The sequence below is a fragment of the Oceanobacillus kimchii X50 genome, from assembly GCF_000340475.1.
Lineage (GTDB): Bacteria > Bacillota > Bacilli > Bacillales > Amphibacillaceae > Oceanobacillus > Oceanobacillus kimchii.
On the sequence record NZ_CM001792.1, the window covers coordinates 3,111,605 to 3,226,947 of the forward strand.

The 115,343-nt window shown below is 36.5% G+C and carries 108 protein-coding genes, 1 pseudogene and 1 riboswitch (2 of these 110 running past the window's edge); of the genes and pseudogenes, 19 read left to right on the forward strand and 90 right to left on the reverse strand.

The features are described 5' to 3' along the window. Together C794_RS15930 and C794_RS15935 are read right to left on the reverse strand one after the other, a co-directional pair. Positions 1-193: the start of an efflux RND transporter permease subunit gene (locus C794_RS15930; protein WP_017798160.1), read on the reverse strand. Its footprint begins 2,858 nt before the window's first position; 193 of the gene's 3,051 nt are visible here — the first part of the coding sequence; its start codon is at positions 191-193; its stop codon lies beyond the left edge, outside the window. Between the two features lie 3 nt (positions 194-196). Next, the gene (locus C794_RS15935; RefSeq protein ID WP_017798161.1) at positions 197-1,060 is read right to left on the reverse strand and encodes an efflux RND transporter periplasmic adaptor subunit; all 864 of its coding nucleotides are present in this window, start codon (positions 1,058-1,060) and stop codon (positions 197-199) included. A gap of 705 nt (positions 1,061-1,765) precedes the next feature. On the opposite strand from C794_RS15935, the gene C794_RS15940 reads away from it, so the two are divergent. The 3 genes from C794_RS15940 (at position 1,766) to C794_RS15950 (ending at position 4,922) form a co-directional block, all read left to right on the forward strand. Next, complete coding sequence (locus C794_RS15940) at positions 1,766-2,767, forward strand: ABC transporter substrate-binding protein (protein WP_017798162.1); 1,002 nt, start codon at positions 1,766-1,768, stop codon at positions 2,765-2,767. Positions 2,768-2,859: 92 nt separating this feature from the next. Then, the gene (locus tag C794_RS15945) at positions 2,860-3,717 is read left to right on the forward strand and encodes an ABC transporter permease (RefSeq protein WP_017798163.1); all 858 of its coding nucleotides are present in this window, start codon (positions 2,860-2,862) and stop codon (positions 3,715-3,717) included. Further along, on the forward strand, positions 3,714-4,922 hold the full coding sequence (locus tag C794_RS15950) for a quaternary amine ABC transporter ATP-binding protein (RefSeq protein WP_017798164.1): 1,209 nt from the start codon (positions 3,714-3,716) through the stop codon (positions 4,920-4,922). The genes C794_RS15945 and C794_RS15950 overlap by 4 nt, the downstream gene beginning before the upstream one ends. A gap of 638 nt (positions 4,923-5,560) precedes the next feature. Here the strand turns inward: C794_RS15950 and C794_RS15955 are convergent. Together C794_RS15955 and fabZ are read right to left on the reverse strand one after the other, a co-directional pair. Continuing rightward, positions 5,561-5,797: a hypothetical protein gene (locus C794_RS15955; protein ID WP_017798165.1), complete on the reverse strand. Its 237-nt coding sequence runs from the start codon at positions 5,795-5,797 to the stop codon at positions 5,561-5,563. 124 nt (positions 5,798-5,921) lie between these two features. Then, the gene (gene fabZ / locus C794_RS15960) at positions 5,922-6,341 is read right to left on the reverse strand and encodes a 3-hydroxyacyl-ACP dehydratase FabZ (protein WP_017798166.1); all 420 of its coding nucleotides are present in this window, start codon (positions 6,339-6,341) and stop codon (positions 5,922-5,924) included. Between the two features lie 144 nt (positions 6,342-6,485). Here fabZ and C794_RS15965 point away from each other — a divergent pair, with 144 nt between their 5' ends. Continuing rightward, positions 6,486-7,505 (forward strand): NADP-dependent oxidoreductase, encoded by a 1,020-nt coding sequence (locus C794_RS15965; protein ID WP_017798167.1) that lies wholly within the window; start codon positions 6,486-6,488, stop codon positions 7,503-7,505. A gap of 70 nt (positions 7,506-7,575) precedes the next feature. On the opposite strand, the gene C794_RS15970 is transcribed toward C794_RS15965, so the two are convergent. The 68 genes from C794_RS15970 to C794_RS16305 form a co-directional block, all read right to left on the reverse strand. Then, positions 7,576-8,769, reverse strand: a complete 1,194-nt coding sequence (locus C794_RS15970) for an amidohydrolase (RefSeq protein ID WP_017798168.1) — start codon at positions 8,767-8,769, stop codon at positions 7,576-7,578. Positions 8,770-8,842: 73 nt separating this feature from the next. Next, positions 8,843-10,048: a cystathionine gamma-synthase family protein gene (locus C794_RS15975; RefSeq protein WP_017798169.1), complete on the reverse strand. Its 1,206-nt coding sequence runs from the start codon at positions 10,046-10,048 to the stop codon at positions 8,843-8,845. Between the two features lie 71 nt (positions 10,049-10,119). Then, complete coding sequence (locus C794_RS15980) at positions 10,120-11,316, reverse strand: M24 family metallopeptidase (protein WP_017798170.1); 1,197 nt, start codon at positions 11,314-11,316, stop codon at positions 10,120-10,122. A 350-nt stretch (positions 11,317-11,666) separates the two neighbouring features. Beyond that, a complete protein-coding gene (locus tag C794_RS15985; RefSeq protein ID WP_017798171.1) occupies positions 11,667-12,428 on the reverse strand; it encodes a sporulation protein in 762 nt (253 codons plus the stop codon). 102 nt (positions 12,429-12,530) lie between these two features. Then, a complete protein-coding gene (locus C794_RS15990) occupies positions 12,531-14,105 on the reverse strand; it encodes an esterase/lipase family protein (protein WP_017798172.1) in 1,575 nt (524 codons plus the stop codon). Between the two features lie 113 nt (positions 14,106-14,218). Then, a complete protein-coding gene (locus C794_RS15995) occupies positions 14,219-15,925 on the reverse strand; it encodes a PucR family transcriptional regulator (protein ID WP_017798173.1) in 1,707 nt (568 codons plus the stop codon). A gap of 141 nt (positions 15,926-16,066) precedes the next feature. Further along, on the reverse strand, positions 16,067-16,591 hold the full coding sequence (locus tag C794_RS16000) for a hypothetical protein (RefSeq protein ID WP_017798174.1): 525 nt from the start codon (positions 16,589-16,591) through the stop codon (positions 16,067-16,069). Positions 16,592-17,548: 957 nt separating this feature from the next. Beyond that, positions 17,549-17,881 carry a DNA-directed RNA polymerase subunit beta gene (locus C794_RS16005; RefSeq protein WP_017798175.1) on the reverse strand — a complete coding sequence of 111 codons (333 nt, stop codon included), beginning with the start codon at positions 17,879-17,881 and terminating at the stop codon, positions 17,549-17,551. A gap of 99 nt (positions 17,882-17,980) precedes the next feature. Beyond that, complete coding sequence (locus tag C794_RS16010) at positions 17,981-18,811, reverse strand: flagellar hook-basal body protein (RefSeq protein ID WP_017798176.1); 831 nt, start codon at positions 18,809-18,811, stop codon at positions 17,981-17,983. A 21-nt stretch (positions 18,812-18,832) separates the two neighbouring features. Further along, positions 18,833-19,642 carry a flagellar hook-basal body protein gene (locus tag C794_RS16015; protein ID WP_017798177.1) on the reverse strand — a complete coding sequence of 270 codons (810 nt, stop codon included), beginning with the start codon at positions 19,640-19,642 and terminating at the stop codon, positions 18,833-18,835. A 77-nt stretch (positions 19,643-19,719) separates the two neighbouring features. Beyond that, positions 19,720-20,721, reverse strand: a complete 1,002-nt coding sequence (mreB, locus tag C794_RS16020) for a rod shape-determining protein (RefSeq protein ID WP_017798178.1) — start codon at positions 20,719-20,721, stop codon at positions 19,720-19,722. Positions 20,722-20,978: 257 nt separating this feature from the next. Further along, positions 20,979-21,263 (reverse strand): sporulation transcriptional regulator SpoIIID, encoded by a 285-nt coding sequence (gene spoIIID, locus C794_RS16025; RefSeq protein ID WP_011067356.1) that lies wholly within the window; start codon positions 21,261-21,263, stop codon positions 20,979-20,981. A 541-nt stretch (positions 21,264-21,804) separates the two neighbouring features. Continuing rightward, positions 21,805-22,827, reverse strand: coding sequence for an AimR family lysis-lysogeny pheromone receptor (locus tag C794_RS16030; RefSeq protein WP_017798179.1), 1,023 nt, complete (start codon positions 22,825-22,827; stop codon positions 21,805-21,807). Positions 22,828-23,080: 253 nt separating this feature from the next. Further along, complete coding sequence (locus C794_RS16035; protein ID WP_017798180.1) at positions 23,081-23,944, reverse strand: stage II sporulation protein SpoIIQ; 864 nt, start codon at positions 23,942-23,944, stop codon at positions 23,081-23,083. 238 nt (positions 23,945-24,182) lie between these two features. Next, positions 24,183-25,370 (reverse strand): stage II sporulation protein D, encoded by a 1,188-nt coding sequence (gene spoIID / locus C794_RS16040; protein ID WP_017798181.1) that lies wholly within the window; start codon positions 25,368-25,370, stop codon positions 24,183-24,185. A gap of 273 nt (positions 25,371-25,643) precedes the next feature. Next, positions 25,644-26,660 (reverse strand): ABC transporter ATP-binding protein, encoded by a 1,017-nt coding sequence (locus C794_RS16045; protein ID WP_017798182.1) that lies wholly within the window; start codon positions 26,658-26,660, stop codon positions 25,644-25,646. Between the two features lie 15 nt (positions 26,661-26,675). Further along, positions 26,676-27,608 carry a C40 family peptidase gene (locus tag C794_RS16050; RefSeq protein ID WP_017798183.1) on the reverse strand — a complete coding sequence of 311 codons (933 nt, stop codon included), beginning with the start codon at positions 27,606-27,608 and terminating at the stop codon, positions 26,676-26,678. 28 nt (positions 27,609-27,636) lie between these two features. Further along, positions 27,637-28,737 (reverse strand): dipeptide epimerase, encoded by a 1,101-nt coding sequence (locus C794_RS16055; RefSeq protein ID WP_017798184.1) that lies wholly within the window; start codon positions 28,735-28,737, stop codon positions 27,637-27,639. 12 nt (positions 28,738-28,749) lie between these two features. Then, positions 28,750-29,667: a S66 peptidase family protein gene (locus C794_RS16060; protein WP_017798185.1), complete on the reverse strand. Its 918-nt coding sequence runs from the start codon at positions 29,665-29,667 to the stop codon at positions 28,750-28,752. A gap of 248 nt (positions 29,668-29,915) precedes the next feature. Then, positions 29,916-31,577 (reverse strand): peptide ABC transporter substrate-binding protein, encoded by a 1,662-nt coding sequence (locus tag C794_RS16065; RefSeq protein WP_017798186.1) that lies wholly within the window; start codon positions 31,575-31,577, stop codon positions 29,916-29,918. A 16-nt stretch (positions 31,578-31,593) separates the two neighbouring features. Beyond that, positions 31,594-32,601 (reverse strand): ABC transporter ATP-binding protein, encoded by a 1,008-nt coding sequence (locus tag C794_RS16070; protein WP_017798187.1) that lies wholly within the window; start codon positions 32,599-32,601, stop codon positions 31,594-31,596. 9 nt (positions 32,602-32,610) lie between these two features. Next, positions 32,611-33,564, reverse strand: a complete 954-nt coding sequence (locus C794_RS16075; RefSeq protein WP_017798188.1) for an ABC transporter permease — start codon at positions 33,562-33,564, stop codon at positions 32,611-32,613. Further along, positions 33,561-34,499, reverse strand: a complete 939-nt coding sequence (locus C794_RS16080) for an ABC transporter permease (RefSeq protein ID WP_017798189.1) — start codon at positions 34,497-34,499, stop codon at positions 33,561-33,563. The genes C794_RS16075 and C794_RS16080 overlap by 4 nt, the downstream gene beginning before the upstream one ends. Positions 34,500-34,544: 45 nt before the next feature. Next, positions 34,545-35,369 (reverse strand): M55 family metallopeptidase, encoded by an 825-nt coding sequence (locus C794_RS16085; protein ID WP_017798190.1) that lies wholly within the window; start codon positions 35,367-35,369, stop codon positions 34,545-34,547. 235 nt (positions 35,370-35,604) lie between these two features. Then, complete coding sequence (murA, locus tag C794_RS16090) at positions 35,605-36,936, reverse strand: UDP-N-acetylglucosamine 1-carboxyvinyltransferase (protein WP_017798191.1); 1,332 nt, start codon at positions 36,934-36,936, stop codon at positions 35,605-35,607. 34 nt (positions 36,937-36,970) lie between these two features. Further along, positions 36,971-37,687 (reverse strand): YwmB family TATA-box binding protein, encoded by a 717-nt coding sequence (locus tag C794_RS16095; RefSeq protein ID WP_017798192.1) that lies wholly within the window; start codon positions 37,685-37,687, stop codon positions 36,971-36,973. Between the two features lie 123 nt (positions 37,688-37,810). Then, entirely contained in the window at positions 37,811-38,041 is a 231-nt protein-coding gene (locus tag C794_RS16100; protein WP_017798193.1) for a DUF1146 family protein, read from the reverse strand. A 320-nt stretch (positions 38,042-38,361) separates the two neighbouring features. Next, on the reverse strand, positions 38,362-38,757 hold the full coding sequence (locus C794_RS16105) for a F0F1 ATP synthase subunit epsilon (protein WP_017798194.1): 396 nt from the start codon (positions 38,755-38,757) through the stop codon (positions 38,362-38,364). Positions 38,758-38,849: 92 nt separating this feature from the next. Beyond that, the gene (gene atpD / locus C794_RS16110; RefSeq protein ID WP_017798195.1) at positions 38,850-40,244 is read right to left on the reverse strand and encodes a F0F1 ATP synthase subunit beta; all 1,395 of its coding nucleotides are present in this window, start codon (positions 40,242-40,244) and stop codon (positions 38,850-38,852) included. Positions 40,245-40,282: 38 nt separating this feature from the next. Then, positions 40,283-41,143 (reverse strand): ATP synthase F1 subunit gamma, encoded by an 861-nt coding sequence (atpG, locus tag C794_RS16115; protein WP_017798196.1) that lies wholly within the window; start codon positions 41,141-41,143, stop codon positions 40,283-40,285. 93 nt (positions 41,144-41,236) lie between these two features. Then, entirely contained in the window at positions 41,237-42,748 is a 1,512-nt protein-coding gene (gene atpA / locus C794_RS16120; protein ID WP_017798197.1) for a F0F1 ATP synthase subunit alpha, read from the reverse strand. 18 nt (positions 42,749-42,766) lie between these two features. Further along, positions 42,767-43,312 (reverse strand): F0F1 ATP synthase subunit delta, encoded by a 546-nt coding sequence (locus tag C794_RS16125; RefSeq protein ID WP_017798198.1) that lies wholly within the window; start codon positions 43,310-43,312, stop codon positions 42,767-42,769. Further along, positions 43,309-43,836, reverse strand: a complete 528-nt coding sequence (atpF, locus tag C794_RS16130) for a F0F1 ATP synthase subunit B (protein WP_017798199.1) — start codon at positions 43,834-43,836, stop codon at positions 43,309-43,311. The genes C794_RS16125 and atpF overlap by 4 nt, the downstream gene beginning before the upstream one ends. Before the next feature lie 136 nt (positions 43,837-43,972). Continuing rightward, positions 43,973-44,179: a F0F1 ATP synthase subunit C gene (atpE, locus tag C794_RS16135; protein WP_017798200.1), complete on the reverse strand. Its 207-nt coding sequence runs from the start codon at positions 44,177-44,179 to the stop codon at positions 43,973-43,975. Positions 44,180-44,224: 45 nt separating this feature from the next. Continuing rightward, a complete protein-coding gene (gene atpB, locus C794_RS16140; RefSeq protein WP_017798201.1) occupies positions 44,225-44,947 on the reverse strand; it encodes a F0F1 ATP synthase subunit A in 723 nt (240 codons plus the stop codon). 56 nt (positions 44,948-45,003) lie between these two features. After that, positions 45,004-45,393: an ATP synthase subunit I gene (locus tag C794_RS16145; RefSeq protein ID WP_017798202.1), complete on the reverse strand. Its 390-nt coding sequence runs from the start codon at positions 45,391-45,393 to the stop codon at positions 45,004-45,006. A 440-nt stretch (positions 45,394-45,833) separates the two neighbouring features. Beyond that, positions 45,834-48,041, reverse strand: a complete 2,208-nt coding sequence (locus tag C794_RS16150; protein WP_017798203.1) for a S8 family serine peptidase — start codon at positions 48,039-48,041, stop codon at positions 45,834-45,836. A 230-nt stretch (positions 48,042-48,271) separates the two neighbouring features. Further along, on the reverse strand, positions 48,272-48,901 hold the full coding sequence (gene upp, locus C794_RS16155; RefSeq protein ID WP_017798204.1) for a uracil phosphoribosyltransferase: 630 nt from the start codon (positions 48,899-48,901) through the stop codon (positions 48,272-48,274). An 810-nt stretch (positions 48,902-49,711) separates the two neighbouring features. Continuing rightward, the gene (locus tag C794_RS16160; protein WP_026133831.1) at positions 49,712-50,947 is read right to left on the reverse strand and encodes a serine hydroxymethyltransferase; all 1,236 of its coding nucleotides are present in this window, start codon (positions 50,945-50,947) and stop codon (positions 49,712-49,714) included. Positions 50,948-51,004: 57 nt separating this feature from the next. Further along, positions 51,005-51,559: a TIGR01440 family protein gene (locus C794_RS16165; protein WP_017798206.1), complete on the reverse strand. Its 555-nt coding sequence runs from the start codon at positions 51,557-51,559 to the stop codon at positions 51,005-51,007. A 180-nt stretch (positions 51,560-51,739) separates the two neighbouring features. Continuing rightward, positions 51,740-53,140: a methyl-accepting chemotaxis protein gene (locus C794_RS16170; protein ID WP_017798207.1), complete on the reverse strand. Its 1,401-nt coding sequence runs from the start codon at positions 53,138-53,140 to the stop codon at positions 51,740-51,742. A 14-nt stretch (positions 53,141-53,154) separates the two neighbouring features. Continuing rightward, complete coding sequence (locus C794_RS16175) at positions 53,155-53,757, reverse strand: low molecular weight protein arginine phosphatase (protein WP_017798208.1); 603 nt, start codon at positions 53,755-53,757, stop codon at positions 53,155-53,157. Between the two features lie 495 nt (positions 53,758-54,252). Beyond that, entirely contained in the window at positions 54,253-54,540 is a 288-nt protein-coding gene (locus tag C794_RS16180) for a hypothetical protein (RefSeq protein WP_017798209.1), read from the reverse strand. Positions 54,541-54,565: 25 nt separating this feature from the next. Next, on the reverse strand, positions 54,566-55,537 hold the full coding sequence (locus tag C794_RS16185) for a trypsin-like serine peptidase (protein WP_017798210.1): 972 nt from the start codon (positions 55,535-55,537) through the stop codon (positions 54,566-54,568). Positions 55,538-55,955: 418 nt separating this feature from the next. Then, the gene (locus C794_RS16190) at positions 55,956-56,504 is read right to left on the reverse strand and encodes a manganese efflux pump MntP (protein ID WP_017798211.1); all 549 of its coding nucleotides are present in this window, start codon (positions 56,502-56,504) and stop codon (positions 55,956-55,958) included. A gap of 164 nt (positions 56,505-56,668) precedes the next feature. Then, positions 56,669-57,688: an L-threonylcarbamoyladenylate synthase gene (locus C794_RS16195; protein ID WP_017798212.1), complete on the reverse strand. Its 1,020-nt coding sequence runs from the start codon at positions 57,686-57,688 to the stop codon at positions 56,669-56,671. A 176-nt stretch (positions 57,689-57,864) separates the two neighbouring features. Next, positions 57,865-58,266, reverse strand: a complete 402-nt coding sequence (locus tag C794_RS16200; protein WP_017798213.1) for a GNAT family N-acetyltransferase — start codon at positions 58,264-58,266, stop codon at positions 57,865-57,867. A 75-nt stretch (positions 58,267-58,341) separates the two neighbouring features. Continuing rightward, complete coding sequence (gene spoIIR, locus C794_RS16205) at positions 58,342-58,941, reverse strand: stage II sporulation protein R (protein WP_017798214.1); 600 nt, start codon at positions 58,939-58,941, stop codon at positions 58,342-58,344. A gap of 335 nt (positions 58,942-59,276) precedes the next feature. Further along, positions 59,277-60,140: a peptide chain release factor N(5)-glutamine methyltransferase gene (gene prmC / locus C794_RS16210; RefSeq protein ID WP_017798215.1), complete on the reverse strand. Its 864-nt coding sequence runs from the start codon at positions 60,138-60,140 to the stop codon at positions 59,277-59,279. A 4-nt stretch (positions 60,141-60,144) separates the two neighbouring features. After that, positions 60,145-61,215 carry a peptide chain release factor 1 gene (prfA, locus tag C794_RS16215; RefSeq protein ID WP_017798216.1) on the reverse strand — a complete coding sequence of 357 codons (1,071 nt, stop codon included), beginning with the start codon at positions 61,213-61,215 and terminating at the stop codon, positions 60,145-60,147. 141 nt (positions 61,216-61,356) lie between these two features. Continuing rightward, on the reverse strand, positions 61,357-61,980 hold the full coding sequence (locus C794_RS16220) for a thymidine kinase (protein ID WP_017798217.1): 624 nt from the start codon (positions 61,978-61,980) through the stop codon (positions 61,357-61,359). A 243-nt stretch (positions 61,981-62,223) separates the two neighbouring features. Then, the gene (locus C794_RS16225) at positions 62,224-62,469 is read right to left on the reverse strand and encodes a type B 50S ribosomal protein L31 (protein ID WP_017798218.1); all 246 of its coding nucleotides are present in this window, start codon (positions 62,467-62,469) and stop codon (positions 62,224-62,226) included. A 163-nt stretch (positions 62,470-62,632) separates the two neighbouring features. Beyond that, positions 62,633-63,913: a transcription termination factor Rho gene (gene rho, locus C794_RS16230; protein ID WP_017798219.1), complete on the reverse strand. Its 1,281-nt coding sequence runs from the start codon at positions 63,911-63,913 to the stop codon at positions 62,633-62,635. A gap of 425 nt (positions 63,914-64,338) precedes the next feature. Continuing rightward, a complete protein-coding gene (glpX, locus tag C794_RS16235) occupies positions 64,339-65,307 on the reverse strand; it encodes a class II fructose-bisphosphatase (RefSeq protein ID WP_017798220.1) in 969 nt (322 codons plus the stop codon). Between the two features lie 115 nt (positions 65,308-65,422). Further along, positions 65,423-66,709, reverse strand: a complete 1,287-nt coding sequence (locus tag C794_RS16240; RefSeq protein WP_017798221.1) for a UDP-N-acetylglucosamine 1-carboxyvinyltransferase — start codon at positions 66,707-66,709, stop codon at positions 65,423-65,425. 122 nt (positions 66,710-66,831) lie between these two features. Continuing rightward, positions 66,832-67,473: a fructose-6-phosphate aldolase gene (gene fsa, locus C794_RS16245; protein ID WP_017798222.1), complete on the reverse strand. Its 642-nt coding sequence runs from the start codon at positions 67,471-67,473 to the stop codon at positions 66,832-66,834. An 84-nt stretch (positions 67,474-67,557) separates the two neighbouring features. Continuing rightward, positions 67,558-68,412 (reverse strand): class II fructose-1,6-bisphosphate aldolase, encoded by an 855-nt coding sequence (gene fba, locus C794_RS16250; RefSeq protein ID WP_017798223.1) that lies wholly within the window; start codon positions 68,410-68,412, stop codon positions 67,558-67,560. A 113-nt stretch (positions 68,413-68,525) separates the two neighbouring features. Then, entirely contained in the window at positions 68,526-68,885 is a 360-nt protein-coding gene (locus tag C794_RS16255) for a response regulator (RefSeq protein WP_017798224.1), read from the reverse strand. 374 nt (positions 68,886-69,259) lie between these two features. Continuing rightward, complete coding sequence (locus tag C794_RS16260; protein ID WP_017798225.1) at positions 69,260-70,867, reverse strand: CTP synthase; 1,608 nt, start codon at positions 70,865-70,867, stop codon at positions 69,260-69,262. A 169-nt stretch (positions 70,868-71,036) separates the two neighbouring features. Further along, complete coding sequence (gene rpoE / locus C794_RS16265) at positions 71,037-71,558, reverse strand: DNA-directed RNA polymerase subunit delta (protein WP_017798226.1); 522 nt, start codon at positions 71,556-71,558, stop codon at positions 71,037-71,039. A 421-nt stretch (positions 71,559-71,979) separates the two neighbouring features. Beyond that, a complete protein-coding gene (locus C794_RS16270) occupies positions 71,980-72,597 on the reverse strand; it encodes a TetR/AcrR family transcriptional regulator (protein ID WP_017798227.1) in 618 nt (205 codons plus the stop codon). A gap of 39 nt (positions 72,598-72,636) precedes the next feature. Beyond that, complete coding sequence (locus C794_RS16275; protein WP_017798228.1) at positions 72,637-73,776, reverse strand: acyl-CoA dehydrogenase; 1,140 nt, start codon at positions 73,774-73,776, stop codon at positions 72,637-72,639. Further along, on the reverse strand, positions 73,776-74,930 hold the full coding sequence (locus C794_RS16280) for an acyl-CoA dehydrogenase (protein WP_017798229.1): 1,155 nt from the start codon (positions 74,928-74,930) through the stop codon (positions 73,776-73,778). The genes C794_RS16275 and C794_RS16280 overlap by 1 nt, the downstream gene beginning before the upstream one ends. 20 nt (positions 74,931-74,950) lie before the next feature. Further along, entirely contained in the window at positions 74,951-75,802 is an 852-nt protein-coding gene (locus C794_RS16285; protein WP_017798230.1) for a 3-hydroxybutyryl-CoA dehydrogenase, read from the reverse strand. A 14-nt stretch (positions 75,803-75,816) separates the two neighbouring features. Beyond that, the gene (locus C794_RS16290; RefSeq protein ID WP_017798231.1) at positions 75,817-77,010 is read right to left on the reverse strand and encodes an acetyl-CoA C-acetyltransferase; all 1,194 of its coding nucleotides are present in this window, start codon (positions 77,008-77,010) and stop codon (positions 75,817-75,819) included. Between the two features lie 186 nt (positions 77,011-77,196). Then, the gene (locus C794_RS16295; RefSeq protein WP_017798232.1) at positions 77,197-79,305 is read right to left on the reverse strand and encodes a (Fe-S)-binding protein; all 2,109 of its coding nucleotides are present in this window, start codon (positions 79,303-79,305) and stop codon (positions 77,197-77,199) included. A 371-nt stretch (positions 79,306-79,676) separates the two neighbouring features. Further along, positions 79,677-81,347 (reverse strand): arginine--tRNA ligase, encoded by a 1,671-nt coding sequence (argS, locus tag C794_RS16300; protein ID WP_017798233.1) that lies wholly within the window; start codon positions 81,345-81,347, stop codon positions 79,677-79,679. Between the two features lie 12 nt (positions 81,348-81,359). Then, entirely contained in the window at positions 81,360-81,788 is a 429-nt protein-coding gene (locus C794_RS16305) for a YwiB family protein (protein ID WP_017798234.1), read from the reverse strand. A 203-nt stretch (positions 81,789-81,991) separates the two neighbouring features. Here C794_RS16305 and C794_RS16310 point away from each other — a divergent pair, with 203 nt between their 5' ends. Then, positions 81,992-84,016, forward strand: a complete 2,025-nt coding sequence (locus C794_RS16310; RefSeq protein ID WP_017798235.1) for a transglycosylase domain-containing protein — start codon at positions 81,992-81,994, stop codon at positions 84,014-84,016. 186 nt (positions 84,017-84,202) lie between these two features. Here the strand turns inward: C794_RS16310 and C794_RS16315 are convergent, their stop codons facing one another. The 3 genes from C794_RS16315 to C794_RS16325 are packed head-to-tail and all read right to left on the reverse strand — an operon-like array spanning position 84,203 to position 86,599. Then, a complete protein-coding gene (locus tag C794_RS16315; protein ID WP_017798236.1) occupies positions 84,203-84,718 on the reverse strand; it encodes a YwhD family protein in 516 nt (171 codons plus the stop codon). Between the two features lie 59 nt (positions 84,719-84,777). Next, on the reverse strand, positions 84,778-85,290 hold the full coding sequence (locus C794_RS16320) for a YwgA family protein (RefSeq protein WP_017798237.1): 513 nt from the start codon (positions 85,288-85,290) through the stop codon (positions 84,778-84,780). A 13-nt stretch (positions 85,291-85,303) separates the two neighbouring features. Next, positions 85,304-86,599, reverse strand: a complete 1,296-nt coding sequence (locus C794_RS16325) for an HD domain-containing protein (protein WP_017798238.1) — start codon at positions 86,597-86,599, stop codon at positions 85,304-85,306. An 85-nt stretch (positions 86,600-86,684) separates the two neighbouring features. On the opposite strand from C794_RS16325, the gene C794_RS16330 reads away from it, so the two are divergent. Together C794_RS16330 and C794_RS21390 are read left to right on the forward strand one after the other, a co-directional pair. Continuing rightward, positions 86,685-87,524 (forward strand): lipoate--protein ligase family protein, encoded by an 840-nt coding sequence (locus C794_RS16330; RefSeq protein WP_017798239.1) that lies wholly within the window; start codon positions 86,685-86,687, stop codon positions 87,522-87,524. A 59-nt stretch (positions 87,525-87,583) separates the two neighbouring features. Next, positions 87,584-88,087: pseudogene (locus C794_RS21390) on the forward strand (DinB family protein). Positions 88,088-88,162: 75 nt separating this feature from the next. Here the strand turns inward: C794_RS21390 and pta are convergent. Next, a complete protein-coding gene (gene pta / locus C794_RS16340; RefSeq protein WP_017798241.1) occupies positions 88,163-89,137 on the reverse strand; it encodes a phosphate acetyltransferase in 975 nt (324 codons plus the stop codon). 227 nt (positions 89,138-89,364) lie between these two features. Between pta and hemQ the strand changes: the two genes are divergently transcribed. The 4 genes from hemQ to C794_RS16360 all read left to right on the forward strand — a co-directional run bounded on the left by hemQ (position 89,365) and on the right by C794_RS16360 (position 91,534). After that, the gene (gene hemQ, locus C794_RS16345; RefSeq protein WP_017798242.1) at positions 89,365-90,114 is read left to right on the forward strand and encodes a hydrogen peroxide-dependent heme synthase; all 750 of its coding nucleotides are present in this window, start codon (positions 89,365-89,367) and stop codon (positions 90,112-90,114) included. 131 nt (positions 90,115-90,245) lie between these two features. After that, entirely contained in the window at positions 90,246-90,671 is a 426-nt protein-coding gene (locus C794_RS16350; protein WP_017798243.1) for a cell wall hydrolase, read from the forward strand. A gap of 55 nt (positions 90,672-90,726) precedes the next feature. After that, complete coding sequence (gerQ, locus tag C794_RS16355) at positions 90,727-91,200, forward strand: spore coat protein GerQ (RefSeq protein WP_017798244.1); 474 nt, start codon at positions 90,727-90,729, stop codon at positions 91,198-91,200. 82 nt (positions 91,201-91,282) lie between these two features. Further along, positions 91,283-91,534 carry a hypothetical protein gene (locus C794_RS16360; RefSeq protein WP_017798245.1) on the forward strand — a complete coding sequence of 84 codons (252 nt, stop codon included), beginning with the start codon at positions 91,283-91,285 and terminating at the stop codon, positions 91,532-91,534. On the opposite strand, the gene C794_RS16365 is transcribed toward C794_RS16360, so the two are convergent. The 4 genes from C794_RS16365 to C794_RS16380 all read right to left on the reverse strand — a co-directional run bounded on the left by C794_RS16365 (position 91,529) and on the right by C794_RS16380 (position 93,210). Beyond that, positions 91,529-91,900, reverse strand: a complete 372-nt coding sequence (locus C794_RS16365; RefSeq protein WP_017798246.1) for a DUF423 domain-containing protein — start codon at positions 91,898-91,900, stop codon at positions 91,529-91,531. The two genes, C794_RS16360 and C794_RS16365, sit on opposite strands and share 6 nt — an antisense overlap. Before the next feature lie 18 nt (positions 91,901-91,918). Then, on the reverse strand, positions 91,919-92,251 hold the full coding sequence (locus C794_RS16370; protein WP_017798247.1) for a YwdI family protein: 333 nt from the start codon (positions 92,249-92,251) through the stop codon (positions 91,919-91,921). Positions 92,252-92,385: 134 nt separating this feature from the next. Continuing rightward, complete coding sequence (locus C794_RS20885; protein WP_017798248.1) at positions 92,386-92,553, reverse strand: hypothetical protein; 168 nt, start codon at positions 92,551-92,553, stop codon at positions 92,386-92,388. Between the two features lie 357 nt (positions 92,554-92,910). Beyond that, on the reverse strand, positions 92,911-93,210 hold the full coding sequence (locus C794_RS16380; protein ID WP_017798249.1) for a phasin family protein: 300 nt from the start codon (positions 93,208-93,210) through the stop codon (positions 92,911-92,913). Between the two features lie 458 nt (positions 93,211-93,668). Between C794_RS16380 and C794_RS16385 the strand changes: the two genes are divergently transcribed. Beyond that, complete coding sequence (locus tag C794_RS16385) at positions 93,669-95,012, forward strand: YjiH family protein (RefSeq protein WP_017798250.1); 1,344 nt, start codon at positions 93,669-93,671, stop codon at positions 95,010-95,012. A 99-nt stretch (positions 95,013-95,111) separates the two neighbouring features. On the opposite strand, the gene C794_RS16390 is transcribed toward C794_RS16385, so the two are convergent. Both C794_RS16390 and ku read right to left on the reverse strand, forming a co-directional pair. Beyond that, positions 95,112-96,122 (reverse strand): acyltransferase family protein, encoded by a 1,011-nt coding sequence (locus C794_RS16390; RefSeq protein ID WP_017798251.1) that lies wholly within the window; start codon positions 96,120-96,122, stop codon positions 95,112-95,114. Positions 96,123-96,389: 267 nt separating this feature from the next. Further along, entirely contained in the window at positions 96,390-97,232 is an 843-nt protein-coding gene (gene ku / locus C794_RS16395) for a non-homologous end joining protein Ku (RefSeq protein WP_017798252.1), read from the reverse strand. Between the two features lie 101 nt (positions 97,233-97,333). On the opposite strand from ku, the gene C794_RS16400 reads away from it, so the two are divergent. After that, positions 97,334-99,130, forward strand: a complete 1,797-nt coding sequence (locus C794_RS16400) for a DNA ligase D (protein ID WP_017798253.1) — start codon at positions 97,334-97,336, stop codon at positions 99,128-99,130. A gap of 83 nt (positions 99,131-99,213) precedes the next feature. Here C794_RS16400 and C794_RS16405 read toward each other — a convergent pair whose 3' ends face one another. The 3 genes from C794_RS16405 to C794_RS16415 form a co-directional block, all read right to left on the reverse strand. Further along, the gene (locus C794_RS16405; protein ID WP_017798254.1) at positions 99,214-99,657 is read right to left on the reverse strand and encodes an OsmC family protein; all 444 of its coding nucleotides are present in this window, start codon (positions 99,655-99,657) and stop codon (positions 99,214-99,216) included. Between the two features lie 141 nt (positions 99,658-99,798). Continuing rightward, positions 99,799-100,623: a TerC family protein gene (locus tag C794_RS16410; RefSeq protein ID WP_017798255.1), complete on the reverse strand. Its 825-nt coding sequence runs from the start codon at positions 100,621-100,623 to the stop codon at positions 99,799-99,801. Between the two features lie 362 nt (positions 100,624-100,985). Further along, the gene (locus C794_RS16415) at positions 100,986-102,719 is read right to left on the reverse strand and encodes a phospho-sugar mutase (RefSeq protein WP_017798256.1); all 1,734 of its coding nucleotides are present in this window, start codon (positions 102,717-102,719) and stop codon (positions 100,986-100,988) included. Between the two features lie 184 nt (positions 102,720-102,903). On the opposite strand from C794_RS16415, the gene C794_RS16420 reads away from it, so the two are divergent. Both C794_RS16420 and C794_RS16425 read left to right on the forward strand, forming a co-directional pair. Beyond that, complete coding sequence (locus C794_RS16420; RefSeq protein ID WP_017798257.1) at positions 102,904-103,998, forward strand: AI-2E family transporter; 1,095 nt, start codon at positions 102,904-102,906, stop codon at positions 103,996-103,998. A gap of 17 nt (positions 103,999-104,015) precedes the next feature. Then, on the forward strand, positions 104,016-104,204 hold the full coding sequence (locus C794_RS16425) for an SE1832 family protein (RefSeq protein WP_017798258.1): 189 nt from the start codon (positions 104,016-104,018) through the stop codon (positions 104,202-104,204). Between the two features lie 126 nt (positions 104,205-104,330). Here the strand turns inward: C794_RS16425 and C794_RS16430 are convergent, their stop codons facing one another. Further along, complete coding sequence (locus C794_RS16430; RefSeq protein WP_017798259.1) at positions 104,331-106,133, reverse strand: cation:proton antiporter; 1,803 nt, start codon at positions 106,131-106,133, stop codon at positions 104,331-104,333. Between the two features lie 220 nt (positions 106,134-106,353). Here C794_RS16430 and recQ point away from each other — a divergent pair, with 220 nt between their 5' ends. Beyond that, positions 106,354-108,501 carry a DNA helicase RecQ gene (gene recQ, locus C794_RS16435; RefSeq protein ID WP_017798260.1) on the forward strand — a complete coding sequence of 716 codons (2,148 nt, stop codon included), beginning with the start codon at positions 106,354-106,356 and terminating at the stop codon, positions 108,499-108,501. A 167-nt stretch (positions 108,502-108,668) separates the two neighbouring features. Here recQ and C794_RS16440 read toward each other — a convergent pair whose 3' ends face one another. Beyond that, positions 108,669-109,910 carry an aminopeptidase gene (locus C794_RS16440; protein ID WP_017798261.1) on the reverse strand — a complete coding sequence of 414 codons (1,242 nt, stop codon included), beginning with the start codon at positions 109,908-109,910 and terminating at the stop codon, positions 108,669-108,671. A 194-nt stretch (positions 109,911-110,104) separates the two neighbouring features. Between C794_RS16440 and C794_RS16445 the strand changes: the two genes are divergently transcribed. Beyond that, positions 110,105-110,431 carry a winged helix-turn-helix transcriptional regulator gene (locus C794_RS16445; protein WP_017798262.1) on the forward strand — a complete coding sequence of 109 codons (327 nt, stop codon included), beginning with the start codon at positions 110,105-110,107 and terminating at the stop codon, positions 110,429-110,431. Positions 110,432-110,483: 52 nt separating this feature from the next. Here the strand turns inward: C794_RS16445 and C794_RS16450 are convergent, their stop codons facing one another. From C794_RS16450 to megL, 3 genes are all read right to left on the reverse strand, one after another. Further along, positions 110,484-110,999: an acyl-CoA thioesterase gene (locus tag C794_RS16450; RefSeq protein WP_017798263.1), complete on the reverse strand. Its 516-nt coding sequence runs from the start codon at positions 110,997-110,999 to the stop codon at positions 110,484-110,486. A 43-nt stretch (positions 111,000-111,042) separates the two neighbouring features. Further along, complete coding sequence (cls, locus tag C794_RS16455; protein ID WP_017798264.1) at positions 111,043-112,482, reverse strand: cardiolipin synthase; 1,440 nt, start codon at positions 112,480-112,482, stop codon at positions 111,043-111,045. A 190-nt stretch (positions 112,483-112,672) separates the two neighbouring features. Continuing rightward, positions 112,673-113,836, reverse strand: a complete 1,164-nt coding sequence (gene megL, locus C794_RS16460) for a methionine gamma-lyase (RefSeq protein WP_039819841.1) — start codon at positions 113,834-113,836, stop codon at positions 112,673-112,675. A gap of 284 nt (positions 113,837-114,120) precedes the next feature. Between megL and rarD the strand changes: the two genes are divergently transcribed. After that, on the forward strand, positions 114,121-115,035 hold the full coding sequence (gene rarD, locus C794_RS16465; protein WP_017798266.1) for an EamA family transporter RarD: 915 nt from the start codon (positions 114,121-114,123) through the stop codon (positions 115,033-115,035). 87 nt (positions 115,036-115,122) lie between these two features. Beyond that, positions 115,123-115,232: riboswitch (SAM riboswitch) on the forward strand. A gap of 104 nt (positions 115,233-115,336) precedes the next feature. After that, a protein-coding gene (locus tag C794_RS16470; protein ID WP_017798267.1) for an O-acetylhomoserine aminocarboxypropyltransferase/cysteine synthase family protein crosses the window boundary here: on the forward strand, positions 115,337-115,343 show its 5' portion. Its footprint extends 1,664 nt past the window's final position; only the first 7 of its 1,671 coding nucleotides appear in the window; it begins with the start codon at positions 115,337-115,339; its stop codon lies off the right edge, out of view.

Here is a 115,343-nt window from a genome sequence, read left to right on the forward strand (position 1 = left end):
TACTAATTAAATTTTCGACATCTTCAGGAGCAGCATCTTGATAATTCGTTGCGACAACAGCTACTGGTAAATCAATCTCAGGAAAAAGATCTACAGCTAGGTTTCTCAATGAGACAACGCCTAAAGCAATGATTGCTAAAACAACCATAATTACTCCAATTGGTCGTTTTACGGATGTATTTACAAGCTTCAAGATCTATTCTCCTTTCACTACTTCTACAGAATCTCCATCCTGTAAGGTTAATTGACCAGATGTAACGATTTCATCTCCTGGCTCTAATTCACCTTCAACCGCGGTTTTTTGAGATTGCATTTCATTCACGGTTACTTTTTTTCTTTCTACTTGATTATCTACTACGATATAAACATAGGATTCATTATTTTCTTCTACTACTGAGGCAGTAGGAACAAGCAGTGAATCAGAAATAACCGTCTCTGGAATGGCTAAAGCCGCCACTGTACCAGTAAGTATATCTTGATCTTCTTCATCATCTATTGTAGCTACAACTGGGTATAACCCAGTATCATCTGGCATGGCATCAATTTGTGTAATAGTTGCTTCAAATTCATTTCCATTAATTGTTGCTGTAAAAGTATCATCCTTATTTATTAATTCTAAAATTCTCGCAGTTGCAGTGAATTGCAATTTCCAAGATGATGTATCTGCGATTATGGCAAATGGTTCTTCCGGATTTATAATTTCGCCTTCCTCAGCTTGGACTTGCATTAATTCCCCATCTGATGAAGCATAGATCGTTTGTGTACCAGCAGGAGTTGCAACGGTAGCAATTTTGTCGTCTTCCTCTACATTCGCTCCACTCTCTACATCTAGCGTTTCAACTTCACCTGGTTGTTCTACCGTGATCGGTGTTGTTTTATTAGGCTCTACACGACCAGAAATGGTTCGATCAATACTTAAATTCCCTTCTTCAATCTCGGCTGTTTCTACCGACACAACGCGATCTTCTTCTTCTTGATTATCGCTCTCGTCTTCTTCAGAGCATGCTACAAGTATAAATACTAAAAAGATAGCTCCTAAAAATAGTGATGCTTTTCTCATGTTAATCTCCTTTCCATTCACGCTTTTTTATCTAAAAAATGATTCCATTCTCCCAATAGTTTATTCTAATAGTTTGGATACTATTTTAGTATACCGACCAAGGATAGACCTCGCAAATTCAACGGCAGATTAACGACCTTTTAATTTTAAATTTCAGTTAACACCTTTTTCACCTCTTCAATTATACGAATATACGTAAAACATTCGTCAATTAATGAGTATAACCGAGCATTTGCTTCAAAATATATAGGATTTATGGTTCTTATTACTCTAGGGAGAAATAACTTATGTATTTCACGAGATATCGTGTTTTAATCCATTTGAGCCAATTTTAACAATTCGATACAATAAATGAATGTAAACGCAATGAGTTATCAAGCGGTATAAAATCCCTCAGATCAAAGTTTGAATAACTTCCTTATTGGATTCTTCTTACATATTTCGTATGTAACTTGAATACGTTCTCAATTTATTATTTCACTATTGACAAATTTCATTCTTTTCTAATAAAAATGCCGTTCATCTTTTCATCAACACATAAGAACTGACAGATTAATTAGGAAGCTACCAATTTTTCATTATAGTGTTATGAACTAAGGAGAGTCACATCGGATATTAGTCAGTTAGATCTAGAGTTGGCTATTCATAATGTTTAGCCAATTTTTATACGTTTACTTAAAAATAATTAAAAGGGGACATAGAAAAATGAAAAAAAAGCTCTTATTACTGATGGCTGCTGTTGTACTATTACTTGCTGCCTGTGGAGATTCTTCAAGCGACAGTGAAAGTGAAATCGATACGATCGTTTTAGCTGATGCAGGTTGGGATAGTATTAAAGTACATAACAGTATTGCCCAAAGAATTATCGAAGAAGGATATGACTACAATACAGATGTTACATCTGGTTCAACAGCTGCGACCGTGCAAGGTTTACGTGATGGAGATATCAATGTATATACAGAAGTTTGGACAGATAATATTAAAGAATTATATGAAGAGTCCATTGAATCTGGTGATATCGAACAACTTTCTGTAAACTTTGATGATAATGTACAAGGACTTTATGTACCGTCTTATGTAATCGAAGGTGATCCAGATAGAGGAATTGAACCGCTTGCTCCTGACCTTGAAACAGTGGAAGATTTAAAGAAATATCCAGAAGTTTTCCAAGACCCGGAGGATCCTTCCAAAGGACGTCTAATCAACGCTCCGAGTGGTTGGGCTGTAGAACAAGCGATTAATGAAAAATTTGAAACATATGGTTTGGGAGAGACATTTAATAACTTTGGACCTGGTTCCGATGCTGCAATCATTGCAGATTTAGCAAGTGCATATGAAGCAGGAGAAGGTTGGGTTGGTTACTACTGGTCCCCAACTGCAATTACTGCAAAATACGATTTAACGTTACTAAAAGAAGATCCATATGATGAAGAGCAATGGAACGAAGATAAAAGCACAGAATTCCCTCCAAATGATGTAGTTATAGCTGTTCATAAAGATTTCCCTGAACAAGCTCCGGAAGTAACGGAATTCTTGAAGAACTATGAAACAAGCAGTGCACTAACGGAAGAAGCATTAAATTATATGGAAGAAAACGGTGCATCACCTGAGGAAGCAGCTGAATGGTGGATGAAAGAACATGAAGATATTTGGTCAAGCTGGGTTCCTGAAGATGTAGCGACTGCAGTACAAGAATCATTACAATAATTCATGGAGCAGCTTGCCATTTGGTTGGCTGCTCTTCCTATTTTAAAAAATGAAAGAGAGGTGTAGAACTGCTTGTAGCAGTATCGACGCTTATGGGTATATTTCCTGATATAGAGTTTGAAGCTGGTAAGTATGTGGATCAAGCTGTTAATTTTATTGATACTACATTTGAAGCTTTTTTTGATTTTATTTTCTTTATCGCATCTCGTTCGATTAATCTTATGACAGATGGATTAATGTTTTTACCATGGTGGTTATTCATCATTATTATTTTTGGACTAGGATGGTATTTTAAATCTGCATTTTCCGGTATTCTATATGGTGCGTTTATTTTTATAATCGGTACATTCGGATTATGGGAAGATATGATGATTACTATCTCGATTATTCTCACTGCAGTAATCATTTGTTTAATTATCGGAATACCAATTGGTGTAGCAATGTCATTTAGTAGACTATTCTCAACTATAGCCCGTCCAGTACTTGATGCAATGCAGACGATGCCAAGTTTTGTCTACCTCATTCCAGCGATTTTCTTCTTTGGCTTAGGTAATGTTTCTGCCATTTTTGCAACGCTGATTTATGCATTGCCTCCCGTTATTCGTTTAACGGAACTTGCCATTCGTGGAGTAGACAAAGAGATAATCGAGTCTGCACATTCATTTGGTTCATCAAAATGGCAAACATTGAAAAAAGTACAATTACCACAAGCAACTCCTACAATTATGGCAGGAGTGAACCAAACAACAATGATGGCATTATCGATGGTTGTTATTGCATCAATGGTTGGTGCTTCTGGTTTAGGTGAACAAGTACTTGTATCGATTAACCGTATTGATATCGCATTAGGATTCGAAGCAGGAATCAGTATTGTATTCTTAGCTGTTATCATTGACCGTATTACTAACGGTATTGCACAAAAATTCCAAAGACAGGGTGATAGAGCATGACAACCCATATTAAAGTAGAAAATGTATCAAAAATATTTGGTCCAAAACCTAAATCAGTGATTCCAATGGTCAAAGAAGGAATGTCAAAGGCAGAAATACTAAAGAAAACCAATCATACAGTTGGTGTATATAATGCTTCTTTTGATATAAAAAAAGGAGAAGTCTTTGTTATTATGGGGCTTTCGGGAAGTGGAAAATCAACATTAATTCGCTGTTTTAACCTTCTAAATAAACCAACGGATGGCTCAATTTTTATTGACGATGAGGACATCACAAAACATAATAAGGAACAGTTAAAGAAAGTTCGCCAAGAAAAAATAGCTATGGTCTTCCAGCATTTTGGATTATTTAATCATCGTACCATTTTAGCTAATGTCGAATATGGATTGGAAATCCGTAACTTCTCTAAAGAAGAGCGCAGAGAAATTGCACTAAAAAATATTGAAACGGTTGGATTAAAAGGATACGAAGATAAATATCCTGATGAATTATCTGGTGGAATGCAACAACGTGTCGGTCTGGCTCGGGCATTAACCAATGACCCTGATATTCTTCTCATGGACGAACCATTCAGTGCGCTCGATCCACTTATTCGCCGTGAAATGCAATTAGAGCTTCTAGATATCCAAGAACGCTTGCAAAAAACGATTATATTCATTACACATGATGTTAATGAGGCATTCAAAATTGGGGATCGCGTAGCTGTGATGAAAGACGGACATGTGGAACAGGTCGGAACACCAGAAGAAATTATCGCAACTCCTGCAAATGATTATATTTCTGAGTTTATCAAGGATATCGATCGATCCAAGGTGTTCCAAGCTTCTCATATCATGACGAAGCCAAACGCACTTGTTTCTATGAAAGACGGACTAAATGTTGCCGTCCGTGAGATGAAAGAAAATGGAATCTCTAGTGTGTTTGTTGTTGAACGAGGCAGACATATTAAAGGTATTGTCACCATCGATGATGCAATCAAAGGAATTAAAGAGCAAAAATCATTAGAAGATATTGTTCGTACCGATATTACGATTGTAGAGGAAGAGGAATATATTAATGATTTAATTCCTAAAGCTTTGGAGTCGATGTTTCCACTAGCGGTCGTTAATGAAGAAAATAAACTGATTGGTTACATTCTTCGTGTTCACGTACTTTCTGGATTAACTTCCGATGATGTGGATGAAAGCGATGAATATCATGGATAACCTTTACTAGCATGAGTTGGGAGGTCTCAATTAGAACAAAGGCGCAAGCGTCCGTGTAGCAATATACAAACTGCTCCCCTGTTTTTTTAGGAGTGAGGGTTGGGACAAAAAATATTTGCTCAAAAGATAATCCCGTATGAATTGATTTGAAAATCGTTTCATAAATATACTCCGCTTATCCAGCGGCGGTTCACCTATGCCTTGCTCCCACAGGATCCTTCGTATATTTCTTACGCCTATTTTAATTATCAATTATCTTTTGACTAAAACTTTATGATATATTTTAATCTCTTCCTTTGAGAAAAAACAAGGTGAACTGGAAGAGAACCGATGTTGTCCTTCACTCAGATTGCAAGTGCGACTAGCCTCATAAATTACATTCGGCAAGTCTTCTTTTCACCCCTGGGTATAAGTGCGACTAGCCTCATAAATTACATTCGGCAAGTCTTCTTTATCGTAATGGAGCTGGGTGAAGTTTGGAGCTGCGATTACTCACCCTCCAAAATGGCTGGGCGCTTGCATTGGAGATGACTGGTTCAGTTATTTAATTATTCACCCACCACACAATTTTATAATTTTCGATGCAATAATAAAAGAAGCTTGTAGAGTTCTAGTGCATACTCTACAAGCTTCTCTTTTTATTGTTGATCTTGTTCGTCTTGCATTTCGCCATCTTCAGGTTGATTATCTTCAAACCCACCATTTTCGTTGGTATCTCCACCATTTTGTTCGTTCATACCGCCTTCATCAGATGGTACTTCTTCTTCAATAGGGTCCTGGTTATCCGCAGGCTCTTGATTATCTGTATTCCCACAAGCAGTAATTAACGATAATGCTAGAGCTGCTGTACCAAACTGCATAAGAAATTTCTTCATAGGTATTTTCCTCCTTTAATGATCAACTTTCGTGATTATATTAACCAAAGATAGGAAAAAAATACATTTTCTAAAAAAATCGAGATCTTTTTTGGTTATTGATGTGTATCAACATCCGAAAATATTATTTGATAGCAAAGGTAATTTCAGCCTCACATGCAACTTCACCATCTACAGTTGCAATTCCTTTTCCTTTCCCAATTGGACCTTTCATTCGTATGATTTCTACTTGCAAATTTAGTTGGTCACCGGGCTTTACTTGACGTTTAAAGCGGCATTTATCTACTCCTGCAAGAAAACCAATTTTTCCTTTATTTTCTTCTATATTCAAAACAGCAATTGCTCCAGTTTGCGCGAGTGCTTCCAGAATTAGTACACCTGGCATCACCGGATATTCTGGAAAGTGTCCTTGGAAAAATGGTTCATTTACTGATACGTTTTTTAATGCAGTAACTTTTTCGCCTTCTTGTATTTCCACTACTTTATCCACTAATAAAAATGGATAACGGTGTGGGATAATTTCTTTAATTTGTTCCACGTCCATATTGATTCGACTCCTTCTATGTAGCATTTATTCCTATTATAGCGAATATAGATAGGGAAAGAAATACTTGTAAATGTTTTGGAATAATGTAAAGATGGGTAAATACTTTGTACAATCATTAAAATAGGAAGGATGAATAGACTCATGTCAGAACAAAATCAACAAATAAAATTAGCCAAACGTCCAGAAGGAACTCCTACAAAGGAACATTTTGATATTGTAGATATACCGATTAATGAACCAAATGATGGTGAAGTCCTTATCAAAACTGTTTATCTTTCTGTTGATCCTTATATGCGTGGACGAATGAGTGCTGGAAAATCATATGTGAAACCATTTGAAGTAGATAAGCCCATAAATGGTACGATTGTCGGCGAAGTAGTAACTTCTAAATCAGACTCGTTTTCTAAAGGTGACCTTGTTCGCGGGATGTTTCCTTGGCAGCGATATAATGTAGTCTCTGCATCATATGTTGAAAAAATAGATCCATCTATAGCACCATTAACTGCATATCTAAGTGTGCTAGGTATGACTGGTCTCACTGCTTATTTTGGTTTGTTAGACATTGGTCAGCCTAAAGAAGGGGAGACTGTAGTAATATCCGCAGCTGCTGGAGCAGTAGGTTCTACAGTTGGGCAAATTGCCAAAATTAAAGGTGCTAATGTAGTCGGCATTGCAGGTACTGATGAAAAAATAGCTTATTTAGAGAATCAATTAGGATTTGATAAAGCAGTAAATTATAAAGCATCAAACTTTAAACAGCAGCTAAAAAAAGCTTGTCCAAATGGCGTTGATGTCTATTTTGATAATGTGGGGGGAGAAGTAACTGACAATGTATTAAGCCTATTAAATGATTTTGCTCGTGTTCCATTATGTGGCGCTATATCCACATACAATTTGAAGCCAGGTGAAGACTACGGTCCAAGCATATTACCGAAAATTCTTAAGACACGCACTACCGTGAAAGGATTTATCGTTAGTGACTACCAAGAACAGTTTCCTGAAGCAACCAAAGATTTAGCAAACTGGATTGCTGAAGATAAATTATCGTATGAAGTAACGACCATTGAAGGTTTTGAAAATACACCTACTGCATTTTTAAACTTATTTGAAGGAAAAAACAAAGGGAAGCAACTTGTAAAAGTAAGTGAAACTTCCTCTTAAATTAGGATACTAATATCAAAAATGTCCGGGCTAACGATATAGTTAGTCCGGACATTTATTCATCATTTTTTTAGATAATAGTCTGCTTTGTACGTGCAATTGCGCTTTCTACTAATATTGCTACTCCTAATACGAATGAGGACTCATCGATATCGAAGACAGGTGTATGCAAATCACGCGAGTATCCTTCATCTAATGCACAACCGAGAAAAAACATCGTAGCTGGCAGTTTCTGTGATACATATCCAAAGTCTTCTCCACCCATTCCAAAAGCCTCTTCGAATACATCTATGTGCTTCTGTATTTTCCTTACCGAATGACGTACAATTTGATTTAGATAGGGGTCATTGTATAAAGCCGGCTCTCCTCTTGAAACGTTCAATTGATATTCTCCACCCAAAGAATGTACCATTTGAAATACTTGATGTAACTCTCTTTCAAGTTGGTCTCGTATTGCAGGAGTATAGCTTCGAATCGTTCCACGAATACTTGTTTTAGCAGGAATAATGTTGGTCGCATTCCCAGAACGAATTTCCCCTACTGAAATAACACCTTTTTCTGCTGCTGCTATTCGACGGGAAATGATCCCATATAAACCCGGAAGTACAAGCGATAACATCCAGATTGGATCGGTTGATTTTTCTGGATAACCACCATGTCCCCCTGTCGCATAGATAGTTGCTTCAAATTCATCAACATTCGCCATGCTAAATCCATCATTGATTAGAAGCTGACCTGATTTTTTCCACGGGCACATATGTAGTGCAAATGCTGCTTCGACCTTATCGTATACGCCTGCTTGTAGTAGATATGGAGACCCTGATAGACCATGCTCATCTTGTGCCTCTTCCGCAGGTTGAAAAATAAGTTTAATCGTTCCTTTCCAACTCTCTGTTTCAACGAGATCTGATAAAACCTTCGCCGCTCCTAATAATATTGCTGTATGTGCATCATGCCCACACGCGTGCATCACACCTGGGTTCTGGGATTCATAAGGAGTATTCGTTTGTTCCTGAATCGGTAAGGCATCCATGTCTGCTCGCAGTGCTACAGTTGGACCTTCTCCGGTTGAAATGGTTGCAATTATGCTTGTAGGCGTGCCTGCACCTTTTTCTATGTTAATATGTTCCATCGCTTGCAAAATTTCCATTACCCGCTCAGAAGTACGAAATTCTTCGAAACTTAGTTCAGGAAACTGATGCAACTCTCTCCTCCATTCGATTAATTGATCTTCAAATTCAAGTACTTTACAATACACACTCACATTCGCATCCCTTCCTTTTTAATTTCTCTTGATAGGGAAATCGCCGACAATATCAATTGTCAGCGATGTTCTATTAAGAAATTTCCAAACTATTTTCTAGCTGAGCAAAAGCTTGAGAAAAGTCTTCCAATATATCATCTATATATTCGATACCACAAGAGACACGGATGAGTCCTTCTGGGATTCCCATTGCAGCACGTTCCTCGGGTGTACATTCCACATGACTTGTTGTACGTGCAGGACCAACCGTTGTTTCCACTGCCCCTAAATTTGCTGCCCGATGTGCATACTGTAGCTTCGGTAGTAATTCTCTTACCGTGTCCACACCACCTTTTACCGAAAAGCTCAGCATGCCTCCAAAGTCTTTCATTTGTTCTTTTGCAATTTCATGGTACAGATGTGTCGGTAACCCTGGGTAATACACATCTTCTACAATATCTTGCTGCTGTAAAAACTTTGCTAATTGCATTGCGTTAAATGACTGTTCTCTAACGCGTAGATGCAGTGTCTTCATGCCACGTAATGTTAAGTACGCAGCCATTGGGTCCATTGTCGCACCATTAATTTCACGGAAATGATAGATTTGCTCTACGTAATGTTCAGGACCACAAACTACTCCCCCTAACGCATCAGCATGGCCGCCTAAAAATTTTGTAGCACTATGAATAACTAAATCTGCACCAAGTGCTAATGGATTTTGATTTATTGGCGTACCAAACGTATTATCGACGATCACAATTGCCCCAGCTCGCTTTCCTACATCTGCCATTTTCTTTAAATCTGTAATTTTTACTGTAGGATTTGTGGGAGATTCTAAATAAAGAATCTTACAGCCTTTTTTTACCTCTTTTTCAATTTGTTCATGATCCCCTGTCTCACATAACATTACTTCTACCTGCTGGCGTGGCAGAAATTCAGTGAATATTTTATTCGTTCCTCCGTAAGTGTCTTTAATCGAAACAATTCGATCCCCCGGTAATAAAAAAGTAGATAGTGTATTACTTATAGCAGCCATTCCTGTAGAAAAACTAGTAGCAGCTTCTGCTCCTTCTAACTGCTTTACTTTATCTTCGAATGCTTGCACGGTTGGGTTTGTGTTTCTTCCATATATATGGCCTTTCTTCTTCCCAATAGCCACATCATACCATTCATCCATATCGTCATAATTATAGGCAACACTAAGGACAACAGGGACTTGCGTTGCTCCATGTACAAGGTACTCCTTTTCTCCTGCCCAAACTGCTTCTGTACCTACGTCTACTTGCTTCTTATCTGTCATATCATCACTTCCTTTTCTCAAATTGTTTGCTATACCGATACTTGCATCAACGTCATCAGAGTTCCTTAGCATTAACCAACAAAATCAAGGTTTGCAAATCCGTCTTTAATCATCAGTTCTCTAGGCAGGTTTGCAAAGGTCTTACAACCATTCTCTGTTACATAGAATGATTCACTAATTTCAAAACTATCCCCTTCCGACCAAATCGCTGGTATTAAGTGAAAGGTCATATTTGGTACAAGAATCGTTTTATCTCCTGTTCTTATGCTAGCTGTATGCTCACCCCAATCTGGAGGATAATTTAATCCCATCGAATACCCTAATCTCGACTCTTTCGTAACGCCATGTTTTTCTACTGTTTTTCTCCAAACCGTTTCAATTTCTTCACAAGCTACTCCTGGCTGTATAAAGTCTAAGCAAGCATTCAACCCTTCGATGACCACTTCTGATAAGTTCTTCATATTTGTCGATGGCTGACCAATTTGAACAGTTCGAGCTATTGGAGCATGATAGCGCTGATAACATCCTGCCAACTCTAAAATTACTGTTTCACCCTGCTGATATGGTTTATCCGTCCATGTAAGGTGTGGAGTGGAAGTTCGCTCTCCTGCTGGTAGTAAAGGTACGATTGCAGGATAATCTCCCCCAAATTCAGGCGTACCACTTAATTGTTCATGACTTATCTTAGCAGCAACATCACAACCTCTAACCCCGGCATTTACCATTTCTATACCTTCACGTATAGCATGTTCTCCAATGATTCCAGCTTTTTCCATCTTCAAGATTTCTGCTGGTGACTTAATGATACGTACCCAATTTACGATAAGTGAACCATCCAAAAATGTTGCATTTGATAGACCTTTATTCAATTGTTGAAAACATTTTGCTGAAAAATAATAGCTATCCATCTCTACACCAATATTACGTTTATCTTGACCTATCTGAGTTAAAATTTCTGCTACAAAGTCCATTGGGTGCCTCGTTTGAGAATGAACATAGGTATCTGGATAAGGAATAATATTTTCATGAAACAGCCATGTCGTTACCTTTGCCGCATTTGCATCTGCTGTTCTTCCTATCCAAATCGGTTGCTCCTCATCATCCATCAGTACCAACATTTGATCGACATAGAATGACCAGCCATCGAACCCTGTTAAATAATTCATATTTGCCGGGTCTGTAATAAGTAGCACTTCTATTCCTTTTTCAGCCATTTTTGCTTTCGTGCGCTTCATCCTATCCATGTACTCCGCAACTTCTACATTCATGTCAAACACCACCTTTTAATTTTGTTTGTTAATTCATTATATTTTCTAAATATTTAAAATGATATTCACCATTTTGTATGAAAGTTTCTAGAAGTTTGTAGTCAGTTTGGAAAATAAGCACTAGTGATTTGTTGGGAGGGAGGAGAAAATATATCTTGGCGGTTGGATTTTTGTGTTTTTGTACTAACGCTAAATTGGATAGGAAATCAACGATTGTATGAATAACTGGTTCAGTTGAAAATCGTTAAATATGGTAAAGTAAAACATCATTCAGCTAAGCTATTACTGCCGGTTAAATGTGGATAAAAAAGGAACAGCTGTTTAGCAGCTGCTCCCATCGTATTTTCTCGTTAATGAATATTTTGGTTTACTATTTCTTGAATTGTTTCTTGTACAGTGGAGCTATCTGAGTTTGTTACCGTAAATCTTACGTAAGATTCATCTTGATCCATCGCTTCTGCGAATAAACCAGATAATCCTCTTGCTTTTCTATCAATCTGCATAAGAATTTCAACCTGATCTTCACTTGGTAAGAAGATTAACTCAATCTCATCTAATAAGCCTTTATATTGTCCACTTCTAGGTTTGAATTCAAATTCTTGTACGAACGGAAGTTTTCCAAACGAACGATGTACTTCTTTCGATTCTACTTCAATAAGCTTAAAACCAAGTGAATCAACAGCTTTTAGTACTGCATTGACTAGTTGCGATGGATTCACTTGAATATAATCAATGTCACCAGGGTCAACTGCTTTTTTAATATCTAATCCTGTATCAATCCAAACATTTTTATCTCTTATTGTTAATGGAGTTTGAGGAGATAAAATAAACGAAAATGGTATCTCCTTAGACTCTCCTGGTTGAATCGTAAATGATTCTGCTATTTTAAATTTATCCATGATAACGTTGACGTTAAATCTTTTATCATCACTTTCTTTTACATACTTGGTATTCACTGACAAATAAATTTGATCGACTTCTTGCTCCACTTTTCCTCCTGTAACTAATATCTTTCCTCTTACAGTTTCTCCAGCCATATAACTTTGCTTATCCAGTTGCGCATCTATTTTCGTATTTCCAATTCCAATACTAGATAACATTTTGTTAAACATAATCATTTCCCCTTTTTATATTTCAATTCATTCCATTATTCTTTGAAACGATTTTACAACGATATCGAAAATGGAATCTACTTCATCTCTTCTTACGTTCATTTAGTCTACGTATACCGAATCAACGATGGTTCTAGTAAATCTTTCCCCTGCTTTCGTTAATCCGTTTATTTCAATTGTAATATTATACACGCTATTCTTATTTTCCAATGACAACTCCTCTGCTAAAATGGATTTGCCTGTTGTTCTATATGTTTTTGTATTATCCGTCCCAGATTCAGTTATATGATACGTAGCTTGTAATGTATTTTCCTGAACCGTTTCTGAATTCACTTTCAAATGATAAGTAGGCTTTTGATTTGCATTGAATTCTACATTACTATTGTGAATTATTTTTTCCGTTGTTTTATAATCCACCATCAATACGAATGCATCCTGTTGATAAGAAGTAAGTTCTAACTTCCAATCTCCTGCTTTCGGAAATTCTATAAAGGTCATATGACTAATGGATCCTGCAAATATTCCTTCTTTATTATCTGTCGTTGTCACATTTGGATTTATTTCTTTCCCGTCTGGATCTATGAGTTTTAAGTTAGATAATTGATTAGAAGTCATTAAATGCAGAGCAAGTTCATCGACATCATTTTCAACGGAAATAGTAGTAGTAGCTTTTTTCTTACCTACTAACGGCCCACCGGAAATCCATTGATTATTGCTATTAGAAGTTAATTCGGCACTTTTTGTAGGTGTAACTAAACTATCTACTGTTTCGTTACCCATTAAATAATTTTCAAATGTAGCGAAACTTTCACCAGTTCGTATCGAAGTATGATTCCAATTTTCCACTGCTAGTTGATTTCCCTCTGGAAGACTACTACTTTCACTCGTAACTACTCCATCATTGGACCCGAACTGTGATAAGTACATACCTCCAAACCATGTAGAGGAAAATATAGACCCCCACCCCGTTCCTCCTAATGTGTAATAATTGTTGTGATATGCGAACGGTTTATTATCCATTTCAGAACGAAAATTTTCCATATATCCCATTTGCATCGCGTATGTTCCATCCCCTTGTGCACCAAGTAGGTCCGCTAACCAACCTGCAGGAGAACTGTACGCTAAGTCAGCAAGTTGTGAGCCATGATGAGGACTAGATAATGTAATAACATTGTCTACGTATTGCCATGCATCATAATACGTTAATGCGGTCTGCGTATCGACCCCGCCTTTACTATAGGCAACCACAGTCACAGGCCGATCAAAATGCATAGAGATTTCTCTTATTTTTCCCGCGAGTAATTCACCATTATCCCACATTGTAGCGGAAGCTCCTCCGGCGTCATACAATTGGACAAAAGCAGTTTGATATCCTGCATCAAGCACGGTTTGGTACATATCGTTATCTTCCCAGAAAATCTGTGCGACATTATTAAGTCCTGGCACAAATAAAATAACGGGTGCATTCGGAATCGGATTTGACGGTGTTGATCCAGCGTACCACTCTCCAGGAGTCTCTTCGTTTCCATTACCTACTTTCCCTGATATAGCGCTTTCATTCGATTCACCTACTAATATAGGGGAATCAACTTCTGAAGCTGAAACACTACAAACCGCCGCAAACGTGAAGACGAAAAACAAAACAAGAAAAACAACTTTTTTCAAGATTAGTTGCATAATTTCCTCCTCATTCGTTTTTTACTTCACAGAATATGTATGCCGAAATGTCTTGTCTGATGAAGATAAACATAGATTTAGAAAATTAGCTTCTCATTTTACGGTTAATGAGTTTATTTTGGGGAGTAAGAAGCATTTATATCTTCATTTCCAATTCTCCATGTTTTCAAGCATAGCTCCAATAGAAATAGATGATCCGAATTATTTAAAGAGAGCCCCGTTAAGGATTCAATTTTGCGTAAACGATACAGCAATGACTGCCGATGCAAATGTAATGACCTAGCAGTTTGGCTAACATTTCCACGATATTGATGAAATGCTGTAAATGTTCCAATCAAATCCATTTGGCGTTCCGCTTCATAGTTAATCAAAGGTGTTATCGTATTTTTCATCATTTCCCACATATCGTCAAATTCATAGAGGTTTAGTAAAATTCGATCGAGACCTGTTTGATCATACCAAGTACGTCGCTTGTCTTTGCGATAACCAATTTTTAGTGCCGTACGTGCTTGTTGATAACTAATATGGTAATCAGAGAATTGCTTAACTCTTTTTCCTAATCCCCATACCATCTCAATTTCTGGCAGGAGATTCTGTAGGCGACGATCAATCATGTCTAAAAAATCAGTTGCATACTCATGGTCAGTTTGATGCTCCACTTGCAGATAAATAAGAAATACGTCTTCATTTCGAGTTAACAACCATTGACGTTCGAGTGTTGTTGCCGCGTAAATAATCTCTTCTTCTATATATCTGTGCATGCTTTTCTTCCATGAATCAAATGTATGTGTCTCTTGGATTCTTCTCTCAAACATCCGCTCCATATTTTCCGCAAAACCTACAATACAAACATATTCATGATACAACTCATACCCTAGTAATCCAGCACGTGATGCAGCTTCTTCATGTGATTGAAAATACCCTTTCGCTAATTCATCAACAAAATCGCTGCGGAGACGAATTTTTGTTTCTTCTATGGCATTTCTTTTCGATAACCAAAGGGCAATTGTGGTAGCTGCATGCTCAATAATATGAATTCGATTCGTTGTTAAAAAGGTTTCTGTTACTTCATCTTCTGGAAGCATTACAAAAAGATACCCTTGCGGCTCACCAGAAACTTGTAGAATCGGTATTTGTAGAAGCGATTGTTTTCCTTCTATAAGATCAAACTTTTGAATAAGGGGATCATTATTACTTTGAACAGTCTGTTGGCGAGGAATCTTGCCATTTACTACTTTCTGCTTCCATTGTTGTTGAACCTTTTCATTATAAAGATCTTTGTCAAACAGATTTCCAAAACGATCCGATAAAAAAACTGCTGCTTCCATCTCATCTTGAATAAAGGTAAGAATATCATTTAAATCTCGTTCTGCCAGAATTAGATTTAACAACTCTTGTTGAATGCGTTCAGATCGCTTTCGATCTTGACTCTCTGCATCGGTTAATTGCATCATAACCGTCTCTACGATATTGGCAAACCGAATTTCCCACGGCAAAACAATAATAACAAAATCGTTTTCCTCGGCCATTGCCATGACTTCTTTTGGGATATCATAAATAAATCTCCCAAGCGCTATCATAAGTGCAGCAGCTTTTGATTCAATTACATCTTTTACAAATTTAATAAACTGTTCGGGATCATCCTTACAGCCAATTGCCGTCGTTAATACAATTTCATTTTTTCGAACAAAATTCTCTACAGGTAATTCAATCACAGAAATCCATTGAACTTTTTTCTTACCTATTAGTGACTCACTTGTCACTACCTCAGCATCCATTAACAAATCTTCACAAAGAACATCTTCTACTGTTAATCCCATTGGCTGACACTCCTCCCTATTTAGAAATAGAAAAGATTCTACCTAATCGAAATATGCTTTTTTCATATTTTAACAAAATAAAGAAAGATTGAGGAGTTATTTTTGGATTAGTTTGAAATTTCAAGTTATGAATTTTTCTAATTAAAATAATAAATCCATTATAAAGGCAGCTTCTTTATTGTAAATTTGATACATAAAAACCATTAATATAATTACTCCAAATAAGCGGTGGTCTGGTAAAATCTGTTCATCTATTTTAAAAATCGTTTTCCCTGTCAATTTCGGAGGACGAATAACCGCTACTTTTTGTTTATTCACTTTAAAAATAATATCCTCTTTCCAATCTTCTTCTATATAAATATCTTCACTTTCGATTACACCCGTCACACAAAAATAAAGGAGATTATCTCCAAGCTTATCTTTTAAAGTGTATGTTTGGTCACCATGAATTACTCCATACGACGGTTGGATAACATTCTTCCAATTTCTTTTTTTAATGCCTACAATCGTAGAACTTCCTTCCACTGGTTTAAAATCAAACACATTATTTCGTTCATATCCTTCTTTTCGAATACCGGTAATCTCACCAACAACTTCTTCATTTTCATCAACAAGATGTATTGCCTTTTTCGAAAAGAATTTCTCAGTTAATGTATACTGTATCATAAAATTATTTCCTTTCTAATAAGTTATCCTTTATCTTACTACGAAATATTGATTATTTAGATTCATTTTCTAGCAAATCTACTTAAAATATGTAGTTTTGGGAAAGGAATTAGTAGGGGGAAAGCGAAGAGGAGACGACGTTGGACAATTATCACTGTTATGAGTGTCCAGATTTTCGCTTTCCTTCTAATTTTGGGCACTCATTACCTTTATGAGTGTCCAGATTCTCGCTTCCCTTCTAAATTTGGGCACTCATCATCTTTATGAGTGTCCAGATTTTCGCTTTCCTTCTAATTTTGGGCACTCATCACCTTTATGAGTGTCCAGATTCTCGCTTCCCTTCTGATTTTGGGCACTCATCAGCTTTGTGAGTGACCAGATTTTCGCTTTCCTTCTAATTTTGGGCACTCATCACCTTTATGAGTGACCAGATTTTCGTTTTCCTTCTGATTTTGGGCACTCATTACCTTTATGAGTGACCAGATTCTCGCTTTCCTTCTGATTTTGGGCACTCATCACCTTTATGAGTGTCCAGATTTTCGTTTCCTTCTGATTTTGGGCACTCATCAGCTTTGCAATTATATATTACAAGAGGATTGACTAACCACACTTAGTTATTGAACTTTTATCTTACCTTGTCATACTACCTGAGCCAATTCCGGGAACATAAATACACTTTATCTTACCTTATCAACCTATACGATCCAACTCTGGGAACATAAATACAGGCAAGCTTCCAAATGCAAGTCGTACAAATGTCTTTTCTTAAATTATAGCAATCTACAAAATTATGTAACACAGATAATAACAGGGATTTTAAATTGTCCCCAAGCCGCCCTTGAATATTGAAGAACTAGTGTCATACCGCAAATCCCAATATAGTAATATGTCGTACCATTTAAAAAGCATGCATTTCAATTAAAATTAAGAATGCATGCTTATGGTCTATGATTTATTTTATTCAGCTTTATATATAATATCAATGATATGTTGCCATGTTTCCTTTTTTAATACTTCGGTTGGCGATCCATCCCCAATAACTCCATAACCAACCATGAGCCCAATCACGAGAGCGGCAACACATAAAATAGAAATTACTATAATTCGAAGCCAGATTGGAAATACACGAATTCTTGGAAACTTTGCATTTCGTTTCTCTTCTTTTTGTAATTTCTTTTGCTTTTTGCGTGTGTCACGATTGTTCTGAGCCGCTTGTGCCTCACTGCTAGTAGCAGCTTTTTCATTCTCTGCACGGCGTGTTTGTTTTTTTTCGGTTTCATTGGTAGACATGATTGTTTCTCCTAACTCAAATACAAATCAACATATTCACAAATTACGTTTCTTAGTTTACGCAGAATTACATCGAACTGCAAGAGATGCGATGTGGAATTACGAGCGAATTTGATTGACTAGACCCATCATTTGATCACCCATAGTGATTGTACGTGAATTAAATTGATACAATCGTTGTGTCATTAATAAATCTGACATTTCCTTTGAGATATCTACATTTGATTGTTCCAATGCCTTGGATTGTAATATCGCAGTTTGCGGATTCGTTTCTTGAATTATCTCTTCTGCATTAAACCCTAGTGCTTCTAAATTGGGTAATTGAAATAAATTCTGACCGGTTGATTCTAATAGACGTGGGCGAATTGCTTCAACGATCGTTAGCTGATCTTCTATTGTTTGTTGACCATTGCGTTCAACGAGCAATTGACCATATTCATTTATTTCTATGGAATCAAAACCATCTTGAATTGAAATTGGTCCGTTATTACCTATAACCGGATTACCATCCGATGTCGTCAACATCATTTGACCATTCTCCATTGGACTAAGATAGAATGATCCATCACGTGTATAGCGCGTTCCAACCTGTCCATTTTCGGTTACTTCAACCTGGAATAATAGATTCTCACTTGTTAATGCGACATCAAGATCTCGATTCGTTTCTCGAATAGCCCCTTGATTCAGATTCATATTCGTCGAACCTAACCTTGCTCCTGAACCAACGCGAATACCTTCTGGCGTAAGACGCCCTTGAGCATTAGCCGGGTCAGTTAAATTATTCACTTGTTGTGTAAGTAGAGATGAAAATTCAGCTTGTCTACTTTTATAGCCTGTAGTCTGGCTGTTTGCCATATTATTACCAATTAAATCGAGCTTGTTCTGCAATTGATTCATCGTTACTGCAGCCTGTATCATCATTTGCGACATCGTTTAAATCCCTCCAGAACTTTATCCAAGACGACCAACTTCATTTACTGCTTTTCCTAAGCTTTCATCATATGCACGTAAGACACGTTGATTTGTTTCAAACAGTCGGTACGCATTCATCATATCTGCCATTGTTTGCATCGTATTCACATTCGATTGTTCTAAAGCACCTTGTTGTAAAGAAAATGTTGCAGCTGCTGGTACATCTACTGATTCTCCTGCAAATAAATCATTTCCTTCTTTTACAAGTTCATTCGAATTTTCCACATAGCGAATACCTAAGGGGAATGCACCATCTTCTGTCTGTACAAAACCTTCTGGTGTTACAACATAATCTAAACCATTTGTCTGAATTGGGCTACCTGCTTCGTCAAGAACATAATTTCCTTGATTGGTTACAAGAAAACCTTCTCCATCAACAGTAAAATTTCCGTTACGAGTGAGCCTTTCTTCTCCATTTTCGTTTTGAACAGAAAAGAAAAGAAATCCATTTTCGTCAGGAACCTGTCCTTGAATAATTGCTACATCTGTAGGTAATCCAGTCTCCTGAACATCACCTTGTGCGAAGTTAGGTACCGTTTCTTGAACGTAAACCCCCGTATTAATCGGACCAATTGTCTGACTTACCGGGAAGTTAACTCCACCTTGTGTTGTTGGAATCTGTTTACTTGAGCCTGTCTGCTGCAATAATAGTTCTGGAAAAGCTCGGATAGTTGTTTGATCTGCTTTATATCCAGGAGTGTTCGCATTTGCTACATTATTTGATAATGATTCTTGCTGCCGCTGTTGTGTAATCATGCCACTAGCAGCTGTATATAAACCTCTTAACATGGTATTCTCTCCCGTCAATTTAGAAAGTACATGCTTACTGATACTACTTCTAATTTCGGTATGAACGGTCGAAACGTTTAGCTAATATTTCGTTTTTCTACTTTGTCGATATTCTCTAACATAATACCTGTACCCTTAGCCACACAATCCATTGGATCTTCAGCGATAAATACAGGAACTTTTAATTCTTCTGCTAGCAATTGATCAATTCCATGAAGTAATGCTCCGCCTCCAGTCAAGATAACTCCTCTGTCAATAATATCAGCAGATAGTTCTGGTGGCGTGCGTTCTAATACTGATTTTGCAGCTTGAACAATTAACGATACGGATTCGCTTAAAGCTGTTTGAATTTCTTCAGATCCAATAGAGATCGTTCTTGGTAGGCCCGATACCATGTCTCTTCCGCGAATATCCATTGATTCTTTGCGAGAACCTTTAAAGACTGTAGCAACATTTATTTTAATTTCTTCTGCTGTACGTTCTCCAATTAGTAACTTGTATTTTTTCTTAATGTATTGCATGATCTCTATATCAAACTTATCTCCGGCCATTTTAATTGATTCAGAAGTAACGATGCCTCCCATCGAAAGGACTGCCACATCTGTCGTACCTCCACCAATATCCACAACCATATTACCGCTTGGTTGATATATTTCCATACCTGCACCGATTGCAGCTACTTTTGGCTCTTCTTCTAAGTAAACTTTTTTACCGCCTGATTTCTCAGCAGCTTCCTTGATAGCTTTTTGCTCAACTTTTGTAATATTCGTTGGGCAACAAATAAGCATTCTAGGTTTAGATAGGACACCTTTGACATTGATTTTATTTATAAAATGCTTTAGCATAGCTTCTGTTACATCAAAGTCTGCGATTACTCCATCTTTTAATGGGCGAAGCGCTTCGATATTTCCTGGTGTACGTCCAACCATTCTTCTCGCGTCTTCACCAACTTCAAGTACTTTACCAGAATTGCGGTCCATCGCTACGACAGATGGTTCATTTAGAACAATTCCTTTACCTTTTACATGAATCAATACATTGGCAGTACCAAGGTCGATTCCAATATCTCTGGAAAACATGAATCAAAATCCTCCTAGCGTTACAATCTTGCACCGTCCGAAGACATAATGCTACTATTATAATATTTTACCACAAAAATCCACAATTAACTGCACATTCGTAAATTTTTTGTCTAAAAAGTAGGAAATAGGATGTGCTAAGCATAAAAGAAAAACAGTAGGTTGACCTAGATAAAGTCATTTGTCCTACTGTTTATGAATGAAATTGGATCTTATGGATTAGTTTTTGTACGCACTCCTTTCTTAAGTAAATCAACCTATCCTGCTGGCTTCTTCTCTGTCTCTAATGGCTTCCCATCAATTTTGTATTTTTGTCTAGTGGCCTCACCCCCACGCAGGTGTCGGATTGCTTTATGATATTCAAGTATTTCTTTCACTTGAATCGCTAGCTCGGGATTGATTTCTGGTAATCGTTCGGTAAGGTCTTTATGAACCGTACTTTTCGAAACACCAAATTCTTTTGCAATGGTTCTTACGGTTTTTCTTGTTTCTACAACATGTCTTCCTATTCTGATTGTTCTCTCTTTGATGTAATCATGCACACCGTTCGCCTCCCTAAGTTGTAATTCCGAGGTGTAATTTGAGACAGGGTGTTATACGTTGCTATGTTTGTCTAAATAGAAAATTATGCTAAATAGACCGGATATGTAGCTGCTAGAAAAATAAAAAGTAGGCCAGTGTTCCTTGTGGAGCAAGAAGTAGACAACGCAAGCTCTCACCTCAGAAAGTTCGATTGCATGGTTTGTAACATTTTATTACTTAAGGCAGATGTTTATGATTAATTTTTAACAATTCAGAATATGGACAGGATGTTTTTTATGTTTTGCTAACTATTGACATAGTTCTTTAAAAAAACCAGAGCATTATTTAAAATTAATTATTTTCCCAAATAAAGCAAATAAAGGTACTGTCAGTGGCTTCTTCTTTTTTGATTAATATAACAAAAAAACCAAATTATCACCGGCTTTGCACCAGATTATAATTTGGTTTTTAGTAATCTTATCTTAACTTTATCGGACACTTACGGAAAGCAACCCTCTTACTTCGCCTATTTTGTCAACCCTTCTTGATGTGGTAGGTTTACTAACCGTGAGATAAGTCGAGTGCCTCCAATGGTAATCGACTATAGAAAAAATCATTATTGTCTAAAATAAACTCATTATAGGATTGAATTAATATATCTTTATCTTGTTTCGCTAAACCTAAATAGTATCGTTGTAAGGGTGTTTTAATATTGACGGATTCTAAAAGTTTCAATGCTTTATCATAGTCGCCTTTCGCAACTTCAAGATGGGCTTGTTCCGCTTTATCGATAGATTGTACCTTATCAACTTCTTTAAATTTACCTGAAAGGAACGGGATAAAATTATTTTCAATTCGATGCTCGTACAATGTAATATTATATTTCCGGGAAATTTGTTGTGCTTTCTTTAAATGATACATACCTTTTTCATATGCATCAAAAGTATAGGATAAACCAAGATGACTATGGATGGTAGCCTCTAGTAGGATACTTTCATTAATATTTAACGCTTTATATGCATATTTTCTTGCAATAATCAACTCATTTCTTGCCATGTGAAAAACAATATGAAATCGATAAATACGTACCTTAAAAAAGTTGACTAAAATGCGTTCTTTAACCTCGTCCAAGTGTGTTTCATATGTAGCGATAAGATCTCCAAGTCGTCTATATTCTTGTTTATAGTAATAACAAGTTTCTCTTATTAGCTTAATTAATAATATAATTTCAGATTCCTTGATAGTGTATCTCGTTTTGAAATAGTCTAAGTAGTGAAGAGTTTTATCAGGAGATGTGCGTTGGCTAAATAAATCCAGCATAAGTCTATACGTATTGCCCCATAGCCTATTGGAAGGATTGATCGATTCACGATTTTTCTCGATTAGCTGATCTAACTCACGAAAATATCCATTCATGTAGAGATATTCCATTCCTGTCTTCTGAATTTCGCTCGATGGGCTATTTATACAAATCGCTTTCATTATATCCCTTGCAACAGTTAAATCATATTCATGGTAAACTCTTGATGCAATGTCGGTCAACGAGTCTTCCGTATGAGATTCCATCAAATTCGTGAGGAACAATTTTCTTCATCCTTTTCCTTTTTAGGGAAAATTCCCTCTTTTTTAAAAACAATACTATCTTACCACAAATTATTATAAATAAATTAATATATCGTTCGACAATTTACGCATATTCATTGATACGTAGGGATAAAGTATGAAAGTTAATACCGATTACAATCAAAAATACCTCACAACGCTTCCACTATCTAGATTATCCTGCATTCTTAGCGGTCATAAAGAAAGAGCCTGATAGAAATCAGGCTCTCATCTATTATTCTTCGATGTTTTCTTCTGTTTCTGGCTCTTCATCTGTATTTGATTCAGAATCAGAATCTTCTTCTACATCTTCTTCTACAGGTTGTTCCCCAGCGTTATCTTCTTGTTCCACATCATTAGACGATTCTTCACTTGCTTCATCTGTTTCGCCTTCTTCGGTAACTGCAGAATCTTCTTCTACATTTGCAAGACTACTAACTGGTTGATTAAAGTAACTTTCTGGATTTAATTCCGTACCAGATTTACGGATTTCAAAATGGACATGTGTTCCATTATCTTTTCCAAAAATGTTCTTTCCAGCTGTACCTAGCTTGTCTCCTTGAGTAAGCTTGTCTCCTGCTGATACAGAAACTTCTTCAAGACTAGCATAATACGTTTTTATATCTTCATCATGTGCTAGTACAACGACATTACCTAACAATGGATCTTCTTTTACTTCTTCTACAGTACCACTGATCGCTGCAAGTACTTCAAATGTCTCTGCATTTGCTGCTGCAATATCTACACCAGTACTTTGATAGTATCGATTATTATATAGTACTAGTGCGTTTTGACGATCTTCTTGATCTGCGTCGTAGTCAAAAAATTTAGTTACGATTTCTGCTTCATCTACATTTGCTACTGGCATTGCGATTACTTCTTGCTGATCTAATACTGGTTCTGCATCTTCATCATTCATTACTGGTGTGTAATGATCTTCGGCAGATTTGTCATCCGCTGTATCAGAATCAATATTTTGATACCAGACTACGGCGGTTAATAAAACTGCTGCAATGGTTAAATACAGTGCTGGGAAAAACCATTTCTTACGGAAAATTTGGCGCCATTTATTTTTTGGCCCTTTGAATTCCTCATTCATTTTTCATCACCTCTGCAACCATTGTGAGCAGAAAAATCAAAATATATACATACAGAGCAAAAAAATTTAAAATTTTGTGGATGATTTAGTCAATTTCGGGAAAAGTAAATGGTTACATCCCCGGTTATTCCATCTTTTAAAGAGTTTTATAGTTTAGGATATGATAAAGCAAAATTCCGAGTTGTTGTTTGAATGTATTTTATATTCTTGCCGAATTAAACAGGAAAAAACCCTCATTTTATCTTGAAACGAGGGTCGGTGCTGTATCGTCAACAGAATTTATTTCAACATCCTTATAATAATAATGGATGATATCTTCATATGATTTTCCTTCTTTTGCCATTCCATTGGCACCGTATTGACTCATCCCGATACCATGGCCAAAACCTTCTGTCGTAAATACTAAATGATTATTCTTTTGTTCTACTGTAAAATCACTTGATAGGAGTTCTAAGTTTTCGCGAACTTCTCTACCTGAAATTGTCTTTCCAGCTATAACTAAGTCTTTGACCCTTCCACTGTCTGTTCGAGTTATTTCCATGGGCACTGTTTGATTTCCAGATAAGTCTATTTCCAGAGCACTGGAAACCTCTTCAAGTGTAAACATTGATTGACTCGTGTATTTTGGAGATTCTTCTTTATCCCAAGGACTTTCCACACTTCTTAAGTAGGATACTTCTGTTTCCCAATAATCTTCCGAGTTCTCGGTATATCCATTACTCGTTGAGAAAAAGGCTGCAGTGATAGGAGCATCGTTATGCGTAATGATTTGCCCCTTAGTTTCTTTTACCGCATTATTGATTTTATTCATATTTTCTTCATAATTTTCTTTCCACAAGTCCTTTAATTCATCTTGGCTCTTATAGACTTGATGGTTAACTGTGTCAGTTAAATCATATGGATTATTGTCTTCCCCATGTAGTAGTAGATTCACTGTAAATGTTCTTGCGGCTACAGCCTGAGCTTTTAAGGCTTCTAATTCAAATTCAGCAGACATTTCAGATGCGACTACTCCCGCAACATATTCTTCCAAAGGGACATCCTCAACGGTCTCCTTCTTGTCTCGCATTACTGCTACAGAAAAAGGAGAACCACCTACATCGACAACTTCCTGTTCAGTATCTTGGGACGCTGCTTGATTCTCTTTAGCTTGTGAATATGTTCCACTATTATCTTTGGAGAGATTGACTACAATAGCTGGTACAACCAGTATAAACATCATCAGAATTCCAAAAAAACTGATCATCGTTAATCTCCATGGAACAGGTGATTTATTTTGGAAATACCGGGATTTTCGATTACGGAAAGGCACAATTTTTTTAAGCCCTGGTTCTTGATGACTGGCATATGGTTGCTTTTTTTGTTTGAGCATCATTATTTTCTTTTGGATAGATGGTTTTCTTCTTTTTATATACTTTTTTTGCACAGCCTTCCTCCTTTGCCATTAAGGTTTGATGCTAATCTAGCATCCCTACTAATAAATCTATACAGTCACTCGAAAAAATAGACCTTAAATTTAGCGAAGAAGAAAAACTTCATTTTTTTGTAACATTGATATGTTTGGTATATTCACTTTTTACAAAAATATGCCCTTCTCTAAAAATAAATTAACATATTATCAACTGTTCTCTCTTTAAAGGAGAAGGCGTAAAAAAGCTAGCTCCGTTCAAAATACGAACAGTACTAGCATCTCAGTAATTTAACGAATCGCCCCTTCTTTCAACTGTGGTCCGGTATGAGGACTGTTTTCTTTTGACTTATCATACAGATGACAGGCAACATAATGGCCTTCTTCTGCCTCTTGCCACACAGGACGATCTTTCGCACAAACTTCCATCGCCATCGGACAACGTGTACGAAACACACAACCACTTGGAGGATGAATCGGACTAGGTAGCTCACCTTCCAATATAATTCGTTCCCGCTGATCTTCAATATCCGGATCGGGAATAGGAATCGCTGATAACAACGCCTTCGTATAAGGATGTAAAGGATTATCATACAAATGTTCACTTTGGGTTTCTTCTACCATGTTTCCTAAATACATTACACCAATTCGATCTGAAAACTGCTTTACCATCGATAAATCGTGGGCAATAAATAGAAAAGTTAACCCTTTCTCTTGTTGTAATCGCTTCATAAGGTTAACTACCTGTGCTTGTACTGAAACATCCAGTGCTGAAATCGGTTCATCTGCAATAATAAATTCTGGATCTAAAGCAAGGGCTCGAGCTATACCAATCCGTTGACGCTGACCACCACTAAATTCATGAGGATAACGATTAGCATGATCCTTATTCAAGCCTACCTCTTCCAACAGTTCATGAACGCGTTTCAACCTCTCTTTTTTATTTGAATACAGACCATGTACTTCCATTGGTTCAGATATAATCTCTTTAATCGTAGAACGTGGATTTAAGGATGCATATGGATCCTGAAAAATCATTTGCATTTTTCGATAAAAAGAAAAACGATCTTTTTCACTTAGTTCATGTACATTCTCAAGATCAAATATTACTTCTCCATCTGTCTTGTCATATAGACCAAGAATGGTTCGACCAATTGTAGATTTTCCGCATCCTGATTCCCCTACCAACCCATAAGTCTCTCCACGTTTTACATGAAAAGAGATATCATCAACTGCTTTCAATATACTTCCTTTACCGACTTGAAAATACTTCTTTAAGTTACGAACGTCTAAAATATAATCTTGCATTCTCATCCCTCCTAATCACCAGTATCTTCGTGCTGCACATAATTCTTTTTCATATTTGGTTCCCGCTAATGGAGTGATTTCGATCCCTTTACCTGTTTGTGGTGAATGTAACATTTCATCGTTTCCTTTATATATTCCTACATGATGGATACTTCCTTTTCCTTCTTCATAGGCAAAAAATAATAAATCTCCAGATTGTAATTCATTAAACGGTACTTCTTTTCCACCAGCAGCTTGATCACTCGCATCCCTAGCAATCCAATATCCATTCGCTTTATGAGTCGCATAAGCTAACCCAGAACAATCGTAACCAAAAGCGCTCATTCCTCCCCAGAAATAATCTAAACGTAAAAATGGGATTCCGGTTCGAACGATGTCCTCTCCAGTACGTGTAGGGACTCCTTCTCTTGTAGAAAAAATAAGTACATCTCCTCTAGCTAAATATTGAACACCATGTGGAGTCTGAACTTGTACACGACCTTGTTCTTCCGTTACCAAGGGAAGAATGGTTGCAAAACTAATTTCAATCGTTTGTCTCCCATCTTGGGTTTCTAACCAGCTCTTGTTTTTGTTAACCATCACCATCGATTCGCTTACCCAATCTGACTTTGTTGTCATAGTTAATTGTTGCTTGGGAATCCACCCAGGATATCCTCTTATATCCTTTTTAGAAGCTTGAAATGGTAATACTACTTCAGCCCAATCGTCTAATTCATTAATTACAATTACCGGTTCACCATATAATGCTTGTGTTTGAACTCTATTTTCATTACATAGAGCTAATCGTTCATCATAGGAAAGTTTCTCGTACCATTTATTTATATTCGTTGGGTTCGTTCGTCCGTCTTTATCTATATCCCTTACAGACTGTGGATTTGTCCATACCGTCGCCACTTGTACATCGGTAACCCAAAAATCTTCAGTTAATTGATCAAACGTTTGATTCATTTAACTCCTTCCCCCATTCCGAATTATTTCATTCTGTTTTTTTCAAAAACGTGGAACGAATTCCACTGATTCCTAATCCATAATTCTTACTAAATGAAAGATGACTACCCTTATAATTCACTCCACCATGAACCAAATCTCCTGATAGCATTAATGGGGAATCAAAATCAAATTTTGTAACAACTGGATGGCTTGCAGCAAAATGAGCAGCCGCACTAATTCCTAGTTTCGTTTCTATCATGCTACCTACCATACATTCTATTCCATAGCTTTGCGCTAAAGTTGCTATTTTTCTAGCTTGATGGATTCCACCAGACTTCATTAACTTAATATTAATAAGATCTGCTGCCTTATTTTCTAATACTTGTCTCGCATCATAGATAGAAAATACTGATTCATCCGCCATAATTGGAGTTTCTGTTCGTTCGGTTATATATCTTAATCCTTCAATGTCTCTCGCTGCCACTGGTTGTTCTACAAGTTCAATATTTAGTTGCAAGTCTTCCATCTTCTGAATTACCTGTACAGCTTCTTTTGGCTTCCAACCTTGATTCGCATCGAGTCGAATACGAACTTCATTGCCAACTGCTCGACGAATCGCTTTGATTCGCTCCATATCTGTTTCAATTTGATCTTTACCAACCTTTATCTTCAATATCGAGAATCCATTTAGTTTATATTGGTTAGCATCTCTTACCATTTCTTCTACAGTATTTACACTGACGGTATAATCTGTTTCAATTTCCGATTGGTAACCTCCTAAATATTGATAAAGGGGTAATTTTGCATATTGTGCTAATAAATCAAAAACGGCCATATCGACAGCAGCTTTGGCACTCGTATTTCCAATCATGCACGCTTGCAGTTGTTCAAAAATACGTTCATAAGCAGACAGTGATGTACCTAGTAAAAGTGGTTTAATCACCTGATTAATAGCATATTCGATACTTGCCAGACTGTCCCCAGTTATTACATGAGTCGGAGGAGCTTCTCCCCATCCTATATAACCATCTTCACTTGTTAGTTTGACGATGATAGATTCAGCTACCGTTACAGTACGTAATGCTGTCTTAAACGGGGTGTGTAATGGCACTGACCCAATAAAGGTTTCTAGATTTGTAATCTTCATGTTTTCTCCCCTCTATCTGACACCAGAATCAATAGTTAAAGATTTGCTTTCTGAAGATAACTCCGCCACAACACCTAACGGCAGTGAAAAATGAGGAAAACAATGCCCAATTTTGAACCCTCCGATTACAGGTTTTCTGAGTGGTCGAAAATAATCTTCAAATACATCTGTTAAAGAAAGACTTGGTTGAACGGTTGGTTCCGCATCCGCAAAGTCTCCCACTATAATTCCAGCTGCATCTTCTAACTTTCCAGCTAGTCGTAACTGATTAAGCATGCTATCCACGCGGTAAGGTTCTTCTCCTATATCTTCTATTAATAATAGTTTATTTTTTGTATCAATCTCATAAGAGGTTCCCATTGAACTGACTAATAATGATAGATTCCCACCAACAACTTCTCCTTTTGCGGTACCGTTTGTATACACATAAAGCGGAGACACTTTCTCTGAATAAATTAGTTCAGTAGGTTCAAATAATTGTTTAAATAATTGGCCAGAGAATCGATCAAAATCTGCTTTTACAATATCCGATGCGGCCATTGGTCCATGAAATGTAACCAGCCCCGTAGCTTGACGAATAGCCGTATGTAAATAGGTAATATCACTATAACCCCAAATAATTTTGGGGTTATTTCCAATTAAATTCATATCTAAGTGATCTACGATACGAGCGGATCCATATCCACCCCGCGCGAAAAAAATAGCTTTAATACTTCTATCTGCAATCATCTCATGAAAATCTTCCAGTCGCTGTTCGTCACCAGCAGATAAATAACCTCTTTCGTCATAAAGGTAATTACCTATGTGCACGCGAAGACCTAGCTGCTCAAAAAATGATAAAGATTTATTTACCTTTTCTCGGTCAGGCGGTCCTGCCGGGGCAACTATTCCAATTTTATCTCCTTCTTTAAGCCGATTAGGAAGTATCATGAAAAAATCCCTCTTTCTTATGTATTCATGAACAAAGGCGAAATTGCCCATATATCCGCGTACCAACTGCGGTATTTATGTAAATATTAAGAAATATATGTGCTTATCCAGCGGCAGCTGGTGAGCCTCCGATTGCTATGCAACCCGGGGACTCACCTATGCCTCACTCCCGCAGGAATCCTGCAAAAATTAACTCCAATATATCTTTATTCTTCTTGTATTTTGTCTCTGCGTATTTTCTAGTATGATTACTCTGTTACGTCAGCATATTTCAAATCAAAATAACCAACTGGATGACGTAGAATTCCTTCCACATGATCCGCTTCTAGAACTACTGTATTATAGTAACGAATTGGCATTGCAACCATTTCTTCTGCAAGCAATCTCTCCGCTTCATATAAATATTCGTAGCGTTGTTCTTCATCTGTTTCTGTTTTTCCTTTTTCAATTAATTCATCGTACTCATCATTCGACCAACCAGTACGGTTCATATAAGAATCCGTAATAAAGCTCTCTAGGAAGTTTACCGGGTCATTGTAATCATTAATAAAAGAACTACGTGATAGTTGTAACTCTAGGTTTTGCTGCGCTTCAGCAAATACGTTCCATTCTTGGTTTTCTAATGTTACTTCGACACCAAGATTTTCACTTAACATATTTTGAATCGATTCCGCAACAGCTTTATTCGTGTCACTTGTGTTATAAGACAAAACAATGCTTGGAAGTTCACTATAGCCTTCTTCTTCCATTCCTTGCTCTAAAAATTCTTTCGCTGTATCTGGATCAAACTCTACTAAGTTTCCATTTTCATCACGGAAATCTCCACCATCTGGAGTAGTAAATCCAGGAGATACAAAACCATAAGCTGGCTCTACACCATTTTTCACGACATAGGTAGCAATATCTTCACGATTAATGGCATATGCAAATGCCTTACGAATATTTTTATTTTGGAATGGTTCTTCTGTAATGTTAAAACGGAAGAATTCTAATCCGCCATAATCACCAATAAATACATTATCTCCATCAATTAATTCATCTGACATTTCTGGAGGGATACTTGCTGTATCGAGCTCTCCTGTTTCAAACATTTGATATTGTGTATTCGTATCATTTACCATTGCAAAATGGATCTTATCTAAATTAACAGCATCTGCATCCCAATACTCTGTATTTTTGGCAAATACCATTTCACTATCATGATCCCATGATTCCAATAAAAATGGACCGTTTGCCACAAATGAGTCTGCTTCCGCATGCCACTCAGCATTTTCTTCTGCCACTTTATGATTTACTGGGAAAAATGCTGGATTTGTTAACACATCTAGGAAAAACCCAGTCGGTGCTTCCAATACTACTTCTAGCGTTTTTTCATCCACAGCAGTAATCTTGACATCATCTGCTGATCCTTCACCATTATTAAATGCTTCTGCTCCTTCAATAAAGTATGCTAAAAATGCAGCAGAGGATGCATTCTCCGGATCCAGCATATATTTCCACGCATACACAAAGTCTTCTGCAACTACTGGATCTCCATTCGACCAGTTTGCATCTTCACGTAAATGGAATGTGTAAGTTAATCCGTCTTCTGATATGTCCCAGTTCTCCGCTACGCCTGGACCGGCAACATGGTCTTGATCTAACCTAGTTAGACCTTCCATTAAGTTGTTTAACGGATCCCAAGAAACTTGATCAAACCCAATCGATGGATCGAGTGAAGTCGGTTCTACGCCGTTATTCAAACGAAGAACTTTTTCTCCAGCAGCTTCTTCATCTTGACCTTTTTCTTCTTCTGTTTCCCCTGCATCAGCATCATCTGGCTCACCTGCATCTTCATTTGCAGTACATGCTGCTAATACAAATACCGTTAACAAAGCCAACAAAATCAACAGTAACTTTTTGTTCTTCATACCATTTCCCCCTTTTTTAATACTGGAAAGAACTTTCAGCTAATAGCTGTTGTGCCCGTTCATCTTGGAGCCAACAATCCACGTTATGTGATGGCGTTAACTCTGTCTGAACTGGATAAACTTTATCACACACCTCCATTGCAAACGGACACCTTGCTGCAAAAGGGCATCCCTGTGGAGGTGAGAATAAATCAGGTGGTGTACCATCAATTGGTGTTAATTGATCTTCCTTTATGTCCAATCGAGGTACAGAATTTAACAAACCTTTTGTATATGGATGTTGCGGTTGATAAAATATTTCACGTTTTGTACCAGATTCGATAATTTTTCCTGCATACATTACTGCAATTCGATCTGCTATTTTAGCAACTACGCCTAAATCATGTGTGATTAAAATAATGGAAACACCCATCTTTTCCTGTATCTTTTCAAACAACTCTAGTATTTGTGCTTGAATCGTGACATCAAGTGCTGTCGTTGGTTCATCAGCTATAAGTAGATCTGGCTCACAAATTAAGGCAATTGCAATAACAATACGTTGTCGCATTCCTCCACTAAATTGATGTGGATACTGTTTCAGGCGCTCTTCTGGACTCGGTATTCCAACCAATTCCATCATTTCAATCGCTTTTGCTTTCGCTTCTTTTCCCGAAATACCTTTATGTTCTTTTAAACCTTCCATTAGTTGTGTACCAATGGTAAGTGTTGGATTTAATGCTGTCATCGGATCTTGAAAAATCATCGAAATATCTACACCACGAATCGATCGCATCTGTTTCTCTCGGAATTGAATTAAGTCTTTTCCTTTAAAATAAATATTCCCTTTGGTAATTTTCCCTGGCGGGTTAGGGATCAGTCGCATGATTGCGTTTGACGTAACACTTTTTCCACATCCAGATTCTCCCACTATTGCTAGTGTTTCTCCTTTATTTAAATAAAATTTTACTCCACGAACCGCCTGGACAGAACCACCATAGGTTGTAAACGTTACATGAAGATCTTTTACTTCGAGTATTTTTTCCAAATGGTTCACCTACTTCCTTAATTTTGGATCCAATGCATCCTGAAGTCCGTCTCCAAGTACGTTAAATGCAAACATCGTAAATGATATAAAGAAGGCCGGGAAGAATAAAGTCCACCAGTTACCGGAAAGAATCGCACCTAATGAATCATTGGCCATGACACCCCAACTTGCAAACGGAGCCTGGATTCCAAGTCCAATAAAACTTAAAAATGCTTCGGCAAAAATGGCTGATGGTACAGTTAATGTCATTTGAACAATAATTGGACCCATCGTATTCGGTAATAAATTCCGCCTAATGATTCTCGATGACTTTGTACCAAATGCACGTGAAGCGAGGACAAATTCATAGTTTTTAATTTGTAAAACCTGTCCTCGCACAATTCGGGCCATCCCAACCCAGCCAGTAATCGTTAGAGCAAGTATTATCGTACCTAAGCTAGGTCCTAATACTACCAGAAGTAAGATAACAACTAATAAGTATGGCAATCCATATAAAATCTCAATAATTCGCATCATTACATTATCCGTGCGACCGCCTTTATACCCGGAAATACCACCCCAAATAATTCCTACGGTAACATCAATCAATGCTGCCACTAATCCAACAAACAGGGAAATTCGCGCACCATACCATGTTCGCGTAAATACATCCCTTCCAGCACTATCTGTTCCAAACCAGTGCTCACTAGATGGTGGTTGATACTGATTAGGTAAGTCCTGTTTATTAACTTCATATGTTGAAATCATTGGTCCAAAAATTGCCATGACTGTAAGCAATACTAAAAATACTAAGCCAAGCATTGCCATTTTATTTTTCACTAATCGTTTCCATGCGTCTTGCCAATAGGAAAGAGAAGGTCTAGCAACGGATTCTGCTTCCAGTGTATCCTTACCTTTCCAAGTAAACCATTCATCTGGAACTGCAGGAGGATTCTTATCGGATAATTCTTCATTGGAACTCATGACGCTTCCCCTCCCTTGCTATTCATTTTTATTCGAGGGTCGAGGATTCCATAAGCAATGTCTACAAGGAATAACATGAAGATTAGAAAAGCACTATAGAATACGGTCGTTCCCATAATTACTGGATAATCCCGTTGATTTATACTTTCGACAAAATATTTACCCATACCTGGAATTGCAAATATCTGCTCAATTACAAATGTTCCCGTTAGTATTCCGGCTAATAATGTCCCCATAATGGTAACAACAGGCATTAATGCATTTCGAAGTGCATGCTTAAAAATAATTTTCCAAGGAGACAATCCTTTCGCCTTGGCCATTTTTATGTAATCTTGCGTAAGAACTTCCAGCATGGTTGAGCGAGTAAGTCTTGCTATAATTGCCATCGGTCCTGTTGCTAACGCTAAAACAGGCAGTACCATATGTGCTGGGCTTTTCCACGTTGCAGTCGGAAATAATTCAAAGTTAACTGCGAGTTGCTGAATAAGTAATGTGGCTAAAATGAAGTTTGGAATAGAGATTCCTAATACTGCAATTCCCATGGTTAAGTAATCTAATATCCCATTATGTCTTAGCGCAGCGATAATCCCTACTAAAACACCTGAAATAACTGCAACAACGATGGTAATAATTCCTAATTCAAAAGAAATCGGAAATCCTCTTGATAATAAATCATTTACAGATTGATTTGGTTGTTTAATGGAAGGTCCAAAATCAAATGTGACAATGGATTTTAAATACAGTAAATATTGCACGTGTGGTGGTTTGTCTAAATTATAATGTGCTTCTAAGTTTGCACGAATTGTTTCATTGGAAGACTGATCACTATTAAATGGTGAACCTGGTATACTCGTCATGAGTACAAAAGTTAGTGTAATAATAATCCAAAGCGTTACTGCCATAATGGCTAATCTTTTTAATATGTATTTCAGCAAACGATGCACCCCCTATAAATTTGCTAACACGTTGTCTGTTTTTGTTTAAGAGAATGTAGTATTCATTGCCAGCTCTGTCATGACTAACATGGCTTGATATGCCTCTTTCATATCTTTTGCACGGAACCTTACCTTTGTTGTTCCTTCAATCAATTCTGTTCCTGGCATAAGATTCGCCCATTCTGCTTGACCATAATTACAAAATTCAATGGTTAATTCAGGTTGTTCTGGTGGTATTAAGGGTTCTACATTACTTGCATTGGTTAATGCTTGTTTCACTTTTTTCTCTAATAATGCTCCTGCTTTCGATGGAGTAAGACTCTTTACTGAAGATCTTGAAATTGACTCTTTGACGATGGCGGTTGTAACTCCTGGAATCAATTCTTCCGCTTCCATCGCAGTGTAATCATCGCCAGTAACCAATAAGACTGGAACATTGTAATATCCTGCTAAGTAGGCGTTCATCCCCATTTCACCAATACAATGATCATTAATGAAAAAATTTCTCACCGCATGAATCATTGAATGCGACATTACTCCTGGGCTTCCTGCCTGCGAATGATAACCAACTAAAAAAGCACCCGTAAATGAATAATCCAAACCTTGTACCATAGAAAAAGGCTTTACTTCTCCAATAATCAAGTGGCAATCTGGATGAATGTCTTCAATTAGGAGATTGTTCATTTTCGAGTGACTGTCATTTACAAGCACTTCTTCACAACCAGAATCAAAAGAAGCTTGAATAATGTAGTTCACTTCTTTTGTCATGATTATCCTAGAACGCTCATAATTATGGCTATTTGCATCAACAAAGGTATAGTCTGGTAGTCCGGTAATACCTTCCATGTCTATCGATATGTATATTTTCATGTTGTCTCACCCACCTACACTATTGTTAATTTTCTATTAATTTTATCATGTTTTTTTAATTATGAGAAGTTTTATATTTTGTATTAATCTGAATATTTTTCAAATAAGTGGACATAATAGAATTAAAATGGGATATGTAGATTTCTTTTAATCAGGAAATTTTTTCCCGAAACACGAAAAAGTAGATGCGTAATAACACATCTACTTAAGAAATAATTTTTCAGATAATATTTGATTAATCCGCAGCTATTTCATTTGATTCTTTTGCGGTGGTTACATAGAGTGGTTGTACAATTACTCCGTTCTCATCCACTCTCTTGATATCTGCTCCAAGCGCTGCTAACTTATCAACAATATCAACATAGCCTCGGTCAAGATGTTTAAGCTCAGTTACACGTGTGTATCCATCACTTACAAGTCCAGCTAAAATAAGGGCCGCTGCCGCACGAAGATCTGTTGCCGCTACTTCAGCACCTTGTAATTCTGAAATACCTTCAATAATTACACTGCGTCCTTCAATTTTAATATTGGCATTCATGCGACGAAACTCTTCTACATGCATAAATCGATTTTCAAAAACAGTCTCTGTAATCACACCTGTGCCTTCTGCACGTAGCATTAGTGACATCATTTGTGATTGCATATCTGTAGGAAAACCAGGATGTGGTAATGTTTTGATATCTGTTGATTTCAATTGCTCAGGTCCAATAATACGTAACCCGCCATTCTCATCAATTACGTCTACATTCATTTCTTCTAACTTTGAAATCACAGAGCGTAAATGTTCACGCATCGCATTCTCAATGAATACATTACCTCCAGTTATTGCAGAAGCTACCATAAAAGTACCTGCTTCAATACGGTCAGGTATAATCATATGCTCCGTACCGTGAAGCTTTTCCACACCAATAATACGGATTGTTTCCGTACCTGCTCCAACGATATTCGCACCCATCTTATTAAGATAATTTGCTAAGTCAACAATTTCCGGTTCTTTTGCAGCATTTTCAATTACTGTCTTTCCTTTTGCAAGTGCTGCAGCCATCATAATATTTTCTGTCGCACCTACACTTGGCATATCAAGATAAATCTTCGCACCTTGTAATCTGCCATCGACTTTAGCTTCCACATAGCCGTTACCTACATGGATATCTGCTCCCATTGCTTCAAAGCCTTTAAGGTGTAAATCAATTGGTCGAGAACCAATTGCACATCCACCTGGCATAGCAACTTTCGCGTGTCCATAACGGGCCAATAGTGGTCCCAAAACAAGTACAGATGCACGCATTTTTCTCACATATTCAAATGGGGCTTCTGTCTCTAATTGTTTTGATGCATTAATATTTACTGTTTTTGTAGCTGAATCAAATTCAACATCTGCATTAAGATTACGTAATACTTCATTAATTGTATATACGTCTGCTAAAACTGGTACTTCTTTAATAACGCTTTCCCCTTCACTCGCAATTAAACTTGCCGCTAAAACAGGTAGTACAGCGTTTTTAGCACCTTCAAGCCGCACGGTGCCATTCAATTGGTGTCCGCCACTTACGATGATTTTTTCCATGTTATAAATCCCCTTCAGATCCAATTTCCCTATATTAATATTCATGTATTAGGATAGGTGTTCCTATCGTGTATTTCTCATTTCCTGCTTTGTCTTCTATAATAGCTATTTGTACATTTATCGGTTTGTCATTTACAGAATAAAAATCATCCCATAAATCTGTATACCCATAAAATGACTTTTTAATCGTGGACTTTGCTATATTGTCGTACTGTGTTGTTGTATGTCGCAAATTAAAATAATTTATTGCATTTTCTATAAAAACATCACTATTTATTATATCATTATCTAATGAGTTCAGACAAGTATATGATTGAGCTAATTTTGTAAACAATTTATGAACAATTTCATTCTTTGTTGTTATATACGTTTCTTTTATTTCCTCGCTCCAATCAGCCCCTTCTAAAAGAGCGATAATTTCTGCCTGTGATGACGATTCAATTGGCAAAATCACTTTATACAATACGTCAATCCCATTTGTTTTATGATCGTTTTTAAAAATGTATTTTATACTTTTTTCATCCGTTTTTTTCTCATGGGGAAACTCATCTTTAAGCTGTTCAACTAACTGCTCTCCTTTATGTACTGTTATAGATTCCTTTATGGTAACTTGCCAATTTTCAACCTCTAATTGCTGCTCTATCGCAAAGTTTCCGAGAGCTATCATCTCGTCTCCCTTTAAATCTGATGCATGTGTTGTTGTTAAAAATAAAGAAATGGATATAAAAAAGAATAAAAGTCTATTAAACATGAAAAAATCCTCCTATCAAATCTATTAATCTTAGTTTTGACAGAAGGATAATTTTACATACGATACAAATTCCGACATTATATTAAAATGAAAGCTCTGCTATTTGCTGAGCTAAATAGGATTTTAGAAAAGATAAGTTAAATCTCCGGACCACTGTAGTACTTCTAAGAAGAAGCGACTAACTCCTGCTCCAATGACAATCGTTAGAAACAAAAGAAAAACCCTTGCTTCTCCCGATCTTCCTTTTTTAAAAATATAATCAATGTTTAACGCCATCACTAGACGCCAAGTCATATAAATAAAAAATAAATGAGAAAAGATACTAATTAATGCCATTTGTCCAACTGAAAACATACGTACCACCTTTCTTTCTAGTAAATACTTTGACAGGTGGACAATAAAAAGTCAATTGATTGCTAACTATTACTTTCTTTTATTAAGGTTGTTTACATTTCCCGGGAAATATCGACAATTTGTTTTTGGAAAGAGAGATTAGTTGAAAATATGATGGTAAATGCTAGCTAGTAGGATTAATAGAAGAAATACCAACTTTCTATCTTAATTATAGAACCTTGTCAGGTTTTAGAACTGCTCTATTGACAACGTACAGACTGAATATTTTCTATTAAAATACAAAAACTCCTGCAAAAAAATTGCAGGAGTAGTTTTTAGTATTACTTGCCTACGTCGAGGCGATTAATTGCTCTTTTGAGTGCTAATTCGGCCCGAGCTTTATCAATATTATCCTGATTTGCCTGAAGACGTCTTTCCGCACGATCTTTTGCTTCTTTTGCACGTTGAACATCGATATCACTTGCAGTTTCAGCAGATTGTGCAAGAATGGTTACTTTTTCAGGCTGCACTTCCATAAATCCACCACTTATTGCTAAATATTTAGTATCATTTCCCTTTTTCAAGCGAACTGCACTAATTTGAAGTGGAGAAACTAATGGAATATGTCCAGGTAAAATACCGATTTCACCAGTTTCAGCTTTACAAACTACCATTTCAAAGCTTTCTTCTAAAACCGGGCCACCAGGAGTAACAACACTCACTTCTAGTGTTCTCAATGTAACCCCTCCTAAGAGACGGGATGGAAGTGCTCGAAAATTAATTCAGGCATTTAAAGATTTTTTAAATCCTTTTACTTCCAGACCGAATATTATTCCATTCCTTTTGCTTTTTCTACAACTTCTTCAATACGTCCAACTAGACGGAAAGCATCCTCTGGAAGATCGTCATATTTACCTTCAAGAATTTCTTTAAATCCTTTTACAGTCTCTTGAACAGGAACGTAAGAACCTGGTTGTCCAGTGAACTGCTCCGCTACGTGGAAGTTTTGTGATAGATAGAATTGAATTCGACGTGCACGTGCAACGACTAATTTATCCTCATCGCCCAACTCATCCATACCAAGGATTGCGATAATATCTTGAAGTTCACGATATTTTTGTAGTGTTTGCTGTACTTGTGTTGCTACTTCATAATGCTCTTTTCCAACAACCTCTGGGTCAAGTGCGCGTGAAGTAGACTCTAATGGATCCACCGCCGGGTAGATACCTTGCTCAGACAATTTACGGTCAAGGTTTGTTGTTGCATCTAAGTGAGCAAAAGTTGTAGCCGGAGCCGGGTCAGTGTAGTCATCGGCTGGTACATAAATTGCTTGAATAGATGTTACAGAACCTTTGTCTGTAGATGTAATACGTTCCTGTAATTGTCCCATTTCTGTAGCTAGAGTAGGTTGGTAACCTACCGCTGATGGCATACGACCAAGTAGTGCGGATACCTCAGAACCTGCTTGTGTGAAGCGGAAGATATTATCAACGAACAATAATACATCTTGGCCTTGCTCATCACGGAAGTATTCTGCCATTGTTAAACCAGTTAATGCTACACGCATACGTGCACCAGGTGGCTCATTCATTTGTCCGAATACCATCGCTGTTTTAGCAATAACTCCAGAATCGCTCATTTCATAGTATAAGTCATTTCCTTCACGAGTACGTTCACCAACACCTGCGAATACAGAAATACCACCATGCTCTTGTGCGATGTTGTTGATTAATTCCTGAATTAATACTGTTTTACCTACACCTGCTCCACCGAACAGACCAATTTTTCCACCTTTAATGTAAGGTGCTAGCAGATCTACTACCTTAATACCTGTCTCTAAAATCTCGGTTTCTGTAGATAAATTTTCAAAGTTTGGTGCTTCGCGGTGAATTGGATCGCGACGGACTCCTTCTTCTAAAGGTTCGTCTAAGTCTATATTTTCACCTAATACATTAAATACACGACCTAGTGTTACGTCACCAACTGGTACAGAGATTGGACGACCAAGGTTTTCCACCTCTGCGCCACGCTTAAAACCATCTGTTGAAGACATTGCGATGGTACGTACACTATTGTCACCTAAATGAAGAGCTACTTCTAGTGTTAGTTCTTCACCACTGTCACTACGGACAACTAAAGCATTATTTACTTCTGGGAGTTCAGCGTCTTCAAAACGTACATCGACTACTGGTCCCATTAACTGTGTAACGCGTCCTTTGCTCATCTATTTCCCTCCTAACTTACTGTCCACACGGTGTAATACTATTCTAGTGCTGCTACCCCACCAACAATCTCTGTGATTTCTTGTGTAATAGCTGCTTGACGTGCACGGTTATATGATAGGGATAGATCATCAATTAGATCCGAAGCATTATCCGTTGCACTACGCATTGCAGTCATACTAGCCGCGTGTTCACTTGCTTTTCCATCAAGTAATGCTCCAAAGATTAGACTTTCTGCATACTGTGGTAAAAGTACTTCCAAGATTTGCTCTTGGTTTGGATCAAACTCGTAGTCAGATGTAGCCGTACCACTTTCATCCAAATTCTCAATTGGAAGCAATTGTTTATTTGTAACCACTTGCGAAATTGCACTAACATAATGGTTATATACAATATTTAGCTCATCAATATCACCATCTGCATACATTTGAACTGTTTCAGACGCTAGTTCTTTTACATCTGCAAATGTTGGGTGATCGGGCACACCTAGTACACTTTTTGATACTGGCAGGCCACGTTTTCGACAATAATCATATCCTTTTCTTCCAAGTACAATGATGGTATATTCGTCGGTACTATTATGTTTTTTATCGATTGTGTTAACTAGATTTTTTAAGACGTGACTATTATATGCGCCTACAAGACCACGATCTGAGGTCACAATTAAATAGCCTGTCTTTTTCACTTCACGTTTCGTTAGCATTGGATGCTGTGCATCTGTATTTGCATTTGCAATACTGCTTACAACCTCTTGAAGTTTATCTGCATATGGAACAAATCCACGGGCATTTTGTTCCGCTTTTGACATTTTGGAAGCCGAAACAAGTTCCATTGCTCCTGTGATTTGTTTCGTTTTTTTCGTAGATTCGATTCTACCTTTTAATTCTCTTAGTGATGCCAAGCTCTTTCACCACACTTTCCTATCAGGAGTGGGGGCCGAGAAATGATTATTCGACCCTTTATACTCTATACCGAAACTTCATTATTCGATTTATTAGTTATTAGATGGTAAAAATGTTTTCTTAAATGATTCAATCGCATCATTAAACTCACCTTCGTCTGGCAAATTACCCGTTTCACGAATAGAAGTAAGTAATTCATTACGATTGCTTTCCAACCAAATGTTTAATTCTTCTTCAAAACGTTGAATATCTTCTACAGGAATATCATCTAAGAAACCACGAGTTAATGCATAGATAATAGCTACCTGTTTTTCAACTACCATGGGTTTATGAAGACCTTGTTTTAACACTTCAACTGTACGTTGACCGCGATTTAGTTTCGCTTGTGTAGATTTATCCAAGTCTGAACCAAATTGAGAAAATGCTTCTAATTCACGGAAAGACGCAAGGTCAAGACGCAATGTACCTGCTACTTTCTTCATCGCCTTGATTTGTGCAGATCCACCTACACGTGAAACGGATAAACCAGGGTTAATCGCTGGACGAACCCCAGAGAAGAATAGATCCGATTGTAAGAAAATTTGTCCATCAGTAATGGAAATTACGTTCGTCGGGATGTAAGCTGCAATATCACCAGCTTGTGTTTCAACAAATGGTAATGCAGTTAAGGAACCGCCACCTTTTGCATCACTTAACTTAGCTGCACGCTCTAATAAACGAGAGTGTAGGTAGAACACATCCCCAGGGAATGCTTCACGACCCGGTGGACGACGTAATAGTAAGGAAAGTTCACGATAAGCTACAGCTTGTTTAGATAAATCATCATATACAACTAAAACGTGTTTTCCGTTATACATGAACTCTTCACCCATTGCTACACCAGCATACGGAGATAAGTATAGTAATGGTGCAGGATCTGAAGCACCTGCAGTCACTACGATTGTGTTATCAAGTGCACCGTGCTTACGGAATGTTTCTACTGTATTACGAACAGTTGATTCTTTTTGACCGATAGCTACATAAATACAAATCATATCCTGATCTTTTTGATTCAAGATGGTATCTACAGCTACTGTTGTTTTACCAGTTTGACGGTCCCCGATAATTAACTCACGTTGACCACGTCCAATTGGAACTAACGCATCAATCGCTTTAATACCTGTTTGAAGTGGCTCATCTACAGATTTACGATCCATAACTCCTGGAGCAGCCGCTTCGATTGGGCGAGTTTTTGATGTTTCAATTGGGCCTTTGCCATCAATTGGCTGACCAAGTGGGTTAACCACACGACCTAATAATTCCTCACCTACAGGTACTTGCATGATACGGCCAGTACGGCGAACTTCATCGCCTTCTTTAATTTCTGTATAAGGTCCAAGGATAACGATACCTACATTACTTTCTTCTAAGTTCTGTGCTAATCCCATAACACCGTTAGAGAACTCAAGTAATTCCCCAGCCATAGCATTATCAAGACCATGAGCACGTGCGATACCGTCACCGACTTCAATAACTGTTCCAACATCACTTACTTCAATGTCAGAATCAAAGTTTTCAATTTGCTGTTTAATCAGTGTGCTAATTTCTTCAGCATTAATGCTCATACCATTTCACCCCTATCATCATTTGTTAGCAGACACGATGCTACGTGAAATGCGGTTTAGTTTATTACTTACCGTTCCATCGTAAATCGTATTTCCGACTCTTATTTTCATACCTCCGAGAATCTTAGGATCGACAACATTCGTAATCTGAACGCTTGTTTTTCCTAAACGTTTAGCAAAGGATGTTTGAAGTTGTTCCTTTTCATCGGTACTTAATTCTCGAATGGAATAGACGGTTGCATCTGCAATTCCTTTTGCATCGTTTACCAAAGCGACTAGGTGATCAACAATAGATGGAATGGTAGATGTACGATGACGATCAACTAGTAATTTCAACGTATTTACCACAACCTGATCAGTCCCTTTAAACACATGAGTTAAAAGCTGTTTCTTCTTCTCATTGTCAATCTTTGGATGCTTCAGGAAAACATTTAGTTTTTGATCATTTGTAAATATTTGTCGAACTACAAGAAAATCTGCTACTAATTGGTCTAATGAATTCTTCTCTTTACCGAGCTGAAAAAGCGCATCTGCATAACGTTTTGCTACTACGGAGTTACTCATCGCTCTTCCCCAACTTCTTGAATGTATTCATTAATTAGTTTTTCTTGATCTTGTTCGCTAAGTTCTTTTTCAATAACCTTACTTGCAATTAATACAGATAAGGATGCAACTTTATCTTGTAACGCTTGAATAGCTCGTTCTTTTTCATTTTGAATATCTGCTTGCGCTGCTTCTTTAATACGATTTGCTTCTTCCCTCGCTGAATCGATGATGGCTTGCTCTTGTTTTGCTCCTGCAGCCTTCGCGTCTTCTATCATTTTCTGCGCTTCTGCTTTTACTTGATTTAATTGCTCAGCTGCTTCTTTAGAAGCTTTTTCTGCTTCTGCACGACTTTGCTCTGCTGATTCAATTTCATTGGCTACGTAATTCTCACGCTCTTCCATTTTATTCATTAATGGTCCCCAAGCAAATTTCTTCAGTAACGCTAGGAGAACAAGGAAGAAGAATAATTGAACTAACATATCTGGCCAACGTAAACCACCGACACTAGCTCCAATGTTTAACAAGTCAATGTATGAATGCACCGATCCCACTCCTTTCGCTAATAAATCACATCTATGGTCTGATGTATAAATTCTACATCGTTACTCTTGCATAAAGGAATGGCGAAGATTCTTTGTAGCTGAACTTCGCCATTATAATTCTAGGAAAAATTGCGATTTACATTACCATAAACGCGATAACTGCTGCGATGATCGGAATCGCCTCTACTAATGCTACCCCGATAAACATTGTACCTTGTAGTGCACCACGTAATTCTGGTTGACGTGCAATACCTTCTACTGTTCTACTTACGATCATACCGTTACCAAGACCTGCTCCTAATGCTGCTAAACCAATTGCAATTGCTGCTGCTAAAGCTCCCATTGATAATTTCCTCCTTTTATAATAAACCTAATAAATTATTTTTTATTAATGGTCACTGCTCACTTTGTGAGACATATAAACCATTGTTAACATAACGAATACGTAAGATTGGATGGCTCCAATAAATACACTAAATCCTTGCCATGCCAGCATTGGAAGCGCTGATCCTAAGAATCCAAATACACTAGCTGTTCCAAGTCCTACTAGTAAACTTAATAATATTTCACCTGCATAAATGTTACCAAACAAACGAAGACCCAACGTTAATGTGTTGGTGAATTCTTCTACGATTTTAAATGGCAACATGAGTGGTACTGGGCTCACATATGTTTTCAAATAAGCTTTTGTACCTCTTAACTTAATACCATAATAGTGTGTTAATGCAATAATCATAGTTGATAGTGTTAATGTCATAACCGCATCTGCAGTAGGTGATTTCCACCACAGGTCATGTCCAACTACCCCAACCGTTGCAACACCTATTAAATTACTAACTAGAATATAGAATATTAGAGTTAGTCCAAGCGGAAGAAATATTCTTCCAGTTTTCCAATCCATGTTGTCTTGTATGATACCCCTAACGAATTCTACAGCCCATTCCATGAAGTTCTGTATTCCTTTCGGTTTCATCTGTAACTTTCTGCTTCCCCATACGCAGAAAACAAAGACAATAAGACACACGATAAATGTCATCATGAGGTTAGAAAGGTTAAGATTCGCACCCGGTATCCCAAAGATATCATGCACTATTGGATTTTCGTGATCCAAGATTATCACCCCTTTACTAAAACTATTTGTAAGTAAAAATGGAATACTGGAAAGGATTAGTCTTCTTTCTGGTTACGTAAAGATAATTGATAAACAATGATATCTAACGCCATAACAAAATAAGAAGAAAGAATCCCAATGATTACAGCTATAAAGTGGAAGTGTTCTTCAAATCGCATCGCAATCATCACTCCCAACACTGCGGCGGCCATTCTTGTAAACGTACCTAATCCTCCTCTGGCCTTCCCACCTGCTGCAACTGTTTCCCCAAGTTTTGCTGACTTGCTCTGTAGTAACCACAAGTTATAAAGACTAATGATACTACCTAGGATTAATCCGAAAAAAACACGGGGATATGGTAGAAACCCAGCGCAAAGCACTAATATTGCTAGTAAATAAAACATCCATTGACGCTGTCGGGTTATCATTTTATCATAATTAGACATTATATTTGCTACACTCCTAAACCCGGTAAAAGACTACCAACTCACATTTGCATCCGTTTTCAATCAAATCGGGGAAAATCTCTTGCTAGGTAATATTACTTGTAGTTTTAGATGCGGAGGTGTTACATTCATTGCATCTATGTATTTGAAGTCAGAAGGATCCATTGTTCGCTGTTTCATAACAGGGGATAATTTCGCGAACAAAAATTGGCTAAAAAAGCTGTTTCTCCTCACTCCACACTAAACAAGTTTACATTAGCCAAGCTAGGATTGTCAATTAGTAATAGGCATTAATCATATTAATTATATTACATATATAAACATTGACATATTAGTCTTTCTCACCCTGATTTCCCCTATTGTGCACTGTATCACAAATTGATTCTTTCATGTTATTTAACAACTTTCGTTTTATGACTTTTTTGTGAACAAATGTATTTCTACTTAATGTAGACCATTGCCTCTGAGCTTTCATACGTTCCATCATCCATGTAAACAGTTACAATAGCTAGATAATATCCTCCTTTTCCAGCTTGCTTAGTCGTAAGTTCTCCAGTGTGTAGACCTTGTTCTAAGTTCTTTTCTTCCAACAATCTCCGCTTATAGACAAGGGTATCTGGATCATATAAATCAACTTCAAGCTTTCGAGCCGATTCTGTCATATAAATTTGATATTGATATAAATCGTCAGAAAGGGTTTTTAACGTAAACTCAAAACCAGCAGTTTTTGGTTGATCCGCTTCCTTATTTACGATAATATACGGTAATTCATATGTTGCATTTCCTTGTTCTAAAGCTATCCAGCCTTGATGAACTCCTTTATCTAATTGCATTCCTGTAACAAACGCTTCGATAGGAATCTCCTTCTTTTCATAAGGATCCAACTGAAAAGCACCAGGTAAATTCCACGATATCCCTTTGTCTTTATATGGTATTTGAAATTGATAAGATTGTGGTTCGGCTGTCATATTTTCAACAATTAACTTATGCTGAAACTCTTGACGATAGTTATCTACCTTGCCAAATTGGAGTTGACCATTATGAATAATCGTATTTGCTTCAATCGCTTTATTCACATCGATCACTCCCATCCCTTGTTCCGTCGAAGAAACTAGTTCATCAGCATGCATAAGTTGATCTGCCGACGTTTGGATTGCTCCAATAATTTGTTCATTCGTCCAATCTGGTTTTGCTTCCTTAATTACTGCTGCCGCTCCAGCTACATGAGGGGTGGCCATACTCGTCCCATCCATAGCTTGATATCCATCTGGAACAGTGCTCCAGATTCCAGTACCCGGAGCAATAATATCAGGTTTTATCTGCCAGTTAATTGTCACAGGTCCTCTTGAACTAAATGGTGCTACCTGAACTGGTTGATCTATACGTTTTGAATCAATGAAATAATGATTAGTTTCCTCCGCTTGTTGTTTTAACCATTCACCATCTTCTTGAGAGATTGCTGCTACGGGAATTTGTACGGGAGCATTACGAAACTCTACAGAACCTTGGAAAGGTCCAGCTTCGTTATTGTATATAAGTACTGCTTCGGCTCCTAATTCTTCCGCTTGCTTCGCTAATTGATAAAAAGGTATCTCCCCTCGTTGTACAAGAGCTATTTTTCCAGAAAGAGAGCCGGTTACTTCTTCCTCTATTGAAGAAATATCATAATCTTTTTCCAAATTCCATTCAGGAGCACCAAGCATCTCTAACAATGGAATTGTTTTATCTTCAAAAGAATCTTCTAATACCGGAGCAGTTGACGGAGTCGTAGAAGCACCAACAGAAAAGGCTTTGTTTGCGGTGGCTGGTGAACCTACAGTCCATGCATCAGGGCCACTATTACCATTAGCAATCACAACAAAAATCCCGAGTTCAGCAGCACGATTTACCGCTTGACTTGTTGGATAATCAGGAACATTGACATTGTTACCTAATGAAAGATTAATAATATCTACTTCATCTTCAATCGCTTTTTCCATCGCAGCTAATACTTGCACAGAAGTCCCTGCTCCACCTGGACCAAGTGCACGATAAGCATAGATTTCTGCATCTGGAGCTATTCCCTTTAATTCTCCATTTGCAGCGATGATTCCGGCTACATGTGTCCCATGTGAAGTAGGTACTCCCTGTTCAGGCTGTGTCTCCATCGGATCATCATCGAGATCCACTAAATCATATCCGTTTATATAATTCTTCTGTAAATCTGGATGGTCATAATCAATCCCAGTATCTATTACTCCTACTTTTACACCTTTACCCGTGTAGGAAGTATCGTTCCACGAATACGGATCTGTCTCTGTTATTGATGGTTGTAATTCAGTTAAAAGTGAAGACTTTGTAGTTGGTATAGCTTGATATTCTTGTACAGAATGGATACTTTTAATGAATTCTAATGCTTCCATTCGCTGGAGTTGTTCTGGGGAACCTTGTAGGGCTATTCCATTAAAAATCGTATCGTATACAGAAATCACTTCAATAAAAGGATGGTAATCTTCTATATACTTCACTTGTTCATGTGGGTCACCTTCCACTTCAATAATAATCGATTCCTTTTGTTTAAATTCTGCAAATGTTGTTAATTGTGGATAACTACAAGTGAACAATAAAATTGCATAAAAAAATATGGGGATAAGTTTTACGATATGCATCCGAGCACCACCTTACTCCCATAGCTTTTGAAGTTTTAATTATAATTATACGGATTATCTGATCTAATTTATTTTCAGATAAATTAATTCTAAATTTGTAGAAATTGCTTAATAGTCACATATCCGCCTTACTTATTACATAGAAATACGATCAACTTCCATGGTCTCGAAATACATCGCTGTTCCATAGAAATCGACCGTATATTAACTAAAAATATCAACTTGTTACTTTATTTTGTACCGAATAAGCGATCTCCAGCATCCCCAAGACCAGGAATAATGTAACCATGATCATCAAGACGTTCATCCATAGCTGCTAAATAAATATCCACATCTGGATGTGCTTCCTTAATTACTTCGACACCCTCTGGAGCAGCGATTAAGCACATTAATCGGATATTTTTACCGCCACGTTTTTTCAATGCTGCAATAGCATCATTCGCAGAACCGCCTGTTGCTAACATAGGATCGATCACAATCAGTTCGCGTTCTTCAATATCGTTTGGAAGTTTAACATAGTACTCGACAGGCTTGAATGTTTCTGGGTCACGATATAGACCAACATGTCCAACTTTTGCTGCTGGGATTAACTTACGAACACCATCTACCATTCCTAAACCTGCACGTAAAATAGGAACTAATCCTAGCTTTTTCCCCGCAAGAACTTTAGAAGGTGCCGTAGTTACTGGAGTTTCTACATTTACTTCTTTCACTGGCAAGTCACGTGTAATTTCAAAAGCCATTAACATTGCAACTTCATCGACAAGCTCACGAAACTCTTTTGTTCCCGTATTTTTATCACGTATGTACGTTAATTTATGTTGAATTAACGGATGATCAAATACAAATACATTACCCATCTTAAGATCACTCCTCATATTAAAAGATATATCTTTAAAATTGTACTGAAAATATTCACTGCTTTCAAGTATAGTTTTCCTGTTGGTAAGTCTTTACAAATTTTTGATTTTAAAGATAATTAATCATATCATCAAAGATTTAACCATTTTAAAAATCATGAACAAAAAGATACCTTTGTTTAAATTACTCATTTTCTATTTTGATTTTCATTACAGACGGGCGCTTTTCAGCAGGCACGGCTTCAGCTAACTTGAAAAGAAAAACACTTTTCAAGTGGATCTTCAGCTCGTGCTATTCCTGCAGGAGTTGCCGTCTTCCATTCCAATCAAAGCCATGTTTTGTTATAATACGAACATTATTATATAACTATCACTAAAATATTGGTGTTTAAATAAAACTTAGCGATTAAAATTGAGATTCCAATCGTTCGTATACAGAAACCGCTACTTCCAGCTTCATTAACTCAACAAAAAATTTTGGTCAATAGTAGGATAATAGCTAGAATAAGCGTAAGAAATATACGGAGACTCCTTGAAAATCAAAAATCGATTTTCTGCGTGCGATGCAATGCTGTCGAAGTCTTCCTTGTCCTGTGGGAAGTAGGCCTAGGCGAGACCCAGGAATGCGTAAGCACCCGAAGGCTCACCCATCCGCCCACGGAAAGCGCAGTATATTTCTGAAGCAGGGCTTCAAAACCTATTCTGCTTTTCGGAATTCACACAAATATAAAATTGACTCTATTAAAGAAAAACGAACAATACTGGATAATGTGTTATCATCCAATTATTGTTCGTCTCTATCGATTCTATTTAAGCATATAGCGGGAATTTTTCTGTAAGAGTTTGTACACGTTGCACCGCTTCTTTTAACTTCGTTTCATTTTCATGATTTTTTAACGTTAAAGAAATAATAGAAGCAATTTCTTTCATTTCTTCTTCACCAAAACCACGAGTAGTTACAGCAGCAGTACCGATCCGAATACCACTTGTAACAAAAGGACTTTCTTGATCAAATGGAATCGTATTTTTATTTGTTGTTATCCCAATATCATCTAATGCTTTTTCAGCTATTTTTCCTGTTAATTGTAAAGGAGTAACATCTAATAAAAGTAAATGGTTATCTGTACCTCCAGATACAATACGAATTCCTTCTTTATTAAGAGCTTGCCCTAACGTCTTCGCATTAGCAACAATCTGCTTTGTGTATGTTTTGAAGTCTTCTGATAATGCCTCTTTAAATGAAACAGCTTTTGCAGCAATAACATGCATCAATGGTCCACCTTGTATCCCAGGGAAAATCGCTTTATCAACTTTTTTCGCAAATTCTTCTTTACATAGAATCATACCACCACGAGGTCCACGCAAAGTTTTATGCGTTGTAGTAGTGACGAAATCTGCATGCGGAACTGGATTTTCATGTTCACCAGTAGCAACTAAGCCAGCAATATGTGCCATATCTACCATTAGATATGCATCTACCGTGTCAGCAATCTCACGGAATTTAGCAAAATTAATAGAACGAGAGTATGCACTTGCTCCTGCCACAATTAATTTCGGCTTAACTTCCTTCGCTTTTTCCAATACAGCATCATAATCTAATTGCTCTGTTTCTTTATCCACACCGTAGTCAACAAAATTATACAATTGACCACTAAAGTTAACCGGGCTACCGTGAGTCAAATGTCCACCATGATTTAAGTTCATACCTAATACAGTATCGCCAGGCTCAAGAACGGCAGAATAAACTGCCATATTGGCTTGTGCTCCTGAATGAGGTTGCACATTTGCGTGATCAGCACCAAATAATTCTTTCGCACGATCGCGAGCAAGGTTCTCCACTACATCAACGTGCTCACAACCACCATAATAACGCTTGCCTGGATAACCTTCTGCATATTTATTGGTAAGAATAGAACCCATCGCATCCATTACTGCTTTCGTAACAAAGTTTTCGGATGCAATTAATTCAATCTTATCTTGCTGACGATTTTTTTCGGCTTGCATTGCTTCAAACACTTCGGCATCTGCTTGTTTCACATATTCCATCATTGGTATAGCCCCCTATGTAATGAGATTTTATAGATTTACTGATGTAGATGATAATTAATAATGATTATTACCATAGAAGGCTCTAATTCCTCCTATTAGCTTTGGTCGAGTACGAGCAGCTCTTACACGAGCATGATTAACAAATCGTTGTTTGAATTTAAGTGGAACTGCAACATGTTTTAAATGCATCCCTATCATTGTTTCTCCAATATCCATTCCTGCATCCGCTGTAATTTCTTCTACGACAACCGGATTATCCATATGTTTATAGGCATAGGTAGCCATTGCTCCTCCAGCCTGCCGTACCGGTACAACAGTAACTTCTGGTAAGGAATAGGATGTTGCTACTGTCCTTTCTACGACGATTGCTCGGTTAAGGTGTTCACAACATTGAAATGCTAAATGTATGCCTGTAGCATCTTGTAGAAATTGGAGTTGTTGATAGATAGTAGAAGCAATTTGCTCACTACCTGCTGTTCCAATTGGCTGCCCAGCAACTTCACTTGTCGAACAGCCAATAACGAAAATATCATTTTCTCGCAGAATACTAGCGTCTATCCACTCTTTGACAATACACTGTAGATCTTGTGCAAGTCTATCTTTTGTCATTATTCTTTCACCTAACTTCTTAGAAAGTCAAGAAACATTTGACCCATCAGTAACAATGTCTAGATCTAGTGCCCGGCAATTAACAAATTTCAGTAATATTCCTCTACAAAAAAGAGGTAGATTGTCTATTGCTTATCAGACACTTATCATTTCATTTAGCATACCATGATTTTTGTTAATTTACGAAACTTCTTTATTCCTATTTTTCGTCAAAGTAGATTCACTTTTTTCTAGATAAGATTCTTCCTTTTCTGCCTCAAAAGGCTCAACATTACTTTCTACTTCATGTTTCCTTACCTTAAATTGGTTAATTTGTGATTTTAAATTATTCGCATGTTGTTCCATTTCATGGGCTAATTGATCGACTTGCTCCATTGTTATTACTTGTTCTTGAATAGCAGCATTGACTTCTTCTGTTCCTGCTGATGTTTCTTCTGCTATAGCTGCAACTTCTTGAGATTGTTGTACTGTATCTTGAATGGAATGAAGCTGCTGATCTACTAACTGATGAATCATTTCAATCTCGTTTGCAACATCCTTAATGGAATCAGCCATCTGTTCAATTGTACGGTTCGTTCCTTCTCCTTGTTTTGCTTCTTCTTTTGCATACTGCACATTTTCATTAATTTTTTCTACTACCTGAGTAACATCATGCTGAATAGCTCCGATTAACTCCGATATCTGCTGCACTGCTTGAGCACTTTGATCAGCTAGTTTACGAATTTCTTCAGCGACAACGGCAAAACCTTTTCCATGTTCACCTGCACGTGCTGCTTCAATTGATGCATTTAAGGCTAGAAGATTCGTTTGTTCCGCAATTTCTCCCACTAATGTAATGATTGTTTCTACTTGTTTTGCATTTTGTTTTAAATGATCAACATCTTTTAACGATAATTCTTGTTCATTTGTTAATTTTTGAATACCTGTTACTAACTGCCGAACCACTCGTTGCCCTTCCTGTAAAGTAGTTAGCATCGACTTCGATTTATCGGTAGATTGTTCTGCTTTTCCTTGTACTTTTCGAGCCAAATCGGTAGCTAATTCAACAGATGCTGCAGTTTGTTGAGTAGCTTCTGATGAACTCTCGGCACCATTGGAAATATCGACGATAGATTGACCAATAGCTGTCGAATGTTGAGATGCTGTATGAGATGCGTTCTTTAACTGAACAACTGTCTCATTCGTTTTTTCAAAATGTGTATCAATGTTATGTACCATTCGGTTCAGATTTTCTAACATACCATTGACCGCTAAAGAAAGCGAACGGATTTCATCGTCCGATCGAGGTATAATCACTTGTTGGTCCAAATTTCCTAGAGATGCTTCCGTTGCCACTTTTTCTAAATTTTCCATTGGTTTTGTAATCCATTTAGCCGCAAAAAAGGCGAGTAATCCCGACCAAAAGATACCTAGTAATAATATGATTGTTAAATACAATTCATCGGAAATAGTCCAAAATTGCTGTACATAATCATTTACTACATAAATAAATAACGCACTAAATCCATAAGTAATCATTGCTAATACAGTTATTAAAAAAACAAGTTTCAAACGTAGACTGAACCGATACTTTTTCTTCATAATTTCCTCCTACATTACGTATGTTTTTGAACAAAAAGGTCTATGCAGTCTTCAATTTCTTTCATCGTATTACGATAAAGTTCTAATCCACCTCCAAATGGATCAGAAATATCATAATTGATTAGTTTAGATTCCAAACGTTGAATCTCATTAATTTCTTTTTGAAATTCCTTTGAAACCGATTGATGTAACTGAAAGTTATTCATCATATCTTGATGATTATGAATAAATAAAGCACGTTTTTCCTCTAAATCAGCATAGGCCTTTTGTATCTGTTTCCATATTTCTTTATCGGCTTCTGAAACATATTCTTTAAGTGTAAAATACTTATCTTGTTGCTCTGGAAATTGAATGATTAGCGATTGCTTATGTGAAGTAGTCATTGTAAGAACAATATCTGCCCATTCTATTAACTCCTCACTTACTGATTGGGAATAATGATGCATGTCAATCCCTTTTTCAGATAATGCTTGAATGGTATGATTTGACGCAGGGCTATGATTCATTGCTGTCGTTCCTGCTGACTTCACATTCAATTTAGGCATCTTACTTTTTAACAAACCCTCAGCCATCGGACTTCGGCAAGTATTTCCTGTACATATAAATAAAACATTCATATATAACCCTCCACTTATTCTATAAAAATCAATATATCATATGATGCTAGTACACGTTTACCTTAATTTTCTTATAAAGCCATTATACCCTACCAAAAAAGAACTATAAATGAGTTAACATTTCTAATAACTCATTTATAGTTCTTCCCCCATGCAATTATTCTCTTTCGAATATGGTTTTCTATCTGTGAGGTAGCTCTGTAGAAGCAGCCACCTCATTTTTATATGTCTTCTGTATCTGTATTTTTATACATGGGTATATGTCTTAGAAATTTGCTACATTAATTCCAAAATAATTATCAATATCTCTTTTTAAAAAGAGATTCTAGTGACATAAGTTTTTCTTTTAAATATACAGCATCAAATACATTGTAAAGATCCTGCTCAGCCCAAATAGATTTTAGTCTAACTAACCTGAAAACAAAAAGACCTAACGTTTGGAGGTAGCTATTTGCCTCCTTTGATAGGTCTATTTGTTAAATACATATAGTTAGCTCAATTGTTAGGTGAATCTTTCTCTTCATGTGATTCCCCAGGAGGATTCTGATTGTCTCCTGGGTCAATTTCATCTTTAGGGATAGGATTCTTAGGCAATTCAGTTTCTCCTTCTGGTGGAGGATCTTCTTCACTTTCAGGTGTACTCTCATCTTCAGGGGGATTTTCTTTATTAGATGGATCATATTCTTCTGGAAGTTCCACATCATCATTGCCACATCCAATAACACCCACAAGAATAATTAAACTAATTAAGACGAGATATAATCTTTTAAAGGATACTGACATTCATAAGCTCCTTCCTTATTTTAATCTATCTATCTTCCATACCCTCGAATAAGTCACGATAATCTGAAGTAAATGGTCTAGCATATAGAGTACCTCTTGGCTCAGATCTCCTAGAAGTTACAGCAAATATCTGCCCTAAATTCTCACTAGACATAGTTCTAAACCATGCTCCACCACTTGCTCCACCAGTAAATCCACATGAAATTTGTGCATCATTACTCAGAAATCTTTTAGAAGTATCTCCATAACAAGAATATGGGATGTCTCCTGGGTAAGGATCTGCTGCTGGATAACCAGTAACACGCACGTCAGATTGATTCTGGCTATAATTGAAACTTAACCCATTACCTCCGACGACATTAACAAGATTTCTTCCATCATTCTGAAATACAGTTAGAAATGCTTGATCATAGTCATAATTACCATTGTCCGTCCAGCCTCTAAAAGTAACTTTCCAATTTACATCCCATCTCCCGTATGGAGCGTTCCCTTCATAATATGCTGGAACAAATACGATATTCGTGTAAAAATCTCCGCCACTACCTTCATGCATACAATGACCAGCAGTTGAAACTAAATTCTTGTTTGGGTTGTTGACTGCCGAAGCAGAGCAAACATAATTATTTCCATCGTTCGGATTGTAAAAGAATAGCTTTCCTGTAGTACTAGGAACAACTGCATTTGGACTAAAATCTAACGCATTATTATACTTGGGGCTAGCAGGTTCTGTGTTGTATGGCCTTTCGTTTGTTTGATTCTCATTTGCTTCTGAATCTGTTAGGCTTTTTGATTCCGTAGCTTTATCAACATGCTTATCCATTGGAATTGCATTTTCCATTCTTTCTTTTGTCCAATATTCCTCTGAGTTATCAAACATTTGATACGTTGCATCTTCTTGTTCTGAAATAATCTCAGCTTCATTAGCCAAAACAGAAGGTGTAATTATTAGAAATGTAATGAAGGCAATAAATACTGATAATAAATTCTTTCTACTCATACAATCAATCCTCTCTAGTTTTTTATTAAGTGATTCATGATGTAATTTCGATAAGAATATTCACCTCCTAATTTGTAATAAATACAACTCATTTGTAACATATTGGAAAGTAAATATCTATAATTTTTGTAAAATTTCATCAAATTGGAAAAATGATGTTTAATATACGTAAATATCGGTATCAAAGTAAGAATACAAATTTTATTGTTTGGATTACAGGAAAGTCTTGGCTTTGATTGTAATGAAAGACGGCGACCCCTGCAGGAAAAGCACGAGCTTCAGCTAACTTGAAAAGTGGTCGTCTTTTCAAGTTAGCTGAAGCCGTGCCTGCGGTAAGCATCCGTCTGCAATGGAAATCAAATATCACGACATTCGGATTTTATAGCAAATATATTAAATTAGGAAATTGATTCATGTACTAACTAAATAAAATAAATATACCAAATCCACAAAGTATACTTCCTCCAAGAAGTTGACTATACACCCCTAAAAACCTATACACTTTACGACCAATCAGCATCCCCAGCCATGTGACAAAACAGCTGATAAGGCCGAAAGCTAAAAGAGTAACAAGAATTTGAACTCCAGATATTCCAAGTCCCAGTCCAACTGTAAAACTATCTAAGCTAACACTGAATGCTATTATCCACAGTCCTACACCCACCGGCTGCCAACGAAACCCTTCCGTTAAATGAAAAGCAGAAAAAAACATATGTGCACCTATTAAAAATAGTAGTACCCCGCTAGCAAGCGATGTCCATTGACCGATTTGCTCGGAAATAACTTGTCCAAGCAACATACCCGCCAAAGGCATTAACATGTGTAAAAGTCCAATCGTTAACCCAATATACGCAATCCGTTTTAATCGTAATTGTTGCATTCCTAGACCCAAGCTAACTGAAAATCCATCCATGCTTAAGCCAATTGCTAATAAAATGATTGATATATATTCCGTTGAAAAAGTCATTCAATTTCCCCCTAGGACATGCTAATACACTATATGCATGAATAAGAAGGCTTATGAATACCTGTTTATAATAATTTTAGTACCCTTGTATCCGTACAAGGAAAATAACTCGACCATAAAAGAAATGGATTGTGTGTAAAAAGTTTCAATTCATTTCGGATTCTTTACTTAATTGTCGAGTCAGAAGCTTTACGTAATCGATTCATAATTGCTTGGCCCATTCCCGTTTCGGGGAAAGACTCACAAATAATAATATCTACTGCTTGTTGTTTAAAATAACGCAAGCCATCATAAAGGCTTGATGCAATCTCTTCCATCGAATCACCTAGCTGATAGATATTATCATGAGATAATTGAATTGCAGATTGATTGGAACATAATACACCAACTCTATGATTGTTTTGCTGTTCTTTCTCAATCAACTTTTGGAATCCATTACTATCACCTTCAAAAATCCATAAAGGAACCTCTGGGGCATAATGCTTATACTTCAATCCTGGAGCTTTCGGTTTCCCTTCACCATCTATAATTCCTGGATCAACCATAACGTGTCCAACCACGCTCTCTAAATTCTCTTTCGTAACTCCACCTGGGCGAAGTATCACTGGAATCTCTTGTGTACAATCAATAACAGTGGATTCCAACCCAACTCCTGTTGGGCCACCATCGACGAGTCCTGCAATTCTTCCTTCAAGATCTTCAAAAACATGATCAGCTGTTGTCGGGCTAGGTTTTCCAGAAATATTTGCACTCGGTGCTGCAATCGGAGTATCCACTTCCTTTAATAATTGTAATGCTATAGGATGATTCGGTATACGTACACCGATTGTATCAAGTCCTGCTGTTACATTTGAAGCACATGTCCCATTACTTGGTAAAATAAACGTCAACGGGCCCGGAGAAAAATGAGCAATTAATTTATCCACATAGGCTGGTACAAAAGTAACTAGACGTTGTAATTGTTCTTTTGTAGCCACATGAGCTATAAGTGGATTATCCCCCGGTCTACCCTTTGCTTGAAAAATATTAGAAACCGCTTGTGAATTTGTGGCATCCGCACCTAATCCGTACACTGTCTCTGTTGGGAAAGCTACCGTTTGACCGGATCTCAGTACAGCTGCAGCTTCCTTTATATAATCTTGATTCTTGTCTATATCATTCATATTCCATCGTTTCGTAGTCATTCCGTAACCTCTTTTCTACGTTTCTATTTTAGTAGAAGCCGACTAGAAACGCAAAAAAGTGAATAATCCTTCATGATTATCCACTTTTCCACACGAACTTATCCACATTGTTGTTTTTGTTCACAGGTTATCCCTATTTATACACAGGTGGCTGTGTATACTGTGTGTAACTCCTATTATGATACGTTATACGTCCACCAATTTCCTTTTTTATGCTGGTCTATTTTCCTCACTTCAATTTGCTCTTCACGCTTAAACTGCAATGCTTCTAGAAGGATATCCACAACTGGCTGATGACTATGCACATATACACATTTTGCTTCAATTTTTCTAGCTATTACAAGAATTCCTTCTAATAAGACAGGAAGTTTTCTTGCTTCCGATTGCGTTATATACAATTGTTTTAACCAAAACGCATGATCTTCCATTGGTTCTAACACAAAACAACCATCAATTCTACCATTCATTTCAACTACGTATCCGTGTGTCAATAGACAGTCTTTCGATACATTTTCATTTCTATCGAGAAAATCATTCACTGCTTGTTTTTCCGCTTCTTCTACTTTTAAAATTTGCATGTGATCACCTCTATTAAAAGTTTAGTAGATAATCTTTCATCTAATTATTGTTATTCTATGCAAATAATAGAGAAACTATGACCATCCTAACCATTCAAATAAAAAGAATTTCACCTCTGTCTCCTCTTCTTCCTCTACTTCATGTTCTTCGCCTTCAGCTGCAACAGACGTTCCGTTGAAGAAATCAAGAAAGCATAAAGGCGGGAATAATACACACCACCAATTCGAACCTGATCCTTCACCTAGCGTTACTAGAATTGCCTCATATTCTCCTGCTGGATATAAATAGTTTCCATATAATTTTGCCGGAAATGATATGTTTTCACCATATTCTACAGTGTATCCAACATTTTCCTCTTCTTCGATTAACGCTTCATCAACCACTGTTTCTAATTCTGAGATTCTTGATTGAATTAGTTTCCTTGCCTCATGAATATCATCAATATCTTTTACCCACTCAGTAACTACTTCATTAATTTCATCACGCACTTTGTGTTTTATTTCTTGATCACTATCACTATCACTATTTGCTAAAATTCGAAGACGAATCGCTTCGTCAGGAATGACTTGATATCCTGTATCCTCTTTAGAATCAGAACTAGATGTAAAAGCAACTAACGGTATAAGAAAAAATAATCCTACTAATAATCCTAATAAGAGCCAAAGCTTTTTCATAAAAAAATCTCCCTTCCATCTGTTCATCAACAGTCTGGACAAGGAGGTGATTATTTATACTATGAATCTATGAATTTATTTCTTTAGCTAATAGAAAAGTTCAAAGAGATCACAAACTCCGCTTATCCTACGGCGGCTGGTGAGCTTCCTGATGCTTATGCATCAGGGTTTGCTCTTTAGCCTCTCCCATGACAAGGAAGACCTCGACAGCATTGCATCGCACGCAGAAAATCGATTTTTAATTTTCAAGGAATCTCCGTATATTTCTTATTCTAACTACCATCCTTCTTTTGACCAAAACTTTTGGTTATAACGCAATTTCTTTATATCTATTCTTATCCTTTTATTACATTCGCTAATAAAATTCGGTCTTTTTCATTTATATCTTTAATAGTACATACTTCTCTTGAAGGTAGGTTCTGTCTAATCATGTTTGTAATCGCTGCTGATTGATCAAATCCGATCTCAAGAGCTAAAATCGATTGCTCTGATAATTTCATGGTCTGCATTTGTCTTAAAATAGCATGATACGCAGCTAAGCCATTATTCTCTGCAAACAATGCTAATTCAGGATCAAAATTTTTCACCGTATCTTGTAACTCTTCAGATTTTGACGAAGGTATATACGGCGGGTTGGAAACGACGATATCTGCTGTTTGATTTAAACCTAAAAATGGTTCTAAAAAGTTTCCTTCCAGAAAAGTGACTTCCGCTTGCAGCGCCTGAGCATTTCTTTTTGCAACCGATAATGCTTTATCTGAAATATCCGTTGCAAAAACGCGTGATCCAGCAAGCTCAAGCGCTAATGTTATCGCAATTACTCCACTACCAGTTCCAACATCGACAATAGTTAAAGGTTTATCCATTGTATGCGCCTGTTGGATTACTTGTTGGACTAATTCTTCTGTTTCTGGACGGGGAATTAAAACATGTTGATTTACTTCAAATTCACGTCCATAAAAATGTTCTACTTTCGTTAAATGTTGAACTGGAACTCCTGTCTCTACGTGCGTAAAGATGTCTTTTTCAAATGCCTCGATGGTATTTTTATCAATGGAATCTCTCCATCTCATTAACAATTTCTCTTTTGTTATTTGTAAATGATGTAACAAGAGAATCTCTGCTACTTTTGGCTCGCGTCCAGCCTTTTCTAAAAAAAGAGAAGCCCGTTGAAGGACTTCATAACATTTATCACTCATTTAATTACTCACCTATTTGCTCTAATTTTTTCGTTTGTTCTTCCATTACTAAAGCATCGATAAATTCATCTAATTTCCCTTGCATAATTTGGTCCAATTTTTGAATTGTTAGACCGATTCGGTGATCTGTTACACGATTTTGCGGGAAATTATACGTTCGGATACGTTCGGAACGGTCTCCTGATCCAACTGCAGATTTACGATTTTCATCATATTCCGCTTGTGCTTCTTGTTGGAATTTATCATAAATACGTGCACGCAATACTTTCATTGCTTTTTCTTTATTTTTAATTTGTGATTTCTCATCTTGAATGGATACTACAATTCCAGTAGGTACATGTGTAAGTCGAACAGCAGACATCGTTGTATTTACACTTTGGCCACCTGGTCCACTAGATGCAAAGGTATCGACACGAATATCCTTATCATGAACTTCTACTTCCACTTCTTCCGCTTCAGGAAGTACAGCTACGGTTGCTGTTGAAGTATGTATACGTCCACCAGATTCTGTTTCTGGAACCCGCTGCACCCGATGAGCCCCATTTTCGTATTTTAGCTTCGAATAAACATCGGATCCATTAATCATAAAGATGACCTCTTTATATCCGCCTACACCTGTAGAACTTGCTTCCATAACTTCAATCTTCCACCCTTGGTGTTCCGCATAACGAGAATACATTCGATATAAATCACCAGCAAATAAAGCAGCCTCGTCTCCACCCGCAGCACCACGAATCTCCATAAATACGTTCTTATCATCGTTTGGGTCTTTTGGTAATAGAAGAATCTTCATACTTGATTCTAGTTCTTCTCTTCGTCCGTTTAATTCAGAGATTTCTGCTTTCACCATTTCATACATTTCATCATCTAATTTATCTTCCATCATTTCTTTTGCATCGGTTAACTGTTCGGTGACCTCTTTATACTCACGATAAGCTTGAACGACGTCTTCTAAGCCAGATTGCTCTTTAGAGTACTCACGAAGTTTTTTAGAATCATTAATAACTTCCGGGTCACTAAGCATTTCATTTAATTTATTATATCTGTCCTCTAATGATTGTAAACGATCTAACATCGGACATACACCTCTTTCTAATTAACAGTATCATTATAGTATATGGGAGTCCCTGGGTCAATTTAACATCCATGTTAAGCTCGTACAAAAAAGGATAGTATAAGTTTTCATTACTTACCTATCCATGCTTATTTTTGACTATTAACTTTTTAATGCATCCCATGATTTTGTTGCAAAATTATTTTCTGGGCGAAAAGGAACTTCATGATGATGTCTACATCTAGGTTCATAAGATTCAGAAGCACCAACCAAAATGATAGGGTCGTTATATGAAGCTGGCTTGCCGTCAATAAGTCGTTGTGTACGACTTGCAGGTGAGCCGCATATCGGGCAAATGGCATTTAATTTCGTTACAGACTCTGCTAATGCCATAATCTTCGGGACAGGTTCAAAGGGTTCTCCGCGAAAATCTAAATCGAGACCTGCTACCATTACACGGACACCTCGATTAGCAAGTTCCTCTATTACATCTACGACATTATTATCAAAGAATTGAACCTCATCAATCCCTACAATCTCTATATGTTTATCAACATCTTCTAATATTTCAACAGCATCGTGAATTGGACGTGCCATAGTAGAAGTTCCATCATGTGACACGATTGCTTTATCATCATAGCGATCATCGATTGCTGGTTTATACACTCTTACATTAATATGGGCATATGTCGCACGACGTACGCGACGAATTAATTCTTCTGATTTCCCAGAAAACATACTTCCACAAATTAATTCTACCCAGCCATTTTGTTTCATTACATACATGTGAAGATCCCCTCTCAAGATATTCCTCCGTACGAGATTGTGCAAAAAGTCCGGTGAAACAAACACTTCAGGACATTCTCCTTAAACAAGCACTCGTAAGTATATGTAGATGATATATATTTCATCCCGACATCATATGTAGCTTATTTTAACAATAATGAAAGTAAAAAAACAGGCAAAATTAGACATTTTGCCTGCCTTTTTTAGGAAGCCTTCAACGTAATCTTACGTTGAATAGCATTCTTATTGAAGATTATATTTTTTCTTAAAGCGATCCACACGTCCGCCGACTTTGTCAGCTTTTTGCTTACCAGTGTAGAACGGGTGAGAATCAGAACTGATTTCTACTTTAATTAATGGGTATGTGTTTCCATCTTCCCATTCAATTGTTTCATCAGATTCTTTTGTAGAACCACTTAAGAATTTGAAATTCGTACTAGTATCTAGAAATACTACTTTTTTGTACTCTGGATGAATATCCTTTTTCATTGTATTTCCGCTCCTTTTTGCCCTGAGTCCCTTGGAAACAGAGTTATTGTAAGAGTCGTCATAGGCGGTTGGGTACACCTTTTCTAAACTCACATAGAAAGATTATAACAGTCTCCGGTTCTAAATGCAACAGGAGTATGTCATTCATTTTATTAAAATAGAACTATCGAGAAATCCCTTTTCGTTTCATTTCTTCTTCCATTAATTGAAGAAATTCTTCATTGCTTTTCGATTGCTTTAATCGTTTTAAGAAACGGTCTAAGAAATCATGGGAATCCTGCATTGTTTTACGAATTGCCCACATTTTATCAAGATGACTTTTATCAACTAGTAACTCTTCTTTACGTGTACCCGAACGCATAATATCTATCGCTGGGAAAATTCGTCGGTCGGCAAGATGACGATCGAGATGCAGTTCCATATTACCTGTACCTTTAAATTCTTCATAGATCACATCATCCATGCGTGATCCGGTATCAACAAGAGCAGTTGCAAGAATTGTAAAACTACCACCCTCTTCAATATTTCGGGCAGCACCAAAGAATCGTTTTGGACGGTGAAATGCTGCAGGGTCAATACCACCAGAAAGCGTTCGTCCACTCGGAGGAATAACTAGGTTATACGCTCTTGCTAGACGAGTAATACTATCCATAAGTACAATGACATCCCGCTTGTGTTCAACTAAACGCATTGCGCGCTCTAATACTAATTCAGAAACCTTAATATGGCTTTCTGGAACCTCATCAAACGTAGAGCTAACTACGTCGACATCGGCCGAGACAGAGCGTTCAATATCTGTTACTTCTTCAGGTCGCTCATCTACTAATAAAATTATCAATTTCGCATGAGGATGATTTTTAGAGATGCTGTTTGCGATTTCTTTAATCAACATTGTCTTACCAGCTTTTGGCGGCGCAACAATTAATCCACGCTGACCAAAACCTACTGGAGTCATCAAGTCCATAATTCTTGTAGATAGTTGATTTGTTTTTGTCTCGAGTTGTATCGTACGATTTGGATATAGAGCTGTTAATGCAGGAAAATGAACACGTTCTTTTGAAGAATCAGGATCTTCATCATTAACTGCATCGACATGAAGTAATCCATAATATCTTTCATTTTCTTTAGGTGGACGTACCTTACCTGAAACTTTATCACCGTTTCTTAAATCAAATCGACGTATTTGGGAAGCAGAAATATAGATATCTTCTGCACTTGGAGAATAATTGATCGGACGAAGAAAACCGAAACCTTCAGAAGGTATAATTTCAAGGATGCCATCCATAAATAGAAATCCATCTTTTTCCGCTTGTGCTTTTAGAATAGCAAAAATTAGTTCCTTTTTGGTCAGCTTAGCATAATAAGAAACTTTATATTCCTTTGCCAACGCATAAATTTCCTTTAATGTCATTGTCTCTAAATTAGAGATTGTTAATGTTTCCACTAAATCACCACGCCTGTCTAAATTCTTGTTTTATTACATGATTTTGTTTATTTAATTTCACTAAAACGCATATTCCTTATTGATTGTCCATCTAAATTGGAAGGTTACTAGAAGATTGTTTGAGTTTAACAGAAGCGATTCGAAGTTGTTTTAAGAGGTTGTTCAAAAGATTATCGCTTTTGAAAACACACTTTTATTCTTAGTTGTATTCAACCAGACTAACCTATTCTTGCCTATATTAAACATCTATTATCATACTCTTTTAGAAGTAAAGATTCAATAGACTTTTTTGTCAAATATTAGAGGAAATTTTGGAAAGGAATTACAAATGTAGAAGTTGTCCCCAAAATATGTCGATTATATTTTTTAGATGTTAGAATTCTAACAAAGCAAATCGTTTATTGGGAACACCTTCTATTTTTAAATTATGGTTTAATTACGAGATCTGGTTTTTTCTGTAAACTATGAGTTCCATCAATGAAACGAACGGTTCCACTCTTGGCACGCATTACTAATGTAGATGTCGTTGCTTTTTTCCCTTTAAATTGAACACCTTTTAGTAACTCTCCATCTGTAACACCAGTGGCTGCAAAAATAGCATCGTCTCCACTACAAAAGTCATTCATGTAAAATACTTTATTTAGGTCAGTGATTCCCATATCATGGCAACGTTTGATTTCTTCATCATTCGATGGTAATAATTTCCCTTGTAGTTCTCCACCTAAACATTTTAATGCCGCTGCTGCTAATACACCTTCTGGAGCTCCACCAGATCCTAGTAGAATATCTACACCTGTATCATCAAAAGCAGTATTAATCGCCGCTGCTACATCACCATTCGGAATTAATTTGATTCTAGCACCAGAAGCACGAATCTCATCAATTAGTTTTTGATGACGCGGACGATCTAGAACTGTAGCTACCACATCTTCAATCGATTTATTTTTTGCCTTTGCTACTGCTTTAAGATTATCAACTACTGGAGCGTTAATATCAATTTTCCCTACTGCATCTGGACCTACCGCAATTTTTTCCATATACATATCTGGCGCATGTAATAATGTGCCTCTATCTGCAATAGCAATAACAGCTAAGGCATTCCACGTTCCTTGAGCAACAATTTCTGTACCTTCTAGTGGGTCTACTGCTACGTCCACTCCAGGACCGTCTCCAGTACCCAATTTTTCACCAATATAAAGCATTGGTGCTTCGTCCATTTCGCCTTCACCGATTACGACTGTACCATCCATTGGTATGGTATCAAACACTGTACGCATCGCAGTAGTTGCTGCATCATCAGCCTCATCTTTTACACCTCTACCCATCCAACGAGCAGATTGTAGCGCTGCTGCCTCTGTGACACGTACTAATTCCATTGATAAACTTCTTTCCATTTCAAACATCTCCTTTTGTCTTTTTCTTTGAGGTTGTACAAAAATTCATATCTTTGGACATACCTCTACAAATACTCATCCCATCAAGTATTTATGGATATGTGAAATGGCATCATTACATATTTTGATCTTGCATTATCTCTACATCTGTCATTTCTTCACGCCAAATATTCGCGCCTAAGGATGATAACTTTTCAGTTAATCTTTCATATCCTCTATCTATATGGTCTAGCCCTGTTATTTCTGTGATTCCATCAGCTAACAGTCCAGCAATAATCAGCGATGCTCCTGCACGAAGATCACTGGCTTTTACTTTTGCTCCTTCTAACTGTACCGGTCCTGATACAATAACCGAACCACCTTCCACTTTAATAACTGCATTCATTCGACGTAATTCATCGATATGCTTTAATCTAGCGGAATAGATGGTGTCCGTTATTACACCAGAATGGTTCGCTTGTGTTAATAAAGAAGTAAACGGTTGTTGTAAATCCGTCGGAAAACCAGGATATACTAACGTTTTAATATCCACACTCTTTAGTGGTCGGTTTCGTGCAATATATAATTGTTCATCGCTTTCTTCAATCGTAACATTCATTTCACGAAGTTTTGCAATTAATGATTCTAAATGCTGTGGAATCACATTATCAATAACTACTTCCTTCCCTTTGGCCGCTGCAGCAATTGCATACGTTCCTGCTTCAATACGATCAGGAATAATCGTATGACGGCAACCGTGTAAAGAAGGCACGCCATCGATTCGGATCACATCCGTACCTACTCCTTTAATTTTTGCTCCCATATTCGTCAGTAATGTTGCTACATCGATAATTTCTGGCTCTTTCGCAGCATTCTCAATGGTAGTTCTTCCTTTTGCTTTTACTGCTGCCAACATAATATTTATCGTTGCACCAACACTAACAACGTCAAGATAGATACGTGCTCCACGTAATTCGTTTGCTCGCAAATAAATCGCACCTTGTTCATTAGTAACCTCTGCACCAAGTGCTTCAAACCCTTTGATATGTTGATCAATTGGTCGCGGTCCTAAAAAACATCCACCTGGTAAACCAATTACTGCTTTGTTAAACTTACCAAGCATTGCCCCCATGAAATAATAGGATGCACGAAGTTTTTTGACTTTTCCATTTGGTAAAGGCATTGCCATCATCTTTTCAGGATGAATGGTTATATCTTGTCCATCTCTATATACACTGCCACCAATTTCTTCAAGTAAATCCCCTAAGGTATCCACATCAGAGATTTCAGGCAAACCTTCAATCGTTACTGCTGAGTCTGCCAATATTGCAGCGGGAAGTAAGGCAACCGCACTGTTCTTTGCTCCACTAATTCGAACTTGGCCATTTAAATCATGACCACCTTCAATTAATAATTTTTGCATATGAAAACCTCATTCCTAAAGAGGTGTTCTTCGTTGAACACACTGCATGTTGTTAGTAGGCATTTTCATTAAAAACGTTTTTTACCATTAATAGTGTTTCCTAATTTACCAAAATCATGTAATTATTTCTGGTTATTCCAATCGTCTAGAAATTTTTGGATACCTTGATCCGTAAGTGGATGCTTCACGAGTTGTTCCAATACTTTGTAAGGAATTGTCGCTATATGTGCACCATTTAGTGCAGCATCTGTTACATGAAGTGGATGACGAATAGATGCAGCAATAATTTCTGTGGACACACTGTGACGATCAAATATTTCTGCAATAGTAGAAATCAAAGTCATTCCATCTTGTCCAATATCATCTAAACGTCCTAAAAATGGGGATACATAGGTTGCACCTGCACGTGCCGCAAGTAATGCTTGGTTGGCATTAAAAATAAGCGTTACATTTGTTTTAATATTAAGTTCACTAAATACTTTAACTGCTTTTAATCCTTCTAAAGTCATCGGAACTTTTACTGTAATGTTAGGAGCAATTGCTGCTAATTCTTTACCTTCTTCTATCATGCCTTCTGCATCTTCAGAAATAACTTCCGCACTCACAGAGCCAGATACTTCTTTTGTAATCTCACGTAAACGATCGTGGAAAGAAACTCCTTCTTTAGCCACTAAACTCGGGTTTGTTGTTACACCTGCTAGTATTCCTAGTGAATTCGCAGCTCGAATATCATCAATATTAGCTGTATCGATAAAAAATTTCATCACAAATCCTCCCTGCTTTTTTTCGTGTAAAAATTGTTGGAAAAGCTGTACCATTGGTACAGCTCATTCGTTTCAATTATGTGATTATGCTTGGTTAGAAGAACCAAATTCACGCATTTTACCTTTTACAGTTTCTTTAATCGCTTCAGTTCCTGGCCCTAAGTATTTACGTGGGTCATAGAGATTTGGTTTTTCTTCTAATGTTTTTCGTACTGCTCTTGTTTGAGCTAATTGATTTTCAGTATTTACATTAATTTTAGCAGTTCCTAAAGAAATAGCTTTTTGAATATCCTTAGTTGGAATTCCAGTACCACCATGAAGTACTAAAGGTACATTAACTGCATTTAGAATTTCTTCCATTTCTTTAAATCCTAAATTTGGTTCACCTTGATATTCTCCGTGCACAGAACCTAGTGCTGGAGCTAAGCAGTCTATTTCAGCCTCTTTTACAAGACGTTGACATTCTTCTAAATCAGCATACTTGATTCCACCGATTACTCCATCTTCTTCTCCACCAACAGTTCCAACCTCAGCTTCTACAGAAACGCCATGGATTTGTGCTAATTCCACAACTTTCCCTGTAACTGCGATGTTTTCTTCGATTGGAGAATGAGATCCGTCAATCATAACAGAAGTAAAACCAGCATGGATTGCTTCTGCACATTTTTGAAAACTAGATCCATGATCTAAATGGATTGCTACAGGTACAGTTGTACCATAAGATTCCATTAATGATTTCACCATAGCAACGACTACATTGAAACCACCCATATATTTTCCAGCTCCTTCAGAAACACCAAGAATAACTGGTGACTTCTCTTCTTCCGCAGCTTGAAGAATAGCTTGTACATACTCTAGGTTATTTATATTAAACTGACCTACTGCATAACCATTCTCTTTACCTTTTTCTAGCATTTCCTTCATTGATACTAAAGGCATGAAAAGTTCCTCCTTAAATTTACATAGCAATAAAAAAATAATCATTTTTATTACATAATAAGAATACCAAGTCCCAGTCTCTGGTGCAACAAGTTAGAACCATTCTATCTGTATTAATCTTCTAAAATTCCTTCTACATCAGAGCACAATTCATTTAAATTAAAAGGTTTTGAAATCAATTTCTCAACTTTATAGTCCGCTATTTCTTCTTGTATACTTTCTGCCATTCCACTCATTACTACAATCTTTGTATTGTATTTGTCGGAGTTCATCTGCTTAATAACCTCCTTGCCATCCAACACAGGAAGTTTATAATCTAAAATAACTAAATCATATAATTTTTCACTTAGCTTATCGATCGCATCTTTTCCAGTTCCTGCAAGGGATACTGTATATCCTTTATTTGATAGAACCTCACTTAATAACATTCTGATACCTGGTTGATCGTCTACTACTAAGATTGAATTTCCCATAAACATTCTCCCCCTGTGTGTATTTCTTGTAATTATAAAATTCGATGACTACAAAAAATAATCCTGCTAAGTTAGAAAAAGAGTTTTTTCACGAAACTAATATTGCTAAAAATTGGTAAAAACACATTCTTATTTTACCAACATATACAGAAAAAGAGTAGTAATACATTGTCAGTGACTTATAGTTCGTGGTGGTGCTCACAGATTAACTTATAAAGTTTAACTTCTTCCAATGGATGGTTCGTTCTTTCCCCACTTGAATAACTAAACGGGAGCTTGTGCCAGATGTGGTTGTTTCAGTTATTTAATCACCCACAGGACTATGCAAAAAAAGCTGCTCAAATAAATATTTGAACAGCCTTATGATAAATATATTAACCTTTACGATATTCAACGGAAGCCCCGATAAAGCCTTTAAATAAGCTTTGTGCACGAGTTGGACGTGAAGTAAACTCTGGGTGGAATTGACAAGCTACAAACCAAGGATGATCTTTTACTTCAATTGTTTCAACCAAGCGACCATCTGGGCTTGTACCTGAAAATACAAATCCTTTTTCCGACATTTGATCTCTATATACATTATTGAATTCATAACGATGACGATGCCTTTCTTCAATAACATCTGCACCGTCGTAAGCTTCTTTCGCTTTTGTACCATCAACAAGTTTACAAGGATAAGCACCTAAGCGAAGGGTACCACCTAAATCTTCTATATCCTTCTGTTCTGGTAATAAATCAATGACTGGATGAGGTGTATGTGGATCGATTTCCGCTGAATGAGCCTGAGATAACCCAACCACGTTACGAGCAAACTCAACAGAAGCTAATTGCATCCCTAAGCATATTCCAAAGAATGGAATATTATTTTCACGGGCATAACGAATAGCTTCAATTTTCCCATCAATACCACGATCTCCAAATCCACCGGGAACTAATACACCATCCACTTTAGATAGTTCCTCATTGATTTGTTCTTTAGATAATAACTCTGAGTTGATCCAATGAATTTTGACATCAGCGTCATAGTCATAACCAGCATGTTTTAATGACTCAACAACAGATAAATAAGCATCGGGAAGTTCTACATACTTACCAACAAGTCCTATATGCGTTGTTTTACTCAAGTTACGTACTTTATTCACAAGGCCTTTCCACTCTTCCATATCTGCTTCTTTGCAATCAAGGCCAAAATGATCGCATGTAATTTGATCTAGCTTTTCTTCTTGTAGCGCAATCGGTACTTGATAAAGTGTGTCCGCATCACGCATTTCGATAACCGATTTATCATCAATATCACAGAATAAAGCAATCTTTTCTTTCATGTCTTTGCTTATAGCCATTTCTGTTCGCAATACAATCGCATCTGGTTGAATACCAAGTGAGCGTAACTCTTTCACACTATGTTGCGTTGGTTTGGTTTTCATTTCGCCTGCTGCTTTAATATAAGGTACGAGTGTACAATGAACATACATAACACTGTCACGACCAACATCACTTTTTATTTGGCGAATTGCTTCAAGGAAAGGTAAAGATTCAATATCCCCAACTGTTCCACCAATTTCCGTAATAACGACATCTGCACCAGTTGCTTCACCTGCTCGAAACACTTGATCTTTGATCTCATTCGTAATATGAGGAATTACTTGAACGGTACCACCAAGATAATCTCCGCGACGTTCCTTACGAATAACGCTAGAATAAACTTTCCCTGTTGTAATGTTACTGTATTTGTTTAAGTTAATATCAATAAAGCGTTCGTAATGACCTAAGTCTAAATCTGTTTCCGCTCCATCATGTGTTACAAATACTTCACCATGTTGATATGGACTCATTGTTCCAGGGTCCACATTAATATATGGATCAAATTTTTGGATAGTCACACTTAATCCACGGTTTTTCAGTAAACGACCTAAAGATGCTGCTGTTATTCCTTTACCTAGAGAAGATACTACTCCTCCAGTAACGAAGATATACTTTGTCACGTTCCTCATCCTTCTTTCTATCTATGATATTTTATTATTCCTAGTATGGCTAAAGGGGAAAATAAAATAAGAAAAGCGTTCCCCCATTTAACTGGGAAAACGCTTTGTATTTCGAATCAAAGAGCCCAATAAAGATTGTACTCATTGTCTTATGAAAAGTCAAGACTTCTTAACGTGGATTATCATCATCAACTTTATCTTCTAAATCTTCATCCGCTTCGAATTCATCGACTTCATCTTCAAGGTCCTCTAAATCTTCATCTAAATCATCTTCAAAATCTTCGTCTTCTAGATCATCACCTAAATCACTAACAATGTCATCAATTTCATCATCTGTTACATCTAGATCATCATCCACATCATCAACGACTGCTGCTTTCTTCTTTTTCTTCTTTGTCTTTTTCTTCGGTTCCTCGGTAATTTCTTCCTCTGCTTGATCCACTGGGTACCAGCGTTTCAATCCCCACATTCCAGATCCTAATGTAAGAAAACGACCATCAACATTCATATCTGTGTAGAACTGTGCCATCATATTTTGTTTTTGCTCATCGGTAAATTCCTTCAGCTCAGCAATCTTATTGAAGATAACCTTATAATTCATTGCTTTGTTCTCTTCTTTAAGTATTTTTGCTGCTAGCTCAATCATGGATAAATGGTCAATCTCATCATGGGTTAATTGTTGCAAACTCACGTTCATGCACTCCCTTAGCAAATATAATCAAGGCATATTCTGCCTATGTACCTTCTTGTATATCCAGCTCTTATTTGAACTATCTACTTGAATCAATTTCATAACTAAATAAGTTGCTATGTTTTATGAAATTAACTCATTTACAATAACATAAAACTTTGTTCAGCGACTTTTTACTGCCCCTGATAATTGGTAGTTAAATGAATCAGGTTGGTATCACCTGTAAACACACCTATCTAATTAATCTTAGACGTTACAAATGATTACAACGTGATAAACATATTTTACATTATAAACAAAGATAGATGCAATATTCCACATATAAGACATAAAAAGTTGAGAAATTTATTTCTCAACTTTTTACTTCAATAACCCACATGTTTCGATATTCCCTTTAATATTGCTAACATATAAATTTTCATCAAGTTATTTTTTTAGTAAGTTGGTCCAAATGTTGCATCTGCAAATCAATGTATTCTTCAAGTGTAAATTGTTTTTGGATGATCCAACGCCGGAATCCCCACATATGTCCTCCAACGACAATATTATTGGCAATCAGGCACATTTCCTTATCCTTTTTATCTCTTTCTAGGCAGGTTGATAACAATTTAATCATAATATCGACTACAGCTCTTTCTTGTTGCAAAACAAAGTCTCTCGTTTCCTTTTTTAGTGATTTAGTTTCCTGATACAACATTAAGATTTCATCTTGCATGTCATCCATGAGGTAAAAGAAAGATCTTACTGCCTTACGCATATTTTCAATCGAAGGATTTTCAACTTCCATAGAATCTGCAATTCGATCTCTTACTTGATCATGAATCGACTCACATACTAAAAATAAGACATCTTCTTTTGTCCTTATATATTCATATAAAGTACCAATACTGAAACCTGATTCTTTCGCTATTTCTCTCGTCGTTGTACGATGAAAGCCTTTTTCTTGAAACAAGCGCATGGCACCTTTAATAATTTGATTACGACGTTTACTGACAAGCTGTTGGTCTTTGACTGATGAAAGAATTCGATCTTCTGCCATTTTTTGATATCCTCCTTTCTGCACTTTACTTATATATCATCATTTTGTTAACATTCGACCGATTACCAATCGCTGTACCTCATTTGTACCTTCATAGATTTGTGTGATTTTAGCATCACGCATATACCTTTCTACCGGATAATCTTTCGTATATCCGTAACCACCAAATACTTGGACTGCTTCAACAGTACTTTTCATTGCTACATCTCCAGCAAATAATTTCGACATTGCAGAAGCTTTTCCATATGGTAAACCAGCTGATTCTAGCCAAGCAGCTTGATAGGTTAATAGACGGGCAGCCTCTATCTCTGTTGCCATATCTGCTAATTTAAATGAAATTCCTTGATTCGCAGCAATCGGCTTTCCAAATTGCTGACGTTCTTTAGCGTATTCCGCAGCAGCATCCAAAGCTCCTTGAGCAATTCCTAAGGCTTGAGCAGCAATGCCATTTCTTCCGCCATCAAGTGTGGTCATAGCAATCTTAAAACCTTCTCCTTCACTTCCGAGTAAGTTTGCTGCAGGTATTCGACAATTTTCAAATATCAATTCGGTGGTCGGAGATGAACGAATTCCAAGCTTTTTCTCTTTTTTCCCAAAACTAAAACCTTCAGTTCCTTTTTCAACAATAAATGCACTAATCCCTTTATGATTTGCATCAGTGTCGGTTTTTGCAAATACAATATAAATATCAGCTACGCCACCATTGGTAATCCACACCTTATTTCCATTAATAACAAATCCTTCGCCGTCTCGTCTTGCTGTGGTTTTCATCGATACAACGTCACTTCCAGCACCTGGTTCAGATAAAGCATATGCACCAAGCGCTTCACCAGTGGCTAAACGTTGCAAGAAATTCTTCTTCTGGTCTTCCGTTCCATACTTAAATATTGGCCAGCTAGCTAAAGATAAATGAGCTGACAATGTTACTCCTGTGGAAGCACATACGCGAGAAAGTTCTTCTACCGCAACCACGTAGCTCAGATAATCCGAACCAATCCCACCATATTCTTCTGGCCACGGGATGCCGGTTAACCCTAACTCTGCCATTTGATCAAAAATAGAACGGTCAAAGCGTTCTTCTTCATCACGTTCTGATGCCGATGGTGCAACTTCTTTTTCTGCAAAATCACGGACCATTTTACGCAGCATTTCTTGTTCTTCTGTTAATTGAAAATTCATCAACCGTGCACCCCTTCGTCTTTTAGCAGATGTTTTGCAATTACAATGTGCTGAATTTCATTAGTACCTTCGTATATTTCTGTAACTTTTGCATCACGGAATAATCTTTCCACTGGATACTCTTTCGTATAACCGTATCCACCAAATACTTGAACTGCTTCGATTGCATTTTTCATTGCTGTTTTTGTTGCCAACATTTTTGCCATCGACGTTTCTTTATTACATTGTTTTCCTGCTTCTATCAATGCAGCGGCCTGATAAGTTAATAGTTTCGCAGACTCTACATTCGTTGCCATTTCGGCTAATTTAAAAGAAATCCCTTGGTTCGCTGCAATGGGCTTTCCAAACTGTTCTCTTTCTTTTGCATAAGTAACTGCATAATTCAATGCAGCTTCAGCAATTCCAAGTCCTTGTGCAGCTATACCAATACGGCCGATATTTAGATTAGCCATCGCAATTTTAAAGCCGTTTCCTCTTTCACCTAGTAAGTTCTCTTTCGGTATTCGACAGTTTTCAAAGATAATTTCTACCGTATTCGATCCATGTAAACCCATTTTCTTTTCTTTTTTTCCAATAATGAATCCAGGAGCGTTTTTTTCAACAATAAATGCACTGATGTCTTTCGGCGCATCTCCAGTACGGGCAAATGTAATATACGTATCGGCTTCCCCACCATTTGTAATAAAAACTTTCGATCCATTTAATACATACATGTCATCTATCAGTTTAGCAGTGGTCTTCATACTGCTTGCATCCGACCCTGATCCTGATTCCGTTAAAGCAAACGCACCTAAATACTCTCCTCGTGCCAATTTAGGTATATACTGTTGTTTTTGATCTTCTGTACCAAAATACAAAATCGGATTCGTTCCAACCGATGTATGTACCGATAAGATTACTCCTAAAGTTGCACTAAATTTAGATATTTCATGGATGACTTGAATATAAGAGGTATAACTCATCCCACTCCCACCATATGCCTCTGGAATAGGAACCCCCATTAAACCAAGCTCTCCCATTTTTTGTATTAGTTCTTTAGGGAACCGATCTTCAGTTTCCATTCTCTCTATTTCTGGCACCACTTCTTGTGTAGCAAAGTCACGCACCATTTTTTGTAACATTTTTTGTTCATCAGATAGCATTAATATCGACATCACATCCACCTCTCTAGTGATTAATCATATGTGTAAAAACCTCGACCTACCTTCTTTCCAAGACGACCAGCTTTAACATATTGTCTTAATAACGGACACGGACGATATTTACTATCTCCAAATCCTTCGTGTAATACTTCCATAATGTATAGACATGTATCTAATCCGATAAAATCAGCAAGTTGCAATGGTCCCATTGGATGATTCATACCAAGTTTCATTACTTGATCTACATCCTGTGGAGAAGCAACACCTTCAAACACTGTGTAAACGGCTTCATTAATCATAGGCATTAAGACACGATTAGCCACAAATCCCGGAAAATCTCGTACTTCTACACTTGATTTTCCTAATGATTCTGACATTTTATGAACAAGTTGATACGTTTCATCACTTGTCTCTAATCCACGAATGATTTCAACTAATTTCATGATTGGAACCGGATTCATAAAATGCATGCCAATAACTTGTTCTGGTCGTGTTGTCTCTGCTGCAATTTCTGTAATTGGTAACGACGATGTATTGGAAGCTAAGATAGCATGGCTTGGCGCATGTTTATCTAATTCTTGAAAAACAGAAATCTTCACGTTCATATTTTCTACTACAGCTTCAATCGCTATATCACAATTTGCTACTTCTTCAATTGTGTTAGCTAATGTTATTCGATTTAATGCTTCAATCTTATCTGTTTCAGACATTTTATCCTTTGTTACATCTTTTTCTAGTATTTTTTCAATTTGCACATATCCTCGTTGCCGTGCTTCTTTATTTTTATCAAAAAGGTATACATGGTATCCAGAACGAGCACAAACAAGCGCAATTCCTGCGCCCATTTGGCCTGCTCCGACCACCATAACATTTCGGATATTCATGGTTATCCTCCTTGTTAGTTTAAGTCAGCTGGTACTTCAATAAGAATGGCATCTCCTTGCCCACTTCCACTACAAATAGCAGCGATTCCCTTTCCACCACCACGACGTTTTAATTCATGGATAAGCGTAAGAATGATGCGCGCTCCACTTGCTCCTATTGGATGGCCGAGAGCAACTGCTCCACCATTCACATTGATTTTTTCTTCGTCAATATCTGCAATCTGTCCACTCGCAAGTGCAACAACTGCAAATGCTTCATTGATTTCATAAAGGTCTATTTCTTCTTTAGCAGTGCCGGTTTTTTCTAACAGTTTATTAATGACAATCCCCGGTGTTTGTGGAAAATTCTTTGCTTCTACAGCAACTTCTGCATGACCGAGAATATAAGCCAGAGGTTGTTTATTTAATTCAGCAGCCTTTTCATCTGACATTACGACAAATGCTGCCGCTCCATCGTTTACTCCTGGAGCATTACCCGCAGTTATCGACCCATCTTTATCAAATGCAGGACGTAGTGATGATAGTTTGTCTATTGTCGTATCTTTACGTGGCGCCTCGTCCTTATCAACTGTTATTGGATTTCCTTTTCGAGTTGAAATTTCTACAGGTACAATCTCTTCTGAAAACTTATTCGATTCGATTGCTTCCACCGCTTTTTGATGACTACGTAAAGCCCAAGCATCTTGGCGTTTTCTAGAAATCTCTAAATCTTCTGCTGTAGAATTACCATAGTTGCCCATATGATTACCTGTAAATGTACAAGTAAGACCATCATGAACCATCATATCTACAACAGATTTATCTCCCATTCGATTTCCCCAACGTGCATCTGGTAAAAAGTATGGGGCATTACTCATGCTCTCCATTCCACCTGCTACAATGACATCTTCTTCTCCTAAACGAATCAACTGATCCGCTAATGTAACACTACGCATTCCAGATGCGCACACTTTATTAATCGTTTCTGATCGTGTCTCCCATGGAAGGCCAGCATTTCTTGCAGCTTGACGAGATGGGATTTGTCCTTGTCCGCCTTGTAAGACAGTTCCCATGATTACCTCATCAACGACGTCATTATTAATGCCTGCTCGTTCCATAGCTTCTTTAATTGCAATACCTCCGAGTTCTGTTGCTTTTAACGGTTTTAAGGCGCCTCCAAATTTTCCAAAAGGTGTGCGTGCACCAGATACAATTACTGTTTTTTTCATTTTCGTACCTCCTTGTAATGATTGAACGCTCGTTCAATATTGACATGGGAAAATAGAGAGGATATACCTCCCTACTTCCAAATTTATCAAAGACGAAAGGGACATGAAAAATAACTAGCCCAAAGAACTGTTATATTCATCCTAACCCTACGTATGGATAAAAATCCGACTATTGGAAGATGCACTTTATGCTGTTTTTACCTCTTCTTTATCCAATACAGAGATTGCTAGAATTTCGGCTACATCCATTGTACCGATATCCTCTTCCACTTCTTTTGCTTTTGTTCCATCACTTAACATCGTGAGGCAATATGGACAAGCACTAGATATCATGGTCGGCTCTACTTGCAATGCCTGTTCTGTACGAGCCACATTAATTCTTCCTCCAGTAGTCTCCTCTGTCCACATAAGACCACCGCCAGCACCACAACACATACCATTCTCACGACTACGATTCATTTCTACTAACTCTAGACCAGGAATGGACTTCAGAATTTCTCGTGGCGGATCATATACACCATTATATCTTCCTAGATAACAAGAATCGTGATAGGTTAACCTTTCGTTTATCGCTCTTTCTGGTTTAAGTCTACCTGCCATTACTAGATCATAAAGCATTTGTGTGTGATGGTAAACTTCGGCTTCGAATCCAAAGTCAGGATATTCATTCTTAAATATATTGTAAGCGTGTGGATCAATCGTGACAATTTTCTTGACGTCATGCTTAATAAATTGCTTAATATTTTTCTCAGCTATTTCTTGGAATAAAAACTCATTACCAATACGACGAGCAGTATCTCCTGAGTTAGCTTCTGTATTTCCTAATATTGCAAAGCTTACACCAGCTTGGTTCATTAATTTTGCAAAAGCTAGAGCAATTTTTTGGCTACGGCTATCAAACGAGCCCATGGAACTTACCCAGAATAGATATTCAAACGACTTCTCTTCTTTCTTCAATTCTTTCACGGTTGGAATATACACGGATTCATCTTCATCGCGCCATTTTACACGATCTTTTTTTGAAAGCCCCCATGGGTTACCTTGTCGTTCAATATTTGTTACTGCACGTTGAATGTCCGAATCCATTTTTCCTTCAGTCATTACTAGATAACGTCGCATGTCAATAATCGTACCTACATGTTCATTATTTACTGGACAGGCATCTTCACAATTACGGCAAGTTGTACAGCCAGCTAGTTCCTCTTCTGTGATAACATCTCCAATTAAACTTGAACTTTGAATGGTTGCAGCAACCTCTTTATCAGCTGAAGCTTGATTTCCAGCACTACCTGCAAATGCATATGACGGAACCCAAGATGATTTACCGGTTATTGCAGCTCCTTTTTCTGTTAAATGATCACGAACTTTTATCATTATATCCATTGGAGATAACATTTTTCCTGTCCCTGCTGCTGGACAAACATCGGTACAACGACCACATTCTACACATGCATAAAAATCAATCATTTGATGTTGTTCAAAATCTTCTACTTTCCCAACACCAAAAGCAATTTCCTCTTCACTTTCTTCATCCACATTTTCCATATCGAAATCTAATTTCTTCAATTTACCTGGAACTTTTTTACTCAAAAATACATTAATTGGAGCAGCGATTAAATGTGCGTGCTTCGATTGTGGGACATAAACTAAAAAGGTAAGAAGGGTAATGGTATGTACCCACCAAGCAATGTAAAACAACACGGTAGCTGTTTCGGCTGACGCCCAGTTAAAAGCAAGAGCAAAAACACTAGCAACAGGCTCTGCCCAAGTAATCTCATGCCCATGCCAAATCATTGCCATACCATTTCCAAATAACACGGAGACCATTAATGTACCTATAAAAATTAATACAAGCCCCGCTTTAAATCCCCTTTTAAGCCGAACAAGCTTTTCCATATAACGACGATAAAACGCCCAAATAACTGCAACTAAAATCATTAATGTTACTAACTCTTGAAAGAATACAAACCCAGGATAAAACATACCAAATGGTAAATGATTACCTGGAGATAATCCCTTTACAAACATATCAATTGCACCAAATTGAACTAAAATAAAGCCGTAAAACATCATGACGTGAATCGTTCCAGACTTCTTATCTTTTAGAAGTTTGGATTGGCCAAATACAATTTTTCCAATTCGCTTTAAGCGTAATTTAATTTCACCATCAAACTCTGATTTCTTTCCTAGCTTGATATAAGCGATTCGAGTTGCGATTACTTTGGCAAATAAATAAAATGCGTAAATCGTGATAGCCAAAAATGCAATCCAATTAATAATTAGAAAAGTATCCACCGTCTGCTCCCCCTCTTTGTGTAGTATTCCTTCATTGATAACGATTACATTTTCTTCCGTGAAAGAAATCCTTACCTATTACTTTAAACATGAATGATCATTCAGTCAATATATTTTAGGTAAAATTTTAAAAATTCATCCTAGGATGATTGTTCATGTAATTATTGTTGTCCAATTATATGAAAGAATGGGAATGACTTGTCGATGCATTTTATGTTACTTCTTTTGGTTTCTTCTCCTTCTTCTTGACACATAATGATTATTTATGTTACCACTTCTGGCTTCTTCCCCCTCCTCTGGGCACATAACGTCGAACCAAAAAGCCTACCCCTTTTTAATTCTAAAAGGGATAGGCTTCCTATTATTACTTATTACATTTTCTCTGGGGCAGAGATTCCAATAATTGTCATTGCATTAGCTAGTGTTTGACGAACTGCTTTCATTAAAGCAATACGCGCATGTGTTCTAGCTTTATTATTTGCATCTAATACTTTTTCTGCATTATAGAAGCTGTGTAATAACGTAGCAAGTTCAAAGATATATTGAGTCACTTTATGAGGTGTATGCTTATCAGCAGCATCAACGATCATTTGTGGAAGCTCACCAATTTTCTTCAATAGGTCCAATTCTTTTTCAGCTGTTAATAAAGATGCATCATATTCAGCTTCAGTATTAAATCCTTTGCTTTTTGCCTGAGAAAGCATGGTGCAAATACGCGCATGTGCGTATTGTGCATAGTAAACTGGGTTATCGTTAGATTGTGATTTCGCTAAGTCCATATCAAAATCTAATTGTGAGTCGTTTGAACGGGCAACAAAGTAATATCGAACTGCATCAATTCCCACCTCGTCCATCAATTCTCGAAGTGAAACAGCCTTCCCTGTTCGCTTACTCATTTTCACTTTTTCTCCTGCTTCAAAGAGATTTACCATTTGAATAATTTTTACATCAAATTTCTCAACTGGATAGCCCAATGCTTGGAGTGCAGCACGCATACGTGGAATATATCCATGATGATCTGATCCCCATACATTAATAATCCGATCAAATCCACGATCTAGCTTGTTTTTATGATAGGCGATATCCGGGGTCAAATAGGTATAATTCCCATCGCCTTTAATCAAGACGCGATCTTTGTCATCACCGAATTCCGTCGTTTTAAACCAAAGTGCCCCATCTTTTTCAAATGTATAGCCACCGTCATCAAGCACAGCTAAAGTGTCATCAATTTGTCCATCTTTAAATAATGAGCGCTCTGAAAACCAATGATCAAATTCTACACGAAAGTCCTTTAAATCCGATTCGATATTTCTTAACGATGCTTTTAAACCATACTCTTTAAAGAAATCCAAGCGTTCTTCGTGATCTTTATCCGCCCATTTTTCTCCATCTTCCTTCACTAACTCTTTAGCAATATCGATAATGGCTTGACCTCGATAGCCATCCTCTGGCATATCCACATCTTTACCAATTTCTTGTAAGTAACGTGCTTCTACAGATAACCCAAGATTATTTATTTGATTTCCTGCATCATTAATATAATATTCCCTCTCTACTTCATAACCTGCAGCTGCAAATACATTACAAAGTACATCCCCAAAAGCAGCATTACGTGCATGCCCTAAATGGAGGTCACCAGTTGGGTTTACTGATACAAATTCCACTTGGACTTTTTCTCCATTTCCACCCGTTGACTTCCCGTAATTATCACCTGCAGATAATACAGTCTCAATTACTTCACCTAAGAAGTCTTGCTTCATGAAGAAATTAATAAATCCTGGACCTGCAATTTCAACTTTTTCAACAGATGCTTCTGATTTATTTAAATTCTCAACGATGTCGTCTGCAATTTGTCGTGGAGCTTTCTTTGCAATACGCGCAAGTTGCATCGCAATATTAGTAGCAAAGTCTCCATGCGCTTTATCCTTTGGTTTTTCCAAAATGATATCTGGAATCTGATCCTCTGTTGCTAAATCTGCATTAATGACAGCTTGATGAATTTGTTCTTTTAATTTTTGTTCCGTTTGTTCTAATACGTTCATGTCGATGTCCTCCTAAGAAAATGTCAGTACCAATCTATGTTCTCTTTCCAATTGTCCATTAAGTTTCATATTATAATCCATTTGTAGATTTCCTTTATCATCCTTTTCTTTTTCAAAAGAAATCCTGTTAGTAAAAGTCTCCATACGCATACTTCCATGCATATGTTGATAAATATTTTCCGTACGGCTATTTTCTTGAAATTGTTGATTCATCTTAATTGCACCTGACCGTCGAATAGCGACTCGTTCTGGTTGAATCGTAATCATATTTTGTATTTTTTGCCCATCCTCTAAAACCTCAGTAAACTTTAGAACGTCAAACTTTCCTTGAGCTATTAATTCTCCTGAGAACGATTGTTTTTGTGTTTCTTTATCCCCAGTCTCTATATCATGAATCGTCGTCTTTAATTCAATGGTTACTTCTTTACGTCCATTTGTCATAGCATCGCCTCAGTTTCGTTATTGCTTCGTTTATTATTCGTCACGAATCCGCCATTTTCATTAATGTACCTATTATAGCGATAAACGGTGGTGATAATCAATACTATTCGTTAGTGCAAGAATTTTCGAACAAACGTTTATATTCACGATTCCTTTCCAATAATGATTATATAATGCTTTTAAAACTAATGGAGACGAAAATTATGAAGCAATCAAAACTTTGGAAACGAATAAGAACCATTATATGGGTAATGGTTGGACTAGTTGTAACTGCTATATTGGGTACATATATCATTGCCTATATACTCGGACCACCAGAATTAGCTGGAAAGCAAGCAACCACAGTCTATGATCGATATGATGAAAAAATCGGAGAAGAACGCTTGTTAAACTCCATGGAATGGGTTCCTCTTGATGATATGAACAAAAATATCATTCAAGCAACCTTACTTATTGAAGATCAACAATTTTTTGAACATAATGGATTCAATTATAAACGAATCGCAAAAGCAATTTGGACGAATATAACGCACGGCTCCTTAAAAGAAGGAGCAAGTACAATAACACAACAATATGCACGAAACCTATATCTAACTCCAGAAAAAGCCTGGTCTCGAAAAATACAAGAGGCTTTTTATGCTATACGTTTGGAAATGTTTTACTCCAAAGAAGAGATTCTAGAAGGTTATCTAAATACCATCTATTACGGGCACGGTGCATATGGAATTGAAGCTGCTAGTCGTTATTTTTTTGATACGACCGCAAAAGAATTAACATTGGCACAAGCTGCAATGCTAGCAGGAATTCCCAAGGGGCCCTCGTATTATTCTCCCTTAAATAATGAAGAATTGGCTAATGAGCGTCAACAACTAATATTATCTGAAATGCTTCAACATGGTGTGATTACGCAGGAAGGGTATAATCGTGCTAGACAAGAAAAATTAATCTATGCTGAAACAGCTGCAAAAGAAGAGGCAGCACCATACTTCACTGATGAAGCACTTGTAGAAGCTGCGGAAATTTTAGATATTGATACCGAGGAAATTCAAACTGGAGGATATAAATTATATACTACATTAGATCTATCTCATCAATCAGAAATGGATCGAGCAGTAACCAATAATATGAATGGTTCAGAGGAGTTAGAAGTAGCTGGAGTGTCTATGAATCCTAATACCGGGGAAATTACTGCCTTAACTGGCGGAAAAGATTACTTAACAAGTAGTTATAATCGATCTACCAAATCAAAAAGAATGGCAGGGTCTTCTTTCAAACCAATCCTTTATTACGAAGCTTTAGAGAACGGTTATACACCAAGTACTCAATTGGTAAGTGAGGCGACGACATTTACTTTAGAAGATGGAACAACTTATCAACCTGGTAATTTTAATGGCTATTACGCAAATGGACCAATTACTCTAGCACAAGCTATTGCACTTTCTGACAATATCTATGCAGTAAAAACAAATTTGTATCTTGGACCGAAAAATCTGGTTGAAACAGCAAAAGATTTTGGTATTACGAGTGAACTGGATGCTGTACCTTCATTAGCTTTAGGTACTTCATCTATTAGCGTCATGGAATTAACACAGGCTTATGGCAGGATAGCGAACGGCGGGAAAGAAATCGAACCGTATACGATTCGTAAAATTGTCAATAAAAAAGGAAAAACAGTTTATGAGCATAGTGATGATAAATTAGAACAAGTTTTAGATGAGAAAAATACCTTTATCCTTACACAATTACTAACCGGTATGTTTGATGAAGAATTAAATGATTATACGAGTGTCACTGGATCGGCGATTAATAATCAGCTTTCCAATATTTATGCAGGAAAATCAGGTACAACAGATTACGATAGCTGGATGGTAGGTTATAGTCCGGAAGTTGTAACTGGTATATGGGTAGGTTATGATGATCATCGAAAAATAACTCAAGTTCAAGAAACCACTTTCTCTAAAAACATTTGGGCAAATTATATGGAAGCCATTCACGAACCATCGAGCAAACACACATTTGCAATGCCTTCTGGAGTTATAGGCTTACCCATTGATCCTGTTAGTGGAAAGAGAGCTACTGCCTCCTGCAGCCAAAGTCGTATTATGTTTTTTGAAAAGGGTACAGAACCTATAGGTTATTGTACAGATAGAGATCATCCTGAAGATATAGAGGAAGAAGAAAGTGATCATCAAGGCTTCCTGAAAAAAATCTTTGATGAGTTCTTCTAGGATAGTCCTACAAGGGAATTTTTATAAAAAAACAGCCAGTATCGAGGATCTCGATAGCTGGCTGTTTTTTTGTCCTAGTAAACATGAGTGAGCCCATGTATTCAATAGTTTACAAATTTTTGACAAAAAGTACAAGATTTTCTTGTTAAGTTCTTCATTCATTCACAAAATCGTAACATTTAATTACTAAAATAATTGTCGTGTTAATTCCTCTGTAGAATTTTCCCATAACTCTGGTTTGTAGTCACGAAGGAAGTCACCTAGTAGCTTCTTCGAATGATCATCCATATGTTCAACAATAATATGACCTTTCAATGATTTTTCCATATGCTTCACATGTTCCGCCATTGATTTATATGCACGCTTGATTTCCCGATTCACACGAATTTCACTTCCTGCTACTCCAGCATAATAAGGTCCATTTTCGTTTTTGTCTACCGTGACCCATACTATCCAGTATAATTTGCCACCTTGCACTTCTTCTCTATCATTGATCCATTTCACTCTACGTTCAACGTCACTTCTAGCATGCATCGCAGCCATATCTACATAGGCCTTATCTTCATTTGGATCGACAATGATAGATGACATATTTTCTAAACTAATCGTCCCAGCACCATAACCTCCATGGCCATCTGTAGAATCATCTTTTATGATCGTAAAATTATTCTTTTTTTTGTTGGAAGATTGATCTGAACTCATGTGGTAACCTCCTAATTAATTACTATTGGTGCTATTGTAGCACGTTCATCTGTAGTTTTTTAGTAACTCGATTTGTTTTTGTTCGTTAACTCATCCATTAATTGAAAAGCTTCTTTGATTTCTTCATCTGTATACTTTTGCTTTGGCTTTACTGTATGTACTTTTTTTATAATTTCTTCTTTTGAAGAATGACAAAAGAAAAACATGGTAGACATTAACTCAAGAAATCGTGAACTTTTTTCTTGTAATAACGTAATCATCTCACCTATATCGGGCATGTCCATTTCAAATTGTGTTAAAAAGGATTCCCCTTTATCAGTAATTGTATAATGATATTGATGATAGCTACTTTTCTCTTCTTTTTGCTCCTCCACAAACCCTAAATTGCAGAGTTCTTCTACACGAAGTGTCAGTTCTTCTGAATATGGGCCATAAAAATGGAACTCGTATTTTTCTTCAAAAGGAACTTCACATTGCTGCAATATATAAATCATTTTTTGTAATTTTTTACGACCAGTAACTTGATTGGCTACTGAAAAGAACTGTAGTAGTTTAGCGTGGTTATCTAACAAACCTCTTCACTCCTTATCTGTACAAAATATCGACAATGCGTTGTTTTAAACTTTCATCTTTGATTTCTTGAATGCGATCCTTTGGAAAATATAACTTATGATCCGTCCGTTTTTTCCCTGATATAGATTCTACTATATCAGAATGCCGAGATAGTTCTTTCAGACCGCCATCCGGCATCAATAAATGAATTGGTAACCGTTCTTCCTCTTCCCCAGAACGATAAAAATCATAAGGTAAATCCGACGAGGAATCCACAACAAGATAATAGTCTGGATTAATTCCTGCCTCTTTAAATAATTGATATAATTCCATTCCTGCATTTATCTGTGGATCTGGATTGTATTCAACATATTTAAATAGTCTTCTATTTATAAACCTTTCACATAAATCTGCTAAAATCTCATCGTTTTCTTCTTGCCATAATTGGAAATAATAATAGACAATCATCTCGTCTATTTTTAAATAGTCTTGTAAATCTACTGTTCCACTAAAGAATGAGATAAAATGTGTTGGTTTTAATTTAAAAGTATACGAATCATTTTCATATAAATACTTTGCACGTTGGAAGATTTTCGATAGAATCACTTCTGCACTTCTTGTTACCGGATGAAAATACACTTGCCAGTACATCTGATAACGACTCATAATATAGTCTTCTACGGCATGCATTCCAGTAGATTTAATGACAACCTGGTCATCCATCGGACGCATTACCCTTAGAATTCTTTCCATGTCAAAATGGCCATAGCTGACCCCAGTAAAATATGCATCTCTTTGTAAGTAATCCATTCTGTCCGCATCAATTTGACTGGAGATCAGGCTTACGACAAGCTTATCCGAATACGTTTTTGCAATTACGTCTGCAACTTTCTGTGCAAAATTCGGAGATACCTTATTTAAGATTTGATTAACAGTCGTATCTTCTAAAATAATACGTTGCGTAAATTTCTCGTGATCAAGTTTAAATACTTTTTCAAAAGAATGAGAAAATGGCCCATGCCCTAAATCATGTAGCAAGGCAGCACATAAACATAACAACCGATCTTCATTATCCCAGTTCACTCGATCTTGAAAATTCATCATGATACGTCGAACAATTTCGTATACACCTAATGAATGATTAAATCTACTATGTTCCGCTCCATGAAAAGTTAAATTTGTCGTTCCTAATTGTTTTACCCGACGAAGTCTCTGAAACTCGGGAGCAGCAATTAAATCCCATATTACCCGATCTCGAACATGAATATATCGGTGAACAGGATCTTTAAATACCTTCTCTTCTGTTAGCTGTTGGTCTTTATATTCCATATCTATGTCTCCATCCGATCTTTTTCGACGATTTTAGTATATTATATTATAGTTAGACAGAGGATGAAAGCACAAGGAGGAAATTATGAAAAACTGGAAAGATATTATCCGTCATCAATCATTTCGATATATAGATCATTCTGTGCACACAGAAATAGAAGGAAAACCTAATACGGCATTAACTTCCTTTGCTATAGACGATGCGTTAGCTATTTCTGTAAGTGAAGAAACCTCACCTCCAGTTATTCGTTTATGGGTACATCCAAATACTATCGTACTTGGCATACCAGATTCACGATTACCTTTTATTGATGAAGGTATGCAATTTATTGAAAAAAATAATTATCAGGCTGTGGTACGTAATTCCGGAGGACTTGCAGTAGCTTTAGATGAAGGGGTATTGAATATTTCACTGATTATTCCTGGAGGAAAGAACTTATCTATCTATGATTGCTACGAGGCTATGGTACGCTTCGTACAGGCCATGTTTCATGATCTTACTGATGAAATTAAAGCATATGAAATTGTTGGATCTTACTGCCCTGGTGATTATGATCTAAGCATTAAAGGTAGAAAATTTGCTGGAATTTCTCAACGTCGAGTTAAAAATGGTATTTCCGTTCAAATATATTTAGATGTGGAAGGCAATAGCAACCAACGAGCAGAATTGATACAGAAATTTTATACAAAAGGTAAGAAAAATAAAGAAACTACCTTTACATATCCTGATATAGATCCAAAAGTAATGGGCTCCCTCTCTGAATTACTAGGAATTACATTAACTGTAAATGATGTTAAAAAACGTGTGATCCATACGTTGAAGAAGCTAACGGATAAAATTGTTGAAATGCCTTTTCAAGAAGAGGAAAAAATGAATTTTGAAAAACGTTATAAGCAAATGGTGAAACGTAATCAGACTAATTAATATTCACAAATCATTTCTACTTTAGAGGAAATACCTTTCCTCCCCCTTGAAATATAATTATGGATATAAAATTCTGGGAGGTATGCTTATTAATAGAGTTAAAGGAAGTAACTTTAGACCAATTTCTGGCTAACGCAAATGATCCAAGTAGATACAACATATCATTCATAGAAGCAACAGATGGTATTAATGAAAAGAAGGCTTTTTGGAAGCCGGATACAAATAGCCATAGTGTCGCTGAGATTGTTCAACACCTTATTTATTGAAACAGAACATGGCAAATCAGATACAAGCATTCTGATTTTAATTCGATTCAAACAGTAAAGGAAAATGCAGAAACTTTCTCATTGCCTGATAAAATCTCGTTTAACGAATTTCGAAATGAATTACTCGGGATACTTTTACATTGGCAGAAATTATTTAAGGATAACTCTAACCTGTCCTGTTCAGTAATTAACTTTCTGGTAGGCGCAAAGCGGGGAGAACTATTAGGAAACGCAATCACGCATATTGCCTATCATATTGGACAAATCGTTTATATAAGAAAAATGAATAAATCATAGTATTTTTATTAAAAAAGGAGCTGAGACAAAGAAATCAATTAAATGAAAAATGTCTCAGCTTCTTTTTTTACTATATTATTCTCCCACTGCTTGTGCTGCAGTAATTAACGCTAAATTATACACATCTTCAGCGCTGCATCCACGTGAAAGGTCATTTACCGGACGGTTCAATCCTTGAAGAATGGGTCCTACCGCTTCAAATCCACCTAAACGTTGTGCAATCTTGTAGCCGATGTTTCCTGCTTCTAAGCTTGGGAAAACAAATACATTTGCATTACCTTTTAAAACGGAATCTGGAGCTTTTTTCTCTGCTACACTTGGTACAAATGCAGCATCAAATTGGAATTCTCCATCAATTACTAGAGATGGATTTTTTTCTTTAGCAATTTCTAATGCTTCAGATACTTTCTCAGTTTCTGGAGATTTTGCAGAACCTTTCGTAGAGAAGCTTAACATTGCAACTTTAGGATCCACATCAAATAAAGTCCCTGTTTTCGCACTTTCTACAGCAATTTCTGCAAGGTCATTACTATCTGGTGTTATGTTAATTGCACAGTCTGCAAATACATACTTCTCTTCATCACGAACCATAATGAATACGCCAGAAGTTTTCTTTACGCCTTCTTTTGTTTTGATGATTTGTAATGCTGGACGTACTGTATCCGCAGTAGAATGAGCTGCACCACTAACTAATCCATCTGCTTTATTCATATATACAAGCATGGTTCCAAAATAGTTTTCATCAATAAGAATTTTCTTTGCATCTTCTTCGGTTGCTTTTCCTTTTCTTCTTTCAACAAATGCTGTAACCATTTCATTAAAACCATCGTAGTTATTTGGATCAATAACATCACAACTATCTATCGACACATCAAGAGCCTTTGCCTTCGCTTTCACATCTTGTATATTACCTATTAAGATTGGTGTCATAATCCCTTCTTCTGCTAAACGACTTGCTGCAGTTAATATACGTTCATCTAATCCTTCTGGAAAGACAATTTTTTTATCAGCAGCTGTTACTTTTTCAGCTAATTGTTCGAATAATCCCATAATGTATGCCTCCTTGTAGCCTTACAAACTTGTGAATACTTTCTCATGATAAACTATCACAGTAAACAAATAAAGTGAAGCGCATAGTATGAATTCTTAATTTTTGACAAACAATTGACAATAGATGCTTTCAAGATGATTTTGAGCCTGTTTGATATGATTAGAGTACCCTACTTATGCTATAGTAAAAGCAGAACATGTATTTTTTATATAAGGAGTTGTTAAATATGGCAGAGGCTGTAGTTACTGTTGACGGTTGGTCAGCATTACATGATACACGTCAATTTGATTGGACATCTTGGAAATTAATTTCTAAGGAAGAAAGACAAGCAGCTATTGATGAATTCCAACAGCTCATTTCTAAATGGGAAGCTGTAGAAGAAGAAAAGCAAGGAAGTCATGGAGTATATAAAGTAGTTGGTAACAAAGCAGACTTTATGTTTATTTTCTTACGCGAAAGCTTCGAAGAATTAGAGCAAATCAAGACTGAAATTAATAAGACAAAACTTGGAGATTTCCTAATTCCAGGTTATTCCTACGTTTCGATTATTGAAATGACGATGCATGATCCAATGAAAGCGGGAGAAGATCGTGAGCTTTCTCCATATGTTAAGGATCGCTTAAAACCGATTATGCCTAAATGGGAGCATGCTTGCTTCTATCCAATGGCTCGTCGTCGTGATCCAGGTGCAAACTGGTTTGAAATTGAAAAAGAAGAACGTACAAAACTTCTATATGAGCACGGAATGACTGGTAGAAAATTTGCAGGAAAAGTGAAGGAAATTATTACAGGTTCCATTGGATTAGATGAATGGGAATGGGGAGTAACATTGTTTGCACATGACCCACTTCAATTCAAAAAAATTGTTTATGAAATGCGTTTTGATGAAGTAACAACCAAATATGCTGAGTTTGGCGACTTTATTGTAGGAAACTTCTTAGAAAAAGAAGAACTTTCTATCCAATTGTCTATATAAAATTATGCAAGAGGCTTTTTATCTTTTTGATGGAAAGTCTTTTTTTATTGTCATTTTATCCAAAATACAGGCATAAAAATAAATATTGAGATTGACATCTTAGATGAGAAATATGGAAATGAGGTATCTCTATGGCCATTGTGAAACATAATGAGGCAGAAGTAGAATTACTTGCCCGCCTCATGCGTGCTGAAGCTGAAGGTGATGGCGACTTAGGAATGTTGATGGTTGGAAACACTGGTATCAATCGGGTAATTGCAAGTTGTTTAGATTTCCCAAACATTCGATCTATAACCGATATGGTTTATCAAAGTCCTGGAGGCTTTGAAGCAACACAGAAAGGTTATTTTTATCAAAGAGCACGTCAATCTGAAATACGTCTTGCTCGAAGGGTGATACAAGGAGAGAGGCAACATCCTGCCTCAAATTCGTTATGGTTTTTTATGCCTGAAGGCGCATGCCCCGAACAATGGTTCGGACAGTGGAACGTCGGTAGATTTAAGGCACATTGTTTTTTTGCGCCTACTGCTGCGGAGTGTCCAGAAGTATATCGTTAAGCGAGCTTATATTGGTTCACTAAAAAGTTATTTTACAGTTTAGGAGGGATTATTCATGAGTGAAAATGAAAACCAATCCAATTATCAAAATTATCCGTATCAACAACCACAATCTCAACAACCATACTACTATTATCCAAACACTTCACCTGCATTTTATCCAGTATACCCAACAAGGCAGTTCAATCAAGGTAATCAACAGGGGGGACAACAACAGCCACAACAGCAACCACCACAAACCGGTGGTACGGGAGGTCTACCAGCTCAACAATCGTTTATCGAAAATATCTTACGTATGAACAGAGGTGAGCTTGGAACTTTTTATATGACTTTTGAAAATAGCGCACAACAGACAGAGTTTCGTGGCTATATTGAAGAAGCAGGAAGAGATCATATTTTAATTCGAGAAGAAGGATCAGAACGCAGATTTTTATTATTAATGGTTTATCTTGATTACGTTACATTTGATAACGAAATTAATTACTCATACCCATATGGTCAACAATTATCTACTTATAATCCAAGATAGTAGGCGAAACTATATAAAAAGGATGACCTTAACAAATTAATCGGGTCATCCTTTATCCATTTGTTAGCGAGGTGCACCAACTATGAGACATCCATATCAAAAATTTATTCAAATGGAAGTTATTGGGTTAGTACTTTCTTTTCTTTCTGGTATTACAGCTTTAATTACAGGATGGCTAATTCTTTTGTTTTTTGCTGTGTATTTGCTTGTTTTAAGCATTGTTTGTGATGCAATAATATTAATGCAAACAAGACGTCAATCAGAAGCTATGAAACAAGCTATCCGAGCATTCGTATTATTTTTGTTAATCACATCTATGTTCTTTCAGTTATAAAAGTCTCATGCCTGCAACACCAAGTAACACCCACCCAATAAGGAATGCAAGTCCTCCAATTGGTGTAATCATCGCAAAGGTAGTTATACTCGTAAAGGAATAAACATATAAACTTCCCGAAAACAAAATAATCCCTACAAGAAACATCCAACCACTAGTTGTGAGTAATCCGCTTCCTTCAAATCTTGCTAAAAGTAATGCGACAGCGATTATAGCTATGGTGTGGAACATTTGATAATCTACTGCTTTCCCCCAGTTGTTCAGTGCTTTCTCAGAAAGTCTTCCTTCTAACCCATGTGCACCAAATGCACCTAAAGCAACTGCTAAGAATCCTAGTATAGCTCCAATTATTAAAAATAGCTTCATTTTAGTTTCCCTCCGATGTTAAAAATCAAATAATGAGTCTCCATTCGCTTCATCGTCCTCAACCGATTTCTTCTTGTTTACCCCGATTGATTTTGAAGTATCTCCAAGCATTGCCTTTATTTCTGCATCCGTAAATTGCGATTCCACATCTGAAACTTGTTTAATTTGTGGTGTTGTAATAGAAGAAACTGTCGCTCCTTTATTCGGAGTACGTGTTTCATCAAATAACTCACTTAAAATACGGACATGTTCTATTCTTTTTTTCAATTGTGAGTGGTTGTTAGCTTCACGCTTCGCTGCTTCTAATTCTGTTATCATTTTATTAATGATGGTTTCATTGGAAACCGACATAACGCTCTCTCCTTCATTAACTCTTTCATGAGAATTATAGCATGAAAGCTATTGATTTTATACAAATCTATATTAACGATTTTTACTTATAGCCCAAAATAAAAAAGGGTTTCGGAATGTCCGATGCCCCTCTATCACGAATTCATTGTATATAAATGACCTTCTTTTGATTTCAGCTCTTCTTCTAATTGTTCCACCGTATAGCGTTCATACATCCATTGCAAAAATCTTATTTCCTCATCTTGCAATCTTCTTCCAAGCTTTTCAGTAGTATCATTACAAATTTGAAAAAAGCTTTGCATACCGACAACTCCCCCTATACGTGCTACTAACTATAAACAATTATACTCGTTAAAACTATCACAATCAATAGCAAATTGATAATTTACTGAATTTACAGTTTTCATTTTGAAAATGCATCTTCATTCTGTAACATCACTGAATATTGTTATTGTTACCACAAAAGCATGACCTAAAGTCCCTTGGAGATTATCCGGCACTTACATGAAGTTGACTCCTCAGATCTTCTCTTTAACTACAGCTCATAGTCTGGAAGTTCGGAAATTACGGCCCCTTACAGAATAAATGTAAAGAAAGAGAGCTTGGGCAAAAGTATTTAAGCTAAACTTTTTATGTTCCCAAGCCCATTAAAAAAGTGCCTATTTATCACTTAACTTGTCCTCTAATTCTGTTAGTCTTGCACGAATTTCTTGAATATCTTCTACGGTCGCAATTCCATAATCCTTTGCAAGCTGTTGAGTTTGTTTATGTTGTTTCGCATCCCACTCTTCTTTCTTCATACCGCCTTTTTCAATAAAGTTGTCCATGACGGTTTTCGCTTGCTCTTGTGTCAGTTCGTTTTTCTCAACGAGTTCTTTCAGTTTCTTATCAAACTTCTCTTTACCGCTTACAGCAGCTCCTAGGCCAAGTAAGAAACCTTTTCGTAAATAATCACTCATATATTACACCCCCTTCAATGAAACATTCACTTTCCAAGATGCATTTGGAGAAAAAATATCTCCATGTATTATTTCTATTATAGTGAATGAACTACCATATCGTAAATTATTTTAGCGAAATTACTAAATTAATATTCATTACATTTATTATATTCCCGAATTTAATAGTTTTAATCCATTTATTAACATGACTCAATTTCATTATTCCCAAGTTCTAATTATAAAACAATTTATTAGTGATATAAATAAATTATAGGAGATATTGGGAATGACTGGGATGAAATACGACAACTCCTAAAGAGCAACATCCGTATTTCATGCATATAATATGTGCTTAATGAAATTACTAAGCATACTAAAAAAATGATTGAATATAATTTCTAAATAATGTATAATTATGCAGTCAGTACAATCTACTATAATACTTTTATATAAATATATTTTTGGGGGTCAATACTTTGAAATCATATTCTTTTAGCGATCATTTGAAGTTCATTATACCTTCTTTGATTGGTATTTTCTTCTTTATGATTCCTATTACCGTTGATGGTGATATGACAATTCCAATTGCTTTACTCGCAAATTGGGTACAAATTCTATTGGCAAATAGCCTTTCTGCAATAATGATGGTTATTATAATTATAACTGCTATTTCTACAGTTATTGCAAAATTTTTAGGTGAGGATGCTTTTAATCACAAGCCTTTCTTAAAGCAATTATTCTACACAAGCATGTTCTGGACGATTACACGTGTAATTGCTGCAATTATTGCAGTAATGGTATTTTTCGAAATCGGACCAGAAGCAATCTACAGTGAGAATACTGGCGGAATGTTATTACATTCCCTCTTACATGTTTTGTTTGCGGTGTTTTTATTCGCAGGATTACTTTTACCACTGCTGACGAATTTTGGCTTACTTGAATTCTTTGGAACATTAATGACAAAAATTATGCGTCCTTTATTCCGTCTACCTGGACGTTCTTCTATTGATGCACTTGCGTCTTGGGTAGGCGATGGAACGATTGGAGTTTTATTAACCAGTAAGCAATACGAGCAAGGTAACTATACGAAACGCGAAGCTGCGGTTATTGGTACAACATTCTCTGTAGTTTCTATTACATTTACACTAGTTGTGCTACAAGAAGTTGATTTGGAGAGACTATTCTTGCCGTTCTACTTAACGATTATTATTGCTGGGATTGTAGCAGCACTAATCATGCCTAGAATTCCACCTCTATCTAGAAAAGCTAATACGTATGTTACAGATGCCAATAAAGAATTAGATGAATCTATCCCAGAAGGGGAATCTATAATTAGTTATGGATATAAGAATGCAATTGAAAGAGCAAGAAAGGAAAGCAGCTTATCTAAAATATTAAAGGAAAGTGGTCAAAATATCCTTGATATGTGGATGGGCGTCGCTCCTGTCGTTATGGCTATCGGGACGGTTGCTGTTGTGATCGCAGAATATACTCCATTCTTCCAATGGATTGGTGCACCATTCGTTCCGTTACTCGAGCTTATGCAAATACCATATGCACAAGAAGCTTCTGAAACATTGTTGGTTGGTTTTGCAGATATGTTCTTGCCAGCTATCTTTATATCAGGTGTGGAAGCTGAAATCACTCGATTTATTATTGCTGCATTATCAGTAACACAATTAATTTATTTATCTGAAGTTGGTGGCTTATTACTAGGATCCAAAGTACCTGTTTCATTTAAAGATTTAATGATTATTTTTTTATTACGTACAATCATTACTCTACCGGTCATTACATTAATCGCTCATATTATCTTTTAAGAGAATACGTACATTAAAAAAAAGAACTCAGAGATATAAAATCTTTGAGTTCTTTTTTTAATTCCACTGAAGTATTATTACTGTAAATCTTTCACTATTTTAAGAAGATGTTCCACTTCGTTGGTTATTAAATATATTTCGAATTATAGACATCTTACCTTCTATTAATGGCTGTGACACAGTTAATACCGGCTTACTAGACAATAGAATAACAATCATTGCCGAAATACCAGCAATACCGATAAAGTCTAGTATGTTATTTACCGATAATATATCATATTGACGTAAAAACTGTACGATAAAACCATGAAGTAAATATACATATAATGTTCTTGTACCTAGTTTTGTCAACCATCCGAAATTCCGCTTCGGTACCCAAGCTAACACACTCACCACCATAATAGCTGCTGTAACATACACAAGCAATCTTGCAATACCTCCATATTGCTCCATTCCTAGATCTCCATAAGATTTGGAAGCTAATAGCCATCCAGAGTTAAATTCTGGCATATAGAAAATGGCAATTGCTAGTACGGTCATCACAACTAATGAAACTCCTTTTACGGCATTTCTCTTTATACTCATCATTTGTTTTTCTGTTACCCAATATCCGATTAAGAAAAATGGGAAAAACACAAATGTACGTGATAAACTAAATGTGTGGCCAATCTCACCAAAGTACCCTACTACCACACCTATTAGTACTGCTAATGAAATACTGTAAAATGCAGGGATTTTCTTAAACACGATTAATAAAATATGCCAGCTGAATAAGCTAAATAAGAACCATAAAGACCAATGTGGGTGAAACATACCCGTTTGCCAATCTGGTTTACCAATATAGAAATAATAGATAGTATATAAAATTTGAAAAATCAAATACGGTACAATTAATTTCTTTGCTAATTTCCAAACATATCCTGCATTTCCGGAACCTTTAGTAAAGAATCCAGATAATAGTATAAATGCTGGCATGTGAAACGTATAAATCCATAAATACAAAGTGTTAATTCCTGCGTATTCATTTGTAAAAGGTTGAATCATATGACCAAAAACAACCAAGAAAATTAATAAAGCTTTCGCATTATCAAAGAAAGCATTACGTTCCATATTCATCCCTCTTGTTGTATTCCAGAATTATTGTTGCATTATCCACTTTACCCGTTTTTCAAAAAAAAATCATATCAAAAGCCCAGATTTCATCATTCTGTAATCAATTTGTAAGTGTAGAGCAAAAATGTAATAGAAATACAGTAAATTTGCCGTAAAGTGTACTTCATTCAATGGGGAATTTTAATGTTACATATACGATATACAAGAGATAGGATGTTTTTTCTATCTAAGTATAAAAGTCCCTAGAATTGAAAACTAGAGACTTTATGATGTTGCTTTTTTCTTCTTTGCAGTTGTTTTTTTCTTCGGTTGTTTCGGTTTTGGCTTGTCCTTTTTCGCCCGATCTAACGATTCCTGCAACGCATCCATTAAGTTCGTTACATTATCCGGAGTCGTTTTTGGTTCTCCACCGATTTCTATTTCTTCATTATTTTTCTTCGCTTCTATTAATTCTAATAGAGCTGTTCGATAATCATCGGTATACTTTTCAGGCTCAAATTCTGTTGTTAATTGATCAATTAATAATTTAGCTGTATCCAGTTCTTTTTTTCCTACTTCTGCTTGCTCAGGAACATTCGGCACATCTGCCACGGCTCGAACTTCATCTGGATAGTGAATGGTTTCTACAACAATTGCACTTTCATATACACGAATGATCGCTAATTGTTCTTTAGAACGTATCATCATTTTCGCTATACCAATCTTTCCAGAATCTAATAAAGCTTCTCTTAATAGAGCATATGCCTTTGACCCACCTTCATTTGGGGATAAATAATAACTTTTTTCAAAGTATATGGGATCAATGTCCTTTAACTGAACAAAGTCAATAATTTCTACTGCTTTATCTTCTTGCTCTTTCTTTAAAGCTTCCAATTCATCATCGTCCAACACAACAAATTTATTCTTGGCATATTCATATGCTTTTACTAGATCATCATTGGATACATCTTCTTCACAGTTGGGACAAACCTTCTCATATTTAATTGGTGTTTTACATTTTTTGTGCAGTTGACGAAGTCTTATATCTTTGTTTTCTGTCGCCGCGTGCATCTTCACTGGAATATTAACTAAACCAAAACTAATAGTTCCCTTCCACATTGTATGCATTCCGTTCCCTCCTTGAAGTTAGTTTGCAGTTCTCTCTGTTTTTTATACGAATGGAATAGTAAAAACAATAAAATCAGACACCCTATTAATGAGGTGATTATATGGAATGGATGAAGCCGATAGCAAGTACAGAAATTCCAGCTGGGGATGAGTGGTTATATGAGGTGAAATATGATGGATTTCGATGTAAATTAGTATGGTCTGTCACAAATAAAATAACTTTAATCAGTAAAAATAATCATGATATCACAAAAAATTTTCCTGAAGTTATTCAATGGTGTGAAAATAACTACAAATACTTCAAAAATAAATTACCGTTAGAATTAGATGGCGAACTAGTAATATTAAATCACCGGTATCAAGCGAATTTCGCTCAAATACAAAACCGTGGAAGATTACAAAATAGCGATCGAATTAAAAAAAGCGCAAATCTAAGACCTGCAACATTTATGGTGTTTGATTTAACAGAACTCAAAGGAAAAAAATTACACCAAAGCAATCTATCTTTACGAAAGAAATACCTTTATCAACTCATGCAAGAACTGACTGAAAATGAAATGATTAGATGTGTGGAATCATTCACCTCTATCTCAAACGTTAATGAAATTGTATATGCAGCCAAGGCTGAGGGCATTGTCGCCAAAAAGAAAAAAAGCACTTACCAAAAAGGAAAGCAACATAACGATTGGTTTAAAATTAAAAATTGGCGATTAATACACGGAATTCTAACAGCTTATAACCCAAGTAATGGCTATTTTACAGTTAGTGTACTGAAGAATAATCAGCCTATTCATATCGGGAAGTGTAAACACGGCCTAGCAAAAGATACTTCTCAAACTGTACAAAGGCTTTTTCAAGATCAAGGTGACTTCCTGGATGGTATATACTATCTACCTCCAGCAATTACGAGTACCATCCATACATTAGATTTATATGATCATGAGCTACGTGAACCTGAATTTAAACAGATTACAGCAGATATACCCTATACAGAATGCACATTGGAAAAATTACAATTAGACTTGGCTCAACTCCCTCATTCTATAGAGGTATCCAATACAGATAAGTACCTATGGCCAAATAATTATACCAAAAAGGATTTGTTAATATACATTCGTGAAATATCAACCTGGATGTTACCTTTTCTACGTCAAAAAGCATTAACCATCATTCGTTGTCCAGATGGAATAACAGAGGAGTCCTTTTTTCAAAAGAACCTCCCAGACTATGCCCCAGACTATTTATCATCAACTTCTTCTCAAGAGAACTATATTGTATGTAATCATTTAAAAAGCATCGTCTGGTTAGCAAATCATGGTTCGATTGAATATCATATCCCTTTTCAACGGATTGGCCATGTTACACCTGTAGAAATTGCCTTTGATTTAGATCCACCTGATCGTGAGCATTTCAATTTAGCAGTTCATGCTGCAAATCTCCTAAAGCAAATATTAGATGAATTAGAACTCGTATCGTTCGTAAAAACATCAGGAAACAAAGGACTGCAAGTATATATTCCGATACGAGAAGGTAGTATGACTTATGACGAGACATTCCTATTCACAGAAGCCATTGCTAAAACGCTAGAAAAGTCATATCCAAACGATTTTACGACCGAACGGATGAAAAAGAACCGGAATAATCGACTCTATATTGACTATGTCCAACATGGTAAAGATAAAACACTTATTGCACCCTATTCACCAAGAATGACGAAAGAAGGTACAGTATCTACACCACTATATTGGAATGAAGTAGTTGAGGATTTAGATCCTACCTTTTTTACAATTGGTAATGTTGTAAATCGGGTACATGAGATTGGTTGCCCTTTTGCAAACTATCATGATATGCATGAGCAGCAAGATATGAAAAAGATGCTTCGCTTAGTACGTGGATAAACCGTATAACTTATAGATGAAAGATTAAAAAACCCGAACCATACTCTTTTTTTATTAGAGCGGTTCGGGGCTTAATATAGATTTTATTTACCGAATGTTGGTTGCAATTCTATTTGTACATTGCCTTGAATTGCTCTGGAAATCATGCAAGAAGTTTCTGCTTTTTCGACTAGTTTTCGTACATGTTTCCATTGCTTGTCATTTGCCTCTTCTTTTAAATTAACGAAAGGTTTATGAATGATTTTCTCATACGTAAATACACCATTGGTCACATCCACAATACCTTCTGATTCTAGATACATTTTACTTAAAGGTAGTTCGGCGCGTTCAATCAATGCAGCCAGTGTAATCACATAGCAAGTAGCAGCCGCTCCTAATAACATTTCATCTGGATTAGTACCAATCCCTGGTCCATCCATTTCAGTCGGAATCGAGATTTTTGTTTTTAAATTTCCTGCTTCAATCGTTCCTTGGCTATTTCTACCACCTGGCCATTCCGCTTTCAAATGAAAATGATGTTGTACCAAAGTTAGTCCCCCTCTAGATTATTCACACCTAGTATAACAAAACGTTCTGATCAAAAGACGAATATTATAAGAATAAAAGTAAGAAATATACGGAGACTTCCGCGATGCATAAGCATCCGGAGACTCACCGGCCATCTTCCATTAAGACTGTCCTTTTTCTTGATTCTTCTTCGGACTGGAAGCAAACCAACCAACAACTGCAATTGCAACAAGTATAACATAGAAGCTCAACTTCCAACCTGTAGAATGCGGGAAGTGTTCTGGAATCCAGCCAATATCTGGATTTGCCATCACAAGAACAGCTAGTTTTACACCAACCCATCCAACGATTAAAAATGCAGCCACTTCGAGTGCAGGACGTTTATGAAGGATACCGACAAATATATTTGCAGCGAATCGCATGATAATTAATCCGATCATACCACCTGCAAATACTACCATAAATTGACCAGTATCTAAGCTACCGATATTACCTAAACCAGTAGCAGGTAATGCCACCGCTAAAGCTACTGCTGCTAATATAGAATCGACCGCAAATGCCAGGTCTGCAAATTCTACTTTTACTACAGTTAGCCAAAATTCTTTCTTCGATGCTTGCTCAGGTTCTTTATTTGCTAATGCAGCTACAGATTCTTTTGCATCTTCAGCTATCTCTAACTCTTCTTCAGGTTCTTCTTTCTTTTTAAATCGATCATATAAGTTCTTTATCGAAATAAATAATAAGTAGGCTGCACCTAAAGCCTGTACTTGCCAAAAATCTACAAGGAACGATATAACAAATAACGAAGCAAACCTAAAAACAAATGCCCCTGCAAGTCCATAGAACAATGCTCTCTTACGCTGTTTTTCTGGAAGATGTCGGACCATAATTGCTAATACTAGAGCATTATCAGCTGCTAATAAACCCTCTAAGCCAATAAGTACCAGCAAGACCCATAAATATTCTAACAATAACTCTGAACCCATAATACATTAACTCCTCTTCTATAGTGAGACTTCCATCAATGCCGGGTTTTCCACACTTGATGGTTTAACGAACCTTATGCCCGGTTCCCTTCTCTTTTTGCGACCCCTAAGACTTAAAGTGAAGGGATACGGACGATTACTCACCGCAATCAACACATTAGTAAAAAAGCACAAAAAAACGAGACCTTTACCTACTAATGGTAAAGGTCTCGCTAACAACGGTCGTTGCCATATAAAGCCGGAGAATTGATCTCGTAATGACGACTTTAAATGTACAGCTACTCCCCTTTAATTTGCTTTAAGTATACACTTATTAAATACTTTTTTTCTTCATCTGTCAATATAAAGAAGTAAACCTACAATTAATCAATAATACCATTCACTCGCTCTTCCAATGATTCTTTAAGCGCCAATAAACGTTGGTGACTATCTTCTGCATTTGTTCCACGTACACCATAATAATATTTAATTTTCGGTTCCGTCCCAGATGGACGGAAACATACCCAACCATCATCTTGTAACAAATACTTAATCATATTTTCTTTTGGCAGTGTAATGGTTTCTTGCTTTTTCTCTAAAGTTAAAGTACGGATAGAACTAGAGTAGTCTTCGATAGTAGTCACCTGCATTCCGCCAATTTCAACGAAAGGGTTTTCTCTAATCGAGGTTAATATCTCCTCTATTTGTTCCGAACCTTCTTGTCCTTTCAATGTTAAAGAAGTCATGCCCTCTAGATAGTATCCATATTTTTCATATAGTAAATCTAATGCATCAAATAATGTTTTTCCTTCCTTCTTCCAATAATATGCCATTTCAGTTGCCATCATTGCTGCCTGTACAGCATCTTTATCCCGTGCAAAGCTACTGATTAAATAACCGTAGCTTTCTTCAAATCCAAATAGGAAAGTTTCGCCTGTCATATCGTATTGGTTGATCTTTTCCCCAATATATTTAAAGCCTGTCAAAGTATCAATTGACCCTACTTGGTTTGCTTCCGCAATTGCACGTCCCATTTCTGTTGTTACAACTGTTTTAATCATACGAGGTTTCACCGTTTTAGACTTATCAATGTGCTTAACGATATAATCGAATAATAGTACACCAAGTTGATTACCAGTTAGCACTTGATATTCATCATCTGAATTTTTCACTGCTACACCAAGGCGATCTGCATCTGGATCCGTACCTAATAAAATATCGGCGTTTGTTTGTTTTCCTATATCAATAGCTTTGGAAAATGCTTGATGCTCTTCTGGATTCGGTGATTTGACCGTTGAAAACTCTGGATCGGGTTGGGCTTGCTCTTCGACAACAGCCACTTTAGAGAAGTGAAGCTGTTGAAGTCCTTTTGTTACTAAATCATACGCAGTACCATGTAATGGCGTAAATACGACCTGTAAATCCTTGTCATTTTGCTGTTCTTCTGTTGATAGTTGAGTTATTTCATGTAATTTTTCCAAATAAGCAATATCTACTTCATCGCTTAACCACGTTAACTTTCCTTGTTCTTCTACTTGGGCTTGCTCTAATGTCGGAACTGTTAATTCATCTTCCGTTTGCTGTATTGATTCTACAATCAATTGCGCTTCTGATGGAACAATTTGCGATCCATGTTCATTATAGACTTTAAATCCATTATATTCGGGTGGATTATGACTAGCAGTAATCATAATCCCTGCTGCAGTATTTAAGTGGCGGACTGCAAAAGATAATAAAGGAGTTGGTCGTAAAGATTCAAATACATATGTATGTATGCCGTAGTATCCCAATACTTTAGCGGATTCAATTGCAAATTCTTTAGACATATACCGAGAATCATAAGCAATAACAATACCTCGATTTTTTGCATCACTACGATTAGTTAACAAATAATCTGCAAGTCCATTAACTGCTTTTCTTACTGTATAAATATTCATACGATTGGTTCCCGCTCCAAGAATTCCTCGCATCCCCGCTGTACCAAACGATAATTCTTGATAAAAAGCATCTTTCAACGCATCCTTATCATTCTTTAGTTTATTTAAATTTGATTTTAATGATTCATCTAATGTTGTAAACATATTCCACTTTTCAAACATTTTTTCCCAGTTCTTCACAGGCGTATCCTCCCAAATGACGATATGCAAAAATTTTAGCATACTTTTGCAGCTATTACTATTACTCTCGTTTAGTGTTATTTAAAATCGGTAATTACTAGATAATAAGAAAATAATCTTTCTAATCCATGTAAAAAGATGTAAAATAATACTAATCATAGACGATATAGAAAGTAGTGATGTTATGTCGCACAAGCGATGGTTTCAAGTGTTAATGTTCTTTATACTCTTGTTTCTGCTGATTCTGTTAATTTCGCAGACAAGTTTTATTTTCACACCTTTACTGCAATTAATTGGTGCAGTAGCCCTTCCTATTATAGGTGCAGGAATTTTATATTATCTAACCAAACCTGTAATGAATTTTTTAGTGAAACGAAAAGTTCCTAAAATCCTCTCCATCGTAATTGTGTTTCTGTTAATTATATCTGTGATTGCGTTGTTTGTTTTATTCATCTGGCCAATCGCTCGTGATCAAGCCAATCGATTAATTGATAGCATTCCTGGTATGATTAAAATGGTAGAAGATTTTATTTCCTACTGGCAGCAAAATTACTCCAGTATTCCGGATCAAGTGATCTCTGCAATCAATGATTTTGCACAAGATATTCCTGCGTATCTAGAAAATGCAACAAGTAATATTTTTGGATTTTTAGGAGCATTTATTGGGCAGCTTGTTAGCATTGTACTAGGTGTAATCCTTATTCCATTTTTCTTATTCTTTATGTTAAAGGATGGGCATAAATTAGTTCCATTTATCACTCAATTATTTAGTGAAAAGAAAGCAAAAAATATTCAAAGCCTACTTAGTAAAATTGATAAAGTGTTAACATCGTTTATTCAAGGTCAATTATTAGTGAGTTTAGCTGTAGGTATATTACTATTAATTGGATATTTGATTATTGGATTACAATATTCAGTCATTCTAGCATTATTTGGAATGTTGATGAATGTAATTCCATTTTTAGGACCATACATTGCCGTGATACCAGCGTTACTCGTTGGAGCATTCCAAGACCCTATGAACCTTTTGTGGGTAGCTATTATTATGTTAGTCGCACAGCAAATTGAAAGTACACTGATTTCACCGAATGTAATGGGACAGGTATTAAATCTACATCCATTAACGGTTATTACAACCATTTTAGCAGCGGGTAGCATTGCAGGATTTATTGGAATTCTATTTGCCGTACCGATTTATGCAGTATTTAGAACGATAGCAATTCATTTTTATCAGACGTATGTCAAATCCAAAAAAGAAAAACAAGACGCGCTTATTTAGGAAAGGGGAAGTTCCATTTGAACACTCGTCAAGAACTTGAGGCAAAACTAGATGAACTTAAATCAGATTATGTACGAATTCAAAGTGACCTGGATAAGTTAGAGTACGTAAAAGGAAGAGTATCCTCTGCAGAAGAACAATTAATCCGTTTAGAAAATGAAATTGCCGAAGTTAATCGTCAACTAGATGAACTTCCGACGAATTAACTTACGAGCTGCCTATCTTTGGCAGCTCTTTTTCTTTCTACTTTAATGTTAGCTAATATTAATGAATATCAAAATTAAAAACTCCTTAGGATAACCAAATATTGGCTTTCCCTAAGGAGTTTATATTTAATCATTACTCTGCTTTGTTAGACTAACAATCACGTCACCTGATACTGGAACAGTTCGCATCTCTTCAGAGAAGAACTTAAGTTGTCCAGAAGGTTTAATTAAAAATAAGAATACCGTATCTGGATCTTTCTTTTCCTTATAGTGATCGAATGTAAATTGCTCCGATAAAGTTGTTCTTCTTACCGTAAATCCATCTTCTACCTTCTCCACGAGTTCTTCTAATGAGAACTTTTTATTAAATAAAATTCGCCCGCCTACTTTCGATACCACTCCAGTAGAGTAACCATCTTCAAAATGCGTATAAGGACTAACTTTAAATACATTTGTCCTTCCATATTCAGGCATAAACGTTGTACAGATAAGAGAGTTATATGCATGATCATTTGTTACGGTTAGTAAATACTCATAAGGTATCGTATCGAGATGATGCTCTGTTTGTTCTGATAGCATACTACCGTGATAAACATGTAATCCGGCACTTCGGGCTGGAGCTAGATCTTCCCAGGAAGAACTTACAATAATTGCTGGGTACTTTGCCTCTCCTAGGGATTTTGCAAGTTCAATGGTAAATGGGTTACTCCCAACAATTAAAGCTCCTGGATTTCCTTCATTTGATAATCCAAGTTTTTTCGATAACCAACCAATAGAAAATCCATGTGCAACAACGGTAAATATAACAAGTGCAAACGTAAGTGCTGTTAGAATAGAAGCATCCTCGTATCCTGAATCGCTTAGCACATTTGCAAAATAACCTGATACCGTTAATGCAACAATTCCACGTGGCGCAATCCAGCCAAGTAGTGTCTTTTCATTTAAACTTAGGCCGGTTCCAATAGTCGATAAGAATATAGACAATGGACGAACTGCAAACATCATAAGAAGAACATATAAGATAATATTTGGACTAAATATTTGCATAATGGTTTCCCTGTCTAATGAAGCAGTTAACATGATAAATATAGTCGAAATAAGTAAAACGGATATATTTTCTTTAAAATGACGCATATCAGAAATTGAACTAATTCCCATATTTGCTAACGTTATACCCATTGCTGTTACAGACAGTAATCCTGTTTCATGCATTACTTCATCTGCAAGCGTAAAGCATAGGAGGACGACAACTACAATTGCAGGTGATTTTAGAAATTCAGGGATATGTCCCATTTCAAACATCCATCCAAGTCCTTTACCAAGCACGTAGCCGATGAACACAGCAAACAACGAAGCTGCGAAGAACAATACTAATTGCATTGCATCAGGGTTTGCTGCCGTTAAAAAGGTGATAATTTCAAATGCAAACACTGCTAAAAGTGCACCAATCGGGTCTACAATAATCCCTTCCCATTTTAAAATCTTAGCAGGACGAGCTTTCAATTTCGCTTGACGGAGTAGTGGCATTATAACAGTTGGACCTGTTACAACAAATAAACCACCAATGACAAACGCTACTGCCCAAGATAGACCAGCTATATAATGAGCCGTTAACGACCCTAGTATCCATGCAATAAAGGCTCCAATCGTGGATATGCGAAATACAGGCCTTCCTATTCCACGCAACTCTTTAAAGCTTAAGTTCAAACTACCTTCAAATAGTATAATTGCTACAGCAGCTGAGATGAGTGGACTATAAAGCGCTCCAAAATCCTCTTCTGGATTAATAACTCCAAATATTGGACCAACCGCTAACCCTGTAACCGACATTACGACGATGGCAGGTAATCGGTAGCGCCATGCAATCCATTGAGATGCTATACCAAGCACTCCGATTAACATTATTTCAAATAATAGAGAAGGAACCATACATTACCCTCCTTTTTTCTTTTTTGATATAAAAACATTTTATATATGTCGGGATGATATGTAAATAAATTTAGCGCGGACGATTTATTTAGATAATGTAAACTGGTTTAAATCAGTCTTGTGTATTAAAGTTCTTTCTAAACATAGAAAACTTTACTTTCTTCATTACAAGTTCTACGATAGGTTATAGATATACTTTTTTATAAAGGAGTCGGAAAACATGCAAGAACAAGTGCAACTATTAGAAAAATATTTCGGCTATCAACAATTCCGACCTGGTCAAGATGCAGCAATTTCTTCCGTTATTCAGCATCAAAACACTTTAGCGATTATGCCAACAGGTGGCGGGAAATCAATATGTTATCAAATACCAGGATTATCAATGAATGGTACTTCTATTATCATATCTCCGCTTATTTCCCTAATGAAAGATCAAGTGGATGCTTTAGAAGCTCTTGGAATTTCCGCAACATACATTAATAGTTCGATTTCTACCCAAGAACAAAACAAACGGCTTTACGGCATGCAAGCCGGCAAATATGATTTTGTCTATGTGGCTCCGGAAAGATTTGAGTCTGATTATTTTATACAAGCGATTAAACGAACTTATCTTTCATTAATAGCGTTTGATGAAGCACATTGTATTTCACAATGGGGACACGATTTTAGACCAAGTTATCGTTCAATTATTCCTAATATCACACGTTTACCACATATTCCTGTAATAATGGCATTAACTGCTACCGCTACAAAAGAAGTCATTCGGGATATACAACAACTTTTACATATATCCGATGAACATACTGTACATACAGGCTTTGAACGCAAAAATCTTTCCTTCCATTTGGTTAAAGGAAAGAACAAACAAGATTATATTCATTCCTATTTAAAAGAACATCAAGATGAATCAGGGATTATATATGCTGCTACCCGCAAACAAGTAGATAGTATCTATGAATTATTACATAAAGCAGGTTATCATGTATCCAAATACCATGCTGGATTATCCGAGAAAGAACGACAAGAAGAACAAATGTCTTTTATTCATGATAAAACTACCATTATGGTCGCTACAAATGCATTTGGAATGGGTATTGATAAGTCTAATGTGCGTTTTGTTATCCATTACGCGATGCCAATGAACATTGAGTCTTACTACCAAGAAGCTGGTAGGTCTGGTAGAGATGGAGAACCAAGCGATTGTATTTTGCTCTATTCTCCACAGGATGTACAATTACAAAAATTTTTAATTGAACAATCCGATATGGAGGAAGAAGCACAACAAAAGGAATATAGAAAACTTCAATCTATGACGAATTACTGTCATACGCACAGCTGTTTAAATTTGTATATTTTAGATTATTTCCAGTCTGAGCAGGATAATGCATCAGCTACGTGTAATCGTTGTAGTAATTGTACCGAACGCAAAGAAAAATTAGATATAACAGAAGAAGCGCAAATGATTCTTTCATGTGTAAAACGGTTGGAAGAACGATTTGGAGTTAGCATCACTTCGAAGGTACTTAAAGGCTCTAAAGATAAAAAGATTATGGGATTCCGACTTCAAAAACTTACTACTTATGGCATTATGGCTAAGTACACAGAAAAACAAATAACGGAACAAATTCATTTCTTAATTGCTGAAAACCTTTTATCCATAGAAGAAGGCAGATTCCCCTTATTAAAACTAAACAAGAATTCTGTTGAGGTGCTGAAGGGAAAACGTAAAGTTACCATGTTTTCTAGTCCTATCCCAACTAATGAATCTGTCGATTATAATACCTCTTTATTCGAGGAATTACGCAATAAACGTAAGGAACTTGCCCAGCAATTAGAACTACCTCCATATGTTTTATTCTCTGATACATCTTTAAAAGATATGGCAAGATATTTCCCTACTAATAAAGAAGACATGTTATCTATAAAAGGTGTTGGAGAGAAAAAATGGGATCAATATGGTGAGGATTTCTTAGAAATCATCCTTAATTGGAAAGAAAATAATCCTACTATAAAGCAACCAATTCCAATTAACCGTTCTACGAGAAACGTACAAACAATAAAAGACGATCGACCTTCTCATATTATAAGCCATCAATTATTTTATAGTGGCAAAACGATTCCTGAAATTGCCTCTATACGTGAACTATCAGAAACAACGGTAGAGACACATTTATTTAAAGCTGGTAAAGAAGGTTATCCTTTATCATGGAGTTTTTTCCTTTCTGATAAAGAAGAACAAGCAATACTTGCAACGTATGAAGAAATAGGAGAGTCTAAATTGAAACCTATTAAAGAAGCACTATCTGAAGAATTGAGTTACACGAAAATCAAAGCCGCTCTCATTAAAAATGATCTATTTGAAGTATAATTAAGGCTTAGAATTAAGCTGCTGTAATGTGAATAAGATAAATAGGCGACTTCTTTGGGAAAAGCACAAGTCGAATGGTTGAGCCATATCCAAGGAAATCGCCTATTTTTCTAACCTTCAATACTATGTTTAAGTAAGGTAAAACCTATTGTTTTGGTACTCAATGATTATCCTTTAATATTAAGTGCCCATGTTCCGTTTCTAAATACAGGCTCCGTCGTACCATCTGCTTTTACACCATCAATATCCATTTGTTCAGAGCCAATCATAAAGTCAACATGAATAAGACTATCGTTTACACCATGCTTATCTAATTCATCCAAATCCATTGAAGAACCGCCTTTTAAGTTTGTTGGATATGCTTTACCTAAAGCTATATGACAAGACGCATTTTCATCAAATAATGTATTATAGAAGATTAATCCTGATTGAGATACTGGTGATTCATGTGGTACTAACGCTATTTCTCCTAAACGTAGTGCTCCTTCATCCGAATCTAGCAAATGTTTTAAAACAGCTTCTCCTTGCTCTGCTTTAAAATCAACAACTTTTCCATCTTTAAAAGTTAATGTAAAATTATCAATTAAACTTCCGCCATAATTTAATGGCTTTGTACTGGAAACCGTTCCATTTACACCATATTTATGTGGTAGAGAAAACACTTCCTCAGTAGGCATATTTGGATTAAAACTAACTCCTGTTTCTGCTTCTGCAGATCCACCTTTCCATATATGGCCATCAGGTAGCTCCATCTCTAAATCTGTTCCTGGCGCTTTAAAAATTAACTTTTTGTATTCTTTATCATTTAAAACTTCACGAGCTGTCTTCAATGTTTCATTGTGCTGATCCCATGCTGCAACCGGATCTTCCTGATCTACTCGAACAATCTTTAATATTGCTTCCCATAAACTTTCCACTGCATCCGTTTCCGATTTATCAGGAAAAATTTTCTTTGCCCATGCTTTTGATGGGATTGAAATAATCGTCCAAGGAATTTTATCATTCATGGTATACTTTCGGAAGTTCACCATTGCTTGGGCAGAAGCTTTATTTGCTTTAGCCACTTTAGATGGGTCTATGTCTTTTAACAAATCTGGGTCAGTTGCGCGAATATTGACTACTGCCGCACCATCTTCTGCAAATGAATCATGCAATTTCACTTTCCATTCTGGATAGTGCTCAATGACCTCGTCCGGCGCGTTCTGATACTTTAATAAAGTTAACTCATCATCCATCCAATTAATATGTACATCTTTAGCACCTAATTCGTAAGCCTTACGAGCAACAATTCGTGTGAAATCAGCGCCTTCTATTGGAGCATTAATCATAACTGCTTGTCCTTTTTGTAGATTAACCCCTTTTTTTAATGTTAATTCCGCATATTTTTCTTGTGTATGTGTACTAATCATTGTCTAACCTCCACAAAGTTATCTATAATCTATCATCCTTTCTATTATTTCACATTCAACGGAAAATTGCCAAAATTTATATTCGTGCATAAGATAGCGTCACATTTACTATCATATCCGTTTATGTTATTCTTGATTCAACGATTACTTTTTGTAATTAATGTTTAGGAATTATATAGATTGAGGTGAACACGATGGATCAGCAGCTTTGTCCGCGTTTTGAAAAAGCGATGGGATTATTAAGTACAAGATGGGTCGGTTTAATCTTGTTTGAGTTATTAAAAGGAGCAAAGCGTTTTTCCGAAATGGAAGCCGATTTACCAATCAGTGGAAGGTTACTTTCTGACCGTTTAAAACTTCTTGAAAAAGAAGGAATTGTTGAACGAAATATTTATTCCGAATTTCCTGTTCGTATTGAATATTCACTTTCACCAAAAGGTAAAAATTTAGAACCTGTCATTCAAGAAATTCAGAAATGGGCTGACCAGTATGTATCAGCTGATGAATTAAAACAACACTAAAATGGATGCAAGCTTCGAAGAAGTCTGCATCCGTTTTTTAATACTATACTATTTATTTTTCCGTACGGTAGGTTGTCCCAAAAGTTTCTGCGAGTTTTTTTGAATTAAGTCTTCTCTCTTCACGACGATTTGCTCGTAGAGGTGCACTTTCATGCAGCATCTTTTCATCATCATTTTCTGGATATACAGGAGGAACCGAGATCGGTTTTCCATTTTCATCAATTGCTACAAATGTCATAAATGCGGTTGTACAAGCTTTTCTTTTACCTGTTTTTATATCTTCTGTAATCGCACGAATAAATACTTCCATAGAAGTCTTATGTGTCCATGTTACAAATGCTTCGATAGAAATGTATTGTCCAACTCGGACCGGTGCTAGAAAGTCTACTGAATCTGTAGATGCCGTTACTACAGGATTATTAGCATGCTTCACAGCGGCAATTCCCGCTATATCATCTAAATGTGCCATTAGTTTTCCACCAAATAATGTATCATAAGGATTTGTATCAGGTGGAAGTACGTGTGTCGTCTTTATTGCTAGAGATGCCGAACAAGGTTTTGCTTTCATTCAAATTCACTCCTATTATGCTTTTTCATTATGTTGTATATTTTTACAAGACAGGCGAGATCAATCTGGAAATAGATTCTTTAAACCGTATTCCTATAGATCTTTGTTCATAAAGTTTCATTGTCATTTGTGTTGATTTTTCTAAATCTGTATCGAACTTATTTAATAACCGGTCCACCACTTCAGAGTCATATAAAAATGCATTCACTTCAAAATTAAGTCGGAAACTACGTACATCGATATTAGCTGTACCAACTGAAGCTATTCTACCATCTACAATAATTGTTTTAGCATGCAAGAATCCATTCTGATAAATAAAAATTTCTGCCCCAGCTTGAATCAAATCACCACAATACGATAATGTCGCCCAATACACAAATGGATGATCGGGTTTGTTTGGTATCATAATTTTAACATGTACTCCAGATAATACAGCGATTTTTAATGCATCCCTTAAGCTTTCATCCGGAATAAAATAAGGAGTTTGGATATAAATATACTCATTTGCCTCCATAATCATTTTAATATAACCATTTTTGATTTGTTCATATTCCGAATCGGGACCACTAGTAACAATTTGCATGCCGACATTTCCAGCAGAAAGTGTTTCATAATAACTTTCATTATATGAAATATTATCCCTCGATGCTTGATTCCAATCTAAAATAAAACGGGTTTGCATACTTTGTACCGCATCCCCTATTACACGAAGATGAGTATCTCTCCAATAACCAAATTTCTTATTAATCCCTAAATATTCATCCCCTACATTAAAGCCACCTAAATATCCAATATATCCATCAATAATAGCTAGTTTACGGTGATTTCGATAATTAATTTTAAAATTAACTATAAATCGAGATGGAAAAAATGCTTCGACCATCACTCCAGCTTTTTTCAATCGTTTTATATAACTGCTTTTTAACGACCTTGAACCCATATCATCGTACAGGACTCTCACTTCTACACCTTCATTTACTTTTTTAATCAACATATCAGCAAGTCGATTTCCTAAACCATCACTTCGCATAATATAGTATTGAATATGTACATGTTTTTTCGCATTTTCAATATCCTCTAACAAAGCATCAAACTTCGATTGACCATCTGTAAAAATATCGACGCCATTATTTTGCGTATAAATTGCTTCATCATTTTTCAAATGTAAATATACGAGATCCTTATGTTCGATAAGGTCTGGTTGGTTAAATTCAAATTGATTTTCTTCTAAAAGCCTTAATTGAGATTGGACTGTTGTTTTTACACCTAGCCGACTCTTCTTATCCCACGAAAAAATCTTCCTATTACTAATTGGCTTTCCAAATATCAAATAAAGAAAGAAACCGAGGATTGGTATAAATAAAAGGACCATCACCCATGCCCAAGAGGACGTAGGGTCTTTACGTTCAAGAAAAATAATAGAAATAGCTAATGCAATATTAAGAATAAATGTTAGTCCTAATAACAAAGAAGTTATTCCCATAGCCATTGCCCCCTAACTAAACAAACACTATACTTTCTAATAATAGCACAGAATTGCTTTTCTAGATAATACCTCTAAGTTCTTTACTGCTCTTTATCTTATATATTGTTCCCAAGTCGATACACATTAAAAAAGAAGTATCTACCAACATTTAAGTCAGTAGAATACTTCTTAAATTGTTATACCCAATTTAAATGTTATCAAGTGCTTGTTGAATATCTTCCCAAATGTCTTCCCATGCTTCAATTCCAACCGAAAGCCTTAATAAGGATTCAGTTATTCCCATCTTTGCTCGTTCCTCAACCGGAATAACGGCATGTGTCATAGAAGCTGGATGTTCCATTAATGATTCCGCATCTCCTAAGCTAACAGCTATTTTTATAAAGTTAAGATTATTTAATACTTGTTGCGCTTCTTTCTTTCCACCTTTGACTTCAAACGCAAGGACGCCTCCTGCGAACTTCATTTGTTTATTGGCAATCTCAACATTAGAAAAATCAGGATCACCAGGATAATAAACGTTTTTTACTGCTTTGTGTAATTTTAGTTGTTGAACTATTTTTTCTGCATTACTACTATGTCTATCCATTCGTATTGGTAATGTTTTTAGTCCTCGAATCAATAGCCACGCATCAAAGGGAGACAAAACTCCCCCAATATCTTTTTGCGTAGTTAAGGCAATTGTATCCATTATCTCTTTTTTTCCAACTGCAAGCCCCGCAATTACATCACCATGCCCCCCAATATACTTCGTAGCACTATGAATGACAAAATCACATCCTAATTCTAACGGCCGCTGTAAATATGGGGACGAAAAAGTATTATCAACTACTACTGGCAGTCGATATTTCTTAGCTACATTCACAACTAATTCTAAGTCAATTACTTGCATGGTAGGATTAATGGGCGTTTCTACATAAATTAATGCAGTATCTTTGGTTATCTGGTCTTCCAATTCCTTTTCGGATAACATAGTGGAGTAATCGGTTCTAATGTTATACTTTTCTTCCATCATAGATAACAAACCATACGTACAGCCATATAATCCTGAAGAGCAAATAATGTGATCATTGGCTTTTGTTAATGCAAGTAAAATAGCGGATACGGCTGCCATCCCAGATGAAAAAGCTAATCCTCGCTCTCCACCTTCTAATGCTGCAATCCTCTCCTCCAAAATGCGTACAGTTGGATTACCTAAACGTGAATAAATATACCCTTCCTCTTCTGCAGCAAACCGTGCTTGCCCCTGTTCTGCTGAGTCAAATGTATATGTTGATGTTTGGAATATTGGAGGTGTCAAGCTCCCAAGCATCTGTGTTGAATCGTAACCTTCATGGATAACTGACGTTTCCATATGTTTATATGACTTTTTTTTCACCAAAATCCCCCTCTTTTATATTGGTTTTCCACCCTAATTAATAATAAAAAAGCTGAACACCAGCATTCGTGTCCGTCCAAGCTCTTGTACAGTCTTATTTAGTTTTTACAGACGATTAATCATCGTCAAATACAATAATAAAGTATTTACAACATTTATGAAAGCGTTTTCTTTATCATGAATTCAAATAATTGATTCTCTTCAAAAATCCATCTATTATTAGATAAAACTCAATGTACTTATAGAAAGAAGGAAAAAATATGGGGAATAAATCATCATTTCAGCAAGGTATGATTCTTGCATTTAGTGCATACTTACTCTGGGGATTTCTACCAATCTATTGGAAACAAATTGACACAATTGAAGCAGGAACTATTCTTGCACACCGTATTATTTGGAGTTGTGTATTTATGATTTTCCTTGTAATGGTGTCTGGAAAATGGCGGGCTTTTGTACATACGATAAAGCATATGAAGCAAGATCGAAAAAAAATCATTTCCATCACCTTAGCATCGATTGTAATTACACTAAATTGGTTTTTGTTTATATTTGCCGTCAACGGAGGACACGTTCTACAAGCTAGTTTAGGCTACTATATTAATCCAATTTTAAGTATATTATTGGGATTAATCATTCTAAAAGAACCATCAACCAAAGCGCAGATATTCTCATTTATTCTTGCTGGAGCAGCAGTAATTTATCTTACATTAGGGTATGGGATCTTCCCATGGATATCGATATTTTTAGCTGCTTCTTTCGCCATTTATGGTTTCATCAAGAAGACCCTAGATCTCAGTGCAATGTTTGGGCTTACGTTAGAAACACTTGTTATGACACCATTTGCATTATTATATATATGGTTAGCTCCTCAAGCACAAGGATTTTCATTAAATCCTATCTTGACCGTGGAAAATCTATTTTTAATAGGTGGAGGCATTGTTACTGCTATTCCTTTGCTTCTATTTGCTGCGGGGGCAAGAAGAATACCGCTCGCTTCTGTTGGATTCTTACAGTATGTTGCACCGACTGTGATGTTCTTTCTTGGCGTATTTCTATATAAAGAATCCTTTACTACTCACCATATGATCACATTTTTATTTATTTGGTTAGCACTAGCAATTTATATGTATAGCTTATATAAACAATTACCCCGCAAGCGAGGGAAAAAGCATTGATTATATGAATTTTAAAATAATTATAAATTTACTGTTGACAATCAATAAGAAAACAAGATATACTTTATAACAATTTAATAAGCAAATCTCTTATCAAGAGTGGTGGAGGGAATAGGCCCTGCGAAACCCGGCAACCTGTGGCAATTTTGCTATTGAAAGGTGCTAAATCCTACAGACAATTGTCTGGAAGATAAGAGGAGGTTCGGTTTTATAAAGACAAAGTCCTCTTCTTATGAAGGGGGCTTTTTTTTTAATCCTTCTCTTATTACTTTAAAAATAATAATTTCAAGGAGGAAATACGATGTCTA

What these genes read in the sequence shown, in the direction of transcription:
- C794_RS15935 (WP_017798161.1), bottom strand. Translation starts at nt 1,060, where the DNA reads ATGAGAAAAGCATCACTATTTTTAGGAGCTATCTTTTTAGTATTTATA.
- C794_RS15940 (WP_017798162.1), top strand. Translation starts at nt 1,766, where the DNA reads ATGAAAAAAAAGCTCTTATTACTGATGGCTGCTGTTGTACTATTACTT.
- C794_RS15945 (WP_017798163.1), top strand. Translation starts at nt 2,860, where the DNA reads ATGGGTATATTTCCTGATATAGAGTTTGAAGCTGGTAAGTATGTGGAT.
- C794_RS15950 (WP_017798164.1), top strand. Translation starts at nt 3,714, where the DNA reads ATGACAACCCATATTAAAGTAGAAAATGTATCAAAAATATTTGGTCCA.
- C794_RS15955 (WP_017798165.1), bottom strand. Translation starts at nt 5,797, where the DNA reads ATGAAGAAATTTCTTATGCAGTTTGGTACAGCAGCTCTAGCATTATCG.
- fabZ (WP_017798166.1), bottom strand. Translation starts at nt 6,341, where the DNA reads ATGGACGTGGAACAAATTAAAGAAATTATCCCACACCGTTATCCATTT.
- C794_RS15965 (WP_017798167.1), top strand. Translation starts at nt 6,486, where the DNA reads ATGTCAGAACAAAATCAACAAATAAAATTAGCCAAACGTCCAGAAGGA.
- C794_RS15975 (WP_017798169.1), bottom strand. Translation starts at nt 10,048, where the DNA reads ATGACAGATAAGAAGCAAGTAGACGTAGGTACAGAAGCAGTTTGGGCA.
- C794_RS15980 (WP_017798170.1), bottom strand. Translation starts at nt 11,316, where the DNA reads ATGAATGTAGAAGTTGCGGAGTACATGGATAGGATGAAGCGCACGAAA.
- C794_RS15985 (WP_017798171.1), bottom strand. Translation starts at nt 12,428, where the DNA reads ATGTTTAACAAAATGTTATCTAGTATTGGAATTGGAAATACGAAAATA.
- C794_RS15990 (WP_017798172.1), bottom strand. Translation starts at nt 14,105, where the DNA reads ATGCAACTAATCTTGAAAAAAGTTGTTTTTCTTGTTTTGTTTTTCGTC.
- C794_RS15995 (WP_017798173.1), bottom strand. Translation starts at nt 15,925, where the DNA reads ATGGGATTAACAGTAGAAGATGTTCTTTGTGAAGATTTGTTAATGGAT.
- C794_RS16000 (WP_017798174.1), bottom strand. Translation starts at nt 16,591, where the DNA reads ATGATACAGTATACATTAACTGAGAAATTCTTTTCGAAAAAGGCAATA.
- C794_RS16005 (WP_017798175.1), bottom strand. Translation starts at nt 17,881, where the DNA reads ATGTCTACCAATGAAACCGAAAAAAAACAAACACGCCGTGCAGAGAAT.
- C794_RS16010 (WP_017798176.1), bottom strand. Translation starts at nt 18,811, where the DNA reads ATGTCGCAAATGATGATACAGGCTGCAGTAACGATGAATCAATTGCAG.
- C794_RS16015 (WP_017798177.1), bottom strand. Translation starts at nt 19,642, where the DNA reads ATGTTAAGAGGTTTATATACAGCTGCTAGTGGCATGATTACACAACAG.
- mreB (WP_017798178.1), bottom strand. Translation starts at nt 20,721, where the DNA reads ATGTTTTCCAGAGATATTGGAATCGACCTTGGTACTGCCAATGTATTG.
- C794_RS16035 (WP_017798180.1), bottom strand. Translation starts at nt 23,944, where the DNA reads ATGAATGAGGAATTCAAAGGGCCAAAAAATAAATGGCGCCAAATTTTC.
- C794_RS16045 (WP_017798182.1), bottom strand. Translation starts at nt 26,660, where the DNA reads ATGCAAGATTATATTTTAGACGTTCGTAACTTAAAGAAGTATTTTCAA.
- C794_RS16050 (WP_017798183.1), bottom strand. Translation starts at nt 27,608, where the DNA reads ATGAATCAAACGTTTGATCAATTAACTGAAGATTTTTGGGTTACCGAT.
- C794_RS16055 (WP_017798184.1), bottom strand. Translation starts at nt 28,737, where the DNA reads ATGAAGATTACAAATCTAGAAACCTTTATTGGGTCAGTGCCATTACAC.
- C794_RS16060 (WP_017798185.1), bottom strand. Translation starts at nt 29,667, where the DNA reads ATGATACTTCCTAATCGGCTTAAAGAAGGAGATAAAATTGGAATAGTT.
- C794_RS16065 (WP_017798186.1), bottom strand. Translation starts at nt 31,577, where the DNA reads ATGAAGAACAAAAAGTTACTGTTGATTTTGTTGGCTTTGTTAACGGTA.
- C794_RS16075 (WP_017798188.1), bottom strand. Translation starts at nt 33,564, where the DNA reads ATGAGTTCCAATGAAGAATTATCCGATAAGAATCCTCCTGCAGTTCCA.
- C794_RS16085 (WP_017798190.1), bottom strand. Translation starts at nt 35,369, where the DNA reads ATGAAAATATACATATCGATAGACATGGAAGGTATTACCGGACTACCA.
- murA (WP_017798191.1), bottom strand. Translation starts at nt 36,936, where the DNA reads ATGGAAAAAATCATCGTAAGTGGCGGACACCAATTGAATGGCACCGTG.
- C794_RS16095 (WP_017798192.1), bottom strand. Translation starts at nt 37,687, where the DNA reads ATGTTTAATAGACTTTTATTCTTTTTTATATCCATTTCTTTATTTTTA.
- C794_RS16100 (WP_017798193.1), bottom strand. Translation starts at nt 38,041, where the DNA reads ATGTTTTCAGTTGGACAAATGGCATTAATTAGTATCTTTTCTCATTTA.
- atpD (WP_017798195.1), bottom strand. Translation starts at nt 40,244, where the DNA reads ATGAGCAAAGGACGCGTTACACAGTTAATGGGACCAGTAGTCGATGTA.
- atpA (WP_017798197.1), bottom strand. Translation starts at nt 42,748, where the DNA reads ATGAGCATTAATGCTGAAGAAATTAGCACACTGATTAAACAGCAAATT.
- C794_RS16125 (WP_017798198.1), bottom strand. Translation starts at nt 43,312, where the DNA reads ATGAGTAACTCCGTAGTAGCAAAACGTTATGCAGATGCGCTTTTTCAG.
- atpE (WP_017798200.1), bottom strand. Translation starts at nt 44,179, where the DNA reads ATGGGAGCTTTAGCAGCAGCAATTGCAATTGGTTTAGCAGCATTAGGA.
- C794_RS16145 (WP_017798202.1), bottom strand. Translation starts at nt 45,393, where the DNA reads ATGTCTAATTATGATAAAATGATAACCCGACAGCGTCAATGGATGTTT.
- C794_RS16150 (WP_017798203.1), bottom strand. Translation starts at nt 48,041, where the DNA reads ATGCATATCGTAAAACTTATCCCCATATTTTTTTATGCAATTTTATTG.
- upp (WP_017798204.1), bottom strand. Translation starts at nt 48,901, where the DNA reads ATGGGTAATGTATTTGTATTTGATCATCCGTTAATTCAACATAAATTA.
- C794_RS16160 (WP_026133831.1), bottom strand. Translation starts at nt 50,947, where the DNA reads ATGGAATATGTGAAACAAGCAGATGCCGAAGTGTTTGAAGCAATGCAA.
- C794_RS16165 (WP_017798206.1), bottom strand. Translation starts at nt 51,559, where the DNA reads ATGACAAAAGATAGACTTGCACAAGATCTACAGTGTATTGTCAAAGAG.
- C794_RS16170 (WP_017798207.1), bottom strand. Translation starts at nt 53,140, where the DNA reads ATGAAGAAAAAGTATCGGTTCAGTCTACGTTTGAAACTTGTTTTTTTA.
- C794_RS16175 (WP_017798208.1), bottom strand. Translation starts at nt 53,757, where the DNA reads ATGAATGTTTTATTTATATGTACAGGAAATACTTGCCGAAGTCCGATG.
- C794_RS16180 (WP_017798209.1), bottom strand. Translation starts at nt 54,540, where the DNA reads ATGTCAGTATCCTTTAAAAGATTATATCTCGTCTTAATTAGTTTAATT.
- C794_RS16185 (WP_017798210.1), bottom strand. Translation starts at nt 55,537, where the DNA reads ATGAGTAGAAAGAATTTATTATCAGTATTTATTGCCTTCATTACATTT.
- C794_RS16190 (WP_017798211.1), bottom strand. Translation starts at nt 56,504, where the DNA reads ATGACTTTTTCAACGGAATATATATCAATCATTTTATTAGCAATTGGC.
- C794_RS16195 (WP_017798212.1), bottom strand. Translation starts at nt 57,688, where the DNA reads ATGACTACGAAACGATGGAATATGAATGATATAGACAAGAATCAAGAT.
- C794_RS16200 (WP_017798213.1), bottom strand. Translation starts at nt 58,266, where the DNA reads ATGCAAATTTTAAAAGTAGAAGAAGCGGAAAAACAAGCAGTGAATGAT.
- spoIIR (WP_017798214.1), bottom strand. Translation starts at nt 58,941, where the DNA reads ATGAAAAAGCTTTGGCTCTTATTAGGATTATTAGTAGGATTATTTTTT.
- prmC (WP_017798215.1), bottom strand. Translation starts at nt 60,140, where the DNA reads ATGAGTGATAAATGTTATGAAGTCCTTCAACGGGCTTCTCTTTTTTTA.
- prfA (WP_017798216.1), bottom strand. Translation starts at nt 61,215, where the DNA reads ATGTTAGATCGTTTACAATCATTAGAGGACAGATATAATAAATTAAAT.
- C794_RS16220 (WP_017798217.1), bottom strand. Translation starts at nt 61,980, where the DNA reads ATGTATGTAATGAAACAAAATGGCTGGGTAGAATTAATTTGTGGAAGT.
- C794_RS16225 (WP_017798218.1), bottom strand. Translation starts at nt 62,469, where the DNA reads ATGAAAAAGGATATTCATCCAGAGTACAAAAAAGTAGTATTTCTAGAT.
- glpX (WP_017798220.1), bottom strand. Translation starts at nt 65,307, where the DNA reads ATGGAAAGAAGTTTATCAATGGAATTAGTACGTGTCACAGAGGCAGCA.
- C794_RS16240 (WP_017798221.1), bottom strand. Translation starts at nt 66,709, where the DNA reads ATGCAAAAATTATTAATTGAAGGTGGTCATGATTTAAATGGCCAAGTT.
- fsa (WP_017798222.1), bottom strand. Translation starts at nt 67,473, where the DNA reads ATGAAATTTTTTATCGATACAGCTAATATTGATGATATTCGAGCTGCG.
- fba (WP_017798223.1), bottom strand. Translation starts at nt 68,412, where the DNA reads ATGCCTTTAGTATCAATGAAGGAAATGCTAGAAAAAGGTAAAGAGAAT.
- C794_RS16255 (WP_017798224.1), bottom strand. Translation starts at nt 68,885, where the DNA reads ATGGGAAATTCAATCTTAGTAGTAGACGATCAACCAGGTATCAGAATG.
- C794_RS16270 (WP_017798227.1), bottom strand. Translation starts at nt 72,597, where the DNA reads ATGGCAGAAGATCGAATTCTTTCATCAGTCAAAGACCAACAGCTTGTC.
- C794_RS16275 (WP_017798228.1), bottom strand. Translation starts at nt 73,776, where the DNA reads ATGAATTTTCAATTAACAGAAGAACAAGAAATGCTGCGTAAAATGGTC.
- C794_RS16280 (WP_017798229.1), bottom strand. Translation starts at nt 74,930, where the DNA reads ATGTCGATATTAATGCTATCTGATGAACAAAAAATGTTACAAAAAATG.
- C794_RS16285 (WP_017798230.1), bottom strand. Translation starts at nt 75,802, where the DNA reads ATGAATATCCGAAATGTTATGGTGGTCGGAGCAGGCCAAATGGGCGCA.
- C794_RS16290 (WP_017798231.1), bottom strand. Translation starts at nt 77,010, where the DNA reads ATGAAAAAAACAGTAATTGTATCTGGTGCACGCACACCTTTTGGAAAA.
- argS (WP_017798233.1), bottom strand. Translation starts at nt 81,347, where the DNA reads ATGAACGTATTAGAACAAACGGAACAAAAATTAAAAGAACAAATTCAT.
- C794_RS16305 (WP_017798234.1), bottom strand. Translation starts at nt 81,788, where the DNA reads ATGACAAATGGACGTAAAGAAGTAACCATTGAATTAAAGACGACGATT.
- C794_RS16310 (WP_017798235.1), top strand. Translation starts at nt 81,992, where the DNA reads ATGAAGCAATCAAAACTTTGGAAACGAATAAGAACCATTATATGGGTA.
- C794_RS16315 (WP_017798236.1), bottom strand. Translation starts at nt 84,718, where the DNA reads ATGAGTTCAGATCAATCTTCCAACAAAAAAAAGAATAATTTTACGATC.
- C794_RS16325 (WP_017798238.1), bottom strand. Translation starts at nt 86,599, where the DNA reads ATGGAATATAAAGACCAACAGCTAACAGAAGAGAAGGTATTTAAAGAT.
- C794_RS16330 (WP_017798239.1), top strand. Translation starts at nt 86,685, where the DNA reads ATGAAAAACTGGAAAGATATTATCCGTCATCAATCATTTCGATATATA.
- pta (WP_017798241.1), bottom strand. Translation starts at nt 89,137, where the DNA reads ATGGGATTATTCGAACAATTAGCTGAAAAAGTAACAGCTGCTGATAAA.
- hemQ (WP_017798242.1), top strand. Translation starts at nt 89,365, where the DNA reads ATGGCAGAGGCTGTAGTTACTGTTGACGGTTGGTCAGCATTACATGAT.
- C794_RS16350 (WP_017798243.1), top strand. Translation starts at nt 90,246, where the DNA reads ATGGCCATTGTGAAACATAATGAGGCAGAAGTAGAATTACTTGCCCGC.
- gerQ (WP_017798244.1), top strand. Translation starts at nt 90,727, where the DNA reads ATGAGTGAAAATGAAAACCAATCCAATTATCAAAATTATCCGTATCAA.
- C794_RS16360 (WP_017798245.1), top strand. Translation starts at nt 91,283, where the DNA reads ATGAGACATCCATATCAAAAATTTATTCAAATGGAAGTTATTGGGTTA.
- C794_RS16365 (WP_017798246.1), bottom strand. Translation starts at nt 91,900, where the DNA reads ATGAAGCTATTTTTAATAATTGGAGCTATACTAGGATTCTTAGCAGTT.
- C794_RS16370 (WP_017798247.1), bottom strand. Translation starts at nt 92,251, where the DNA reads ATGTCGGTTTCCAATGAAACCATCATTAATAAAATGATAACAGAATTA.
- C794_RS20885 (WP_017798248.1), bottom strand. Translation starts at nt 92,553, where the DNA reads ATGCAAAGCTTTTTTCAAATTTGTAATGATACTACTGAAAAGCTTGGA.
- C794_RS16380 (WP_017798249.1), bottom strand. Translation starts at nt 93,210, where the DNA reads ATGAGTGATTATTTACGAAAAGGTTTCTTACTTGGCCTAGGAGCTGCT.
- C794_RS16390 (WP_017798251.1), bottom strand. Translation starts at nt 96,122, where the DNA reads ATGGAACGTAATGCTTTCTTTGATAATGCGAAAGCTTTATTAATTTTC.
- ku (WP_017798252.1), bottom strand. Translation starts at nt 97,232, where the DNA reads ATGCATACAATGTGGAAGGGAACTATTAGTTTTGGTTTAGTTAATATT.
- C794_RS16400 (WP_017798253.1), top strand. Translation starts at nt 97,334, where the DNA reads ATGGAATGGATGAAGCCGATAGCAAGTACAGAAATTCCAGCTGGGGAT.
- C794_RS16410 (WP_017798255.1), bottom strand. Translation starts at nt 100,623, where the DNA reads ATGGGTTCAGAGTTATTGTTAGAATATTTATGGGTCTTGCTGGTACTT.
- C794_RS16420 (WP_017798257.1), top strand. Translation starts at nt 102,904, where the DNA reads ATGTCGCACAAGCGATGGTTTCAAGTGTTAATGTTCTTTATACTCTTG.
- C794_RS16430 (WP_017798259.1), bottom strand. Translation starts at nt 106,133, where the DNA reads ATGGTTCCTTCTCTATTATTTGAAATAATGTTAATCGGAGTGCTTGGT.
- recQ (WP_017798260.1), top strand. Translation starts at nt 106,354, where the DNA reads ATGCAAGAACAAGTGCAACTATTAGAAAAATATTTCGGCTATCAACAA.
- C794_RS16440 (WP_017798261.1), bottom strand. Translation starts at nt 109,910, where the DNA reads ATGATTAGTACACATACACAAGAAAAATATGCGGAATTAACATTAAAA.
- C794_RS16445 (WP_017798262.1), top strand. Translation starts at nt 110,105, where the DNA reads ATGGATCAGCAGCTTTGTCCGCGTTTTGAAAAAGCGATGGGATTATTA.
- C794_RS16450 (WP_017798263.1), bottom strand. Translation starts at nt 110,999, where the DNA reads ATGAAAGCAAAACCTTGTTCGGCATCTCTAGCAATAAAGACGACACAC.
- cls (WP_017798264.1), bottom strand. Translation starts at nt 112,482, where the DNA reads ATGGGAATAACTTCTTTGTTATTAGGACTAACATTTATTCTTAATATT.
- megL (WP_039819841.1), bottom strand. Translation starts at nt 113,836, where the DNA reads ATGGAAACGTCAGTTATCCATGAAGGTTACGATTCAACACAGATGCTT.
- rarD (WP_017798266.1), top strand. Translation starts at nt 114,121, where the DNA reads ATGGGGAATAAATCATCATTTCAGCAAGGTATGATTCTTGCATTTAGT.